Annotated in this window: 103 protein-coding genes and 1 riboswitch (2 of these 104 only partly in view); of the genes, 31 read left to right on the top strand and 72 right to left on the bottom strand. The window is 53.6% G+C overall.

Translation table 11 applies throughout. From position 1 onward, the window contains the following. From MKX63_RS11020 to nifB, 8 genes are all read right to left on the bottom strand, one after another. Nucleotides 1-525, bottom strand: the 5' portion of a protein-coding gene (locus MKX63_RS11020; protein WP_341017050.1) for a DUF269 domain-containing protein. The gene continues 42 nt to the left of window position 1, outside the view; only the first 525 of its 567 coding nucleotides appear in the window; its start codon is at nucleotides 523-525; the stop codon falls past the left edge of the window. After that, on the bottom strand, nucleotides 509-919 hold the full coding sequence (gene nifX / locus MKX63_RS11015; RefSeq protein WP_341017048.1) for a nitrogen fixation protein NifX: 411 nt from the start codon (nucleotides 917-919) through the stop codon (nucleotides 509-511). Before nifX ends, MKX63_RS11020 begins: the two co-directional genes overlap by 17 nt. Next, nucleotides 894-2,222, bottom strand: coding sequence for a nitrogenase iron-molybdenum cofactor biosynthesis protein NifN (gene nifN, locus MKX63_RS11010; RefSeq protein ID WP_341017046.1), 1,329 nt, complete (start codon nucleotides 2,220-2,222; stop codon nucleotides 894-896). Before nifN ends, nifX begins: the two co-directional genes overlap by 26 nt. Further along, nucleotides 2,212-3,576: a nitrogenase iron-molybdenum cofactor biosynthesis protein NifE gene (nifE, locus tag MKX63_RS11005; protein ID WP_341017045.1), complete on the bottom strand. Its 1,365-nt coding sequence runs from the start codon at nucleotides 3,574-3,576 to the stop codon at nucleotides 2,212-2,214. The genes nifN and nifE overlap by 11 nt, the downstream gene beginning before the upstream one ends. A 214-nt stretch (nucleotides 3,577-3,790) precedes the next feature. Then, nucleotides 3,791-5,350: a nitrogenase molybdenum-iron protein subunit beta gene (gene nifK / locus MKX63_RS11000; RefSeq protein ID WP_341017044.1), complete on the bottom strand. Its 1,560-nt coding sequence runs from the start codon at nucleotides 5,348-5,350 to the stop codon at nucleotides 3,791-3,793. Beyond that, nucleotides 5,347-6,804, bottom strand: a complete 1,458-nt coding sequence (nifD, locus tag MKX63_RS10995; protein ID WP_341017042.1) for a nitrogenase molybdenum-iron protein alpha chain — start codon at nucleotides 6,802-6,804, stop codon at nucleotides 5,347-5,349. The genes nifK and nifD overlap by 4 nt, the downstream gene beginning before the upstream one ends. 33 nt (nucleotides 6,805-6,837) lie before the next feature. Further along, nucleotides 6,838-7,704, bottom strand: a complete 867-nt coding sequence (gene nifH / locus MKX63_RS10990) for a nitrogenase iron protein (protein WP_036695744.1) — start codon at nucleotides 7,702-7,704, stop codon at nucleotides 6,838-6,840. Nucleotides 7,705-7,710: 6 nt separating this feature from the next. Beyond that, the gene (gene nifB / locus MKX63_RS10985) at nucleotides 7,711-9,078 is read right to left on the bottom strand and encodes a nitrogenase cofactor biosynthesis protein NifB (RefSeq protein ID WP_341017041.1); all 1,368 of its coding nucleotides are present in this window, start codon (nucleotides 9,076-9,078) and stop codon (nucleotides 7,711-7,713) included. A 688-nt stretch (nucleotides 9,079-9,766) separates the two neighbouring features. On the opposite strand from nifB, the gene MKX63_RS10980 reads away from it, so the two are divergent. Further along, nucleotides 9,767-10,594 (top strand): TerC family protein, encoded by an 828-nt coding sequence (locus MKX63_RS10980; protein ID WP_341017040.1) that lies wholly within the window; start codon nucleotides 9,767-9,769, stop codon nucleotides 10,592-10,594. Nucleotides 10,595-10,736: 142 nt separating this feature from the next. Here MKX63_RS10980 and MKX63_RS10975 read toward each other — a convergent pair whose 3' ends face one another. The 3 genes from MKX63_RS10975 to MKX63_RS10965 are packed head-to-tail and all read right to left on the bottom strand — an operon-like array spanning nucleotide 10,737 to nucleotide 13,217. Then, nucleotides 10,737-11,489, bottom strand: coding sequence for an ABC transporter permease (locus MKX63_RS10975; protein WP_341017039.1), 753 nt, complete (start codon nucleotides 11,487-11,489; stop codon nucleotides 10,737-10,739). Beyond that, complete coding sequence (locus MKX63_RS10970; protein ID WP_341017038.1) at nucleotides 11,483-12,265, bottom strand: ABC transporter ATP-binding protein; 783 nt, start codon at nucleotides 12,263-12,265, stop codon at nucleotides 11,483-11,485. Before MKX63_RS10970 ends, MKX63_RS10975 begins: the two co-directional genes overlap by 7 nt. Next, complete coding sequence (locus MKX63_RS10965; RefSeq protein WP_341017036.1) at nucleotides 12,246-13,217, bottom strand: ABC transporter substrate-binding protein; 972 nt, start codon at nucleotides 13,215-13,217, stop codon at nucleotides 12,246-12,248. The genes MKX63_RS10970 and MKX63_RS10965 overlap by 20 nt, the downstream gene beginning before the upstream one ends. Before the next feature lie 280 nt (nucleotides 13,218-13,497). Here MKX63_RS10965 and MKX63_RS10960 point away from each other — a divergent pair, with 280 nt between their 5' ends. Both MKX63_RS10960 and MKX63_RS10955 read left to right on the top strand, forming a co-directional pair. Continuing rightward, entirely contained in the window at nucleotides 13,498-14,085 is a 588-nt protein-coding gene (locus MKX63_RS10960) for a hypothetical protein (RefSeq protein ID WP_341017035.1), read from the top strand. Nucleotides 14,086-14,337: 252 nt separating this feature from the next. After that, nucleotides 14,338-14,523, top strand: coding sequence for a hypothetical protein (locus MKX63_RS10955; protein ID WP_036695723.1), 186 nt, complete (start codon nucleotides 14,338-14,340; stop codon nucleotides 14,521-14,523). A 108-nt stretch (nucleotides 14,524-14,631) separates the two neighbouring features. Here the strand turns inward: MKX63_RS10955 and MKX63_RS10950 are convergent, their stop codons facing one another. From MKX63_RS10950 to MKX63_RS10940, 3 genes are read right to left on the bottom strand one after another with little or no spacing between them, the layout of a single operon-like run. Then, nucleotides 14,632-15,468, bottom strand: coding sequence for an alpha/beta hydrolase (locus MKX63_RS10950; RefSeq protein ID WP_341017033.1), 837 nt, complete (start codon nucleotides 15,466-15,468; stop codon nucleotides 14,632-14,634). A 51-nt stretch (nucleotides 15,469-15,519) separates the two neighbouring features. After that, nucleotides 15,520-15,942, bottom strand: a complete 423-nt coding sequence (locus MKX63_RS10945; RefSeq protein ID WP_341017032.1) for a MarR family winged helix-turn-helix transcriptional regulator — start codon at nucleotides 15,940-15,942, stop codon at nucleotides 15,520-15,522. A 58-nt stretch (nucleotides 15,943-16,000) separates the two neighbouring features. Further along, nucleotides 16,001-16,357 (bottom strand): winged helix-turn-helix transcriptional regulator, encoded by a 357-nt coding sequence (locus MKX63_RS10940; RefSeq protein WP_209993498.1) that lies wholly within the window; start codon nucleotides 16,355-16,357, stop codon nucleotides 16,001-16,003. Between the two features lie 194 nt (nucleotides 16,358-16,551). Between MKX63_RS10940 and MKX63_RS10935 the strand changes: the two genes are divergently transcribed. Continuing rightward, nucleotides 16,552-17,082 carry an NAD(P)H-dependent oxidoreductase gene (locus MKX63_RS10935; protein ID WP_341017030.1) on the top strand — a complete coding sequence of 177 codons (531 nt, stop codon included), beginning with the start codon at nucleotides 16,552-16,554 and terminating at the stop codon, nucleotides 17,080-17,082. A 7-nt stretch (nucleotides 17,083-17,089) separates the two neighbouring features. On the opposite strand, the gene MKX63_RS10930 is transcribed toward MKX63_RS10935, so the two are convergent. The 3 genes from MKX63_RS10930 to MKX63_RS10920 form a co-directional block, all read right to left on the bottom strand. Then, on the bottom strand, nucleotides 17,090-17,851 hold the full coding sequence (locus MKX63_RS10930; protein ID WP_341017029.1) for a SagB/ThcOx family dehydrogenase: 762 nt from the start codon (nucleotides 17,849-17,851) through the stop codon (nucleotides 17,090-17,092). Nucleotides 17,852-18,218: 367 nt separating this feature from the next. Continuing rightward, complete coding sequence (locus MKX63_RS10925) at nucleotides 18,219-18,467, bottom strand: hypothetical protein (RefSeq protein WP_341017028.1); 249 nt, start codon at nucleotides 18,465-18,467, stop codon at nucleotides 18,219-18,221. Nucleotides 18,468-18,628: 161 nt separating this feature from the next. Beyond that, complete coding sequence (locus MKX63_RS10920) at nucleotides 18,629-18,853, bottom strand: helix-turn-helix domain-containing protein (RefSeq protein ID WP_019908812.1); 225 nt, start codon at nucleotides 18,851-18,853, stop codon at nucleotides 18,629-18,631. 424 nt (nucleotides 18,854-19,277) lie between these two features. On the opposite strand from MKX63_RS10920, the gene MKX63_RS10915 reads away from it, so the two are divergent. From MKX63_RS10915 to nagA, 7 genes are all read left to right on the top strand, one after another. Beyond that, nucleotides 19,278-20,255, top strand: coding sequence for a LacI family DNA-binding transcriptional regulator (locus MKX63_RS10915; protein WP_341017027.1), 978 nt, complete (start codon nucleotides 19,278-19,280; stop codon nucleotides 20,253-20,255). A gap of 199 nt (nucleotides 20,256-20,454) precedes the next feature. Further along, a complete protein-coding gene (efeO, locus tag MKX63_RS10910) occupies nucleotides 20,455-21,360 on the top strand; it encodes an iron uptake system protein EfeO (protein ID WP_341017026.1) in 906 nt (301 codons plus the stop codon). A 5-nt stretch (nucleotides 21,361-21,365) separates the two neighbouring features. Beyond that, nucleotides 21,366-22,715, top strand: coding sequence for an iron uptake transporter deferrochelatase/peroxidase subunit (gene efeB, locus MKX63_RS10905; protein ID WP_341017025.1), 1,350 nt, complete (start codon nucleotides 21,366-21,368; stop codon nucleotides 22,713-22,715). Between the two features lie 357 nt (nucleotides 22,716-23,072). After that, a complete protein-coding gene (locus tag MKX63_RS10900; protein WP_341017024.1) occupies nucleotides 23,073-24,890 on the top strand; it encodes an FTR1 family iron permease in 1,818 nt (605 codons plus the stop codon). A gap of 632 nt (nucleotides 24,891-25,522) precedes the next feature. Then, entirely contained in the window at nucleotides 25,523-26,401 is an 879-nt protein-coding gene (locus MKX63_RS10895; protein WP_341017023.1) for a MurR/RpiR family transcriptional regulator, read from the top strand. Then, nucleotides 26,401-27,129 carry a glucosamine-6-phosphate deaminase gene (gene nagB, locus MKX63_RS10890; protein WP_340751955.1) on the top strand — a complete coding sequence of 243 codons (729 nt, stop codon included), beginning with the start codon at nucleotides 26,401-26,403 and terminating at the stop codon, nucleotides 27,127-27,129. The genes MKX63_RS10895 and nagB overlap by 1 nt, the downstream gene beginning before the upstream one ends. Further along, entirely contained in the window at nucleotides 27,117-28,310 is a 1,194-nt protein-coding gene (gene nagA / locus MKX63_RS10885) for an N-acetylglucosamine-6-phosphate deacetylase (protein WP_341017021.1), read from the top strand. Before nagB ends, nagA begins: the two co-directional genes overlap by 13 nt. A gap of 198 nt (nucleotides 28,311-28,508) precedes the next feature. On the opposite strand, the gene MKX63_RS10880 is transcribed toward nagA, so the two are convergent. Continuing rightward, on the bottom strand, nucleotides 28,509-29,252 hold the full coding sequence (locus MKX63_RS10880) for a YhcN/YlaJ family sporulation lipoprotein (protein ID WP_341017019.1): 744 nt from the start codon (nucleotides 29,250-29,252) through the stop codon (nucleotides 28,509-28,511). A 191-nt stretch (nucleotides 29,253-29,443) separates the two neighbouring features. On the opposite strand from MKX63_RS10880, the gene MKX63_RS10875 reads away from it, so the two are divergent. After that, nucleotides 29,444-30,514 (top strand): glycosyltransferase family 4 protein, encoded by a 1,071-nt coding sequence (locus tag MKX63_RS10875; RefSeq protein WP_341017017.1) that lies wholly within the window; start codon nucleotides 29,444-29,446, stop codon nucleotides 30,512-30,514. A 142-nt stretch (nucleotides 30,515-30,656) separates the two neighbouring features. On the opposite strand, the gene MKX63_RS10870 is transcribed toward MKX63_RS10875, so the two are convergent. From MKX63_RS10870 to MKX63_RS10820, 11 genes are all read right to left on the bottom strand, one after another. Continuing rightward, nucleotides 30,657-31,700, bottom strand: coding sequence for a glycosyltransferase family 4 protein (locus MKX63_RS10870; RefSeq protein WP_341017016.1), 1,044 nt, complete (start codon nucleotides 31,698-31,700; stop codon nucleotides 30,657-30,659). Then, a complete protein-coding gene (locus MKX63_RS10865) occupies nucleotides 31,697-32,419 on the bottom strand; it encodes a glycosyltransferase family 2 protein (RefSeq protein WP_341017014.1) in 723 nt (240 codons plus the stop codon). Before MKX63_RS10865 ends, MKX63_RS10870 begins: the two co-directional genes overlap by 4 nt. Nucleotides 32,420-32,443: 24 nt before the next feature. Next, nucleotides 32,444-33,019, bottom strand: coding sequence for a class I SAM-dependent methyltransferase (locus MKX63_RS10860; protein WP_341017012.1), 576 nt, complete (start codon nucleotides 33,017-33,019; stop codon nucleotides 32,444-32,446). A gap of 72 nt (nucleotides 33,020-33,091) precedes the next feature. Further along, nucleotides 33,092-33,808, bottom strand: coding sequence for a glycosyltransferase (locus MKX63_RS10855; protein WP_341017011.1), 717 nt, complete (start codon nucleotides 33,806-33,808; stop codon nucleotides 33,092-33,094). Then, complete coding sequence (locus tag MKX63_RS10850; RefSeq protein ID WP_341017010.1) at nucleotides 33,805-34,803, bottom strand: NAD-dependent epimerase/dehydratase family protein; 999 nt, start codon at nucleotides 34,801-34,803, stop codon at nucleotides 33,805-33,807. Before MKX63_RS10850 ends, MKX63_RS10855 begins: the two co-directional genes overlap by 4 nt. After that, on the bottom strand, nucleotides 34,800-35,639 hold the full coding sequence (locus MKX63_RS10845) for a dTDP-4-dehydrorhamnose reductase family protein (protein WP_341017009.1): 840 nt from the start codon (nucleotides 35,637-35,639) through the stop codon (nucleotides 34,800-34,802). Before MKX63_RS10845 ends, MKX63_RS10850 begins: the two co-directional genes overlap by 4 nt. After that, nucleotides 35,636-36,622 (bottom strand): polysaccharide biosynthesis protein, encoded by a 987-nt coding sequence (locus tag MKX63_RS10840; protein WP_340938402.1) that lies wholly within the window; start codon nucleotides 36,620-36,622, stop codon nucleotides 35,636-35,638. The genes MKX63_RS10845 and MKX63_RS10840 overlap by 4 nt, the downstream gene beginning before the upstream one ends. Next, on the bottom strand, nucleotides 36,612-37,706 hold the full coding sequence (gene wecB, locus MKX63_RS10835; protein WP_341017008.1) for a non-hydrolyzing UDP-N-acetylglucosamine 2-epimerase: 1,095 nt from the start codon (nucleotides 37,704-37,706) through the stop codon (nucleotides 36,612-36,614). Before wecB ends, MKX63_RS10840 begins: the two co-directional genes overlap by 11 nt. A 51-nt stretch (nucleotides 37,707-37,757) precedes the next feature. Beyond that, entirely contained in the window at nucleotides 37,758-39,296 is a 1,539-nt protein-coding gene (locus MKX63_RS10830; protein ID WP_341017007.1) for a glycosyltransferase family 4 protein, read from the bottom strand. A 198-nt stretch (nucleotides 39,297-39,494) separates the two neighbouring features. Further along, complete coding sequence (locus tag MKX63_RS10825) at nucleotides 39,495-40,628, bottom strand: CgeB family protein (protein WP_341017005.1); 1,134 nt, start codon at nucleotides 40,626-40,628, stop codon at nucleotides 39,495-39,497. Nucleotides 40,629-40,660: 32 nt separating this feature from the next. Continuing rightward, nucleotides 40,661-41,758: a CgeB family protein gene (locus tag MKX63_RS10820; RefSeq protein WP_445323497.1), complete on the bottom strand. Its 1,098-nt coding sequence runs from the start codon at nucleotides 41,756-41,758 to the stop codon at nucleotides 40,661-40,663. A gap of 255 nt (nucleotides 41,759-42,013) precedes the next feature. Between MKX63_RS10820 and MKX63_RS10815 the strand changes: the two genes are divergently transcribed. Continuing rightward, nucleotides 42,014-42,778, top strand: coding sequence for an AAA family ATPase (locus MKX63_RS10815; RefSeq protein ID WP_341017002.1), 765 nt, complete (start codon nucleotides 42,014-42,016; stop codon nucleotides 42,776-42,778). Between the two features lie 85 nt (nucleotides 42,779-42,863). Here MKX63_RS10815 and MKX63_RS10810 read toward each other — a convergent pair whose 3' ends face one another. The 9 genes from MKX63_RS10810 to MKX63_RS10770 form a co-directional block, all read right to left on the bottom strand. Then, nucleotides 42,864-43,037, bottom strand: coding sequence for an aspartyl-phosphate phosphatase Spo0E family protein (locus MKX63_RS10810; protein WP_341017000.1), 174 nt, complete (start codon nucleotides 43,035-43,037; stop codon nucleotides 42,864-42,866). Between the two features lie 116 nt (nucleotides 43,038-43,153). Next, the gene (gene wsfD / locus MKX63_RS10805; RefSeq protein WP_341016999.1) at nucleotides 43,154-44,566 is read right to left on the bottom strand and encodes a glycan biosynthesis hexose transferase WsfD; all 1,413 of its coding nucleotides are present in this window, start codon (nucleotides 44,564-44,566) and stop codon (nucleotides 43,154-43,156) included. A gap of 9 nt (nucleotides 44,567-44,575) precedes the next feature. After that, on the bottom strand, nucleotides 44,576-46,474 hold the full coding sequence (locus MKX63_RS10800) for an LTA synthase family protein (RefSeq protein ID WP_341016997.1): 1,899 nt from the start codon (nucleotides 46,472-46,474) through the stop codon (nucleotides 44,576-44,578). A 243-nt stretch (nucleotides 46,475-46,717) separates the two neighbouring features. Continuing rightward, the gene (locus MKX63_RS10795; RefSeq protein WP_341016995.1) at nucleotides 46,718-48,055 is read right to left on the bottom strand and encodes a 5'-deoxyadenosine deaminase; all 1,338 of its coding nucleotides are present in this window, start codon (nucleotides 48,053-48,055) and stop codon (nucleotides 46,718-46,720) included. 62 nt (nucleotides 48,056-48,117) lie between these two features. After that, nucleotides 48,118-48,216, bottom strand: a riboswitch (purine riboswitch). Nucleotides 48,217-48,372: 156 nt separating this feature from the next. Further along, on the bottom strand, nucleotides 48,373-48,897 hold the full coding sequence (locus tag MKX63_RS10790; protein WP_341016993.1) for a GNAT family N-acetyltransferase: 525 nt from the start codon (nucleotides 48,895-48,897) through the stop codon (nucleotides 48,373-48,375). 194 nt (nucleotides 48,898-49,091) lie between these two features. Continuing rightward, nucleotides 49,092-49,493 (bottom strand): hypothetical protein, encoded by a 402-nt coding sequence (locus MKX63_RS10785; RefSeq protein WP_341016992.1) that lies wholly within the window; start codon nucleotides 49,491-49,493, stop codon nucleotides 49,092-49,094. Between the two features lie 19 nt (nucleotides 49,494-49,512). Next, on the bottom strand, nucleotides 49,513-49,800 hold the full coding sequence (locus MKX63_RS10780; RefSeq protein WP_341016990.1) for a hypothetical protein: 288 nt from the start codon (nucleotides 49,798-49,800) through the stop codon (nucleotides 49,513-49,515). Then, on the bottom strand, nucleotides 49,797-50,132 hold the full coding sequence (locus tag MKX63_RS10775; RefSeq protein ID WP_036727122.1) for a hypothetical protein: 336 nt from the start codon (nucleotides 50,130-50,132) through the stop codon (nucleotides 49,797-49,799). Before MKX63_RS10775 ends, MKX63_RS10780 begins: the two co-directional genes overlap by 4 nt. Nucleotides 50,133-50,165: 33 nt before the next feature. Next, nucleotides 50,166-50,459 (bottom strand): nucleoside-diphosphate sugar epimerase, encoded by a 294-nt coding sequence (locus MKX63_RS10770; RefSeq protein ID WP_081751236.1) that lies wholly within the window; start codon nucleotides 50,457-50,459, stop codon nucleotides 50,166-50,168. A gap of 261 nt (nucleotides 50,460-50,720) precedes the next feature. On the opposite strand from MKX63_RS10770, the gene MKX63_RS10765 reads away from it, so the two are divergent. Beyond that, nucleotides 50,721-51,245: a GNAT family N-acetyltransferase gene (locus MKX63_RS10765; RefSeq protein WP_341016987.1), complete on the top strand. Its 525-nt coding sequence runs from the start codon at nucleotides 50,721-50,723 to the stop codon at nucleotides 51,243-51,245. Nucleotides 51,246-52,299: 1,054 nt separating this feature from the next. Here the strand turns inward: MKX63_RS10765 and MKX63_RS10760 are convergent. From MKX63_RS10760 to MKX63_RS10740, 5 genes are all read right to left on the bottom strand, one after another. Further along, nucleotides 52,300-53,031, bottom strand: coding sequence for a sugar phosphate nucleotidyltransferase (locus MKX63_RS10760; RefSeq protein ID WP_339220012.1), 732 nt, complete (start codon nucleotides 53,029-53,031; stop codon nucleotides 52,300-52,302). Nucleotides 53,032-53,078: 47 nt separating this feature from the next. Beyond that, on the bottom strand, nucleotides 53,079-53,816 hold the full coding sequence (locus MKX63_RS10755) for a glycosyltransferase family 2 protein (protein ID WP_341016986.1): 738 nt from the start codon (nucleotides 53,814-53,816) through the stop codon (nucleotides 53,079-53,081). Then, entirely contained in the window at nucleotides 53,813-54,805 is a 993-nt protein-coding gene (locus MKX63_RS10750) for a glycosyltransferase family 2 protein (protein ID WP_341016984.1), read from the bottom strand. Before MKX63_RS10750 ends, MKX63_RS10755 begins: the two co-directional genes overlap by 4 nt. Further along, a complete protein-coding gene (locus MKX63_RS10745; RefSeq protein WP_341016983.1) occupies nucleotides 54,802-55,647 on the bottom strand; it encodes a glycosyltransferase family 2 protein in 846 nt (281 codons plus the stop codon). Before MKX63_RS10745 ends, MKX63_RS10750 begins: the two co-directional genes overlap by 4 nt. Before the next feature lie 329 nt (nucleotides 55,648-55,976). Further along, nucleotides 55,977-60,431 carry a WIAG-tail domain gene (locus MKX63_RS10740; protein WP_341016982.1) on the bottom strand — a complete coding sequence of 1,485 codons (4,455 nt, stop codon included), beginning with the start codon at nucleotides 60,429-60,431 and terminating at the stop codon, nucleotides 55,977-55,979. Between the two features lie 219 nt (nucleotides 60,432-60,650). Between MKX63_RS10740 and MKX63_RS10735 the strand changes: the two genes are divergently transcribed. Together MKX63_RS10735 and asd are read left to right on the top strand one after the other, a co-directional pair. Next, nucleotides 60,651-61,748 (top strand): YheC/YheD family endospore coat-associated protein, encoded by a 1,098-nt coding sequence (locus MKX63_RS10735; RefSeq protein WP_341016981.1) that lies wholly within the window; start codon nucleotides 60,651-60,653, stop codon nucleotides 61,746-61,748. A gap of 91 nt (nucleotides 61,749-61,839) precedes the next feature. Beyond that, a complete protein-coding gene (gene asd / locus MKX63_RS10730; RefSeq protein ID WP_341016979.1) occupies nucleotides 61,840-62,631 on the top strand; it encodes an archaetidylserine decarboxylase in 792 nt (263 codons plus the stop codon). Between the two features lie 144 nt (nucleotides 62,632-62,775). Here the strand turns inward: asd and MKX63_RS10725 are convergent, their stop codons facing one another. From MKX63_RS10725 to MKX63_RS10700, 6 genes are all read right to left on the bottom strand, one after another. Next, nucleotides 62,776-63,282 carry a DUF2569 domain-containing protein gene (locus MKX63_RS10725; RefSeq protein WP_341016978.1) on the bottom strand — a complete coding sequence of 169 codons (507 nt, stop codon included), beginning with the start codon at nucleotides 63,280-63,282 and terminating at the stop codon, nucleotides 62,776-62,778. 2 nt (nucleotides 63,283-63,284) lie between these two features. Beyond that, on the bottom strand, nucleotides 63,285-64,046 hold the full coding sequence (locus MKX63_RS10720; RefSeq protein ID WP_341016976.1) for a DsbA family protein: 762 nt from the start codon (nucleotides 64,044-64,046) through the stop codon (nucleotides 63,285-63,287). A gap of 58 nt (nucleotides 64,047-64,104) precedes the next feature. Continuing rightward, the gene (locus MKX63_RS10715) at nucleotides 64,105-68,361 is read right to left on the bottom strand and encodes an RCC1 domain-containing protein (protein WP_341016974.1); all 4,257 of its coding nucleotides are present in this window, start codon (nucleotides 68,359-68,361) and stop codon (nucleotides 64,105-64,107) included. After that, entirely contained in the window at nucleotides 68,315-69,163 is an 849-nt protein-coding gene (locus MKX63_RS10710) for an imm11 family protein (protein WP_341016972.1), read from the bottom strand. The genes MKX63_RS10715 and MKX63_RS10710 overlap by 47 nt, the downstream gene beginning before the upstream one ends. A 9-nt stretch (nucleotides 69,164-69,172) precedes the next feature. Further along, nucleotides 69,173-74,761: a S8 family serine peptidase gene (locus MKX63_RS10705; RefSeq protein WP_341016970.1), complete on the bottom strand. Its 5,589-nt coding sequence runs from the start codon at nucleotides 74,759-74,761 to the stop codon at nucleotides 69,173-69,175. 299 nt (nucleotides 74,762-75,060) lie between these two features. Further along, the gene (locus MKX63_RS10700; protein ID WP_341016968.1) at nucleotides 75,061-75,414 is read right to left on the bottom strand and encodes a 2,3-bisphosphoglycerate-dependent phosphoglycerate mutase; all 354 of its coding nucleotides are present in this window, start codon (nucleotides 75,412-75,414) and stop codon (nucleotides 75,061-75,063) included. Between the two features lie 502 nt (nucleotides 75,415-75,916). On the opposite strand from MKX63_RS10700, the gene MKX63_RS10695 reads away from it, so the two are divergent. From MKX63_RS10695 to MKX63_RS10685, 3 genes are read left to right on the top strand one after another with little or no spacing between them, the layout of a single operon-like run. Continuing rightward, complete coding sequence (locus tag MKX63_RS10695) at nucleotides 75,917-76,219, top strand: ArsR/SmtB family transcription factor (protein WP_341016967.1); 303 nt, start codon at nucleotides 75,917-75,919, stop codon at nucleotides 76,217-76,219. 27 nt (nucleotides 76,220-76,246) lie between these two features. Next, complete coding sequence (locus tag MKX63_RS10690) at nucleotides 76,247-77,638, top strand: aldehyde dehydrogenase (RefSeq protein ID WP_341016964.1); 1,392 nt, start codon at nucleotides 76,247-76,249, stop codon at nucleotides 77,636-77,638. Nucleotides 77,639-77,671: 33 nt separating this feature from the next. Continuing rightward, nucleotides 77,672-78,118 (top strand): DUF1569 domain-containing protein, encoded by a 447-nt coding sequence (locus MKX63_RS10685; RefSeq protein WP_341016962.1) that lies wholly within the window; start codon nucleotides 77,672-77,674, stop codon nucleotides 78,116-78,118. Nucleotides 78,119-78,125: 7 nt separating this feature from the next. Here MKX63_RS10685 and gpmA read toward each other — a convergent pair whose 3' ends face one another. Next, nucleotides 78,126-78,875, bottom strand: a complete 750-nt coding sequence (gene gpmA, locus MKX63_RS10680; RefSeq protein ID WP_341016961.1) for a 2,3-diphosphoglycerate-dependent phosphoglycerate mutase — start codon at nucleotides 78,873-78,875, stop codon at nucleotides 78,126-78,128. Between the two features lie 224 nt (nucleotides 78,876-79,099). Further along, on the bottom strand, nucleotides 79,100-79,885 hold the full coding sequence (locus tag MKX63_RS10675; protein WP_341016960.1) for an AraC family transcriptional regulator: 786 nt from the start codon (nucleotides 79,883-79,885) through the stop codon (nucleotides 79,100-79,102). A gap of 223 nt (nucleotides 79,886-80,108) precedes the next feature. Between MKX63_RS10675 and MKX63_RS10670 the strand changes: the two genes are divergently transcribed. After that, on the top strand, nucleotides 80,109-81,410 hold the full coding sequence (locus tag MKX63_RS10670) for an aminotransferase class I/II-fold pyridoxal phosphate-dependent enzyme (RefSeq protein ID WP_341016959.1): 1,302 nt from the start codon (nucleotides 80,109-80,111) through the stop codon (nucleotides 81,408-81,410). Between the two features lie 153 nt (nucleotides 81,411-81,563). Continuing rightward, nucleotides 81,564-81,677: a YjcZ family sporulation protein gene (locus MKX63_RS10665; RefSeq protein ID WP_209875980.1), complete on the top strand. Its 114-nt coding sequence runs from the start codon at nucleotides 81,564-81,566 to the stop codon at nucleotides 81,675-81,677. 186 nt (nucleotides 81,678-81,863) lie between these two features. On the opposite strand, the gene MKX63_RS10660 is transcribed toward MKX63_RS10665, so the two are convergent. From MKX63_RS10660 to MKX63_RS10640, 5 genes are all read right to left on the bottom strand, one after another. Continuing rightward, complete coding sequence (locus MKX63_RS10660) at nucleotides 81,864-83,084, bottom strand: ABC transporter permease (RefSeq protein WP_341016958.1); 1,221 nt, start codon at nucleotides 83,082-83,084, stop codon at nucleotides 81,864-81,866. A gap of 1 nt (nucleotide 83,085) precedes the next feature. Beyond that, nucleotides 83,086-83,832: an ABC transporter ATP-binding protein gene (locus tag MKX63_RS10655; RefSeq protein ID WP_341016956.1), complete on the bottom strand. Its 747-nt coding sequence runs from the start codon at nucleotides 83,830-83,832 to the stop codon at nucleotides 83,086-83,088. Continuing rightward, nucleotides 83,829-85,319 (bottom strand): DEAD/DEAH box helicase, encoded by a 1,491-nt coding sequence (locus tag MKX63_RS10650; protein ID WP_341016954.1) that lies wholly within the window; start codon nucleotides 85,317-85,319, stop codon nucleotides 83,829-83,831. The genes MKX63_RS10655 and MKX63_RS10650 overlap by 4 nt, the downstream gene beginning before the upstream one ends. Nucleotides 85,320-85,492: 173 nt before the next feature. Further along, nucleotides 85,493-86,269, bottom strand: coding sequence for an SDR family NAD(P)-dependent oxidoreductase (locus tag MKX63_RS10645; RefSeq protein ID WP_341016953.1), 777 nt, complete (start codon nucleotides 86,267-86,269; stop codon nucleotides 85,493-85,495). A 28-nt stretch (nucleotides 86,270-86,297) separates the two neighbouring features. Beyond that, entirely contained in the window at nucleotides 86,298-86,753 is a 456-nt protein-coding gene (locus MKX63_RS10640) for a chemotaxis protein CheX (protein ID WP_341016951.1), read from the bottom strand. 387 nt (nucleotides 86,754-87,140) lie between these two features. Between MKX63_RS10640 and MKX63_RS10635 the strand changes: the two genes are divergently transcribed. Together MKX63_RS10635 and MKX63_RS10630 are read left to right on the top strand one after the other, a co-directional pair. Then, a complete protein-coding gene (locus tag MKX63_RS10635; RefSeq protein WP_036701586.1) occupies nucleotides 87,141-88,043 on the top strand; it encodes a LysR family transcriptional regulator in 903 nt (300 codons plus the stop codon). Nucleotides 88,044-88,087: 44 nt separating this feature from the next. Next, entirely contained in the window at nucleotides 88,088-88,897 is an 810-nt protein-coding gene (locus tag MKX63_RS10630; protein ID WP_341016950.1) for a histidinol-phosphatase, read from the top strand. 224 nt (nucleotides 88,898-89,121) lie between these two features. On the opposite strand, the gene MKX63_RS10625 is transcribed toward MKX63_RS10630, so the two are convergent. From MKX63_RS10625 to MKX63_RS10595, 7 genes are all read right to left on the bottom strand, one after another. After that, entirely contained in the window at nucleotides 89,122-89,862 is a 741-nt protein-coding gene (locus MKX63_RS10625; protein ID WP_341018602.1) for an NADPH-dependent oxidoreductase, read from the bottom strand. A 688-nt stretch (nucleotides 89,863-90,550) separates the two neighbouring features. Beyond that, nucleotides 90,551-91,093 (bottom strand): GNAT family N-acetyltransferase, encoded by a 543-nt coding sequence (locus MKX63_RS10620; protein ID WP_341016949.1) that lies wholly within the window; start codon nucleotides 91,091-91,093, stop codon nucleotides 90,551-90,553. Between the two features lie 52 nt (nucleotides 91,094-91,145). Then, on the bottom strand, nucleotides 91,146-92,081 hold the full coding sequence (locus MKX63_RS10615; protein ID WP_341016948.1) for a metallophosphoesterase: 936 nt from the start codon (nucleotides 92,079-92,081) through the stop codon (nucleotides 91,146-91,148). 66 nt (nucleotides 92,082-92,147) lie between these two features. Beyond that, nucleotides 92,148-92,981, bottom strand: coding sequence for a DUF3891 family protein (locus tag MKX63_RS10610; protein ID WP_341016947.1), 834 nt, complete (start codon nucleotides 92,979-92,981; stop codon nucleotides 92,148-92,150). Between the two features lie 376 nt (nucleotides 92,982-93,357). Further along, on the bottom strand, nucleotides 93,358-94,122 hold the full coding sequence (sdhB, locus tag MKX63_RS10605; RefSeq protein ID WP_340751908.1) for a succinate dehydrogenase iron-sulfur subunit: 765 nt from the start codon (nucleotides 94,120-94,122) through the stop codon (nucleotides 93,358-93,360). A gap of 38 nt (nucleotides 94,123-94,160) precedes the next feature. Beyond that, on the bottom strand, nucleotides 94,161-95,903 hold the full coding sequence (gene sdhA, locus MKX63_RS10600) for a succinate dehydrogenase flavoprotein subunit (RefSeq protein ID WP_341016946.1): 1,743 nt from the start codon (nucleotides 95,901-95,903) through the stop codon (nucleotides 94,161-94,163). A 207-nt stretch (nucleotides 95,904-96,110) separates the two neighbouring features. Beyond that, nucleotides 96,111-96,776: a succinate dehydrogenase cytochrome b558 subunit gene (locus MKX63_RS10595; protein WP_341016945.1), complete on the bottom strand. Its 666-nt coding sequence runs from the start codon at nucleotides 96,774-96,776 to the stop codon at nucleotides 96,111-96,113. A 414-nt stretch (nucleotides 96,777-97,190) separates the two neighbouring features. On the opposite strand from MKX63_RS10595, the gene MKX63_RS10590 reads away from it, so the two are divergent. Continuing rightward, complete coding sequence (locus tag MKX63_RS10590; RefSeq protein WP_341016943.1) at nucleotides 97,191-98,090, top strand: LysR family transcriptional regulator; 900 nt, start codon at nucleotides 97,191-97,193, stop codon at nucleotides 98,088-98,090. A 114-nt stretch (nucleotides 98,091-98,204) separates the two neighbouring features. Here MKX63_RS10590 and MKX63_RS10585 read toward each other — a convergent pair whose 3' ends face one another. From MKX63_RS10585 to MKX63_RS10575, 3 genes are all read right to left on the bottom strand, one after another. Then, complete coding sequence (locus MKX63_RS10585) at nucleotides 98,205-99,854, bottom strand: ABC transporter substrate-binding protein (protein ID WP_341016942.1); 1,650 nt, start codon at nucleotides 99,852-99,854, stop codon at nucleotides 98,205-98,207. A gap of 65 nt (nucleotides 99,855-99,919) precedes the next feature. Next, nucleotides 99,920-100,819, bottom strand: a complete 900-nt coding sequence (locus MKX63_RS10580; protein ID WP_341016941.1) for a carbohydrate ABC transporter permease — start codon at nucleotides 100,817-100,819, stop codon at nucleotides 99,920-99,922. Nucleotides 100,820-100,833: 14 nt separating this feature from the next. Beyond that, nucleotides 100,834-101,793: an ABC transporter permease gene (locus tag MKX63_RS10575; RefSeq protein ID WP_341016939.1), complete on the bottom strand. Its 960-nt coding sequence runs from the start codon at nucleotides 101,791-101,793 to the stop codon at nucleotides 100,834-100,836. A 763-nt stretch (nucleotides 101,794-102,556) separates the two neighbouring features. Between MKX63_RS10575 and MKX63_RS10570 the strand changes: the two genes are divergently transcribed. Both MKX63_RS10570 and MKX63_RS10565 read left to right on the top strand, forming a co-directional pair. Further along, nucleotides 102,557-102,853 carry a transposase gene (locus tag MKX63_RS10570; RefSeq protein ID WP_341016938.1) on the top strand — a complete coding sequence of 99 codons (297 nt, stop codon included), beginning with the start codon at nucleotides 102,557-102,559 and terminating at the stop codon, nucleotides 102,851-102,853. Next, nucleotides 102,739-103,722 (top strand): IS3 family transposase, encoded by a 984-nt coding sequence (locus tag MKX63_RS10565; protein WP_341018601.1) that lies wholly within the window; start codon nucleotides 102,739-102,741, stop codon nucleotides 103,720-103,722. The genes MKX63_RS10570 and MKX63_RS10565 overlap by 115 nt, the downstream gene beginning before the upstream one ends. A gap of 351 nt (nucleotides 103,723-104,073) precedes the next feature. Here MKX63_RS10565 and MKX63_RS10560 read toward each other — a convergent pair whose 3' ends face one another. From MKX63_RS10560 to MKX63_RS10550, 3 genes are all read right to left on the bottom strand, one after another. Continuing rightward, nucleotides 104,074-106,341, bottom strand: a complete 2,268-nt coding sequence (locus MKX63_RS10560) for an AraC family transcriptional regulator (protein WP_341016936.1) — start codon at nucleotides 106,339-106,341, stop codon at nucleotides 104,074-104,076. 245 nt (nucleotides 106,342-106,586) lie between these two features. Further along, complete coding sequence (locus MKX63_RS10555; RefSeq protein ID WP_341016935.1) at nucleotides 106,587-107,255, bottom strand: potassium channel family protein; 669 nt, start codon at nucleotides 107,253-107,255, stop codon at nucleotides 106,587-106,589. Nucleotides 107,256-107,267: 12 nt separating this feature from the next. Beyond that, nucleotides 107,268-108,638, bottom strand: a complete 1,371-nt coding sequence (locus MKX63_RS10550) for a TrkH family potassium uptake protein (RefSeq protein ID WP_341016934.1) — start codon at nucleotides 108,636-108,638, stop codon at nucleotides 107,268-107,270. A 255-nt stretch (nucleotides 108,639-108,893) separates the two neighbouring features. On the opposite strand from MKX63_RS10550, the gene MKX63_RS10545 reads away from it, so the two are divergent. The 4 genes from MKX63_RS10545 to MKX63_RS10530 all read left to right on the top strand — a co-directional run bounded on the left by MKX63_RS10545 (nucleotide 108,894) and on the right by MKX63_RS10530 (nucleotide 113,355). Further along, nucleotides 108,894-109,274, top strand: coding sequence for a GntR family transcriptional regulator (locus tag MKX63_RS10545; RefSeq protein ID WP_341016933.1), 381 nt, complete (start codon nucleotides 108,894-108,896; stop codon nucleotides 109,272-109,274). Nucleotides 109,275-109,278: 4 nt separating this feature from the next. Beyond that, nucleotides 109,279-110,010, top strand: coding sequence for an ABC transporter ATP-binding protein (locus tag MKX63_RS10540; RefSeq protein WP_341016932.1), 732 nt, complete (start codon nucleotides 109,279-109,281; stop codon nucleotides 110,008-110,010). After that, the gene (locus tag MKX63_RS10535; protein WP_341016931.1) at nucleotides 110,007-111,575 is read left to right on the top strand and encodes a hypothetical protein; all 1,569 of its coding nucleotides are present in this window, start codon (nucleotides 110,007-110,009) and stop codon (nucleotides 111,573-111,575) included. The genes MKX63_RS10540 and MKX63_RS10535 overlap by 4 nt, the downstream gene beginning before the upstream one ends. A gap of 76 nt (nucleotides 111,576-111,651) precedes the next feature. After that, complete coding sequence (locus MKX63_RS10530; protein WP_341016930.1) at nucleotides 111,652-113,355, top strand: CPBP family intramembrane glutamic endopeptidase; 1,704 nt, start codon at nucleotides 111,652-111,654, stop codon at nucleotides 113,353-113,355. 58 nt (nucleotides 113,356-113,413) lie between these two features. Here the strand turns inward: MKX63_RS10530 and MKX63_RS10525 are convergent, their stop codons facing one another. Then, entirely contained in the window at nucleotides 113,414-113,899 is a 486-nt protein-coding gene (locus tag MKX63_RS10525) for a sensor histidine kinase (RefSeq protein ID WP_341018600.1), read from the bottom strand. Nucleotides 113,900-113,901: 2 nt separating this feature from the next. Next, nucleotides 113,902-114,279: a hypothetical protein gene (locus MKX63_RS10520; RefSeq protein ID WP_341016929.1), complete on the bottom strand. Its 378-nt coding sequence runs from the start codon at nucleotides 114,277-114,279 to the stop codon at nucleotides 113,902-113,904. A gap of 63 nt (nucleotides 114,280-114,342) precedes the next feature. On the opposite strand from MKX63_RS10520, the gene MKX63_RS10515 reads away from it, so the two are divergent. Then, nucleotides 114,343-114,489: a hypothetical protein gene (locus tag MKX63_RS10515; protein WP_341016928.1), complete on the top strand. Its 147-nt coding sequence runs from the start codon at nucleotides 114,343-114,345 to the stop codon at nucleotides 114,487-114,489. A 56-nt stretch (nucleotides 114,490-114,545) separates the two neighbouring features. Here MKX63_RS10515 and MKX63_RS10510 read toward each other — a convergent pair whose 3' ends face one another. Next, nucleotides 114,546-115,343 carry the final stretch of a galactose-binding domain-containing protein gene (locus tag MKX63_RS10510; protein WP_341016927.1) on the bottom strand. Its footprint extends 3,777 nt past the window's final position, so the window shows 798 of its 4,575 coding nt (coding positions 3,778-4,575); the start codon falls outside the window, past its right edge; its stop codon occupies nucleotides 114,546-114,548.

Here is a 115,343-nt window from a genome sequence, read left to right as displayed (position 1 = left end):
CTTATATTTCTCCAGAAAAGCCATTCCTTCTTCAATGCACTCCACCCCGTACGAAATCGTCTTCTCTGCCGAAGTGAACGGGAAGGGGAAGCCGGCCCTCAGGCTCTTAAGCACCAGAATGACTCTGCCGCTATAGAGTAGCCCCCGTCCGAAGCCCTCGCCGTTAATCTCCGCTGTACTCTGAATCATAAGGGCGCTTCTCTCCTCCATAACGCCTGCCATGGCCTGGAACAGCAGCGGCACCTGCTGGCGGACCTTGGGCGACACCGCGCAATTAAATTCCGATTGATCCTTATCCCCGGCCGACGCCAGGAACAGCTTCGCTATCTTCTCCAGCGGTGGGAGGCTGCTGTTGCGTCCGAAGAAGTCTCCGGCATCCAGCAGATGACACAGACGCCGGATCAGGGCATCTGCGGTCTCCGGATTCGGCTCCTTGCGCGCTCTGGGACTGCGCTGCCTCACCGCCGCATTCCCAGGATTCACCGTACCCTGCAGCGCCGCACTCTCATTAGCCATGGGTTCCATCCGCTTCTCCTCCTTCATTCTCTTCCGCTTCCTCTGCCCGCAGCACCTTGGCCAGCCACATCGGCGGCTTGCCCTGAAGCATCTCAACCAGCCGCTTCAGCTGCTCCTCGATAGGGCTGCCCAGCGGAACCTTCACCGGCATAATCTTCCGGCGTGTTACCCGCGCAGCGGCCGATGCGCCGATCTGCATGATGAAGATCAGAGTACAGTCGCCTACGGAATCCAGGCGGCTTTCGATTTTGCCCGCTTCATCCTGGTGCGGTACGGCAGACAGTCTGCGCAGCTCCACCAGCTCGGCCCCGGCTTTCGTTACATTATATACAGCGAACATCGGACTCTGTCCGAAATGCGCATTCACACGGCTTCCATCATCTGTGGCGAACGCTACTTTCACGGCTGCCTGCCTCCCTTTGCATTAACAGATTCCCTGCTTTATTACTCCATTCCATGGCTCCCCGGTACCCGGCCGAGACGGACATGTACGCGCCTAGCTCATTCCAGACCGGGAACCCGGCTGGCATGAACGCAGCCCCCGTCCGCTTCGCCCCGGCGATCCCGTGGGAATTGCTGATCCAGAGATCCGCCCCCTTGCCCAGCACCTCGGCATCATCCAGGTCGCCTACCCACACCTCGCGCTCCATTCCGGCAATGAGCGGAGTCTCGAACGAAGTGATCAGCGCCTTCTGCTCGACGCCCAGCTCCTCCAGCCATCCCGAGACCGAATGCAGATGATCCGGTTCCAGTGCGGCAACAACCGACATTCCGGCAAATTGAAAATGAGCGTCCAGCATGCTGTCGAGCAGATTCTCCCGCTGCCAGCAATACCGCAGCGGTACCGGCTCCCCGCTGATCTGATGCAGGAAATGCAGCAGTTCATCGGTTGCTTTAAGCCCCATCGCTCCCTCGAATACCTTATACGGGGTACCTATGGCATTATGCAGCCGTCTGGCCGGTCGCTCCATGCTGCCGCCCACCGCAATTGTCAGCCCGGACTGCAGGCTCTGGAGCATAGAGTCCAGCGGAACCCCGCCGCGCGTCAGCGGCGAGAAGCCGGTAAGCAGATGGCCGGACAAGGAGGTCGAGATATCCGGCAGCGCAATCACCTCGAAGCCGAAGGAGGAGATGATCTCCTTCAGCTCCATCACATCGGCCGGAGTTAAGAACGAGCCCGGCAGCAGGGTAATCTGCCGGGTATTCACGCTTCTTTGCCCCCGGTGTCCTACCTGCTGGATCATCTCGTCAATCATAGACTCCACCGTAGAGCTGAAGCCCGATTCCAGCGATCCGCGAAAATCAGGCAGCACCACGGAGAAGGCGAGACCTCCGCGCATATTCCGCTCTCTTTTATACGTCTTAAGCATGTTCTGATAATCCACTCCGGCTACATCCGTCAATTCCGTTCCAATGATGCCGATAATATCCGGGCGGTGCTTGCTCAGCACCAGATTCAGCGCCTCCTCCAGATTGCGGTTGGCATCGAAGATGACATCCATCTCCTGCAGCGCCGAGGTCTGCACAGCAATCGGTTCCCGGAAATGACGGGTCAGAAGCGCCTTCGGAAAAGCAGAGCAGCCCTGGGAGCCGTGAATCAGCGGCATGGCCCGGTAGCAGCCCTGCAAGGCCAGCACGGCACCCAGCGACTGCCCGATCTTCATCGGGTTGACCGATGCGGGCTTTTTTCTCCGGTTAACGGTCATAGGGCGGCGCCTCCTTATCCCAGGGAGCAGGGCTTGCCGCCAGCTTCCAGATCGGGTTCGCAAGTGAATAGGTCAGCTCTTTGGCCAGCCGCAGCAGCCCTTCATATCCGGCATACGCCTTGTGGCGCTCCTGATTAATATCAATGAAGGGGATCTGCTCTTTCATCGCCACATACATATTGCGGCCCCCGGCAATCATAATATCCGCCTTGCGCTCTCTTACCGTCTTGATAATCCGGCTGGCCCCTCCCTCGGGAATGTATTCCGTATCATCGCCCACACGGTCAGCAATCCGCCGCACATCATCCTCCGTGCTTTTGTTCGTGCCTACCCCGACGACCTGAACGCCCAGCTCCTTCAGCGCCGAGATGACGGACCAGCTTTTGACCCCGCCCGTATAAAGTACGGCCCGCTTCCCCCTCAGCAGCTTGCGGTAAGGCCGCAGCTCCTGGCTTAACCTGGCTTCCTCCCGCTCGGTGAGCCGGTCCACACGCCGCTCCATCTCCCGGTCATTCATCAGATAGGCCATCTGGCGCAGCGAGTAGGTCGTCTCCTTCGCACCATAGAACGAGCCTTCGAAATACGGGATGCCGTATCTCGACTCCATCTCCCTGGCAAGGCCGAGCAGCGCCCGGCTGCAGACCACCATATTCACTCTCGCCCGGTGCGCCCACGTAATCTCCTTGTAGCGGGCATCCCCCGTAATCCGTGAGGTTACGGCGATCCCGGCGCTGTTCATCAGCTTCTCAATATCCCACATCTCACCGGCGATATTGTACTCCCCGATCAGATTCACCCCGAGATCCGTCTCCGGCTCCGGCTCTCCCGTCCCGATGACATACTGCAGCAGCGCATCCCCCGCCAGCCGGTTCCCGAGATTCTTGCTCCCGACGAAGCCCGGGCTGTTCACCGGGATCACAGGAATCCCGATCCGGTCCGCCGCCTCCTTGCAGACCGCATCCATATCTTCGCCGATCAGCGCGGTCACGCAGGTTGAATATACAAATATTGCCGGAGGCGCAAAGCGCCCGGCAATATAATCAATGCTGTCCTTCAATTTCTTCTCGCCGCCAAAAATAATATCAGAATCCGTAAGATCCGTAGCGAAGCCGTATTGGGACAGGGAGGGGCCGCTGGATAACGTGCCTCTGCTCTCCCAGCTGTTTCCGGCGCAGGCAATCGGTCCATGAACCAGATGTGCAGCATCCATAATCGGCAGCAGCGTGATCTGGGCTCCGTCGAAGGAGCAGCCTCCAGCAGCTTCACCCGGCTTAGGCCTTGGACAGGGCTTCGCCTTAGGCGCCATGCTCCCGCAAGCCTGGGAATCAAATTCATCTTGCCGTAAAGGGTCCATTGGCTCTTCATCTCCTTCGCTTAAGAGGCTTGTGTTCCACACGAATCTTGCGCACTCCCTGATGAGGCAGGTGCCCATGATGGCAAGAATCCCGGCCCTTCGCCGCCCCTTCCGGATGAACTGCAGCCGCAACAACCGCTGCTGCATATTCCGGGGGGAGGAGAAGGCCAGGTTAGCAATCCCATCCTCATATAATGGCTAAAGACAAACAGCCCTAGCGCACCAGCTCAAAATTAAAGCCGGAGTTATGATCATCAAGCTGCTGCAGAATCGTGTTCACGATCAGGCTGAGCAGATTGAGTGTTCCCTGATACCCTATAATCGGATAACGGTGCATGTGATGGCGGTCGAAGATCGGGAAGCCGACCCGCACCAGCGGCACCTCCGCATCCTTGGCGGCAAATTTCAGATGGGAGCTGCCAATCGCCAGATCCACCTTGTCATTCAGCAGCAGCGAGCGCATATGCCACAGGTCTTTGCCGACATGCACAGTAGCTTCGGTGCCATACGGACTTGCTGCCAGCAACGCTTCGGCCTCGTCCTTGAACTTCACTTCATTGAAGTCCACATCACCATTCGAGCAGATAATATGCACCGGCTCCATCCCGGTCTCCAGGCAGAACCCGATCAGACCAATAAGCAGATCCGGGTCGCCTACCAGCGCTACCCGCTTGCCATGCAGGTAAGGATGACTGTCCATCAGCGCATCCACGACACGGCCGCGTTCTTCCGTAAGCGTTGCTGGAACCGGCAGGCCGGTCAGCTCACTGATCGTAGCCAGCAGAGTATCTGTGCCCTTAATGCCCAGCGGTGTGGATAATGCGGCCAGCTGCTGGTTCCAGGTACCGCTGATATATTCCTGGGTCTTCTTCAGCGTATACTTTTGCAGGGACAGGGTTGCAAGCGCATTGGCTGCCTGCGGAACATCCGCCAGCTTCGTGCCGCCGTAGTAGTATTCATACTCTCCGGTTGCCGGTGAATCGTAGTTCCCGCTGTGGTCTCCAAGTATGGTGTACTTGGTATCGAAGGCTCCCAGAATCTTGCGCAGCTCTGCAAAGTTGCCGGTGTACGGCTCAAAGCCCAGCATCACATTCAGCTTCTCTCCGCTCTCCTCGCCGCTTCCCGGCTTGCTCTCTATACCCGAACGGGTGTAGAGGTAGCTCAGGATACCCTTGATCATGGCATCGTAGCCAGTGATATGTGAGCCGACGAAGCTCGGCGTGTTGCAGTAGGCAACCGGATATTCCTCACTGATCACCCCTTTAATGCGGGCATTGCCGATAAAAGAGTTCAGGTCATCCCCGATGACCTCAGCCATACAGGTGGTACAGATCGCAACCATCTCCGGTTTGTACAAGGCGACACTGTTCTCCAGACCGTCAATCAGGTTGTTCATCCCGCCGAATACGGCTGCATCCTCTGTCATGGACGTGGACACGGACGGCGTAGGCTCCTTGAAGTGGCGGCTGAGATGGCTGCGGAAGTAGGCGTTGCAGCCCTGCGATCCGTGTACGAACGGCAGCGTCTTCTCGAATCCGAGTGCGGCCATCACCGAACCCAGCGGCTGGCACGCTTTATGGGGATTGATCACCACATTCTGGCGGCTGAAATTCTTCTCCATATATTCGGCAGACTTGGAGTACGCGAGTGCTTCGGCGGTCTCCTGCTCGCTGCAGGGCGCTTCGAACTGCTTCTTGTTCTCCCGCTGCTGCACATAACGCTCTTCTTTGAACAAGCTGGTATTATCTTTAATGTTCAGTTCATCCCTGCTCATACGCCCGCCTCCTTCGGCTCCATTGTTCCTTTTCTGCTCACCAGATCCCATACCGGGCTGTTCACAGTCATATCCATATCCTTCGCAAACACCTTAAAGCCGTCGAAGCCGTGATACGGGCCGCTATAATCCCAGGAATGCATCTGACGGAACGGCACACCCATCTTGTGATAGACATATTTCTCCTTCACGCCTGAGCCTACCAGATCAATGTTCATCTTCTTCGTAATTTCTTCCAGCTCGTAAGCTGTGGGATCATCCATGACAATGGTTCCCTCGGCAAGCATCGGGAGCATCTTCTCATAGTCATCCTTGTGGGCGAATTCATAACCGGAGGCTACGATATCCATCCCCAGATCTTCATAAGCTCCGATGGTATGGCGGGAACGCAGGCCCCCGATCATCAGCATGACGGTTTTATTTTCCAGGCGCGGTCTGTATTTGCGGATTACTGCATCCATAACCGGCTTGTATCTGGCGATCATCTGCTCGCAGTTCTCCTGAATCGTAGCATCGAAAAGCGCTGCAATCGCCCGCAGGCTCTCATACGTCTTCGTAGGCCCGAAGAAATTGTATTCCAGCCAGGGGATGCCGTAGGCCTTCTCCATATGGTCCACCATATAGTTCATGGAGCGGTGGCAGTGGATCAGGTTCAGCTTCGCCTTGTGGGCTACCTCCAGCTCGTTCAGAGAGCCGTCACCGGACCACTGGGCAATAACGCGCAGGCCCATCTCCTCCAGCAGGATACGGGAGGCCCAGGCGTCGCCGCCAATGTTATAGTCGCCGATGATATTCACATCGTAGGGACCGGTCTCCGCCAGCTCGGCACGGCCCATCACGAAGTCACGGATCGCATCGTTCGCAATATGATGGCCCAGCGACTGGCTGACCCCGCGGAAGCCTTCGCAGCGTACCGGAACAATCGGCATTTCCAGTTCCTTGGACATCTTCTTCGACACCGCTTCGATATCATCGCCGATCAGACCGACCGGACATTCCGACTGGACAGAGATCCCCTTAGCCAGCGGGAACATCTCGGTAATCTCACGCATAATGACAGCCAGCTTCTTATCCCCGCCGAACACGATATCCGTCTCCTGAAAATCACTGGTAATCTGCATCGCTGTAAAGTTATCGATGCCAAGCGTCCCGTTCGCAAAGTTACGGCGTGAGCCCCAGCTATACTGTCCGCAGCCCACCGGCCCGTGACTGATATGGACCATATCCTTGATCGGACCCCAGACCACCCCTTTGGAGCCGGCATAGGCGCAGCCGCGCGGGGTCATCACACCCGGACGGGATTTGATATTGGACTTCACCGCACAGGTGCTGCAATCAATGGCCTTTTCATCCGCCACCTGAAAATGCTTCTCGCGGTCCTTCCGCGCCTTTTTGGGATAGGCTTCCAGAATCTCCTCAACCAGCTTCTGATTCTCTTCAATATTCAGTCCCATGATTTGACCCTCCTTTTCTCTGCGCCTCAGAGCTTATTGCCCGGAAGCCTGCAGCTTCTTGATCGCAGCTTCTTCATCTTCAATGATGCCGAATTCCATCAGCAGCTCTTCCAGCTCTTCCATCGAGATCGGGGTAGGGATGGTCAGCATTTTGTTATTGAGGATTTTCTCGGCCAGGATTTCATATTCTTTCGCCTGCTGGTGCTCAGGATTATATTGGGCTACGGTCATTCTGCGCAGCTCGGCATGCTGAACGATGTTGTCGCGGGGAACAAAGTGAATCATTTGTGTGTTCAGGCGGCGGGCCAGCTCCATAATCAGCTCATCCTCACGGTCAGTATTCCGGCTGTTACAGATCAGGCCGCCGAGTCTTACACCGCCGCTGGTCGCATATTTCAGGATACCGCGGGCGATATTATTGGCTGCATACATCGCCATCATCTCCCCGGAGCAGACGATATAGATCTCCTGGGCCTTGCCCTCACGGATCGGCATGGCGAATCCGCCGCATACCACGTCACCCAGTACGTCATAGGAGACGAAATCCAGATCCTGATACGCCCCCTCCTGCTCCAGGAAGTTGATCGCAGTAATAATCCCGCGTCCTGCGCAGCCTACCCCCGGTTCCGGTCCGCCGCACTCTACGTTAATAATGTCGCCGAAGCCTGTCTGCAGTACATCCTCAAGCTCAAGGTCCTCTACGGAGCCAAGCTCAGCCGCCAGCTCCAGCACAGAGTTCTGGGCTTTGGTATTCAGGATCAGACGGGTGGAATCCGCCTTCGGGTCACAGCCTACGATCATGACTCTTTGTTCGAATTTGGTGGCCAGCTGAGCCAGGGTGTTTTGTGAAGTTGTCGATTTACCGATACCGCCTTTACCGTAGAACGCTATTTGTCTCATTGTTCATCATCCCTTCGAAATGTTTATATTTTCAAAATAAGAGCTGTACTTCACGCTTTCGAGAATGGCTTCCTGAATGCCGCCTTTGCGGACAAGAGGCAGGACACCGATTTTGTTCAGGCTGGCCCTTGGGGCCTCGCCGATGCCGGAGCAGAGAAGAATGCGACAGTCACTTAGAATCGATATAATTTCTTGCAGCGTAGCTGCTTTGTCACCGTTACAATCGGCCTTGCCATGGCAATAGGCTTGAATCTTGCGGACACCCAGGAGCTGTACATCCGTTCCGTCGGTGTCGTAGACCAGGAACTCGGTGGCATGACCGAAATGCTGATTCACCTTGTCGCCGCCTCTGGTGGCAACCGCAACCCGTGTCTTCGGCCCTCCGGCCTGAATGCGTCTGGCCTGTTTGGCTAAGACACGCTCGCGGATCTTGGTGTCCAGCTCACTCTGGAACATCGCCCGGGCTTCTTCATTAATGACCGGCTCGGCCTCCATCGCTTCCAGCGGGAAATCCTGATTGCGATCCTGGCCCAGCAGCCCGATCGCATCGGCCCGGCATTGCCGGCAGTGGCGCATAACCTTCATCCCGTCGCGGCCCAGCTGCTCCTGCAGGTTAAGCAGTTCCTTCGGACGGGGCGCCTTGCGGCCATCCGCTTCATACTGGCTGCCCGGTGCGATAATAAGAGGTGTTACATTGTGCAGTGTGGCCCCGAGCTCTTTTACCCGTGCTGACACTGCAGTCAGATGATGATCGTTAACTCCCGGAATCATAATGGAATTTACTTTGACCAGAATCCCCAGCTTCGCCAGCATTTCCAGTCCCAGTAATTGACGGCTGATCAGCAGCTCGGCTGCCTCTCTGCCTTCGTACCGGACCCCTTCGTCGAACACCCAGGGATAAATCGCCTGGCCGACATCAGGGTCGATGGCGTTGATGGTGATCGTGACATGGCGGATGCCCAGCTCCATAATCTCATCCACATACCGGTACAGCGTGAGTCCGTTAGTGCTGAGACAGAGGGAGACATCAGGCACATGCTTCCTGACCCGGGCGAAGGTATCGAAGGTCTGCTCCGGGTTCGCCAGCGGATCTCCGGGTCCGGCCACACCCACCACTGAGAGCTGCATCAATTGGGCGGCAACTCCCCGCACCTTGCGTTCCGCCTGCTCTGGAGTAAGCACCTCACTGACCACGCCCGGCCTGCTCTCATTCACACAGTCGAACTTGCGGTTACAGTAATTGCACTGGATGTTACAGGCGGGAGCAACCGGGATGTGCATCCTGGCATAAAACCGGTGAGCCTCCTCGCTGTAGCAAGGGTGGCGGCTAATCTCCTCCTCCGCTTCACTTGATAGACATGACGGCTGCATCATTTCCCACCTCCTAAAAGTTTTGTAAGCTAGGCTTCTCTGCGCATTCTACATACAAAACTCGCTTCGGAAGCATTAACTTAAGTTTTACGGAGCATTTGCTCCTTGAAACCACTTCGCAAATCTACTTTTTTCCTATACGACGGTTCAAACAGCCTTTGATTTGGTTAATGTTATTTTATCTAACACTTAACTTACTTGGCCGCTTTATTTAATCTCATCATATTTTCATTACAGGGGGTCGTCAATTACTCCAACGTTTATTTCGCCCTTCTTTTCCTTTTGTTTGCAGTTTCGCCATATGATATGTCAACTTATATGACTCAAACTTATCATGTTTCCGTTTTCAGGCCTGTCATTTTCTAATGATATTTGTTCTCAAAAGGCATTGACAACGCCTCTTAACTCGGATATGATACTTTTAGCCAGAAACGAAACACCTAAAATTTCATATAATCCCGTAAAGGGGAGTAGCTGTTAGATAAAATCGTCAATACGAGAATATGAGGATATTCTCCGGTTTTATCGGCAATAGATTATTGTTAGCGAGACCTTTACCAACCAGGTTACCTTTATTCCAAAGGCTAATCTGTTTGGTAAAGGTCTTTTTTATATATATTTTTGGTTAAACTAAGGGTATCACCGTTAGTTTAAGCACAAAGCAGCTAAACCACTTGAGGAGGAAACAGCAATGGATTGGGGACTACTATTAGAATACGGATGGGTATTGCTCGTTCTCGTAGCACTGGAAGGGCTGCTAGCCGCAGACAACGCACTTGTACTAGCGATTATGGTTAAACATCTTCCTGATGAGGAACGTAAAAAGGCATTGTTCTACGGATTGGCCGGAGCATTTGTGTTCCGGTTCGGATCACTGTTCGTCATCTCCTATCTGGTAGATATCTGGCAGGTACAAGCTATCGGTGCGCTATATCTGTTATTTATCGCGGGGAATCACATCTTCCGAAAAGTGTTATTCGCTAAGCCGGTCACGGAAGACGCCGCTGAAAGCGGAAGCCCTGAGGCTGTAAACAAAAAGAAAGCCAGCTTCTGGTTCACCGTACTTAAGGTCGAAGTAGCAGATATCGCCTTCGCCGTAGACTCCATCCTCGCAGCCGTAGCCCTGGCCGTTGCTCTTCCTGCCAGTGGCATCCGCAACATCGGCGGCCTCGACGGCGGACAGTTCCTTGTAATCTTCGCGGGCGGCTTCATTGGTCTCGTCATTATGCGGTTCGCTGCTTCCTTCTTCGTCAAGCTGCTTCACACCCGTCCGGGTCTCGAGGTTGCTGCCTTCTTCATCGTCGGCTGGGTTGGGGTTAAGCTCGCTGTCATCACGCTGGCCCACCCTGCTCTGGGTGTATTGTCCGAAGACTTCGCACACAGCACCTGGTGGAAACTGACCTTCTATGTAGTTCTGATCATCATTGCGGCTACAGGCTGGTTCATGAGCAGTGTCAAGACCGAAGAGAATGCCTCTGAGAATCCGGTCAAGGAAGTCGACAAGCAGCTCGGTAAATAATCTCTATTAGAAAGAAAAGCTGGTCCATAAAATAAAAAGAAATCGCCCCTTTGGGATGGACGGTAGATCTTCCATCTTACAAAAAGGGCGATTTCTTTTTTAAGTATGTGGAACTTAGGTGCATCGCAACCCGCTTAAACAGCTATCTCCGCCACTTCATGAATCGGTAATCCAGCACATCCACCAGCAGGAACAGCACGAACCCCACCAGACTGAACAGCATAATTCCGGCATACATCTCAGGGTAGTCCAGCCGCAGCCAGGCATCCATGATAAAGAAGCCCATGCCATGCTCCGTACCGTAGATTTCGGTGAAAAAGAGTACGGAAATCGCTGTACCCAGCGATATGCGAATGGTACTGAGGATCACAGACAAAGCGCCGGGAAGCGTCACATTCCAGAATTTCTGCATCGTGCTGGCACCAATACTCGTCAGAACATCATAAGTACTCTCGGGGATAGCCTTCACACCATCACGTACCGAGATAATGACCTGGAACAGCAGAATCAGCATAATCATCAGTACCTTGGAGGTTTCTCCGAGACCGAAGAAGAGCATGACCACGGGCAACAGCGCGATTTTGGGAATCGGATAGGTCAGATAGACGACCGGGTCCAGTATTCGGTTCCAGAAGGGGGAGCGGCCCATCAGCAGACCGGCCAGCAGACCGAGCAGCAGAGCCAGCAGCACACCTTCAGTGATCCGCATCAGACTGTATCCGACATTCAGCACCACATCATGGGCCCCCAGCTCAAACATCGCGTTATAGACCGCGCCCGGGCTGGGCAGAATTGCGTGATTCATGAGCAGATAAGCCACATACCAGACAACATTCATTCCGGCAAAAACGAGCAGCAGGCGCAGCAGGTGAATCAAATGCCGTCGTTTCACCATTTCTCCATCATTACCTTTCGGATTCTCTTGGACTGCATGAAGTATTCATCGCTCTCCCGCTTCTCGGCATGCTTCATGGCAAACACAGCGGCGTTATCAAGAATCTCCGGCGGCTCCTGCTGTCTGGGCAGCATGATGATAATCTTCTGTCCCAGGAGAATCGCCTCCTCCACATCGTGGGTGACGAACAGTGTGGTCGCCGGATGCGCCTGCCAGTTGTCGATAAAAATCTGCTGCAGCCCTTCCCGCGTAATGGCATCCAGCGCCGAGAACGGCTCATCCAGCAGCAGAAGGGTCGGCAGAATGGCGAAGGCGCGGGCAATGGCTACCCGCTGCTGCTGACCGCCGCTCAGCGAGAGCGGAAACCGGCCGGCGAGCTGGGCAATCCCCATGGCTTCAAGCCATTGCATAATTTGCCGGTCCTGCTCCCGCCTGCCCCGCCCTGCTCCGTCCGGACGGGCGATACGCATCGCAATCCGGATGTTGTCCCGGACCGTCTTCCAGGGCAGCAGGCCATAATTCTGCGGCACGAGCCCGATCAGCGTCTCCTTATCATGAACAGATCTGCCATTGAACAGCAGCTCCCCCTCATAACCGGGCAGCAGGCCGGCAATCGCCCGCAGCAGCGTAGATTTGCCGCTGCCCGAGGGGCCGATCACCGTATAAATCCCGTGCTCCGGCAGGGTCAGGCTCATCTCACCCAGAGCCAGCTGCCCGTTCTGATAAGCTACATGCAGCTGATGAATGCGGAGACCGCTATTTTTTAAACTGGACATCGGAGATCACATCTTCAGCCGATAGCGTTTTGGTCAGCAGTCCTTTTTCACGGGCCCAGGCAAAAGCAGCCTCCACTTCCTTCACATCCACCTGGTTCGCAGGCAGATACTCCGGCACCTTAATTTCATTCTTCAGCGTTTCAGGATAGCCTACTTCCTTAATAATCAGGTCGATATATTCCGATTGGTCATGCGTCTTCATATAATCAACTGCCTCATCATAAGCGGCGTACATATCGCGGATTCCCTGCCCCTTGGCATCAATGGCACTCTGCGGAAAAGCCAGCACAAACGGATTGATCCCCGCACTATGGGTGGAACTGAGAACGCGCAGGCCGGCAGTACGGCCCATGGTTACAAAGGGCTCCGGCAAAACAGCCGCATCCGCCTTATTATTCTTAAGCAGCTCCAGACGCGTTGGAATCTGCGGCACTTCCGTTACGGTAATATCGGCTTCTGCCAGGCCTGCCTGCTTCAGCATCATGGCGACGGTATACTGGGTTGAAGTGTTTTTGGACAGGATGACGGTCTTCCCCTTCAGATCCTTTACCTCTTTCACTGCATCATTTCCGGTCAGCAGGTCGAATTCACCTGTGGTGGTGCTGGTGATTTTGACATCGAGTCCTGCTTCATTATAGATTGAGATCGCCACCAGATCCGCACTGAGGCCATCTACCTTACCCGCCTGAAAAGCCACATCACGATCCTTCGCGCTCTTGAAGGTCTGGATATCCAGGTTCACATGATGCTTCTGATCAAATCCCTGCTCATGGGCAATAATAAAAGGAATCGCATCGATGGATGGCAGCAGTCCCAGCGATATCGTAACAGCCTCAGCAGGTGCAGCTGCAGCAGCTCCTGTATTTGCATTCTTGGCATTTCCTGCCTGATTTGCGCTACCGCATCCGGCAGCTGTCACGCTGACAGCCGCAGTCAGTACGACTAGCTTCATAAGGTGTTTCCAGTTTCTTGTCTTCATGAATCTTAATTCCCCCATCTCTTATCGGTTACGCTTCATGCGAATTTATTCACATACATAGTACACCCATTGTCCTATTTTGTATATTTATAAATTTAAATATCAGTTCTCTAATGTCCAATAGCTTCATGGAATTCTTTTTACAGCAGCACCCAATAATGACGCAAATATGCTATAATGACCTGTACCTATTCCGCAGGTATCCCCCTTCAAGCAGCAGTCCTACTCCAACCTATCTAAGGAGCTGTGCCCTATGAGCGATGTAATTCTCCAGCAGATTCTTGCCGAGCTGCAAGGCGTAAAGTCAGAAATTACAGGAATGAAGTCTGAAATTTCAGGAATCAAATACGAACTTTCCGGATTGAAAGCCGATGTTCAAAATCTTCAGTCAGAATTCACTGCATTCAAGTCTGAAATTACTGCCGAGCTGGTGATCATCAAGGATGAAATCGAAAATATCAAAACCGACATCGTTACCATCAAGGATGATATTGTTACCGTCAAGGCTGACATTGTTACCGTCAAGGCTGACATCGTTACCGTCAAGGCTGACATCGTTACCGTCAAGGCTGACATCGTTACCGTCAAGGCTGATATCTTTACCGTCAAGGATGATATCTTTACCGTCAAGGCTGACATTGAAAGCATCAAGGAAGATACGAAGCTAATTCCGCTGATTCAACAAGCGGTGGCCGAAGTCAACACCGAAGTCGTTGCCGGCCGGGATTCTCTGGAGCGGATCGACCGGAGCCTGCGAGGACATGACGCAACGCTGGATATCCTGGCCCGGCGTTCTATAGATCAGGAAGCTGAATTGAAACGGTTAGCTGCATCTGCATAACATCCTGCCCCGAAGCGACCGCCATCCCGGCTGCCGCTTTTTTTGTTTCCCTCGGGTAGTCCATCCCACAAGGACATTGTTCTCTTAGATAAATACAAACCCAGTTATCACAACATTATTCCTTATTTATTTGTCTTTATCAGGCGGACATTTCATTGCTTTATGAATTATATATGTTATAATGAAAGCGTAACCAAAAGAGATGTCCCAGAGGTTCATTACCGTATTTCATCGCCAAGGAGGATGAATGCAATGCTGGCAGGAATTAAGGAACTGAAGAATTGGGTAACCGGGATGTGGCAGCCGGGGATGGCTTCCGGAGAAGAGGATTACCGGAAGATGGAATATAGCGCACATCGCCATCTGCACACACCACCAACCCCAAGTCCGCTTACTTACGAACAGGAATCACGCATCAAGACCGTCAAATTCCACTAATCTCTAGTTAGATGTATATATAGAACACCCTTCACCTATCAAATCAAGGCCGCTAAGGAACGGGAGCATCCCGGTTCAAGCGGCCTTTTATTTGTTGCACTAGATTCATTATCTCGCCAACCACCGCAGGATCGTCTGTGCCCCTTCCAGATAGCGCTGTCCTACGAGAAGTCCGGTATGGGTGGTGCCCCAAAGACCTGCGTAGGCTGCGCGGAAATACGCTGCATTGGCTCTGCCCCGGCGTTCATCCTCATCACTGTTAACCGCCTGAATCACCAGACAAGGGCAAGTAATGGACCTACTGTCTACGGATACCCCTGCTGCCCCGAAATGATAAGAAAAAGTTCGAAACGCCTTAGCCGACTCCATCGCCAGATATTTGCGCTGAAACGCTATGTCTTCAGCCGTCTCATCCAGGCTGGTCTCCTCTTCACGGACCGGAGCGGGCACTACGTTACCCGGTACTGTCTTGACGATATCCGTATAAGGCACCTTATCATGTACCTCTCTGCATAGACTTGAATCAATCAGCACAAGTCCGGCCAACCCGACTGACTCAGCCACTTTCTGGCTAAGAATCCCGCCCATGCTGAACCCGATCAGGACAGGAGTAACTCCGTATTCAGCCTGGATCACCTGCACTACTTCATGGATATCCTCCAAGTAATCTTCAAAGGTAATCTGCGTCATATCCAGCACCCGGCTCCGGTAATGACTTCTCAGATTCATCACATAACACGTCCAGCCCTCACGGATGAAATGGGGAATGTACTTGCTCCACATCCAGCTTCCTGTATACGCACCGTGCACAAACAGCAGAGGTACCTTTTTCTCCTGTTCCTGGCCTTCCCGCGCCTCCTCTCCTTTATAAACCTCCAGATAGAGATCATGCTCACCGACATATCTCTCTATATGCGGCGGTAACTCATCAGTGTAGTCTCTCATTGTAATGTCCTTTCCATAATTAGTTTGATATCAAACTATAATGCAAATTTTTTAGAAATTATGATTGATTTTCATTAAAATTGCCAGCAGAGTTATCTGCTCCTCTTCCGTAATATCGCGGTAGAACTGCTCCAGCATGGCAGAAGAGACCGATTCAAATACCGGCTCCAGCTCCTTCCCCTTCCTGGTTAGAGTAACATATACGTACCGGGTGTCCTCCTGATTCCTCTCCTTCATAACCAGTCCCAGCCGGACCAGCTTATCCACAAGTGCTGTAACTGTAGATTTGTCCTTATGAATATGTGCCGAGATCTCGGCCATGGTGAGTCTGTGCTTAGACAGCAGCGCATACAGAATATCCCCGTGCGAAGTGGCAATGCCGTCTACTCCCTGCTTCGCCATCTCTTGTAGGATGAACCTGTTAACCTTCTCGCGGATCTTGGATATAAGTGAAATAGCATCTCTGGTTTCCATAAAGGAATTATAGTTTGACATCAAACTATTGTCAATAGATCAGTATTTCCGCGTGCTCCTATTCGGGGTCCTTATCAAGCAGCATGACTTCCTCACCCCGCTGCTGCCGGATCGCAATATTGGTTCTGCCCCAGGAGCACATCAGGTCAATGATCTCATTGGCTGTGATCCCATACTCGGTGATGTAATATTCCACTTTGGGCGGCATTTGGCTATAAACCACTCTGCCGATGATCCCGTCCCGTTCCAGCTCGCGGAGCTGCTGAATCAGAACCTTTTGCGAGATACCCGGAATACTGCGCTGCAGTTCACTCGTCCTCTTGGTCCCCGACATCAGTATACATATGATCAGCGACTTCCACTTCCCGCCGATAATCTCAAGCGTCGCCTCAATCCCTAAATGATATTGCTTCATCCCCGGCACCTCCCCAGCAGTCATAACAATGCGCTGATCTAATGATTTCTATTCTGCCACAACCGGCACCCGATTCCAATGCATACCTGGAGGTAACTAGGTTACTTCATTGTGTGTATTTACATTTTCAGGAATTTACAAAATAATAGAAGCACCTGCACAACACAAACTATACACCAGAAAGGTGATCCCTAATGACAACCCTGGTAATCCTGGCGCACCCCGATATAGAGGCTTCAAGAGTGAACCGGAGATGGAGACAAGAGCTGCTGCTGCATCCGGAGGACGTTACGGTCCATGAGCTCTACAAGGAGTACCCGGACTGGAGCATCGATGTTCCGCAGGAGCAGCGTTTATTGGAGGCGCACGACCTGATTATTTTTCAATTCCCCTTATACTGGTACAGTTACCCCCCGCTGCTAAAAAAATGGCTGGACGATGTGTTCACTCACGGCTGGGCGTACGGCTCAAGCGGCAACAAGCTGAAGGATAAGAAGCTGGGCATAGCTATGACCATCGGCGATAAAAAAGAAAACTACCTGCCTGCCGGGTCCGTTTCTTTTACAGTAGAGGAGATCATCGCCCCGTTCCAGGCCAGTGCCATCCATGTCGGCGCAACCGCCCTGCCTTACTTCGCCGTGTTCGGCGCTTCCTTCCAGGCGAGTGACGATGATATTAATCAGAGTGCCGTGGATTATTGGGAGTATATCCTTCGGAACCGTTAATATTCCGTTATTCCCGCTTCTTCCCGACCGCGCCAAGATAGATCACAAATTCCTCTTCGCCATCCAGTTCGAGCACCTCATCAATCAGCTGTTGATCATAGATTCCGATGGCACAAGCCCCGGCACCGATGGATTCACTGGCCAGGTACAGATTCTGGCAGACATGCCCGGCATCGATGAGAATTTTTTTGTGCGCGGAGATATCATATTTCCATTCAGACCGGTAGGGTGTGGTGCTCCAGGCGAACAGAACCGCAGCTTTCTTGGCGAAGTTGGGGACAAAGGGCTGCTCCAGCGTAATCGCATCAATCTTCTGTTCCAGTTGGTCTAATTCAAACATAAATAACAGCTTGTGCTCTACAGGAAGGTACCGGTAGATGCCCTGTGGTATCCCTTCTACCCGCATAATCATCAGGTAAGTCTCAAACGTATGGGTCGCCCCGCTGCACGGTACCGTCCGCAGAGTCAGTCCGTTCTTGCTCATCCCCGTAATGCCCTGGGTGGCCCATAGTAAATAGGATAGCTCCTCCAGACTTAGCGTGTCGGCCGAATAGAATCTTGTACTCCTTCTTTGGCTGATGCAATCCATAATATTGTTCTGACTCACAACGTCCCGGCTGACCTCAGGCAGCTCAATGATCTGTGCCCCCTCATTATAGGGCTTCACAATCGGCGGCTGCGCCATGCCCTTAATCTTATCTGTTCGGATATGCTTGAATTCTTGAAAATTCGATTTCAGCAGTTGTCTCTGTTGCTCGTATCTTGTCATGTTGAATCCTCCCGGCGTCCCTTGATCCTATAAATTTATCATGTGTTTTGAATTAGTTTGTGATTATAATCACTATCTTTGCAAATACAAAGCTATTTTTGCAGCGATGACTGTCCAAATTGAAAAAAAGACCAAATGAGGCCCCCTTTGCCGGCGGCAATCACTTGGTCTATTCAATATTGAAGCATGGAAGCGATATCATTAATGCGAACGCAACTCCATCTTTTGCATATCTATGATAAAACCATGGGTCTGTAAGATATCCAATCCAAGCAATCCTTTGTGAGACTTCGGAAGTATTGCAGCGTTCTCCCTTGGTAGCATACGGAAATATCTATTGTCAGGAGTTGTCCATCATAAGCTATCTTCATGACCGCCGCCTCACTCTCATCACTGGGTCTCTGCGCAGATGAATAACGCACTCCTCATTGGCAGTGTGATAGACAAGATATCCTGGTTCAGCGCTGAAAAATTCCTGGTTGGCGTTCTTCTCAGATACTGCACGAACAGGAGCTACTTCCGTTATAACTTTCTTATCATCTTCCTCGCGATAGTCAAGAATGGAAAGCAAAACAAATTGGTCAAGAAACAATTCTCTTACTTGCTGCCATTTCATTCTTTCACACCTCCCGGGTAGCCATCGATAAAAAAGTGGTTCTAATGAATTCATTTATCATAATTTGAAATCGGATTGAGAGTTGGCAAACAACAAAAAACCTCCCCTCACCCCAAAAAGGTAAAGGAAGGCTTAAACGCATCACCTCTGAAGCAGGGCAGCTAGATTTTCAGCTCCCCAAGCTTGATCAGCTCGACAACCGCTTGCGAACGGCCTTTTACGTTTAATTTTTGCATTACGTTGGAAATGTGGTTGCGGACGGTCTTTTCGCTGATGAATAACAGTCCGGCAATATCCCGTGTAGTTTTGTCCTGCACAAGAAGCTCGAATACTTCGCGTTCACGATGCGTCAACAAAAATTTGCTATGATGTTCGTTGCCTTTCAATGGTGTCACCCCTCCTTGCCCTGGGTTTGTTTGGTATAACAAGGTAAAGGGATACAGTCAAACCATACTATGTGGGGGGGCAGTTAATGGTGCTGTCACAGCATTAAATTGGGCGGGGGCAGGCGCGGAGTCTGGACAATCCCGGCACATCACAGCCAGGACGCAGCAAAACCGGCCGCAGCACCTTACGCGTTAAGGGCGGCAGCCGGCGGGCAAATACTATAGAATTTGCGTCACAGCAGCAAGCTGTACCGGTCCGTCACGCCCTTGCGGTCACGCCGGTTTCTCCGGTAGAGCTGTTGTTGCACACCCAGTGTAATGTATGAAATGGATTCCATAGCAAGCTTTTTTATCGGCCGAAAAGCGGTTCATTTCTATGTTAGAATAAGGTCATACGAGTCTCACACAGGGGGCGTAGACGAACGTGGCTAATATTAAAGAAATCGCCCGGATGGCCGGAGTATCTGTAACGACCGTCTCACGGGTGCTGAATAATCATCCGTATGTCAGCAAGGACAAAAGAGCCGCTGTACTGCAAACGATTGAGCAGCTCGACTATACCCGCAATATGAACGCCGTTCATCTGATTACCGGACGTACCGGTGCGGTGGCGGTGATTCTGCCGTATATTCATGCTTTTTATTTCTCGATTATTATGAATGGCATTGCCCACGAGGCGCTGCTCTCGCAATACCGGCTGATTCTGTGCCAGAGCAATTATCTGGAGGAGGAAGAAATCAAAGTGCTGGAGATGCTGCGCCATAAAGAAATTGACGGTGTCGTAATTGTCTCTACTGCGCTGAAGCCGGACATCATTGAGGAGTATACGGCCTACGGTCCGGTTGTCACTTGCCAGGACAGCGGAGAGCGGCGCTATTCTTCAGTCTATATTGAGCATTATGCGGCTTTCAAGGAAGGGCTGGCGTACTTGACCGGCAAAGGTTACCGCTCCATCGGATATTGCGAAGGACGGAGTAATGGCAGCAGTGCCATGATCCGTCAGGCTGCTTACCGCGAATTCATTGCTGAGCATAAGCTGGCTTTTGAAGAGGAATGGATGATCTATGACTGTACAACGGAGGAAGACGGCGCTGCCGTTGCACAATCTCTGCTGATGATGCCGCAGCGGCCGGAAGCCATGATTATTACGGGAGACCATGTAGCTGCCGGGCTGATTATTGAAGCGCGCAGAGCCGGCCTTAGCATCCCTCATGACCTCGCAGTGATGGGCTTCGATAACCAGCCAATCGGACGTCTGCTTCAGATCACCACCATGGATAACCACCTGTATGAGATGGGGGCCGCCGCCTTCCGCATTATCCATGAGCAGATTCATTCGGAGCACCTGGGGCCGGTCTACCGCAAGCTGGACTACCGGATTATTGAGCGGTCCACGGTGTAATAACTGATCCGCCGGTTGAGCTATGATTTGTGCAGGATACAGATCTGCGTCTTCCGCCTGTCGGAAGGATTTTTTGTGCGCTTCTGGATGGATATGATAATTATCACATTTTTATTGACAGCTATTAGCTGTGGAATTATGATAAGTCCATAATTGATAACGATTATCATTTTCATAAATGAAAAGGGGTATCTACCGGATGAAAATAGGTTATGCCGTACCTGCGGGTCTGCTTGCAGCGTCCCTCCTGTTCGGCGGATGTGCGGGCAAGGACAACAGCAATAACAATGCTAATAACAGCAATAATTCGGAAAGTAATGCCGCAGCCCAGGCAGGTAGCGGGGCAGAAAGTGTAGCGAAGGCCGGAGGTGAGGCGAACGCAGATTTCACCACTGCCATCGACGAATACCGCAAATACGTCATTGAACAATGTGATGCGTTCGTCAAGCAGACCGAAGGCTTCACGGATGCCGTCAAGGCAGGCAAGCTGGAAGAGGCTAAGGCGCTGTATGCTCCGGCGCGTATGCATTATGAGCGGATCGAGCCGATTGCTGAAGCACTCGGAGATCTGGACCCGAATATTGATGCCCGCGAGAATGATGTGGATGCCGCGCAGTGGCGCGGTTTTCATAAGATTGAACAGGCCCTCTGGCAGAATCATACCACGGAGGGCATGACAGATGTCGCGGACCGCCTGCTGAAGGATGCGCAGCTGCTGCGCGCCAAGGTGGAGACGGCCGGGATTGATGCCAATCTGCTCGTTACCGGGGCGGTTGAGCTGCTGAATGAGGTCTCCTCCTCCAAAGTAACGGGGGAAGAGGAGCGTTATTCCCATACGGATTTGTATGATTTTGTGGCGAATGTGGAGGGGGCCCAGAAGATCTATGAGCTGCTGAAGCCGGAGCTGGCCAAAAAAGACCCGGCCCTTGAGCAAACTATCGGCGAGCGGTTCACCGCCTTGATGAATGAGCTGGCACCGTTCAAATCGGGGGAGGGCTACGTCTCTTACGAAACGCTCAAACCGGAGGAGATCCGTAAGCTAAGCCAGAATCTCGATGCCTTGGCCGAGCCGCTATCCAACATGGGAACGATTCTGGGAGTGTGACGAGTATGAACAAGAAAGATAAGAATTCCCGGAATAAGGCTGACGCGGATCATGGAATTCCTGCGCCGGAGACCCAGCTGTTCAATACCAAATTCAGCCGCCGCGATATGCTGCGGCTGACCGGTGCCTCAGGTCTCGGGCTGCTGCTGGGCGGAGGCGGTGCAGGCGGCTTTATGGCGGCACGCCAGGCAGCGGGACGGGCAGTCCCGGCCGCCGCAGCCTTCGGGCAGAATGAAGAACAGGCGGATACGATCCCCTTCTACGGCAAGCACCAGGCGGGGATTCTTACGCCTGCACAGAATTTTCTGTGCTTCGCTTCATTTGATCTGACGACGACCATGATCAGTGATCTGAAAAAACTGCTGGAGGACTGGACTGCCGCCGCCGCTGCCCTGACCTCGGGTACGATGATCGGCACGGCGAACGACAAGCCCAATCTCCCGCCTACCGACACCGGTGAGGCGGATGGCCTCACCCCCTCTAAGTGTACCCTTACCTTCGGAGCTGGTCCGGCCCTGTTCGACAGCCGCTTCGGGCTGGCCGGGAAGCGGCCCGCCTCCTTCACTGAGCTTCCGTCCTTCCCTGGAGACAGCCTGGAGCCGCAGTGGTGCGGCGGTGATCTCTGTGTTCAGGCCTGTGCGGACGATATGCAGGTGGCGTTCCATGCCATCCGCAATCTGGCCCGCATCGCCCGGGGCACAGCGGTGCTGCGCTGGACGCAGGAAGGCTTCCAGCGCAGCGCCAGCGCCGATCTGTCAGGCGGCACCCCGCGTAATCTGCTTGGCTTCAAGGACGGTACGGGGAATCCGGACGTCACCGATGACACGCAGATGCGAAATATTGTCTGGAGCGGCAGCGCCGATGGCCCGGCCTGGATGAACGGGGGCACGTATCTTGCGGTGCGGCGCGTACGGTTCCGTATTGAGGTCTGGGACCGCTCCCCGCTGAGCGATCAGGAAGCCACCTTCGGGCGGCACCGGCAGAGCGGCGCACCAATTGGAGCCCGGGATGAATTCGCTGAGCTAAATCTGGCAGCAGCCGATGCTGCCGGCAAGCCGCTCATCCCGCCGGACTCCCATTCCGCTCTCGCCCACGGAGACGGCTCGGTCAAAATGCTGCGCCGCTCCTACTCCTATTCCAGCGGCATGGATCTCAAAACCGGCCAGCTTGATGCCGGTCTGGTGTTCATCAGCTTTCAAAAGGATCTGATGAAGCAGTTCGTCAGCATCCAGCAGCGCCTCTCCAAAAATGACCGGCTGAATGAGTATATGGTTCATACCGGCAGTGCTGTCTTCGCCTGCTTCCCCGGTGTCCGGGAAGGCGGTTATATCGGGGAATTACTGCTCGAGGGTTGAAATACCTAGGCTGTGACGGGTGATGCTGAGGAGGCTGGGGCCCAGGGATTCTGAGGCTGGAAGTGCAACCGCGATTCGGACACCGGTGCTGCGGCGATTCGGGCACCGGAGAGGACGGACAGGTGGCTGATCGCTGCGGACTGAGAGGCCTTTATTTTCTCTTTCGAGCATATTCAGCTACTCGAACGGACTACACGGCGCTTATTTCCGCTACAGCGGGCGTTTTCCTCCCAATTATTTGTACATAAGCTCCACTGAGTCCGTTCAACTTGCAGAAACGTTAATAGTGCTAAAATAAGCGCAGCTGAGTCCGTTGCAAGTGACCCCTACTCGCTAAACTTGAAGGGAATGATCCCGATGAAGATCACAGTTACACATGGTTCCTGGCGGCAGATCAGGGCAGCGCTGCTGCTCCTCTGCCTGCTTGTGCTGCTCCCCGGCGCGCCGGCTTCTGCGTCAGGCGCGCCGCTGGATGAGCTGCTGCCGCCCGTAGGCAGCGCGCTGGTCGAGGCCGGCCAGAGCCGCTGGGAGGCGGCGGCGGCCGATGTCGAATCGTTCGCGGCGCTGTGGCGCAGCGCGAACAAGAGCAAGCCGGACCCGGCACTCGCCGGTCCGGCTGCTGAGGTGGACGCCGCGCTGGACGCTGCGGCGGAAGCCTTGGCGGGCGGCGGCGGAGCGCCCGCCAAGGCGGCCCTGTCCACGCTCGCCCGCAGCGTGGACGCTTATGTTACCGCCGCCGCAGGCGAAGGCGGCGGTGACTCGGGCGCCGCCGGACGCGCAGCGGCGGCGAAGCTGCTGCCCGCGGCGGAGCGCACGCGGGATGCGGCGCGCAGCGCCGACTGGGCCGCGGCGGCGGAAGCCTACCGCGCCGTGGTGAACGGCTGGACGCCGGCGGAACGCGGCATCCGGGCGGACAATCCCGCCGTCTACGGCTTGCTGGAGACGAAGATGAGCCTGCTGCGCATTGCGCTGCAGGCAGAGCCGGTCCGCGGAGAGGCCGCGCAGGCGGAAGCGGAAGCGCTGGTGACGCTGCTGTCCGGCTACAGCGAAGGCAAAGCCGTCGATACCGGTGGTGCGCCGGCGGAGCCAGCTTCCATCGAGGGGCTGATCAGCTATCTGAAGCAAGCTTCCGCAGCCGCCCAGGCCGGCGACAGCGCAGCCGCCGCTGATATCATGGAGCAGTTCATCACTGCCTGGCCTTCGGCCGAAGGCCAGGTCCAGCTGGCTTCACCCAAGGTCTATGCCAGCATCGAGAACGAGAGCACCGCCGTCACCGGTTATCTGCTCTCCAGCCCTCCGAAGCTGGACCAAGCACTATCACTTATGGATACGATGCTCTCTGAGCTGACGCCGCTGGCCGGGGAACAGACATATACCGCATGGGATGCGGCACTCATTCTGCTGCGGGAGGGGCTGGAGGCGATTCTTGTACTCGCCGCCCTGCTTGCCTATCTGCGCCGCGAAGCAGTACCGGCGGCCAGCCGCTGGGTATGGTCCGGCGCGGCGGCAGGTCTGGCCGCAAGCATCGGCCTCGCCGTGTTGCTGACCTATTCCCTCTCCCAAGCCGCCTCCGGCGGCGCACGCGAGCTGATCGAAGGCATCACCGGTCTCGTCGCCGTGGTCATGATGCTCACCGTCGGCCGCTGGCTGCATGGCAAATCCAGCACAGCAGCCTGGAATAAATATGTAGACCGCCAGATGCAAGGCGCCCTCGCCAAAGGCAATCTGTGGTACCTGTTCTTCATCGCTGCGCTGGCCATTTTGCGCGAAGGGGCGGAGACTACGATTTTCTACGCAGGGATGGCACCGGCCATTGACACCTCTCAGCTGCTGCTCGGGATTGGCAGTGCCTTGGTGATCCTGATCATCCTCGGCTATGCCATGATTGCACTGAGTGCCAAATTGCCGCTTGCTGCCTTCTTCCGTGCTGCTACAGTGCTGATCTACTATCTGGTGTTCCGCTTCCTCGGTGAGAGTCTTCACGCCTTGCAGATCGCCGGCAAGCTGCCAGCCCATAACGGGCACAGCCTGCCCTCCATCGGCTGGCTTGGCATGTATCCGACCTGGGAGACCACCATCCCGCAGCTGCTGATGCTCGTCTTCATCTTATGGGAGCTGCTGCGCGGCAGACGGGCTGCCAACAGAACGAAGGCCGCAAACGGGATCACTAAGTAAACATACTAATTATGTAAAAACTGCAATCTGTGCGTGTGCCTTCAAACGCGCAGATTGCAGCCTTTTGTATTTCCTGCCATATGGGTTAGCCGCATTCCTCTTGCCGATGCCTTAAGCAGAAATGAATAGGTGGAAAAACGTCAATTACTAAAAGAATATAATCCTTTTTATGGATGATAGATGGAAAAACAGCATTTATTTATTACCGCAATCAGCTTAAAAAGGAATTTGAGCAAAATTAAACAGCAAAAATCCAATTATTTTCCACAACAAACTGAATTATGAGTTAACAAGTAACAAAAATCCAACTGTTTCCTCTTATCAATACTCCTTCCTTCCTCCTCCTTCCACCCTCCCTCCACTCCCCTATCACAAATCCACACCTCCCTCTCCTTAATCCAGCCCAAGAGCAGCCTTAAGCCAAACTGCCTATTGCAACCTTCCGCAATTTGTTTTATTCTGATTATGAAAATAATTTTCTTAATTATTGTGTTTATTATGTAAAACAATTTCAGGAGTAAGCTTTAGGCCAAAACTTAACCTGTCCCTTTCCACATGTCCATTTCTACATTTTCATTTGATAAGTAGAGAAAGCTACATGAATCTGAATCTATAGTAAAGAAGGTGAGTGCTTGTCTCCCATTCTGCATGCTCTGGAGCATGACAAGCCCAAGCTGTCGCAAATGGAACGCAAGCTGGCTGAGCGCATTCTGGCCTCGCCCGGGGAAATTGTCCATATGGGCATCACGGAGCTGGCGGAGGAATGCGGCATCAGCACGGCGACGATTACGCGGTTCTGCAAAGCGCTGCATTTCAAGGGTTATCCCGATTTCAAGCTCAAGCTGGCGGCTGAGCTGGCGCATAGCGACGGCTCGCCGGAGACCGGCAGCTCCTCTTATCAGGACATCGTGGCCGGCAATCCGCTGCAATTCATTGTAGAGGCCATGCAGGCCAACCACCTGGCCTCGATCCGGGACACCACCTCGCTACTGGATCTGGGCCGGCTGCAGCAGGTCATTGATCTGCTGTGCAGAGCCCGGCGGGTCGATCTGTACGGGATGGCGACCTCGTCCATCGTCGCCCAGGATTTCTATCAGAAGCTGATCCGCATTGGCGTGAACTGCACCGCTTTTGCCGATTCCCATATGCAGATTACTTCCGCTTCCTCACTCTCTTCCGGCGATGTGGCCTTCGCAGTCTCTTATTCGGGGGAGACCCCGGAGACAGTGGATGCCTTAACCTGTGCAGCCGCGAGCGGCGCAGCCACGGTATCGTTAACCTCCTATGGAAGCAGTACTCTGGCTACACTCGCTGATATTCCCCTGTTCTCCTCGTCTCTAGAGCAGGGCATGCGGCGCGGTGATATGGCGTCACGGATCGCACAGCTGCATATTATCGATATTCTGTTCACCGGCATGGTCAGTGCCCGGTTCGGGGATTTCATCCCCAGGCTTGAGCAATCTTACCGGAACGTCCAACATTACCGTCATAAACGGGGAGGTCAAATCTAATGAATATTTTGAAATTTCAGCATGAAGAAGATTTCGCAGCCACAGGAGCTAACCTGATCGCCAGTCTGCTGCAGAGCAATCCCAGAGCTGTTCTCGGGCTGGCTACCGGAAGCTCCCCTGTCGGGGTGTACGAGAAGCTGGTGGAGATGCACCGCAAGGGCAATGTCAGCTTCGCCAAAGCCTCATCCTACAACCTGGACGAATATGTCGGACTGCCTGTGGATCATCCGCAGAGCTACCGGAGCTTCATGAATGAGCATCTGTTCAATCATATCGATATCGACCTGGCCCGCACCCATGTGCCTAACGGAAATGCTCCCGATCTTGCGGCCGAATGCCGTGCGTATGACAAGCTGCTGGAGGATAACGGTCCGGTGGATCTGCAGATCCTCGGCATCGGCAGCAACGGTCATATCGGCTTCAACGAGCCGGATGCCAGCCTGAGCAGCGGAACGCATGTCGTCGATCTGCTGGAAGAGACCCTGGAAGCCAATGCCCGGTTCTTCGACCGTGTAGAGGATGTGCCGCGTCAGGCGGTAACGATGGGCATCGGCGGCATTCTCAAAGCGAAGCAGATTGTACTGCTTGTCCGCGGTGAAGAGAAGGCGGAAGCGGTTAAAAATGCGCTGGAGGGCCCGATCACCACCCAATGCCCCGCTTCGCTGCTTCAGAGCCATCCGAATGTGGTCGTCCTGCTGGATGAAGGAGCCGCCAAATGGCTGAAATAAACGGTATGAACGGAGAACTTTTGTACGGCAAGGTGTTGACTCCTGACGGAATCATAGAACAGGGTGTAATTGCCGTAGCAGATGGCTTGATTCAATATGCCGGAGAAGCTTCCTGGCTGCCCGCAGCTTATGAGAGCTGGCAGACAGTCACCTGGGAGCCGCAAGGTCTGCTGATCCCCGGATTCGTTGATGTACATGTGCACGGCGGAGCCGGACATGACTTCATGTACAGCGATGCAGATGCTCTCGACACCATCACACGGTTCCATGCCTCACACGGGACGACCTCTATGCTTGCTACAACCATGACGGCTTCCAAGGCAGACATCGATCAGGTGCTGGCCGAGGTGGATGCTTATCGTTCCCGTGAAGGCGGCATGCCTTATGCAAGGCTGGCAGGTGTCCATCTGGAGGGACCGTTCATCAGCGTAAGATGGCCTGGAGCGCAGAATCCTGAGCATATCGTTCCGGCTAATATAGAATGGCTGGAGGAATGGGAGCACAAGTATCCGGGAATGATCCGTCAGGTCACCCTGGCTCCTGAGCGTGAAGCTGCCCTGGAAGCGATCCAGTGGCTGCGCAAGCATGGCATTACGGCTGCGCTTGGCCACACAGATGCCACATTCGAGCAGGTAATTACCGCTGCCGATGCCGGACTGAACCAGGCGGTGCACATGTTCAATGCCATGACGCCGCTGCATCACCGCAAGCCGGGAACGGCCGGTGCCGTACTGTTCGATCCCCGGATCAGAGCCGAGGTCATTGCCGACGGTATCCATGTTCATCCGGCAGCCATCAGCCTCATTACCCGTCTCAAAAACAATCATAACCTGCTGCTGATCACAGATGCCATGTCAGCAACCGGACTCAGCGACGGAGAATTTGCGATCGGTGACCTGCCTGTGATCGTTAAGGACGGCATAGCCACGCTGAAGGAGCATCCTGAAGCACTGGCCGGAAGCACACTGACGATGATTAGCGGGTTCCGTTATCTGGTTCAGGAGGTCGGTCTAAGCCTGCTGGAGGCCTCACAGGCTGCCAGCCTTAACCCGGCGCTCTCGCTCGGCATGCAGCGGTCTATCGGAACGCTGGAAGCAGGGAAGCGCGGCGATATCCTGCAGCTGGATCAGGACCTGAATCTGCGCGGCGTCTGGATTTGCGGACGCAAGCTGGAGGCCTAAGTCCAGGGCAGCAAGATACTACTTCATGTCCATATAAACACAGACAATGCAGCCCTCTCACCCGGCTTTCCGGGTACGGTGGCTGCATTGTTTGCGTCCATCTTCTTTTACCGTTTGCCTGCCCTGTGCCCGTCCTTTGAATAAGCCTCATATCCCTCTGGAATACTATCTTCATTCAAGGCATGTGCAGTAATCTGCTTACTGTCCGCTGCGTGCAGGGAAAATCCGTTCCGCCATGATGCGGAATTCATTCGCGAAGCCTCTGAGCGGATGTCCTGCACGGAATTCCCGGGCATAATAATCAGCCCGATCCACGAAATCCGGGTTCGCCGAGACGTACACATTGCCGACGTATGTGTTACCTTTTTTAACCTCTGCGGCGATTTTATTCTTAATCTCCCCGGGAATCAAGTCTGTATCATCCCCCATATTGCTTCTGGACATAATCCCGTTATTGCCGTTCCCCGGATAATCCTCGGGAGCCGCCATGCCTGTACCGCCAACAGTGCCGGTGCCTGTCAGACTCCCTGGAATGCCGGCCATAGAGCCGCCTGTTCCCGTCATTCCGGGAACACCGGCAGCAGTTCCTCTTCCGGTAGCTTTCTCGCGGGTGGTACTACGGGTGTGTACTCCGCCTGAAGCATGCTCCAGCATTACAGCGACATAAGCGCTTCGGCCAACCATAATAACGTTAGCGGAACGGACTTCCGGCATAGCCGCTACACGGTCAGCCAATTCCTTGCTCATCTCCATGCTGCCGAAGTCATCATCACGCTTCATGTCCCGTGTGGAGTTCACGTAGATTCGCCCGTCTGTCCCCCGTACACTTTTCGTCTGCATATTGCCATTATCTGCCGAATGGCCGGCACTGCAGCCGGTCATACTTAAGGCGCCGACCAGCAAGGCAGCAGACACGGACAAGCCGAATTTCGAGCGCAACATTCCTTCATCTCCCTTAACAGAATAATGTAGTGCAGCGTAACAAGCCTTAGCATGGCTCCTCCACTGCCGGGCTATCCAGAAAGGATTTGGCAATGCCGCCCCCCACAGTCACATGCAAGAGAAATCAGGCGTATCTTATATAACAGCAGACTGTGTTTCTCCGCAGGCAGTCCAGATCAGGAGGGGTAAGCTTGAAAATCCTATTTACGTTTTATGTACCGAGCGGCGGGGTGGAGACCCTGAACAGGCTGCGGTGTGAGAGTCTTCAAAAGAACGGCATCGAATGCCATGTACTCTATCTCATGCCGGGGTCCGGCACTCACAATAGTGTAAGCTTCCCGGTATTCATCACTCCTCAGGATGAAGATATCAGGGCCGTACTGAATGCCCATCATTATGACGCCATCATCGTAACCTCAGATTATCTGCTGCTGGAGCGCTTGCGCCGGCTGGGGTATGGAGGCATCCTGATCTACGAGTCCCAGGGTCTGGGAACACGAAGCGAAGCCCGTAATGTGATTATAGATTCTGTGCCTTATCTGCAATCCTTCTGCAATGCTGTGCTGATTCCCCCCACCGATCATTTACTGGAGCTGTTTATCGAGATCTGCCCCTGGCTCCAACGCTATGTTATTCCGAACCTTGTGGATGTACAAGGATTTCGCTATATCCCCGCCGAGGCGCCGGTTGATCCTGTCATCGCCTGGGTAGGGCGGCTGGAACCCAACAAGAACTGGAGCGAGTACCTGAAGATTGCCCACCATATCCGCAAAGCAAAGCCCAACCTGCATCTCTGGATGTTCCATGATCCAGGCTTGGCCTCCGATGAACAGAAGGCGGCATTCAATGAAGAGCTGCATGCTCTTGGCCTGAATGACCGGCTGAATGTGTTCACGAATATGCCTAACCAGATGATGCCTGTCTACTATTCATCGATTGCCGCTTCAGGAGGCTTCCTGCTGTCCAGCTCGGTCACAGAAGGCTTCGGATATGCGGTAGCTGAAGCTGTCTGCTGCTCCTGTCCTGTACTCAGCACGGATTCCGACGGGGTCAGATCCTTCATCACTCATAATATTACGGGCAAGTTCTACCCCATTGGCAATATAGAGGCTGCCGTTAACGAAGGATTAGAGCTGATGAATAATATCCCGCTGCGTGAAGCCATCTGCTATCAGGGCCGTCAGCATATGGTTACGCATTTCGGATTCGATCAGTATGCACATTCCTTCCGCGAGATGATGAATTCCTTCTCTATCTTTTAGCCATTACAAGCTTCATATCTCCCCAGTCTTCCGGCAAGCGGAAACGGCTTTGCCGTCCTTTTATTCAAAAAAACCTTCAATTCCAGACGTTAGCCTGGGTTGAAGGTTTCTGTGTGTTGTATTGGCATTCTGCCCGGAGGCATCATATCCCCTGTCTGGATACCATCTCAAACAGCTCAGCCTGGAAGACCTGCACACTTCTCTCCCAGGTGAAATTCAAGGAATCCTGCTCTCCCCTGGCGGCCAGACGCCGGCGAAGCTCCCCGTCGTTAATGAGCGTCACAATATCCGCAGCAAGACGGTTCTCATGACGATACGACATCAGGCAGTTTTGCCCGTGTGCACAGTATTCGAGATTTCCTCCTGAATATACAGTAACCAGTGCAGCACCGCAGCGCATCGCTTCCAGTCCCGGCAGTGAACCGGCATCATTGGTACTTGCGCTGACAAAAATATCTGCCTCATTGTAATGATAAGCCAGTTCATCATCATTCCCGGGTGTCCGCAGCTGATAGCTCCCGGTGTTAAGCAAGGCCTGCAGACTCCTTGAAGCGGCATATTCAGCTGGGGGAGTTATAATATAGAGCTCCACCTCAGGATGAAGCCGCTTGACCATATCAAGCTGCTGAATCAGGTATTCCTGTTCCCGGTGGCCGGAGAATCCGCCTTCTGGACGCCGCATAATAGCCGAGACGATCAGCGGCTTGCCCGGGTTGTCTCGGAAATGCATATTATGGAAATCCGGGTCAACACCGACCGGAACAATTCTCCCTTTAATGCCGTGATTGATCCGTATGACCTCCTGCTGCCAGCGGGACAATACAAGCAGGTTGCGGGTAATGCCGTAGGAGGCGAACGACTGATTATTATCCGGCAGGAAATTCGGCTCATAGCATAAGGCCAGCCGGATATGCAGTCCTTTGCCCTGACGGCTGGCCCGCTCAGCAACCGGCACGGTTGTATAATAATTAGAGATAATGACATCCCCGTATGGGAAATGATCTTCTGTAAGGACCGGGGCGGGCACAGGGATAATCGGACAGTTCATCTCATATTCCACAACACCTAAGCTGGGCATCAGAACAACAACTTCATGGCCTATTAATGTCAGGGCGTTCGCCAGCTCCGCTATCATCCGCTGCGCACCGCCTCTGGATAAGGTCAGAACCGGAAAGGTCAGTCTCAATTCCTTCTCTCCTTTCTCAGCAGCTCCGTCAATTTCCCTCTGTGCATGAACTGCACCTTGGCAATTTCCCGGTTCTGCGCTTCGCTGTGCAGAACCGAGCCCATTTCATTATGAACGCGGTAATTCAGCAGCGGCTCTTCTATATAAGACCACTCATAATGAGGCAGAATCCGCAGCCACATATCATAATCCTGTGTATACAGGAGGCTCTCATTAAACCTGCCCACCCCGGAGAGGATCTCCATATCGAGCAGCACCGTGCTGCCGTTCACCGGACAGCCGGACATCATGGTCTGTATGAGGGCCGGTCTGCTCAAGGCCGGCATTCGGACTATATCGGAGAACCGCTGCCCATTCTCATTAATATAGTAGTAAGCCGTATGGTTGAAGGAGGTACCCGAGCTGCGGATGGCTTCTATCTGCCGTCTGATTTTATCGGGATGAAACAGATCGTCCGCGCTTAACCAGGCAAAATAAGCTCCGCTTGCCGCCTCAATTCCCTTATTGAGGGCCGAGCCGGTCCCTCCGTTGGTCTTGCGGATATATACAATCCGGCTTCTATAGGCGTCAAGCTTCTCCGTATGGAGCGTTGAACCGTCATCCACCACGATCAGCTCAATATCCGTGTAGCTCTGGGCCAGCACGCTTTCGACCGCCAGATGTACGTAAGGACAATTGTAGAACGGAATCACCACCGAGACCTTGGTCTTCTGATTCATGCCCCGGCCTCCTCCCTGAGTCATTTATACGGTCTTGCAGGCGAGCAGGGCGTCCAGCGGCGCGTGATTCTCACCGAAGGCTTCCCGGAATGAAGGATTCTCCGCATGGTGGAAGCCCTTCAGTACAGTTACAGCGTAGCCCAGCTTCAGAAAGTCGTCAGGCTCCCAGCCGCTCCAGTGTTTCTGGTAATACTCTCCATGCAGGTTGAAATGGTCCTTTCCCTCCTGCGGGAAGAAGCCCCGCGGTGTAAATACGACGACACGGTTCGCAGCGATGAGCTCTGCCTTACGCAGCAGCTCCATGCCTTCACTCATCGAGAAATGCTCCAGCGAATCGATCAGAGTGACCGCAGAGAAGGTTCCCGGCAGAAACAGTTTATCGATATGACCGGCATCGGCATGAACCGGAATGATATGGGGAGCCTTGTATTTGCGGTGCAGCAGATAAGGTCTGTGGATATCCAGTCCCAGCACCACAGCGGCTTCATACCGCTCCAGAAGCGTACCGGTACCGCTGCCGATATCCAGTATACTCTCGGAGAATTTCAGCTGCTCCAGCAGGACCGGCAGGAAGTCTTTCACTTCGATTTCCCGGTACATATGCTCTCCCTCCTAAGCGTGAATTGCCTGACCCTGGGCTGTGCTGCAGTGCCGGCTGTGCGCTCCGGCGAGCTAGCCGCCCATGGAAGCAATCAGGGCACTTAACGGAGCGTGATAACGGGCACTGGTTGCTGCAGCTTCAGCCATAATGACATCGTAGTGTCTAAGCGTGCCCATTCCCTCATGCCGGCGGTAAGCCGTCAAGGACTGGTTCAGCATCACCGGTGCATAACCGTTCAGAATCGCCCGGTACCACAGATCATAATCATGGGTATACGGCAGTGCTTCATCGAACATTCCGATGGCTCCGAAGATCTCCCGCTTGAACATTACCGTACAGCCGTTGATGGGATTGCCGTACAGGAAGCAGCGCAGATATTCAAGCTGGTTCGGGAATACGGCCGCAGCATTCAGCTCCGTCGCCTGCGAGTTTTCGTTAATGTAGTTGAAGTTGGTATACGAGATCAGCAAACGGTTCTGTTCCATGAACAGAACCTGATTATTGATCTTGTCACGATAGAACATATCATCCGAGCTAAGCCAGACTACATAATCTCCCGTGGCATGGGCAATGCCGTGGTTAAGAGCCGAAGCAGTACCTCCGTTGGCCTTGCCCAGATAGTGAATGTGGGGTAGATAGGGAGTAATCCGCTCTGCATGCATAGTTGAACCGTCATCCACTACAATAATTTCGTAAGGCTGCCAGGATTGGCTCATGGCGCTCTGGAGCGCTTGCTCAATATAAGGACAATTGTAAAAAGGAATCACTATGGATACTCTGGGCTTCATAACAACCTTCCTTCCTTACCGGCCCTTGTATAGCCGATAATATCCGCCAGTGAACGGTCCAGTGCAATCTCCGGCTTCCAGCCGGAAATAACAGCATAGTTTCCCGATTCTTCAGGCGTTTCTTTAGTATCAGCAGATTCAAATGGAGGCTTCGCCGGAACGGCAGATGACAGGGAAGGATTGCCCCGGCTGTGCTCCTCCTGCGGGCCCCAGTCCACCCTTACCGGAGCCGCAGCATGAGCCAGCAGCTTTGCTGTAACCTCTCCCAGTTCACGCTCTGTCCCCGAATCGATGCGGTAGATCCTGCCGGTCTCGCCCGAATCCAGAATGAAACCATACGCCCTGACCGCATCACGTACATCCAGAAAATCACGCAGCGCATGGCGCGAGGAGAGCCGGAAGGCAGCTGGAGCAGCCGATCCGGCTGCAGCGGCTGCTTCACTGCGCACAATATGCTGCGCCAGCAGGGAACAGAAGCCGGTGGACGGACCAGGGCCAATCAGATTCGAGGGCTCCGCCATCAGCACAGGCTGTGCAAACAGCGTTCCCCAGGCCAGCGATACCAGCTCTTCCAGCGTCTTACTGAGGCTGTAAGGATGAGGCGGGTCTGCCGCACCCGGTCTGTACTTAAGCCGGGAGCCGGCCACCAGAATACGGCTGGCCGGCTGGACACGCAGCGCCTCAAGCAAATATAGAGTAGCCATTACATTGGTTTCCATATAGAGCAGCGGGTCCCGCCAGGACTCCGGGACCGAGTTCCTGCCTGCCAGGTGCAGCACCTGATCCGGCTTCACCGCTCCAATCATTGCCGCCACAGCCCTGCGGTCCCCCAGGTCACAGACAACCTGCTGAACACCCTCCGGGAACAGCTCCGTTTCTGGCTTGCGGCGGACTACAGCAGTAACCTCCGCTCCTCCGGCAGCGAAGTAGGCTACGGCATGCCTGCCGGTAAAGCCGGAAGCTCCGGTAATAAGGAGACGCCGCCGTCCGCTCATGTCGGCAGCTCTGAGCTGCGCATAAAGCCCTCAAGCTCGCTAAGCATACGGGGATAGGACGGCAGCTCAATCGTAACATCGCTTCTCGTGCTGATCAGCGTCCGGTCCTGGACCGGCGTCGGCTGCGGGATGATCTCAACATCCTCTTTATGAAATGCTGCCTGCATCATCTGCAGCAGCTGATATTTGCTTACAGGCTGCGGGTGGGCCAGATGAATCAGCCCGGAGAGATCCGAGTCCAGCAAGGAGTCAATGGCCTTGGCCAGCTCCAGGGTAGTGACTCCATTCCACATCACGCATTCATATCCCGTTACCCGGCCCTTCTGGGCCAGGAACCATTCCATGAGGCCGATTCCGCCGGAGCGGATCTCAGGCCCGATAATGGAGGTGCGGATCGTAAGATGTCCGGGATCACGCACTTCTCCAAGACTCTTGGTAAGGGCGTAGACCGAGGTTCCATCCGCGGCATCCTCCTCTGTGTATCCGCCGCGTGTTCCTTCGAACACGCAGTCGGAGCTGATGTGGATGAGCCGGGCATGAATCTGGTCCGCTGCCCGCCGCAAGCGGTGGGGCAGGAATCCGTTGACATGGTACGCGCCGATCCGGTCCCGTTCGGCGAATTGATTGAGTACCCCCATCGCATTAATAATGCAATGGGGGGAGACGATTTCAACCAGCTTTTCTACACCGGCGATGTCGTCGGCGTCTACATACAACCCTCCAAGATCCTTCTTATCCCGGGTTGTATGGAAGATGTGGTGCTTGCCCTGGCGGCGGAAATACTCCGCCAGCATATGACCTGCCATACCATTTCCGCCGAGAATAAGGAGCTTCACTGGAGGAACCCTCCCCGGATCAGAATGTCCTTGATTTCAGCCTGCTCCATCAGATGATTCTCCGAGCTGAAGCTGCTGAAGGACACATGGGGGTAATGACGGTAATGCTCCTTCAGCTCCGGCATATCAAGCGTAGGCAGAATAACGAGGTACTGCTCGTCGTAGACCACCGTAGTCAGGCTCTCGAAATCGCTCATCAGGATCTCATGGATTTTCTCACCCGGGCGGATGCCGGTCTCAATCATACTGACATCCGTCCGCCCGGAAGCTTCGATCAGTACATCGGCCAAATCCACGATCCGGCAGGTCGGCATGGTCATGACGAAGATCTCGCCGCCGATACTGACATCGGATGCCTTGAACAACAGGGTAATGGCATCGCGCAGGGTGAAAAAGAACCGGGTCATGTTCATATCCGTAATTCTTACCTGTCCCTTGTCCTTGATCTGCTTCATGAACAGATGGACCACGCTGCCGTTCGTTCCCAGCACATTGCCTCCGCGCACGGTAACAAACTTGGTGCCTGAGCCGATCAGATTGGCATAGACGAACAGCTTCTCACCGATAGCCTTGGTCATGCCGTAGAAGTTCGACGGATTAGCTGCCTTGTCGGTAGAGATGTAGATCGCCTTCTCCACATTGTTGGCAATCGCCGCTTCAATGACATTTTGTGTGCCGACCACATTCGTCTTAAGTGCCTCGTATGGCTGGTCTTCGCAGACAGGCACGTGCTTGAGTGCAGCCAGATGAAAGACATAATCCACACCGCGGCAGGCAGCCACCAGCGCATCCTTGTCACGGATATCGCCGATGATGAAGCTGAGATGCTTATCTTCAAATTCACGGCTCATGGCTACCTGTGCAGACTCACTGCGGGAGAATACGATGATTTCTTTGGGATGCTGCGGCAGCAGCTGCCGGATCAGCTCATGCCCCCAGGAACCGGTACCGCCTGTAACCAGAATCCGTTTATTATTGAACATGCAGGTTCCCTCCAAGCAGAAATTTAACTACCTTTACCGAGACACCTTGGGCAAGGTACCCTTCCGGCGCCTCCCAATCGGGCTTAAGCGACGTCATCAGCACGGTGCAGCGCAGAATGCTGTTCTGTTCTACCCCGGACACTACATTACTTCCGCAATCGACGGTCTCCGGGCGTTCTGTCGTCCGGCGTATGGTCACCGTAGGTACTCCCATCAGGCAACATTCCTCTTGAACGGTGCCGCTGTCGGTAATGGCGCACAGGGCATAACGTTCCAGATGAACAAAGTCAAAAAATCCGAAGGGTTCGTGAAACTCCACCAGCGGGTTCATAGTCAGCGGGAACTGCTCCGTAAGCTTGGAGCGTGTACGGGGATGGATGCTGCAGATCAGGCGGAGCCCCAAATGCTCAGCCACCAGGTTCAGGCCGGACATAATCTGGTGCAGCGACTCCGGATCATCGACATTCTCGGCCCGGTGGGCGGTCACCAGCAGATACCGGCCGGCTTCAAGCTTCAGCCGGGACAGGATGCCGCTGGCTGCGATTCGCTCTTCGTAATGCGTAATCACCTCATGGATGGGATTCCCGGTTAACACGATACGCTGGCTGGGGAACCCTTCGCTGAGCAGATGTCTTTTACTCTGCTGGGTATACGGCATATTTATGGTAGAGACGGCATCTATGACACGGCGGTTTTTCTCCTCCGGCACTTTCAGATCGTAACAGCGGTTGCCTGCTTCCATATGCACCACAGGGATGCCCATCCGCTCGGCCAGAACGGCACACAGCGCACTGTTGGTGTCACCCAGCAGCAGCACCCGGTCCGGCTGCTCCTGGAGCAGAATGCTCTCCAGGCTGCCGAACATGGCGGCCAGCTGGCCCCCGAGTCCGGCCTGCTTATCCTGCAGCACGTAGTCCGGTGCGCGCAGTCCCAGCTCGGCGAAGAATACCCCGCTCAGGCTGGCCGTGAAATTCTGTCCCGTATGCACCAGCACATGCCGATCCGCATACCGGTCCAGCAGCGGGATGATGACACTTAGGCGGATGATCTCGGGCCGTGTGCCCAAAATCGTCATGATCTTCATGGGTTCACTCCCCTTTGATTATGGCCTGCCCTCAGGAACCGGGCAGGCTGCTCAGGATGCCTTGCGCCGCCGCTTGCTCCGGCGGCTTCCGGCATGGCCCGCGCGGCGCTTCTTGCCGCCGCCGCTGGCCCGCCCGCGCGCGGAGCCTGCCGCGCGCTTCTTGCGGCGCGGGCTCTTTCCCGCCGCGCCGCTCCGGGACTTGGCGCGGCGCAGCCTGCCGCGCCGCAGCTTCGCGGCCCGCAGCCGTGCGGCGCGGCGCCCGGACTTGCCCCGCGGCGGCTCGGCCGCGGGGGCGCTCTTCCCGTCCGCCGGCGCAGCTGCGGGCGGAGCTTCGGGGCCGCCGCTGAGCTGCGGCGGCTGGAGGCAGTAGCGGAGATGCCATCTCTCCGCTAAGCCTTGCAGCCGGGCGCGGTAAGCCGCCGGGCCGTAGACGGCCTCGATGTGCTCCCGCGCCTGCCGGCCAATGCTTGCCGCCATCGTCTGATCGGCCAGCAGCGCGTTCACCCGCGCAGCCAGCGCATCGATGTCTCCCGCCGGCACAAGCAGCTCGCCACAGCCTGCGGCGTTCAGGATCTCCCGCAGGCCGCCGGAATCATAAGCGACGACCGGCTTGCTGAAGGCATAGCCCTCCAGGGCCGTCATACCGAAGCCTTCCCGGATCAGGCTGGGGACAACGAGCAGATCCATCGCGCAGTAAGCGGCCGGCAGACATTCTTCGTATCCGACAAACCGGAAGCGCGAGGTCAGTCCCTCCAGCTTCACCTTGCGGACACAGCGCTCATAGTAGCTTTTATCCCCGGGAGTCCCCACTACGAGGTAGCGGGCAGCCGGATGCTGCTCATGCACCAGAACCGCCATCTTGACGAAATGCTCCAGCCCCTTCTCCTTATTAATGAAGGAAGAGACATAGCCGATCAGCGGGTCCCCCGGGGCAATCTTCAGCTCACTCCGCCGTTCTCCGCGCAGCTTGCTCCAGGCCTCGAACATCAAATCCGCGTCACTCCATGACGGAGGCAGCTGGGTCACCTTGCTATCGCGGATCTCCTCGGGGAAGCACGCTGCCGCTGTCTGTGAAATCGCCAGAATCTCATCGCTGTGTTTGTGGATCAGCTCTACGCTGACCGGGGTGAACTCGTTGTCTGTAATGGTCTCTGAGATCTTCCAGATCACCGGTATGCCCAGTGACTTCGCCGCGATTGGCGGCAGGGCATGCACACAGGTGCTGGTAATCACGAAGGACGGGCGGAGCTCCGCAAGCCAGTGCGTAAGCTCATGATATTCCCGGCCCTCCTGCAGCTTGCGGATGTCTGCCGGCAGACCGGCATAAGGGGTGTACACTCCATAGACCAGCGGAATAGACATCAGCCGGACCTGAAGGCCGTAGCTCCGGGCCAGCTGTGTCAGCTTCCCGTCCTGCGGAGCTACGAGGATACAATTGAAGTAAGGAGACAGCTCCCGGCTGAAGAATAACAGCAGCTTCTCCGCACCCGTAATACTGCGTGTGTTGGAGACATGGGAAAAGAGGACGATCGTCGCTTTGTCGGCCATGGTGTCTCGGCGCTCCCCTGCGAAGGGCTGTGGAGCAGCCATTCACCTCCTAATTTTGAATGCACACAATCAACTATCACTCAGCAGTGCTCCTGCTTGGGACGGGTATATTAGCTGACAGGCTAACATCTCTCTGCCCGGTACTCCAGTATATTGAGGGGGCACAGATGCCGGCACGACACCTGTCCCCTGTGATACGCACATTTTGCTGACAGCCTGTTCTACGATTGCCCTGCTGGCTTAACCGTAAATAATAGTGAGCAGCTGACTTAGACGTCTGGTATACGTGTGATCCCTCAGCGTCCGTTCGAAGGCGCGGAGGGACATCTCCCGGCGCTCTTCCTCGTGCGTCAGATAGTACTGGATTTTGTCCAACAGCTCGCGGGGGCTGGAGTAGGTGTCGATCTCTTCGCCCACCTTGTAGAAGGAGCCGAGATCGTCACGGGCATCGCAGAGCTGCAGCGTGCCGCTGGCAGCAATCTCGAACGTACGCGGATTCGGCGATACGGCCGGAATATACAGCGTGTTATTGTTGACGGCATCGTCGATATGCGAGCGGTGAAGGTTGATCACAATCTTCGAGCCGCTGTAAGTTACAGCCGTCTCCTGAGGGGACATCCACTTGCCGATCTCAATCCGGTCGCCATAGAGCGGCGCTTCAGGCAACCGGTCCCACCAGATTCCGTTAATGACCGTGTTGTAGCTCATCAGCTCCGGCATAATATCGCGGAAGAAATTAATCCGGTTCCAGTACGCGGACCCGATGAAGCTGACATCCCGGCTGACCGGCGACCGGCCGGTAGTCGGACGGTAATGCTCACGGTGCGCGGCAAAAGGCAGATAGTGGACCTCCGTGCAGCCAAGGCCGCGGTAGATCTCTACGCAATTACGCTCCAGAGTGAATACATAATCATAATGGGCCACAATCTTCATGGTGAAATCCGTGTAATACGGATCATCGGTCAGCCAGATTGCGGTCTTGATGCCCTGGCCGCGCAGAATAGCCACCTGCTCCAGCGGCAAATCCAGACCATCCAGCACCAGCACGAGATCAGGACGCTGGGCGGCTGCCAGCTCCACCAGATTCTGGCGCACATCGGTAATCGTGACCTGGACCGTCTGCCGCTGCAGAGCGAAGAGCACTGCATCATCCAGCGGTGAATACGGGTATCCCTTGCCTGAAGCCACGTACATCACATGGATATTCCTTACCGGCTGCGGCTCCTCCGGGCGTCCGTCCAGCACAGCCAGCCGGCCCCGCAGATAACCTTCGTCATAACCGCCTTTGAAGCCGGTCAGGCGGCCCCGCAGCTTCTCTTCCTCCGCAGGGGTTCTCGGCAATGGCGGGGCAGGCATAATAAATTCATTGTTCATGAGTATTCGCTCCTTTTGATCCATAATGAAATTCACCCTCTTGAAGTAAGAACACCCAGTAAATGAGGCAAACGTGAAGCAAAGGTATGCCGGCGCAGCGTGGTCTGCAGTGCCCGCAGCGCATACCCGCGGCGCTCCTTCTCGTGCTTCAGGTAGTAATCAATTTTGCGCTTCAGCTCATCGGCAGAAGCGAAGGTCTCCAGATCCCTGCCCGGCTTGTAGTGGATATCCAGATCCTGCCGGATATCGGTCAGCTGCATCGTCCCGCAGGCGCTGATCTCATAGGTCCGGGGATTAATGGAGAGGGACGGAAGCTGGAACGTATTCCGGTTATCCATCCCTCCTTCCCAGGGCCGGTGGATATTGATGACCAGCTTGGCGCCGCTGTAATAATTGGCGGTCTCCTCCGGCGGGATGAAGCCCTCTCTGATGTACGGAGACAGCTCCTGGAAGTGGGCCAGCCGCTCCCAAAATCCGCCGGCGATCAGCACCTTCTTCCCCCGCAGAAAGGGGACCAGTTCATCGAACAGCTCCGTACGGTTGCGGAAGGCATTGCCGATGAACACGACATCATAGTGATATTGCGGTCCGGTGTGGCGCGGATAGAACATCTGGGGGTTGACGCACAGCGGAAGGTAGTGCACAGATGCTGTCCCCAGCGAACGGTAGAATTCCACACAGCCCAGCTCATGCGTGAATACATAATCGTAATGCCGGCAGATGACGGATGTGTCCTCGGTGAAATAAGGATCATCCACAAACCAGATCGCCGCCGGAATACCCAGCTGCCGTATTGCCGTAATTTGTTCCAGATGATTCTCCGGAAATACATGCAGACCGTTCATCACCAGCACCGCCTCCGGCATTTCGCGCGCTGCCACCTCCAGCATAGTTTCCGGAGAACAGATGATCAGCTCGCTTACCAGCAGCCGCAGCGCTTCTGCGACTCCCGTATCGATAGCCTGAAACCCCTGGGGAACATACATCAGTTTTAACGGCTGGCGTTCCCCCGCTTCAGGGGTATTCAGGCGCTTCACGGCTTCGCACAGGCCGAGATGGTACCCTTGCAGATAACCATCCCGGTAATCCCGTGGAAGCCCGCCTCTCTTTTTTGTTTTCACGGCCTTCACCCTGCCCCGTTAGATTCTCAAGACAGTAGTACTATATGCGGAGTCAGCATCCGCCTCATGGACATCTGTCTGTGTCGCGGTGAAATTGGCTGATGCCCCCCGTCATTCGCCCGCTTGGCCCGAACCTCTGCAGAATTCATCCACTCTTGTCCAGCGAGTGAAGAGCCTGCACTCTGAAGCCTATTCAAGTCCTTTGCGGGTACAGCGGAAATCATCTACAATTAAAGGCATCACCTTTCGAGGAGGCACTAAGATATGAGTTCAATCTATGGCCCTATGCTGTATCTCCGCCATGTCGAGCTGCTGCGCGATGCGGTCCCATCCTTCGGAAGCTATCCGTTTAATCTGCCGGTGGTACGTACCTTGGAACGGCTTGCTTTTCAGAAGCAGGTTACTTTTCTTGTAGGGGAGAACGGCAGCGGAAAGTCTACCTTGCTGGAGGGCATTGCTGCTGCCTGGGGGTTCAATCCGGAAGGCGGGACGCTGAATTTCTCGTTTAATACCCGTGCCTCGCATTCCAGTCTCTATGAATATTTGCGGATTGCCAAAGGGGTGAAGCGGCCGAAGGACGGCTTTTTCCTGCGTGCGGAGAGCTACTACAATGTAGCTTCTTATATCGATGAGCTGGATGAGGAGCCGGGCATGGGGAACCGGATTAAAGATTCCTATGGAGGGAGCTCGCTGCATGAGCAGTCGCATGGAGAATCCTTCTTCTCCACGTTCGTTCACCGCTTTGGCGGACAGGGCATCTATATTCTGGACGAGCCCGAGGCTGCATTGTCTCCCCTGCGGCAAATGTCACTGCTGGCGCGGATGCATGAGCTGGCGAAGCAGAATTCCCAGTTCATCATCGCCACCCACTCCCCAATCCTGATGTCCTATCCAGGTGCGGATATTCTTCAGCTGGAGGGGGAGAGTATTACGCCTGTTGCACTGGAAGATACGGCTCATTACACGGTCACCCGCGCCTTCATGATGAGCCGGGAGAAGATGCTCCGCGAGTTGCTGGACGACCGTTAAAATAACCCAAAAACTTAAAAAAGACACCTCAAGGCGTTGAACGCCCGAGATGTCTTTTGAATTGGCATAGCTGCTCTGTATTTCTCTAATAAAGCTGATCATCCTTCTCTGTATTACAATCACTGTATTCATTCAGGAGCGCATCCAGCTTCACCGATTGGCGGAGAACCCGGACATCCTGCATCCCGTACTCCAAGGCCAGTTTGTTCAGTTCCTGTCTTGCCTGTTCGATCTTATCCTTGTATTCTTCATTCCCCATAGCGGCCCCCTTGTAGGATGAGGCTGTATCAAGCCATTTCCACTCTTTTACTAAAGTTCCAAACACATTGTATTCTATAATCCGCTAGGGGTCAATTAAGGGTTTGACATGACAGGTTATTTCAGCAGCCTCGTCAGCTTATGCAGCGTCCAGCCCAGCATCGCTACCGCCATCATATCGAAGCAGACATTGAACAGGAACAGATGCTTGCCGATATCCGCACGGCCGTCACCGAGGATCGGAACCAGGAACGAGAACAGCCCGATCAGTCCCAGCAGCATCATCAATTCTCCGGCGATCCGCCCCGCTGCCTCCTTCGTACGGAAGTATTGATAGAGCACTCCGGCGTAATACACTAGATAGAAAATTGCCAGGAATCCGAGGGAATGCGGCAGATGCTTGTTCTTAAGCTCGCTCCACCCGCTGTACATTCCTGCTACCGCGCCCGCAGGCTTGCCCTCGCTTTTCTCATAGCTTCCGAGATAGTAGGGACGGATCGACATGCTGTTAGCAGCCGCATACTTCATATTCTCTATTAACCGGCCGGGATGCTTCATATAAAAGAAAAGCACATCCTTATGTGATACACGGTCATAGAAATCCGGACCCAGCGATGGATCATCCTGCTTGATCGCCGTATCCCCCTGGAAATAATTCGTCCCCGCCAGTACTTCCAGGTGCTCCGGCAGCCCCAGGTCGCGCAGATCCCCGCGCACATCCGGTGACTCATTCAGAATGCCGAAGAACACCGTCTGATACAGGTTGATATGCTTAAGCTCCTTCGGCGCTGTCACGTACATAATCACTGATACCAGTGCTGTAGCCACCCCGAGCCCAAGTGCCAGCTTACGCCAGCTGCCTGTTCCATGCAGCGTCCGCAGGCGCAGGAAGATCAGCGCGAAGGCGAGTCCGACCGGTGCATTCTGGATTTTGGAGCAGATCAGGAACAGCACGGCCACGAAGAACAGCGTAATGCCTTTGGAGGACGGCTGCTCCTGCCCGGTAAGCCTCAGACCGAGCGCGAACGTAAGCAGCATGAAGACCATCGACACGGGTTCGCCGAACAGAGAGTTGAAATAAGCCAGATAGCCGATATCGTAGAACACAAACAGCATTCCCGCACCCAGCAGCAGTCCCGTGGCATAGGAGCTTTTCGCGCCCAGTTTGACGATCATCCACGTGGCAGCCAGCAGCAGCACTGCATATACAACTGCCAGAAGACGGATATCGAAGTAACTGCCGTGAAATACCCCCGCAAGCAGCCTTGGCACCAGCACCAGCAGAATTTGCGAGGACGGGTAGAAGCCCTTGAACAGATCATCATAGGCAAATTTAGAATGACTGTAGCTGAAGAAGCGGTCCGCATAATCCTCCCCGGCATCAAAATAATTCAGTCCCACTGTATTCATCATCCGCAGAAAATCGCCGTTATCGGCAACGCCTATGAAGGGCCGCACGAACAGCAAATATAGGATCAGCACAGCACCGGCCAGCGAGATGAGAACCTCGGGTTTCCATAATCTTTTCATAACATCCTCCTAACGCTGCGGAAGCAGCTTCGCATATTCATCAGATAAGCCCATCAGCTTCAGGATGTAGTCGTAATCGCTCTGATAGGCACTGAAATCTTTAACGGGCTCATGCGTATCCAGCGAGACTGCCACACCGTCCGCGAAGCTTTTACCGGGCACGAACAATACTTCATCATTGAAAAAAGAGCCTGTCGGCAAATAATAGCGCATGCCCACCACGTTGCGGTCCACATTCAGCAGATCATGCCCGAACGCTGTGAACCCTTCGTCCTTCAGCGATACCCCGAGCAGATTGGCTACCGTCGGCAGCACATCCAGCTGTCCGCCGGTCCGCTCCACAACCTGTCCCTGCTTCATGCCGGGCACATGGATCACGAGCGGAATGTTGAACCGGCTGATCCGGTCGTCATACTTGATGCCCAGCGCGTCCTCTACCTGCTCCGCCGGGACATCCTTCGGCTGGAGGCCGAAATGGTCTCCGTACAACACCAGCACGGTATCATCCCACATCCCCTGCTGCTTCAATTCGTCAATCAGCGTGCCTATCGCATAATCCGTATAGTTCACTGCGGTCAGATAATCGCCCAGCATCGTGCCCTGGAGCTTGTCCGGCACCTGAATGCGGCGGAAGCTGTCCGGCACCTTGAACGGATGATGGCTGGAGGCCGTCACCAGTTGGGCATAGAAAGGCGTGCCCTTCTGATGCAGCACCGCCAGCTTCTCCACGGCAGTAGCATAGAGCTGCTCATCGGAAGCCCCGAACGAATTGAAATGGTCATTTTTGAAGGAGCCCTTGTCATAGTATCCATTGAAGCCAAGCGCCGGATAGAGCTCATTCCGGTTCCAGAAGCCCACCTTGTTCACATGGAACGTATACGCCTCATACCCCTTATCCCGTAAAAGCCGCGGCAGTCCCGGCAGCTCCCGGTCCCCGAAGCCTGTGGACATGGCCAGCGAAGCGATCGGATAGATTGAGGTGTTGCTCATGAATTCCGCATCCGAGGTATTGCCCGGACCTACCTGCTGATACACATGCGGGAAATAAAAGCCCTCTGCGGCCAGGCCATTCAGCACCGGCGTCAGCTCCTGACCCTCCAGTGACTGATGCAGCGGGAAATTCTGAAACGCCTCCATCTGGATGATGATGACGTTTTTCCCTTTTTGCGATCCGAAATGCTCCGGCAGTCCGCCTGTCGCAGCCTTGTATGGATAGGTAGCCTCCAGCGTTTGCACCTTAGCTATCGTCTCCTGAATATCACCGGTCCCGATGAGGCCGTTATCCTCCCGGGCCTTGATCGCCGCCACCACCTCATAATTCAGGAATCCGGCCGTCTCCGCCTGAACCAGCTCATTGGTAATTCCCCGGGCCGAATGAATCGAATACGCTGACAGCGAGCCGCCTCCAAGGATTGCCACCAGCAGCACCACCAGATATACGCTTCGTGGTCTGCGAGCAAGCTGACTATCCCTCTGCCACTGCGCAGAGCCCTTCTTCCATCTGCGGAATAGCGAATAGATCATCACTATCAGCAGATCGGCAAAAAACAGATAGTCGATCCACTCAATCGTAGATTCCACACTCTCTTTTACCTGAAAGACCTGGTTCAGCTCATAGAGCGCCAGATAGGTAGGTACCGAGCCGAAATGATTGAAGTACACACTGGCCGCGAAGAACAGCAGCGACAATAGGCCATTTAAACTCCAGAAGACCCCTTTTCGCATCCGCCGGGGTGTGATTACAGCCAGTACACCCAGCAGCAGGAGTACCGGCGCCAGATCCGCAGCGATCCACTCCCAGGCAATCCGGTCGAAGAACAGCCCTCTCAGCAGCATCAGCTTCAGCCACAGCAGTCCCGCCACGATATAGAAATGAGCCTGCGCAGACGCAGGTTTGCCCTCTCTCATTGCAATCCCCTCTTACTCTCTTCATTAATAGTGGTGTAAAATTAATTCCTTGTTTCTGTAAAAAGCTCACGTTGCTCTAGTATAGCAATACTTGTAAAGGGAATCAAAAGAGGGCCACCCTATTAAACAACCGAGCGGGAGAAAAGGTTCATTATTCTTTTCTGGTCAAAAAAAAGCAGAGGCACGAAGTCCCCTGCTAGGCTACGGTTTGAATCTAAGAGCTGGCGGTGAAGCCCCTTCCGTTCAGGATAGCCGCGCGCTGCCCAGCAATCTTTTGATGGAACGGTTTGCTTCATGAAGTACGACTTCCTTATCGATGGTCTTCAGCCGTCCTGTGTGCATGAGAATCTCACCGTCAACCATCGTCGTCTCCACATCAGCACGGGTGGCGGAGTATACGATCCGCGAGATCGGGTCCACATCATAGGAGGGGAAGGTATGGAAATTATAGAGGTTAAGGATAGCCAGATCCGCTTTCTTGCCGACCTCGATGCTGCCGATCTGATCCTCCATCCCCACCGCCTTCGCGCCTCCGATGGTCGCCATCCGAAAGACGCTCCGGGCATCCATCGTAGTCGGGCCATGCCCAGGCTTCTGGATGACTGCCGCCAGACGCATCTCGTTGAACATATCCAGGTTATTGTTGCAGGGCGCGCCGTCTGCACCCAGGCTGAGGTGAATATGGTCATGAAGCATGCCCGGCGTGTCAGCAATGCCAGAGGCCAGCTTGAGATTTGAGCCCGGGCAGTGGCTGACATGAACCCCGCGGTCCCGCAGAATCCGCTTCTCCTGCTCATCCAGCCAGACACAGTGCGCGAGAATCAGACGTTCGTTAGCCAGCCCCAGGTGATCCAGATAGACGACATTGCGCATACCGGTCATCGCCTGCACAAGCTCGATCTCACCCAGGTTCTCGGAAGCATGGGTATGCACCTTCACCCCGTAACGGGCCGAGAGGCTCTGCACCTCCCGCAGCAGCGGCTCCGTACAAGAAATAACAAAACGAGGGGAAAAAGCATACTGAATCCGGCCGTTCGCATATCCGTTCCATTTCTCCAGCAGATCCACACTCTCCTGCAGCGAAGCTGCCGTCTCCTCCTGCAGGGCCGCCGGTGCATCGGGGTTCTTCCGGTCCATCATGACCTTCCCTGACAGGGCGCGGATACCGCTCTTCGCAATCGCCTGGAAGGCATAATCCGTATGATGTACCGTCTCCATATCCACGATGGTCGTTGTGCCGCTGGTGATTAATTCCCCAATACCAAGCATGGCCGAATAGTACAGCGACTCCTCATCATGCGCCGCCTCCAGCGGCCAGATCCGCTTGCGCAGCCAGTCCATCAGCTCCAGATCATCTCCTTTGCCGCGGAACAGCGTCTGGCAGAGATGAATATGCGTCTGGATGAAGCCGGGGATAACCGTCCGGTTCCTGGCGTCGATGACAAGCTCATCCCCCTTCACTTCAAGGCCGGTGCCAATCTCCACAATCAGATCACCTTCGATGCGGATATCGCCGTATATAATGTCTTCCTGCTTGTTCATCGTAATAATCTCCGCATGCTTGATCAGGATATTCGCCATTGTCTTCTCCCCCTAGTCTTGTTGATGTCCGGCTGATCACTAACACAAAAAGGCCACAAAAATATGCCTCAGCATATTTTCGTAGCCAGAAATTTACGGTTCCCGGTAGAGACCCTTAAACCAATTATTAAGGATATACGAAAAGGACTATTCCATTGCTTATGAATAATCCCATCATAATCGAAAGACAACTTTCCTGTCAACAAAAGTTATGAAAGTTAACTCTAATCTTCGTTAAAGTAAGTTCAGAGCATGAATTAACATTTTAATACTAGAAAATCAGGTTTAAATGTAATTTAACCTCACACAATTGAAAATTAGTTCTTCATATTCTCTGTCAGCACCTTCTCAAACACCGGAAAAGCTGCGGTACGGCCGGGAAAGCGAATCTCGCCTCTCTGCCAATACCCAAGTGAAGGATACAGCTTAAGCGCCCTGTCATTCTTCGCATATGTATCGAGCCGGATGCTTCTGTACCCGCTGCTGCGGGCGAAATCCTCGGCAAAGGCGATCAGCCGCCGGGCAATCCCTCTCCCCTGAATCTCGGGATGTACCGCAAGCCGGTGCATGATCAGATGCGGCCCCTGCTGCTGTTCCCATTCGATGTCTGCATATTGCTCCGCCTGGTTCTCATCCAGCACAAGAATACCGGCGATCGCCTCATGCTCCAGGCATATAAATAAGGTTCCCTTAGCGATATCCTCACTAATAATTTCCCGGTTAGGGTACCCTTCATCCCATTGATCGCTTCCGCCTGCCTGCATAACTTGTACACATTTGGCAATCAGATTCATGATCTCCTGGATCTCCTCACTCCGTGCTCTTCGTATCTCATTCCCCATCCTGTACGTTCCCCGCTTTCCTGCCCGAATAGTGAACCCGGTAAAGATTCTGTTAAGAAGTCTACCATATCCGGCCGGAAATTCCGATAGCCCGCCTTATCCCAAAGTTCCCCATGTGCTATAGGGGCGGCGCAATATGCGCCAGCCCCTGTAGCCGCTGTATTGGCCTGCATGCTGCTGTGCCTGCGGCTCTGTCAGCCAAGCTCCAGCTTATGCCCGTCCTCGAAGCCCTTGGCGAAACCTGCGTCGAACCCCACGTTGTATGCTTCGGTGTAGCCCTGCTGATAGGCGTCTCCCGGCGGCAGTTCCGGCGGGACGCCCAGATCCGGGGGGAGCGGAATCACCTGAGGCTCTAAAGGGGGCTCGATAGCCGGGATGACCTGTACCGGCTTAACCACTCGGGATTTGCGAAGCAGCCGTCTGCGTAGTCTTCTTTTTCTGCGCAGCTGCAGGGATTTCTTCCCCGGCTTGCCGAGCAGACCCTTGCGCGATTTGCGTCCGGGACCTTTGCGTATCCGTGTCTTCCGCGACAGCAGCGGTCTGCGTCTGCGCCCCTTGCCCGTGGAACCAAGCTTGCCCTGTCTCTTTCTCTTCATCTTCTACGCCTCCTGTACTTCATCTACTCCTGGCGTTCCCCTCTGAGCAGACCTTGCTCAGCCAGGGGGCTGCAGGCACTCCTTCTTTGGGCTCATGCAATGAAATACCGGATATCATCCGGCACATTGAACTCTGGTACCCGCTAAGAATCCTGATATTGTCGCTCAGCTTGCGGGCTGTCAGCTCCGATTGCCCCGTCACTTCAGCAATACTCTCGAGGATGGCTGCGAGCGCTGCCTGGCTGCGGGCGATCGAGCGGATCATCTCCAGCTTGACGGCATGTTCGGAGAGCAGCCCGCCGCTCATTTGCTGTCGTCCCCGAAGCTGAAGCCCTCGCCATCCCCGCCGAAATCGCCGCCCTCGTCTTCCCCGCTGCCCAGCACCGCCTTCAGGTTGCTGTACAGCCCGTTCTCCAGCTTCGTCAGCCCCTCTACCATTTCCACGATCACCTCGTGAATAGAGATGGATTCCTTCAGCTGGTCTTCGTGGGAGTCGAATGCTCTAGCGTGGATGTGATGATGGGTCCACTGCTTCACTTTTTCCGCTTCCACCGCTTTGGCCTCGAGAATCATCGCGATGTTCCACTGGATGGCAGCGGTTGACTCCAGCATTTGCAGATATGCCTTTTCTCTGCTCATCCTCCGCCTCCTTGCTCAGGTTACACGTTACCCTTACTCTTCTTCCTGACCGTTTAATTCCTTGATGACCCTGCCCACTCCCTCTGCCATCGCCTCTTCGAGATCGGCAAGTGCATTGAGGTAAGCAATGATGTTTTTGTTGACTTGGCCTGAGCTTTCCACCAGCCCACTGAATCCGCCGAAATCAGGGTCCGCATCCGGCAGATCGTGAACTATTTGCGACATACGGACGGCTACATGGCGTTCGGCGTCGAGAATCCGTGCCATTTGTTCGTGCGTATGGGCCATGTGCTGCAGGACTTTTGTAATTTTACTCTGCACCTTCATGTCTCCTTTGCTCAAACGCCCTGCTACAGCATATGCGGCATCCGCCTTGGCGGTGCCGGAGAAGCGCCGCAAGTTGGGCTGGAACATATCGCAAGATGATCATTAATTTAGACGTCAAATCCCCGTGTCCGCTTCAAGGTATGGGGAAGGCTGTAGGCTGGAGTATATTGACAAGGAACGGGACGGCAGACTATGCTTGGCTGAAAATACATCCAAATGATGTATGTCCGCGTATGTACCGATTAGAACTGGAGGTAATCTATGAAACTAACAGGCGAACACCTGGACCTATCCCCCTTGGGCGCTTCAGAGCTGGCGTTAGCCTTACAGGATTACGCCGGGCTGGAGCAGAGGCTGGACCTGAACGTGACGGGCACCGCCACCCTGCTGGATGATGAAGAGATGCGCTATGCGATGCGGGTCAGGCATGCCAAGGTGCTGCAGGATGAAGATAACTACCGCTGGCTGACCATGTGGGCCATCATCCACCGGGAGCAGAAGCAGCTCATTGGCTTCCTGATCCTCAAGGGCCGCCCGAACGAACAAGGGGAAGTCATCGTCGGTTACGTCCTGGACGAGAGATACCGGGGCCAAGGCTATGCCACAGAAGCGCTGCGGCAGATCACCGCCTGGATCTTCAGCCATCCCGGTGCACGCTGGGTCATTGCAGATACAGAGAAGGATAACTTCGCCTCCCACCGCGTCCTGCAACATTTGGGTGCGGAGCTATACCGCGAGACCGAGGATTTGTTCTGGTGGAGAATCGCCCGGCCAGCCAATAGCTGATGGTGATATACTGAAGGCGGTATGCTGAGGGCTGCAAGCTGGGGCGATATGTGCGGACGATATGCTGAAGGCGGTATGCTAACGGCGGTATGCTGGCGGCGATATGCTGACGGCGGTATACTGGCGGCGATTTGCTGACGGCGGTATGCTGACGGCGGTATGCTGGTGGTGGTGATAGTGACCGCTGTGGCAGTTCGGCCGCCTTTCGCCCCCTGCGCCCGCTTGCGGCGGGATTCAGGGGCATTTGTGCCCCTCATTTCAGCCTCCAGCCCACTTTCGGCGAATTCTAAGGGATTTATCCCTCTCATTTCAGCCTCCAGCCCACTTCCGGCGAATTCAGAGGGATTTATCCCTCTCATTTCAGCCTCCAGCCCACTTTCGTCGCATTCAGAGGGATTTATCCCTCTCATTTCAGCCTCCAACCCACTTTCGGCGAATTCAGAGGGATTTATCCCTCTCATTTCAGCCTCCAACCCACTTCCGGCGAATTCTAAGGGATTTATCCCTCTCTTTTCAGCCTCCAGCCCACTTCCGGCGAATTCAGAGGGATTTATCCCTCTCATTTCAGCCTCCAGCCCACTTCCGGCGAATTCAGAGGGATTTATCCCTCTCATTTCAGCCTCCAGCCCACTTCCGGCGAATTCAGAGGGATTTATCCCTCTCATTCCAGCCTCCAGCCCACTTTCGGCGAATTCTAAGGGATTTATCCCTCTCATTTCAGCCTCCAACCCACTTTCGGCGAATTCAGAGGGATTTATCCCTCTCATTCCAGCCTCCAGCCCACTTCCGGCAAATTCAGAGGGGTTTATCCCTTTAGTTACCTTTGACCACTCAAGTTTACTTTAATCCCCATCCTCTTCCTATGTAGCCAACTAATTGCTCTTGCCTTTCCCGCTCTCCCCTCCCTTTCCCCGTCCTCCATAATCACCCTAACCTACAGATTGGAGACGGCTTTGCCGTCCTTTTAAAGGACGGTACCTTTTCGGCGAGAAATAGAAATATAGTGTATAGCGTGAAACATATAAATTCTTCTATTTCAAAAAAACGCCGCCCCTCAGGGCAGCGTATCTCTCAGCTTATCTCCGGCTTCGCGCAGAGACTGGAAGGTTCCCGCGTCGCTCCACCAGCCTTGCAGCACATCATAGCTCAGCTTGCGTTCTACGGCATACAGGTTGTTCACATCGGTAATCTCCAGCTCGCCCCTCCTGGAAGGCGAGATCCGGCGGATGATATCGAAGACTGCTTCATCGTACATATATATGCCTGTAACACAGAATTTCGTCTTCGGCTGCTCCGGCTTCTCTTCAATGTATGCAATCAGGGAGGCATCGGCGCTGTCAAACACCGGAACCCCGTATCTGCGCGCATCCTCGACAGGCTTCAGGAGCACCTTCGCGGTCCCCGCCGGCTGCTGCAGATAACTTTTCACGTAAGGCTCCAGACTATCCATGAACAAATTATCCCCCAGCAGCACGACAAACCGTTCTCCCGGCAGGATGAATCCTTCCGCCAGCTCCAGCGCTTCTGCGATGCCGCCTGCCGCCTCCTGGATTTTGTAAGTCAGAGAGACGCCGAATTCCGCGCCGCTGCCCAAAAAGTCAGTGTACTGTCCTGCGGACTGTTTGCTGATAACCAGGAGAATATCGGTGATCCCCCCCTGGCGCAGCCGCTCAATCCCGTAGCACACCATAGGGTATTTGCCGACCGGAAGCAAATGTTTATTCATCAGCCGGGTGAGCGGGTATAGCCTTGTTCCTGTTCCGCCTGCCAGTATGACTCCTTTCACTTACGTTCCTCCTCTTTCTCTACGTCTTTTGCCTTCGGCCAGCGGCCTCAGATGAACTGCGACGGGTCCACATGCCATTTCTCCATAAAAATCCTGCGGTTGCGCTCCACCAGCTCCTGCAATGAGGCGGAATAGACCTCCTTGAAGCTGGCGCTGCCTTCATGATGAACCAGGCAATCTCCGGCAATCAGCAGCCGGTACCCCTGCAGCCGGGCGCGGTAGCAGTAATCGTCATCCTCATAATGGCCCGGCGAGAACCGTTCATCGAGCAGGCCGATTGTGTCCATAAGCTGTCTTTTGAATAAAAAGCACAGACCTACAAGCCTGCGGGTCTCCTGCCACTTCGCTGCATCAGGAATATTAGTCCGGAGCGCCTCAGCATGGAAGCCTGCAATATCGGTATAGCCAGTCTGTACCTGCTGCCGTCCGCTGGCATAATTCGTCACCGGTCCGACAATTCCTATATCAGGGGCACTGTACAAAGCGCTCTTCAGATTATCCAGCCAGCCTTGCGACACAATAACGTCATTGTTCAGCAGCAGCAGCTCCTCCCCCGCAGCCAGCTGCAGCCCGATATTGCAGGCCAGCGGAAAACCGCGATTCTCCGGGAGGGAGATGAACTTCAGCTTGCTGGCGCGGCAGTAGGCTTCGGTACCATCATCCGAGGCATTGTCCACTACAATAATCTCAAAGGCAGACCGGGTATGCACTCTGATCGATTCGACGCAGGAGCGCAGCAGCCCGAGCCTGTTATACGTAGGAATAATAATGCTCGTCATTGTCATAGCGCATTCCTCCAGGCGGCAATCTGCCTGCGGTGCTCCAGCAGGTTCCCGGCCGGCAGCTGTCCGCTGCTCTGCTGGTGGGCAATCACGCACACCAGCGCTTCCGCGTGATCACCGGCAATCAGCTGCTCCATGGCATTGCCGGCTCCCGTGTTGCCCTGACGCAGCCGGTTCTGCTTAATCACATTCACCCCTCCGGCCTTTTCCACCCGCAGACGGCCCAGAATAGAGAGCGCCAGCGCCCGAGGCGGCACCATCAGCTCGCGGTAGCCGATTCTCTCCAGTGCCCGGCGGGATAAGGCATGCGGAACGGCTGTCATGGAGCTTGCTCCGAGATCCGGGCGGCCCAGCACCTGATTCAGGTAGAGCTTGCAACGGGTAACCGCATCACTTAGCCCGAAGGGCGGCAGAAGCGGATCAAGATCGTTGAGCGCCACATCCACCCCCCGGTCCACCGCAGCCACAAAGGAAGACAGCTGCCCGGCAGAGATCACCATATCGCCATCCAGAAACAACAGGATGTCCCCCCGGCTGAGCTTGGCGCCCAGCGAACGCCCCACATCATGTCCGGCAGATTCCGGAATGTACACTATGCTCGCCTGAGTGCATAACCGGGTCCGCTGAAAGCTGCGGTCACTGCAGCCGTTCAGCACTACAATAATCTCCTGCGGCTTCAGGCGTTCCACCTGCTCCAGCAGCTTCGGCAAAGTCTGCTCCTCATTCCGGGCCGAGATAATGACCGACAGCGAGCCTTGCGATGCCGGCAGCGGCAGGACCCGCCGCCTGGAAGCGGGCTTCCGCTTGGAGCGGGAAAGGCCCGGCCCGTTCCCCGCTGGCTTGCTGCGGCGCTGCGAAGGCTGCTGCTTGGCCGCGCTTCTGCGCACTGCGGCGCCGCGTCCGGCGGTGCGGCCTTTAGAGCCGCTGCTTCCGGGGGTTGTATGTCCCGCTGAAGACCGGCCGCTGACGGATACTTGCCGCTCTTCCATCATCTCACCATCTCCCTTCGCCGGGTGCCGTCCCCGAAGCCTGCCCGGCCGCCCTTGCGCTCCAGCACCAGGGCAACGGCATCCAGGTGGTCTCTGAGGATAGCCTCCTGCAAAGGATCGCTGCCGCTGTGCTTCCTGCGGACCGCGTTCATCCTGCCTACAGGCACGTTATGCACCGCTGTCACAACCAGGCCCTCCAACACCGCCTGCGCATGGGCGAGCGGCGGTCTCGACAGCAGGCCGCTGCCCAGCACCTCCAGCGCCCTGCGGCTAATCGCATGTGGAACGGCAGTCAAGGAGCAGCCCTTCAGTTCAGACCTTCCGAGCAGAAGATTCAGCGCATGCTTGGATAACACCACCGGATGCGGAACTCTGCTTCGGACCGGGCCGGAATAATCATTCAGTGCCAGATCCGCTCCGCCGCTGACCGCGGTCACGAAGGGACGCAGCTGCGAGGCGGAGATGACCAGATCCCCATCCGTGAACAGCAGAACCGTTCCCTTGGCCGCCGCAGCGCCTACGCTTCGCCCGACATCATGCCCGAGCGGCTGTTCATAGACCATTACGTTCGCTCCGCAGGAGCGCGCAATCTCTGCGGTCTGATCCGCAGAACCGTTAACAATCACAATAACCTCACAGCGGGGATGAACGCCTCTGGCTCCGGCGATTACCGCGGCAATCGTCGCCGCCTCATTCATGGCCGGAATAATAACCGACACCTCAGGCTGCGGATGATTCACCGCAGGCGGCGGTATAACAGGCCGTACCGGCCGTGCCACCGGCCGCCGTGCTGTCCGGGTTGCCCGCCGCCCCGTGCGGCGGGCAGATGTTCCTTTTCTTTTCATGCTCATCCACCTTCCTTCACAGGGCTGCTCCCGGGCTGAGGGTTACACCATAGTCTATGTATCCCGCCACCCCCGGTAACGGCAAGTGTCTCCCCGAGCGCAGATAATTGGACAAATGCCGCTATATGCCTCCACCCGGCAATAAGCCGGAAAGGGATCGCTTACAGGAGGAAAACTTCCGATCATAGCCCCTACAACATTTCTCCCGGCCTCCCTGCTTCTACAATTAGCAGAATTGTATAGCGTGAAGCCTATATATGCTGGCGTAACCATGCACAAAAGGCGCAGCCCGCGGCTGCGCCTCATGTACAATATTATCCTGCCCTGAATCAGTCAAAAGCGCGATGCTCCACAGCAGGTTTGACCAGCGGAGTGCCTAGCGCAATCCATGACAGTACGCCATAGAAATGCTGGGTCTCACGCAGCCGCACTACCTCAATCGTTGCTTCACCGCCCGTTCTGTTCTTCAGCGACGCGTGGAAGTACGGCTGGTTAGCCATGGCCACCAGCACATAGCCGGTATGGCCGAAGCTCTCGTCAAAAGAAACCGTCACCTCCACACTCTCCGCCTCACCATTGAACATAAACGCCGTCATCCCGAACTGCTGCAAAACATCGCGGTTCCCGACACTCTGCACCGGATGGAAGGACAGATGCTCCGCATTGACTGATCCCGGAGACAGATGATCTCCGTTCACTGCACCCTGAGCAATATGATGGCTCTGGATGCTGCCTTCTTCCAAATGCCGGGACTGGACGGCAAAGGGAGCGATTTTGGAAGCCTTAACCGCCTCATCCTGCAGTTCAGAGCTGCCTACCGCACCTTCGGCCAGATGTCCGGTGCCGACGCTGTGAATCGCAAGCTTCGCTCCGTTCACACTATGGTCCGGGAGCAGCTCCGGGGTCAGCGCATCTCCGGCCAGATGCTCCAGGCCGATGCTGCCGGGACGGATATGGCGCCCGTCAACAATTCCGGGAGACAGATGGCCTCCGTAGATGCTGCCCGGAGCCAGATGATTAGGCCCCACCGCTCCTGGCGCCAGCTTGCTGCCGTCTATGCTGCCTTCTCCAAGCAGCTCAGAGGTTAGTGTGCCCTCTGCCAGATGCTCACGCTGGATGCTGCCCGCGCGGAGATGGCTGCTATCCACTGAATCAGGCGCCAGATGATCCCCGCTCACCGCATTTTGAACAATGTGGTAGCTCTGCACGCTGTCTTCTTCCAGATGCCGGGACTGGATGGCAAAGGAAGAGATTTTGGACCCATCCACTGCCTCATCCTGCAGCTCTGAGCTTCCCACTGCGCCTTCCGCCAGATGCCTGGTTCCAATGCTGTGAGGTGCAATCTTCCCCCCTGTAATACTGCTGTCCTGGAAAAGCTCGGAGGTCCGGGCATCCTGAGCCAGATGCTCCAGGCTGATGCTGCCGGGCCGGATATGACAGCTGTCCACAGCTTCTGGCGCCAGGTGACCGCCATAGATACTGCCGGAAGCCAGATGGATAGAGCCCACAGAACCCGCAGCCAGCTTGCTTCCTCTAATACTGCCATCCGGCAGCAGTTCCGCACTTCTCGTTTCTTCCGCCAGATGCGCCAGCCGGATAATCCCAGGCCCCAAATGACGCTCCTGAATGACTCCGCCTGCCAGATGCTCTCCGTCCACGCTCTGCGGCTGGAGATGCTGTGAACCCACTGCGCCTTCGGCCAGTTTGCGTCCGCCTATGCTGCCATCCGGCAGCAGCTCTGCACTTTTCGTCTCCTCGGCCAGATGCGCAAGCCGGATAATCCCTGAACCCACATGACGCTCCTGAATCACTCCGCCTGCCAGATGCTCTCCAGACACACTCTGCGGCTGGAGATGCTGCGATCCCACTGCGCCTTCGGCCAGCTTGCTTCCACCTATGCTGCCGTCCGGCAACAGCTCCGCACTTCTCGTTTCCTCCGCCAGATGCGTAAGCCGGATAATTCCTGAGCCCAAATGACGCTCCTGAATGATTTCGCCTGCAAGATGCTCTGCGTCCACGCTCTGCGGCTGGAGATGCTGCGGTCCCACTGCACCTTCAGCCAGCTTACTTGCGTCGATGCTTCCATCCGGCAGCAGGTCCGCTCCCCGCGTATCCGCAGCCAGATGACTGAGCTGAATGCTGCCGGCGCGGATATGCCGGCTGCTTACCGCATCCGCAGCCAGATGACCGCTATACACACTTCCCGCAGCCAAATGGAAGGCACCTACTGCCCCTGCTCCCAGCTTGCTGCCTGCGATGCTGCCATCCGGGAGAAGATCCGCGCTGCGCGCCTCCTTGGCCAGATGCGCCAGCGTAATCTCTCCGGCACCGATATGCCGGGCTTCCACCGCTGCCTGCGCCAAATGAACAGCCTGCACACTCGCTTCAGCTAAATGAACTGATTCTACAGCACCCGCTGCCAGCTTCTCTGCGCCAATGCTGCCGTTAGGCAGTAGCTCCGCACTGCGGACCTCCTCCGCCAGATGCGCCAGACTAACACTGCCATCCGCGAGATGCCGCCCTTCTACTGAGGCCTCAGCCAGCTGGCTTCCGCCAACACTGCCGGGAGTGAGATGGCGGGAAGCCACCGCTCCCTCGGCCAGCTTCGTGCCGCTGATGCTGCCATCCTGAATCTGGATGGAGGAGACAGAGCTTGGAATAAGATGCCCGTTGCCAACCGACATCGGCCGGATATGTGCACCACCCACGCTGCCCGCTGCCAGATGTCTGCCTTGCACAGAGGTATCCTTCAGCGAATCCGGGCCGACTGCGCCTTCCGACAGATGCTCGCTCTGCACTGCTGAGGCTGCCAGCTTCTCTGCACTCACACTGCCGTCCGCCAGTTTAATGGAAGTGACGGCCAGATCACCGAGCTTATCCGTTGAGACACTCTCCGGCGATAGCTTCAGGGAAGTGACGGCATAGTCAGCCAAATGATGCGGCTGCACAATCGCCGCAGCAAGATGGGCCTCCTTGACGGCACCGGAGGACAGCTTATCTGCCGTTACTGAACCGGATTGCAGCGCGGATGAAGTCACACTGCTGTCTGCCAGATGCCGGCGTTCTATAGCACCGGATGCCAGATGACCGGCATCTACTGCCTCCTCCTGCAGCGCACGCCCACTGATGCTGCCGTCCGCCAAATGCTTCTCCTCCACGGCGCAGACCGCAATATGCTCTCCGCTGACCGCTTCTTTGGCAAGAATCGTACCTCCGACCGCGCCCATGGCCAGCTTGGCGGTAATGATGCTGCCGTCCGCCAGCTTGGCTGCGGTAATACTCTGGGGGCTAATATGTTCTCCTGTAACAGATTCATACCCCAGTTGTTCTTCTGTAACTGCCCCTTTGGCCAGATGGCCGGTCAGGACGGAATGCTCCTGCAGCTGGTCTGAGCCTACAGATTCTGCAGCCAGATGAGAATTATCCACGGCCTCGCGCTGCAAATGCGCCGAAGTGACAGCCTGTGCGGCAATCTGCGCACTGCGCACTGCAGATTTCGCAATATGGCGCGTCATCACGGCTTCGTCAGCCAGCTTATGGGCGAGAATGCTCTGATCTGCGATTTTGGAAGAGGTAACCGCCTGCTCAATCAGCTGTGTAGTTCCTACCGCACCGTCCGCCAGCTTCACAAAAGAAATGCTGCGGTCTGCCAGATGACGGCTGCCAACCTCACCTTCGGCGATATGGTCCGCATGGATGCTCTCCGGGTTAATGTGCTGGCTGCGGACAGCCTTCGCCGCGATCTGCCGGGACCCGGCAGCCCCATCTGCAAGATGCCCGCTCTCAATAATACCGGGCTGAAGCTGCTCCTTGCCGATCAGGCGTGCCGCCAGCTGTTCCCGTCCAATAGCCCCCGGTGCCAGATGCCTCGCGGTAATAACGCCTTCCCCTACATGCCGGCTCTCGATCACCGCATCACCCAGCTTGACACCGCTGATCTCGCCATCGGCGATTTTGTCGGCGGACACCGCTTCGTCAGCCAGCTTAGAGCGGTCAATACTGCCGTTGCTGAGATGGCGGCTGTCAATGCTGCTGCTGAGAATCTTCTCACCGGTCACCGCCCCGTCATCCAGCAGCTCCGCTGTGATAATGAACTCACTAAGATGCCTGCTGCTGATTGCTCCATCGGCAATATGTTCTCCGCTGATCATTCGGTCTGCCAGCTTCTCGGGACCAACGCTGCCATCCTTCAGCTTCTCGCCGCCAATGGAGTGATCCAGCAGCTTGCCCCCGCTGACACTGCTCTCCGCCAGATGCTCACCGGTAACGGACTCGGGCGCTATCTTCGAGGAGGTAACCGCCCGGTCCGCAAGGTTGATGCTCTGCACCGCATAATCCTGCAGCCAGGGTGTGCCGATAATGCCATGCTTCAGTCTGGACCCGTCAATGGTCCGTGGAGCAATCTTGGCACCGGTGACGGAGCCATCAGACAGATCATCGGTGTATACGGGCTGCAGGCGTTCTTTTTCCAGAGGAGCCGTTACCTCAGCTTCAAGCAGGGCAGCACGGTCCTCCTGCACGCGTAACTCTTCCGTCACCGTTCCCTGTTTCCCCTCCAGTGCAGGTACAGTCTGCCGGAGCGGCGTGGTCAATTCCAGCATCTCCACCCCGCTCACCTGCAGGGTAAAATCTTCTGCCTCTGCCGATTCCACCGCTTCCGATTGTTGGGGTTTCTGTGTTTTGGGACTGCTGTCTATCATGCTAAGTTCAGTCGTATCGGGATTATCCACGTAATAGAGCGGTCTTTTGGCACTGCGCTGCTGTTTTCGTTTGGGACCCTTCACAAGCAGTCTCCTCCTTCCATCTAATGTATCTTCTAGGCATCATATGCAGCAGCATAGGCGGATGACACCCTTCTCCTTACCGTCATCCAATCTTCTCCTTCCAAAAAAGGGCATCTGCCGCCGCGCATCCGTCCAACCCTTACGGGCACGTACATACATACAATGACAGGAGACATAAAAACAGCCGGGAAGTACTTCAAGATAACAGGAGGAACGAACATGGGGCAAAAGCTCGTTGGGATACTGCTAAATGCCGCTATGCACGGGGGCGTTCCCCGGTTAAAAACCGGACAGGAATCTCTGGCCAACTACGAAGAGGCCGCCGCCGCATACGGATTAACCCCTTGCTTTGTGAAGCTGTCCGACATCGACGTGGCGTCCGGCTTCAGCAGTGTCTATATGAAGAAAGGTCCGCAAGGCTACCGCAGACAGACCGTCCCTACGCCGGAGGTTATCCACAACCGGGCAATCTATGCTCCCGGCAGCACCGGTGTTGAGCGCCTGCTGCGGCAAGGGATTCAGGTCTACAACAGCTGCAACCGCTACGGCAAGGATCAGATTCACGGCCTGCTGGAGCGCAGCTCCGAACTGCAAGCTTATCTGCCGGTCACTGCAAGCGGACTCTCCGGCCTGAGGGAGATGATGAGCCGCTACCCGGATCTGATCCTCAAGCCTTGCCGGGGCAGCGTAGGTAACGGCGTGATGCGGCTCACCCGCAGCGGCGAAGGCCGCTGGCTCTGGAGCTACTCTCTCTCAGGCTCAAGACGCAAGATTAGCAGAGCCGTTAACCCGGACGCCCTTCCCCGGGTCCTCCGCGCCCGGCTCTCTTCTGTGCCTTATCTGGTCCAGGAACGGATTCCGCTGGCCGAGATGAACGGACGCCCCTTCGACCTGCGTGTCACGGTACAGCGGGGCTGGGGCGGAGCGTGGCAGGTCACCGGCCTGTTCGCCAAGCTGGCTGCGCCCGGCGGCTTTGTATCGAACATTGCCAGAGGGGGCGAAGCCCTGAAGTCCTCTTTTGCCCTGGAGCAGGCATTCCCCGGAGAAGAGGCAGCCAGAATCCGTATGTCCGTCCTCTCCCTCAGTCTCGCCATCGCCCGTGAGCTGGAGAAGAGTCTGCCGGGGCTGGCCGATATCGGTCTGGACATCGGTGTCACGAAGCACGGACATCTGTATTTCATTGAATGCAACGGGCGCGACCAGCGTTACGGCTTCCAGAAGGCCGGACTGCGCGGGGTATGGAAAGACAGCTACCGCCAGCCTATGGGCTATGCCAGATATCTGTACGAAGAAGCATTAAGAATGAACTCTTATTGATTTGTCTCCTATTCTATGTCAATATAATGCAGAGCGGGTGGAGTCCCTTGGCACGGGATTTGTACTGCTGCATGATGGAAGGGAGATGGGCATGGTTAAACAATTGCTGCGGCTGATGACCGAGCTATCCTCGCACAGATGGCTTTCCAGGTTGATGGGGGCTTTATCCCACAGCAGACTCAGCCGCCTTATGATTCCGGTATTTATTCGTTCCTATCAGATTCCTGCCGCCGAGGCGGAGAAGGCTGCCGGAGAATACCGTACACTGAATGAATTCTTCAGCCGCCGCCTGAAGCCGGGAATGCGCCCGGTGGCCAGCGGTGAGCATGCCGTAGCCAGTCCTGTAGACGCTATGATTACGGCAATGGGCGAAATCAACTGCGGCACGATAATGAATGTGAAGGGGCAGGATTATACACTGGAGGATTTGCTTAATCACTCGCCACACCTCGAACTGTACAAGAAAGGCTATTATTTTGTCCTCTACTTAAGCCCTACCGATTATCACCGGATTCACTCCCCGTTAACCGGACAGCTGAGGGAGAGCGATTATATCCGCGGACGGGCTTACCCCGTGAATGATTTCGGCATGCGCCATATGAAGAGTGTCCTGAGCCGTAACGAACGGCTGATTACTTATATAGCCGGCAGCTATGGCGAGACCGCCGTGGTCAAGGTAGGCGCAATGAATGTGAGCAGTATCCGCTACACCGATGAGGCGGCCAAAGAATGGCAGCGCGGTGACGACCTGGCTTATTTCGAATTCGGTTCCACGGTTGTTCTGTTGATGGAGAGCGGCACCTTCACCCCGCGCCCGGGGCTTACCCCGGACACGAAGGTGAAGATGGGCGAGCTGCTGGGAGAGATGCGGCGGCCGGTGTAACACCAGGTGCTCCCAGCCTGCGTAACGATGTAATCTACAGAATAACCCCCGCCCAAGGACACGAAACCGTGGCCTTGAGCGGGGGTTATTTGCACTGTAATGAGGCTGCAGGGCGGGCGCGGATCCTGCGTTCGCTGGAGCTTTTTAACGGATAAAGGTGTATCTTACGCGCTCCGATTTCCGGAAGTAGGCTGTCCATATCGCACAGGTGAATAACGCTCTAATCAGATCACGCATGCTGCTTCCATCCTCCAGCTCACTGGCAACAGGAATATTCATCACGAGCACATAATCAATGATCCCGATCAGCAGGTTGACGGAATAGAGGATAATCATCATGCGCGGCAGAAGCGCCTTTTTTTGATAGAATAGAACCAAAGTAAAAATAGTAAGCAATAGCAGCACTCCGTTCGCAGCGGCTTCAAATATAATTGTCGGCGCCCAGAGCGGATGGTACATTTCCCCTTGCGGAGATGCCAGAAGTCCCCAATACTCCCTGCTGAAGCTTGGAATATTGTAGTTCACCAGCTGATACGATACTTGAATGAATGTTGCGATTAATCCAATCTGCACCAGCACCAGCCAGCCTCCGAGACCTGACGGGCGTAGCGGTGGATATACATACGGTTCTTTTTCAACCTCTGATTCCAACTTTATTCCCCCTTTAATTGCGGTGAAGACGATATGGCTTTCAATTGTTTATTAATGGCATTAGCCAAACCTTCATAAGATGAATCAGGCAATAATTCTCCGTTTACCATGAATTGCGGTGTACCATTAACTCCATAGTGACCTGCAGTTTTGTAGTCCTCCTTTACATCAAGCATATAGGTATGGCTCCTTAAGTCTTTTTCAAACAAATCATAATCAATATCCTTTATATTTTCCTTCACTAAATCAAGCAAAAAAGATTCTGTAGCCCATATCTTGCTTTCATCCCCTTGGTGTTTGTACAGAATGTCATAAAACTCCCAGAACTTATTGTTATCCTGCTTAGCAATAGCTTCGCCCGCACTCGCGGCAAGAATAGAGTCACGATCTATAAAGGCGTAGTTGATAAAGAACAGTTCAGCCTTTCCAGTATCTATGAACTCATTTAAAAATCGTTGCATGTTCATTTCTTTCCATTTTTTACAGGCCGGACATTTAAAATCAGCAAATTCAACAACCTTTACTTTTGCCTTGGAGTCACCGAGATGAGGTTGTTTGTCATACTTCAGCCCTTCCGTCTGATATTCACCTTTAATTTGAGTATAATTAGGCATTTCTTCCACTGAATAGGATTGGCCTGATGTATGATCTATGGCTACAATCGATATTAATCCAATCAAAATGAGTGCAAAAATAGAAGAAGCCATGAATATTGATCTGTTTATCTTAGAACCTTTTTTTCGTTTTCTCACATTATTTGACAAACTGATTCTGCTCCTTTTGAAGGACCTTCATAATCTGAAGGTCCTTTTCATGTAGTAGTTAAGGAGATACAGGCATACTGGGCTTCGAGACATTTCCCGCCTCATCTACAGCAATAACCGTAATTGAGATAACTTCATTTTCAGGAAGCTGTAGTTCAATTCCTTCATGTGCAGTAGTTTTTAGCACAAGTTTTTCGTTAATGAATACCCAGTATTCTTTGATACCCCTGTTATCTTTCGATTCTTCCCATTGCATAACAATTGCACCGGTATTCTTAGTCATTTTCACATAGGCAGGAGCAGTAGGTGCAATGAGGTCTGGCATCACAAACCCTTCAGGGAATTTTATGTTCTTATAAAGACTCTGTCCGGCCTCTCCGCTTACAATTAAATCTTTTGTCAGAAGCGTACTGCTGGTTATAGTCTTGAGAGAAGTAGTTTGACTTGGTGTTAACCCCAAAACAGTTACTGGAACTCTGGAATCATAAGAACTTCCATTACCTAATTCTCCGCTACTGTTACCTCCCCAAGTCTTCACTATGTTTCCGTCAATCGCTGCATTATGACTTACACCCGCATCTATGTCTTTAATATTTGTTAGAGCTGAAACAGTAACAGGAGAAGATGAAGGACTAGTGCTATTATTACCTAATTGTCCAGAGGCATTATAACCCCAGCTGTAGAGAGCCGAATCCTTCTTTGCAATGCTATGGTACATACCCGCTGAAATTTGCGTAATTCCGCTAATAGAAGTTACATTTACAGGGTTGGAACGGTCCGTATAAGTCCTATCCCCAAGTTGCCCATACGAATTGCTGCCCCAGGCCCAGACGGTTCCATCTGTCTTTAGGGCAAGTGCATGGTAGAACCCTGCTGAAAGACTGCTCACATTGACCAATGAGTTAACTTTTACCGGAATCATTGAATCTGTTGTAGAACCGTTTCCCAATTGTCCGTTCATATTCATTCCCCATGCCCAGACACTGCCGTCATTCTTAAGAGCCAAACTGTAGAACATACCTGCACTTATAGCTTTCACTCCGCTTAGTGAAGGGATCTTTGTAGGAGCATATTTATTCCCTGTAGTTCCAAGCCCTAATTCACCATAATAATTCGATCCCCATGCCCACACCGTTCCGTCGCTCTTGAGCGCCAGAGAGTGTGTTTGACCTGCCGAAATGGCGGTTACAGATTGGAAATTCTCAATCCTAGTCGGCAGGTACTGCTGGTAAGGAATTGGCTGATATCCCAGCTGCCCCAGGGAATTATCTCCCCAGCCCCATACAGAGCCATCGCTTTTAAGAGCTAACCCGTAAGACCCGCCTGCCGAGATCGCAGCTATTGAAGAAAGGTTCACAGTTTGGGTCGCCTTATTAGAACTAGTTGCCTTCCCATTCCCTAATTGCCCTTGGTAGTTATTCCCCCAGGCCCAAACAGAGCCATCACTCTTCAAGGCATAAGTTTGATCAGAACCTGCGGAGACAGCCATTGGAGCCGAAGCCTCCATCGTTACCGACACCACATTACTAGAGGCAGAAACATTATTAGCATAATCCCTCGCCTTAACCGAGAAGGTATATGTGGTTCCAGGCGCAAGACCTGTAGCAGTGTACCCTGTCACTGACTCGATGGAGTTACCGTCTACAGGAAGTGCCTGAATCAGATTTGACCCTCGGTAAACCAGATAATCCTTGATACCGTGATTATCGGAAGCCTCGTTCCAAGAAAGTACAGCTGTAGTTGCTGTTTTTCCTGTACTCGTCAAATTAGGGGTAACTGGAACTTGAGTATCAACTGGATAATCTATTCCAGTTACTATAGTACGGGTACGCTGCAGAGTCAGATTGCCTGTCCCCAGTTGAGCATCACTATTAACTCCCCAGGCCCACAAGGAGCCATCCAGTTTGACAGCAAAGCTGTAAAACTCAGCAGCCTCAATATCAGCAATTCCATCCAAATGTGCAGTTCGAACAGGAAGCAGTCTGTTCTGAACAAGAGTGCCGTCTCCCAATTCACCTTGGGCATTGTCACCCCAGCTCCAGACCTTACCTTCACCAGTTAATGCTAAATTATGAGCATAAGAGGAAGATATCTTGATAATATTACTCAAATTCTGAACCTTTGACGGACCGGCGGCATCATAAGTGGACCCATTTCCAAGCTGACCGTATGCGTTAAAGCCCCAGGTCCACACAGTTCCATCCTTCTTAAGTGCCGCTCCGTGCATATAGGAGAAATCAATTTGAATAATATGATCTAGCCCTTGAACCTGCAAAGGGATAAGTTGTTTATATTCAGCAGTTGGATTATATCCAAGAATTCCTCTGGAGCCATCCCCCCAAATCCAAACGGTGCCATCCTCTTTCAGTGCCATAGTGTTGTAATATCCGCCAGCAACCGAGACAACCGAGTTCAATCCGCTGACTTGCACAGGAACAGCAGAACTATTAATTGTTCCCGTACCCAGTTGTCCAAAACCATTATTCCCCCAGGTCCAGACCGTTCCATCCTCTTTCAGGGCCACGAAGTGTCCGAGGCCAGAGGAGATAGATACGATATGATCAAGTCCGGCTACTGACTGCAAGGATACATTGCTACCGGCACTACTTTGTCCCCAGGTCCACACGGTTCCATCAGCACGCAGCCCGATATTCTGGGTCAATCCAGATGAGATCATAGCGAATCCGTCGAGTGCTGAGATTCGTGTTGCAATATTTCGGGTTACGAGAGTACCGTCTCCCAATTGACCTTTATTATTAAGTCCCCAGCCCCACACCTGTCCCTGATTATTCAGAGCAAAGTTGTGATCACGATATCCAGATACCGCAATGTTACTGGTAAAGAAAACTACTGGAATCGTTTCTTCAGAAACATTACCAGCATTATCTATGGTTACTACAGTAATTGAATACTTCTCATTCGGACGAAGATTTTCCAGCTTAATCTGCTGATTCTTGGTGATTCCAAGCAATTCTTCTCCATTCAAAATTTCATATTCGTTCACTCCTGATAGGCTATCCGAACCTGCTGACCAGCGAATCAGGGCTGAAGTACCAAACTGATTAATTTTAAAAATATTCGCAGGTGCGACCGGCGGAGTTAAATCGATCTTAACAGTGCCTTCTGCAGTTGCACTTAGATTTCCCGCCATATCAATCGTCCGGGCATACACCTTGGTAAGTCCTTCGCTGCGGACAGGAAATGAATTAACATATTCACTCCACTCTGCAGCCGTACCTACCTTATAATTGTAGCCTCGAACTTGACTCTCAGCATCTGTACCACCATCCAGATTGATATAGACTGGTTCATTAGTCCAATCGGAAGTACTAAGACCAATTAATGGCACAGTAGGAGATGTTTTATCAAACTGCAATGTATGTTCGGCTATCACACTGCTGTTTCCGGCATAGTCCAGAGTCCGGGCATATATATTCATCAGTCCATTCCCGTTTACCACTACAGGAAGGGTATAATCAAGCCACTCGCCAGAGCTTCCTACACGATACTGTGATTTTAAAGTACCGCTCTGACTGTCAACACCATCCGTTATAGTAACGGTGAACGAAGAGTTACTCCACACATCCGGACTAATATCGAAATCAGGAGAAGACGGTGGCTCCTTATCCACACTGATCTTCGTTTTTTTTGCTTTTTCCACGTTCCCGTCAACATCCGTTGAACGGTAGTAGATGATTGTACTAGGCCCTTCTACAGAAAAAGGAGTGGTGTACTTATTCCATGTCTGTCCCGCATTGAAACTATACTCAGAATATTGTATTCCTGAATGCGCATCGGTTGCATTAAGAGAAACCGTAACATTACTGTTGTAATAAGAATTTTGTCCTAACGTTCCATTCACTGAAACAGATGTCTCTGGAGGGAAATTATCTTTTTTTATGGTGAAGGAAACTTCTTTAGGTACTTCATTATTGTTATTTAGTCCAATGGACTGATAAAGAATATGGTATACCTTTTTATCTGAGAAAGAGATCGGTTGACTGTAGGTTAGCCAAGATCCTCCATCGTCCAAGCTATAGCGGGTTGAAGAAACGCCAGAGCCCGGATTCTGAATGGTGAGCCCAAGTTCTACTGTCCCGTAATAAATACCGTTAACATTTAGATTTCCATTGATTTGATGTACGGTTACCGGAGCACCCTCAGCGGCTGCCGCCGAAGGTGTTCCAGTTCCAATACCGGGGATAAGAAGCGTAAAAACAAGCATTAAACTTATGATAAATGTAAAGGGCCGCTTTAATGAGTACATTTCATTCCTCCGAATGCTTCGATTTAATTTGAGTGTAGTCAACTTCATGCCATAGGTATCCAAGGAGGATTGGTGGAATATATACAGGTCTACCCCATTCGTATTTCAAATCCAGCATAAGTTCTCCCAGCCATAATTCTCCCTTTTCATCATATTGCATTTTCCATTTACCACTTTCAACAGCTTTCCCTTGATTCAATCTTTGCTCAGCTTCAGCATAAGAAAACTCTGTTCCCTTGTTATTCTCAATGGCTTGTAGTGCTGCTTCATATTCACGTTGTTGTAGTTGCTCCACTTCTTCTGTGAACTCTGAATCATATACAACTGAGAAGTCCAAACCTGGCAATTGATATTCTTCAATAAGTTCTTTAAATAATTCAGTTACATATACTTTAGCCGCTGCCTTCTCTTTAATTTTAAATATAAAGGTTTTTTCAGGAACTTTAGCAAAATCAAACACTAGTTTATCAAAACCTAAAAAGTACTTCTCTTTAAACCATTTAACCTTTGACTTTTGCCAATCTACACAATCTAAAACATTGATTACATTAATCATAAAGATATTAAGCTCATCATGAAGGAGAGGAAGAAACTCAACTTCATGTGCTATAAATGGCTTAAGTATCTGCATAACCCTTACTGATATTATAGGTTTTCCATTTATAAAATGAGGGAAATCATTAAACAACTTTTCTTTATGTGTAATCAATTCAATCGGCTGCCAAGAATAAGCTAACTTTTGCCCCTCAAAATCATTATTAATAGAATGAGAAGCTTGTTTTTCATCCTCATCATTCATAATCAAAGTAGTGGTTATGGAGTAATCAACTTTAAACTCGTAAATTTTCATATAATCACCTTATCTTTCTATTTCCTTAAATAATTTTAATTGCCCGGTTAGCATTGATTCTCTAAGACTATTTAGTATTTCAATTGCCATCAATTGCGCCTCTTTAGAATCTTTAATTTTCTTGACAGGCAATAATGCGTCTCTTACGGTCTCGAAGTAATCCTCAGCATGATCTGTATTATGAGTAGAGACTAAGTACTTTCCATCATCTAGTGATAGAGTAGACGGGGATGACTTTAACTTTGCAGGAGGCAAATAGACTCCATTCGCGGAAGAATTAATATCAATATTAACACTTGCCAGAATATCTCTTGCCTCTTTTGCTGCTTTTGACGGTTCTTTTGCTGGAACTATATGATGTGCTTCCCAATAAAGCTCTTTTATTATTTTAGTAGCAGCCTTTAATTCTGCATTTAGAATTGTTGAGTTACCTCCAGTAGTGCGTTTAGATAATCTATTAGGTACTACATTAGCATAATTAGATAATTCACAAGCGGCTATTGTATTATGCGTTAAAAGACCTAGTTCTGAAACATAATAAGTGTGATAACCCTCAACTTCAAAATTGAAAACTCTAGATTCTTTATCGCTTAATGCAACAGACTCCAAAACAACTGTATCGCCTGTTTGCGTCTCTAATAAATCCCCTGAAGCTAACTCATCAGCGGTTACCCAGCCTTTTCCTATCACCCAGAATGGATGGTTACCTGTGCTTTGAACTGTTTTACCTTGAACTCCAAGATTATAAATCTCAGCATTTTCTCTGCTAAATAAATTGACAACAGGTTTATATGCTTGCTTGCCGGTATCTGTATCCTTCGCTAAAACAAGATCGCCAATTTGAACCTTTTCTATCGGCTTAGGCCCATCTTTTGTAATGATCTCAGTTCCTTCAGGAACGCACCCGCAAGGGTTCATTTTAAAGACAAGTTCAACACGTTTAGTCGCGGTATATGATATTTTCTTTCCTGCTGTTACAAAATTCCCTATGAACGGAACGACCGCTCCGGCCGACAATAAAGCATCAAGATAATCGCCATTGACAAAGTAAATCACGCCATTAATGGCATCAGCACCTTCACCCAATATCGGTATCATCCCGATATTATTTAAGGTACATTGTAATCGCTCTTTTGCATTACCTTCACTACAAGTAACTAAAGCTAATGCGCCAGCAGAGAATTGCTGAATACCTGTCATCCCGTAAACTTCAGCAAACCATGTTCCATACGTCAATTCATAACCATGATCATTGGGATGCAAAATATAACGCTCAAAATAGTTTTTACATGCCTTACAAGTATTCGTTTTTGAAGTGATCTTTTTCCCCTTTTCAATAGTTGGGGGCAGGGGAATAATATTTAATCCGTTTAAGGGATCGTTAATTACCTGTACTAAGAATTCCTGGGTTTGTTTCTTCTTACTTCCTTCCAAGCGTGATACAAAAATCTTATACAAACCATCCTTCGCCCAGTATTGAGGCGTTCCAGAGATCGACTCTGCATAATTTGCATACCAATATTTATTAGGTAAATTGGGATCAACTGATCCATTCCAGGTAATATCGGTTAGTGTATCCTTGTTGAAACTTCCTCCCGTGGTATATTCATAAACACTTAACCCATTTGCCAGATTGGCTGTTCTAATCTCTACTTTAAGGTTAGTATTATTCACCTTATTTTTATACTGGACTTTAACAGAACCTTTACTGCCAGGCGTAGCATCGAAGCTTTTCACTGCGCTTGCTTTCAGCGCACGTAAGGTAGACAAGAACTCACTTTCGCCCTTAGTGTACTCAATAACATTAATATCCGCTGATAGCTCATACTCAAATTTGGAGAAACCCCAAGCCGGGCCTTCCCAACCACTCTGAACCTTCAGATAATATGTTCCTGCAGCCAGGTCAAATGACATCTGCCCATCGGCACTGAAGTATCCCCTGATATTCCCGTAGGCATCCTCAATGGTGCCATCACCCTGAGATAGATACAAGCTGACCTGATCTGGGGCAGTCAAATCTATTTTGTAGTAATCCGTATCGTATAAAGACGAAATTGCGAGCGGAGCACCGTGTGAATCTGTAGTTACCATCTCCCCAAATGGAAGACTTGCTGCAGTACCCGGACTGCTATGTTCCATATTCTCGACTGTAAACCTTGTCTGTAATCCATTTACCGAACCAAAGCTGCTTACAGCAACGTAGTAGGTGACGCCGGCAGTTAGAGTCATTTCTAGCTTAGAGAAATGCTCTCCGTAGGGCCTGTAATCTGTAGCATCATCATTCGCATTCAGCAATGTTGTTAAGTCAGAATCAGAATACAAGGCTATTTCAGTATCATTTAACTGCGAAGTCGCCTGATAATTGGAAGTAAAGAAACGATATTTGCCTGTTGATGCAGGTGTAAACTGCAGATAGGCTTCCTCTCCACTTGCCTTGGATAAATCAATGGATGTCCCGCTTTTCAGTACGGTAAAGGCAGTTTGTCCAGCTGAAGTCACCAGCAGCCGTGCATAAGTTTTACCGCCATTTGCTTCATTTACACGAATATAGTATGGAACACCAGCGCTAAGATTAACAGTCACCTCCGAGAACACGGAGTCTGATTTATCATCGTTATGACCACCGGTAATAGGTTCTTCCATCTCTACACTCGCATATACAGATAGATTCGTATCGTTAGCCTTTGAACTAGCACTTCCTCCGTAACGGTTAGTGTTTATTCGGAATCTACCAGTATTTCCTGGAACGAAGACATATACATTACTGCTCCCGGCCTGTTCATTAATATCTACCGGATGATCCTGCTGAATGTAAGGAATGCTTGAGCTGATGACATCTGCAGTAACTCTAGTACGCAAAGCAGTTGTATCAAAACCATTTACTTTGACATAGTACGTCTGTCCGCCAATTAGGCTGATTCGGATCTCTGAGAAGACCGTATCATTCGTATCATCATTCACTGCAAGCTGCTTACCCAGCTGTAAATTGTTATATATAGAGAGTTCGGTATCCACTACAGAACCGTTACCTTGATACGGACTAGTGAAAATCCGGTACACTCCGGTGGTAGCCGGTTTGAAGCTGAACAGCTGTGTGCTGAGAGAGGCCTGGTTTACATCCTGCGGCTGATACACAATTAGTTCTGGCAAGGTAGTTGAAGCCTGAACTGAAGCATAGGCGCTGCTGCCTTTAGGATAAACTGCGGCTACTTCTAGGAGATATCCTTGTGAAGACACCAAGTTTAAAAATGTATATGAATTGACGTTAGAGGTACTCTTCTCCACCCCGTTAATCCGGAGTTTATAGAGCGTTGCCTCAGGCATCGCATCCCAGGAAAGCTTTATGCTATTAGCATAGGCTACCGTTTTCAGACCAGTAGGGACTGCAAACGGTTGAGCCTCAATAGATCCCAAAGTCAACGTATACGGTGAGTTGCTAAATTGGCCGCTGAAGCCAGTAATCTTAAGGTAATACACTTCATTTTTGGTAATTTGTAAATCTACATGCTCTGCCACACCAGTGCCATTGGAGGAGCTCCATACGGGAAGTCCGGAAGCAGTATATATATCAAGTTCATAGTCAACTGTAGATGGAATGGTCAATCCGATAGGGATTTGTCCTGTCTCTTCAGCTGTCAGTTTGTAATAATCCACATCACTGGCAGAAGAAATGTAAGAAACATAACTATTTTTAGGAAATACATTTTTTGCAGTTATAAAGGTATCATTAGGTTCAAAAGTATCTTGCCCTATGCCTGCTTCAGTCACATAAATTGTAAATTGATAATCATATAACCCTGAGGGTACAGCAGGAAATTTGTATTTGATTTTATACGTACCGGTAGGTGTGGATGAAGAAGTCTGCCAAGTGTAGGGAATATCCTTATCCAGTGCCACTCCAGTTATCGTTTTACTTGCAATGACCTGAAGCGGATTGGAGGCAGAAGTAACTTCCACCTCAACCTTTTGATGCGGGTTCTCCCCATGCTCATCTCCTTCCAGCTTTAGGGAGACTGTAACCGAATCCCCAGGATGGATAGAGGCACCGTCATTCTTAGGGTCGTAAGAGGCTATTCCTATTTCACTATCTGGAATAGAAGGCATGATCGTATTAAGTCCTGATAGATTTTCTTCAGATAATGGAGCAATCGATCCTTTAATAATTCCTTCTGCCTTTGCAATATTTATAATTCCATGACCAGCTTCATGTGATGTTTCGAGCGGGGTTGCCGCTTCGTATAACTTATCAATAACTTCCTGCCCGTTCAGCGATGGATGGTGAGACCACAATAATGCAACAGCACCCGTGACATGCGCTGCGGCGTTGGATGTTCCCGAGGAAACACCATACTCTCCATTCATTGTTGTACTCATTACTCCAAAACCCGGTGCTAAAATATCCAGTTCATCGCCTGTAGCTGAGAAGTCCGTACGATGGTGTGATGATTCTATCGCACCGACAGCAATAACTTCAGGATATCTAGCGGGATATTGCACGGTGTCTTCCCCGGAACCGTTATTTCCTGCTGCAGCAACAATAATAATACCAGCGGATGTCGCCTTTTGAATGGCTTTGTGCAGCATTTCACTATACTGCGCAGATACAAAACTCATATTAATGATATTGATCTTATGATCAATAGCCCATTCAATACCCTGAATAACCGAGCTAGTATATCCGTCGCCAGAAGAGTCGGCTACCTTTACTGCATATAGCTCAGCATTCGGTGCTGTACCTACTACTCCAAAGGAATTATCCAATGCGGCAATAGTACCTGCGATATGTGTTCCATGCCCCTTATCATCCTCATAACTATCCGCAGATTCTACATAACTAATCCCACCAGCAAGATTCAGATCCGGATGGCTAGATATCCCCGTATCAAAGACTGCCACTTTGATCTGTCCATCACCTGCACCCACTGCTTCTCTGGTTATATATGAACCTGTCGAATGAATTCCCCAAGGAATGGTTTGCGAAGATTCCTTAATTGGCTGCTCTTCTACCTTGGTAAGTGTTCTCTGCTCTGCAATTTGTATTGGTTTATCTTCTTCTACTGAAGCAACCATTGGATTTGCAAGCAACTGATTGACTTCCTCGGGATGCAACTCCATATACAGAGCATTAGCACTTTCCAGATCCTTCACATGATATAAATTAACTTTTTGCGCAAGATCTTGATCGTATTGCTGTTTTCTCATCTCTGCTAAGGGACTCAGGTCTAGTGCACTATTCTTGAGACCTAACTCGTATTTCTCTCCATATACACTGTAAACTACACTAGATACATTTACCTGGTAATTCTCCTTCAAGCTGACTATGTATTTCCCTCTCATATTTTTACTGTAAGTATCCTGTGTTACTGTCATCGACGATAATATTTCACTCACTGCGTCCTTAGTTTCCTTCGATACCGAAGAAATCAAATCACCAGTTTCGAGCGTTGGCTTATTCTCTGTGAGTTTGTCACCTTTAGTAGCCCCGCTAGCAGTGGCATAGCCTGACATCTGGATCACATTACCAAACAAGATAGATAAAACTAAAAATATTTTGGCTATCCTCTTCAAAAAATTTCCTCCTATTAAATAAATTTCCACCTAAATTCCACGCTTAAATAGCGTATTCTTTTACTAAAGTTTCAACAATAATTATTTTTGTTCTTTTTTGTATATTGATGTCGAATAATGCAATAAGATAAAAGATAATACTTTAGACACGTGTCATTAGCTGCTGGCTATTGTAATTTATTAGCCCCTTAACCCTATTTATTAACAAACGCAAGTCACACAAATGTCAAAAAAGGGAGTACCCCAACCCCATATACTGGCTGGAATACTCCCTTAATTATTTTCACATTCAAATTTTTTTTACCCCGAGCTGGGCTTATTGCCTACGGTTACTCCGTAACCTTGCTCTGATTCGCCACCTCGCGGGCTTTCTGCTGTACCGTTTCACGTTTGCTGAGACCCTGTAGTGCACCATAATGACGCTCATTCAGCTTCCACGATTTCTGCACCGGAATCCACAGCAGGTCCATCTCATCCAGCACATAGTTCAGCGTCTTGATCGAAGGCTTCAGCACCGAGGCAAACGCCAGGTCAAACGTATAACCGGCATCCTTCAGCAGCTTGCCCGCCTTCTTCGCCTCTTCAACGCCCTTCCCCGTCAGATCGGGATCACTCCAGCCCGTAAACAGATTCTGCCGGTAATATTCACTCTCTCCATGTCGTATCAGGACTATTTCGTACATAAGTATGCTCCTTCTCCCGTGTCCCGTGTATATTTTGCTGTGCTTTTCTTTAACTTGTCACAGAGCAGTGTACACTTCAACTTCAGGTCTGTCTTGCGGACTAGGAAGCCGCTATTTCAGCTATTCTGTCAGATCACGCAGGGTAAGCGGACTCAGATGCTCTTAAGTTTGCCTATACTACTCTATTTCAGTTCCAATCAGCCAGATAACGGCCCCTGAGTCCGCAGCGGGGGGAATAAGTGCCTTTTTCGCTAAATAGGCTCCTCACGGTCCGCATAGCACATATGGTGCATATGGTGCACCTGGCACACACTGTACATCTAACACATTTAACACATTTAACACATCTAATAATGCATAACGCCAGATACTCATGGCAAAGCTGGTGAACTGTAGGATTGAATCCACTACTTGATTATGAGAAAAAAAAGGAGTATCCTAAGAATCATCAAATGGTCCAAATGTTTAAACATTTAATCATAAAGCAAAGGAGATGACCACATTGAGCAAACAGGCAATTGCGATTTTCCGGGAAAGCCTGCCGATTCTTCAAGTCCTAAGCGACCCGCACCGGCAGGATATTCTGCTCTATCTCTCCGAGAGTGGCCGGAGGACAGTTAATGAAATTACAGAGCAGCTGACCCTATCGCGTCCGGCGGTCTCCCATCATCTCAAGCTGCTGAAAACTGCAGGGGTTGTCACGGTCGAGCAAGCAGGCACTCAACGCTATTATGAGCTATCCATGCAGGAGTCGGTGGATCTGTTAAGAAGATTATTAACCGCCCTGGAGCAGGATTGTCTCTAAACCATTATCCAATATAAGGAGGAGCATATGAAACAGTGGAAGCAAGAGCAGGTCGCAGATCTTTTGCAGGAGCATCGCAAGAAATTCCGCAGCGGCTACACTCTTAGCGCGAAATTTCGTCAGGAACAGCTTCAGAATTTGTCGGACGCGATCCGGCGGTACGAGCCGGATCTGTTATCGGCTCTCTATCAGGATCTCCACAAAAGCGAATTTGAGGCCTACTCGACAGAGATTGGCTTCACGCTGGACAGCATTCGAAACACAAAAAAACAGCTTAAGCGGTGGATGACGCCGAAGAAGGTCAAGACGCCTTACTTTCACGGCCTGTCCAAGAGCCACATACACAAGGAGCCTTATGGTACCGTTCTGATCGTCGGGCCGTTCAACTACCCGTTCCAGCTGTTAATTGAACCGCTAATTGGAGCGATCGCGGCCGGCAACACAGCCGTTCTGAAGCCTTCGGAGAATACCCCGGCCGTTGCAGCAGTAATCAAGAAGCTGATCGAGGAAACCTTCGACAAGGACTATATTAGTGTAGTCGAGGGCGAGAAGGAAACCACCTCATTGTTAATTCACGCTCCCTTCGACTACATCTTCTTCACCGGGAGCGTGCCGGTGGGCAAGATCGTCATGGAGGCGGCCGCCCGCAACCTGGTTCCCTTGACCTTAGAATTAGGCGGCAAGAGTCCGGCTATTGTGGACCGGACGGCCAATCTGGAGGTTGCCGCCAAGCGGATTCTCTGGGGGAAGATGATGAATGCTGGACAGACCTGTATCGCCCCTGACTATGTTCTGGCTCATGAAGAGATTAGGGAACCGCTTCTTGATAAGATGAAGACCGTCCTGACCGACTTCTTCGGAGCAGATCCCCGGCTGAGCCCAGACTATGGCCGGATCGTGAACGAGCGCCAATTCGAGCGGCTGGCTGGCATTCTCGAAGCGGACCGGGCAAAGGTATACGCCGGCGGCCACACCGTCAAGGAGGAGCTCTATATCGAGCCTACGCTGCTGGATCAAGCCTCCTGGTCTGACGCTGCCATGCAGGATGAGCTCTTTGGCCCGATTCTGCCCGTTATCGGTTATACGCAATTGGATGAGGCCATTAAACAGGTGAATGACCGGGCCAAGCCGCTCGCGCTATATCTATTCACCGAAGACTCCCATGTACGGCAGGAAGTGCTCAGCCGCGTATCCTTTGGCGGAGGTTGTGTCAATGACACTATCAGCCATGTGGCCAATCCACATCTGCCCTTCGGTGGAGTGGGCCATGCCGGAATCGGCGCCTATCACGGGAAATACAGCTTCGACCTGTTCTCCCACACGAAGAGCGTGCTCAGCAAGAGCACGAAAATAGACATTTCATTCTTGTTCCCGCCTTATGGCGACAGGGTGAAGTGGGTTCGAAAGATCTTGAGATGATGCCAGAGAATCGGCAAGAAGGAGGAAAATAGGATGAGTACCTTACAATTAGCATCACTGGATGAGGTGAAGAAAGAGCTGCTACAGCTGGAGGGTAATGAGGATATTCCGACCAGCCAGTGGCCTCTCTACGAGATTCTGGCGCACTGCGCCCAGACTATTGAGTATTCTATGACGGGCTATCCTCAACTGAAGCCCAAGCTGGTGAGAAACACGATCGGGCGGGTAGTTATCCGAAAATTTCTGAAGCAGGGCTTCATGAAGCACAACCTGACTGCCCATGTGCCGGGTGGGGCAAAGCTCAAGACTTCAGGAACGGCCAAGGAAGGAATGGAGCTGCTGCGGCAGGCCATTGACACCTTCCAGGCTTACCAGGGTCCGCTCGCCCCCCATCTGATCTTCGGTGAGCTGAGCAAGGATGAATATGACCGGTATTTCGCCATGCACATTGCCGATCATTTCTCGGAAGTTCAGCATTAAAGCCGCCTTACTCCGTAACCTTACTCTGGTTCGCAACGTCGCGGGCTTTCTGCTGCACCTCTTCCGGTTCGCCGAGGTAGAAGCGGCTGATCGGCTTCACATCGTCGTCGAGCTTGTAGACCAGCGGAACGCCGGTCGGGATATTTAGATCCAGCAGTGCGGTCTCGTCGATATCCTCCATATACTTGATCAGGGCCCGCAGCGTGTTGCCGTGCGCCGAGATCAGGACCCGCTCCTTCTTGCGGATGAGCGGCACAATCCGGTTGGTCCAAAAATCTCCAACCCGGTGCACGGTATCCTCCAGACTCTCGCCGTGCGGAATGTCGCCTGGCCGCACTTCCTTATAACGGACATCATGTCTGGCATAACGCGGATCATCCGACTCCAGCTGCGGAGGCCGGACCGAGAGGCTGCGCCGCCAGATGTGGAGCTGCTCCTCGCCGTATTTCAGCGCGGTCTCGCTCTTGCTGAGGCCCTGCAGCGCACCGTAATGGCGCTCATTCAGCTTCCACGACTTCTGCACCGGAATCCACAGCAGGTCCATCTCATCCAGCACATAGTTCAGCGTCTTGATCGAACGCTTCAGCACCGAAGCGAATGCAAGATCGAAGGTGTATCCGTTCTCCTTCAGCAGCTGGCCCGCTTTCTTGGCCTCCTCCACGCCCTTCTCCGTCAGATCGGGATCACTCCAGCCCGTAAACAGATTCTGCCGGTTGTATTCACTCTCACCATGCCGTATCAGAACGATTTCGTACATAAGTATGCTCCTTCTCCCGTGTATATATTTTGCTGTGCTTTCCTTTATTGTGTCACAGTGCAGTGTGCGCTTCAACTTCAGGCCTGACTCGCGGACTGGGAAGCCGCTATTTCAGCTATTCTGCCAGATCACGCAGGGCAAACGGACTCAGCATACACAGCACACACAGCACATCTAACACCCGAAGTACCTATACCACACTCAGCACGATACTCCCCGCCGCTTCAGCGGATCTCCGAAGGACTTTTCCCGGTGTGCTGCTTGAATTGGCGGCTGAAAAAGAAGATGTCCCGGTAGCCGAGCGCATCCGCCACCTCCGTGACGTTCATGCCCGCATACAGCAGCAGATGCTGCGCCCGTTCGATCCGTGCACGGATCACATAGGACTGGACCGAGGAGCCGGTGATCTCCTTGAACTTGATTGAGAAGTAACGCGGGGACAACCCCGCCCGGGCGGCCAGATCCTCTACCCGGTGCGCCGCCCCGGGATGCTGGCTGACATAGTTGGCGACCTCGTGGATCACCTCCGCCAGCTGGTTGCTGACATGGCGCTCGACCGGCCTTGCCTGATCCTGGCGCAGCAGATGAATCATGAGCTGCTTCAGAATCAGACGCCCCTCCTCCTCCGCCGCATAAGTCTGCACCAGGAACAGCCGGACATAACGGGCCAGCAGATGCTCGAACTCCACCGTCTCCGTCAGCTCATGGTAAGGGGCCGGCAGCTCTGTGACCTCCTCCGTCACATCGAAGTGAATATATGTAATGACAAGCGGTTTCTGCGGATTATGTGTGGCACTGGTATAATCCCCCGGCCGGAACAGGAAGCAGCTTCCCTTCCCTACCTGATAGGGCACGCCGCTACGCACAACCGTACCCTCTCCACTCCAGACATAGAACAAGTCATAGTTTTGCAGCGGCTTCTCTCTTTTTTGCCATTTCCAGCCCGGTTCACAGACAATCTTCGCCAGAGCCGGGAGGATGACAAAAGAGGATGGCGATGCATGAAGCATATCGTTCCCTCCTATAAATGTAGCGTAAGCTTACTTTTCATAATACCTTGTCCGGTTCCTGTTTGTACATCTTCCGCATGCCGCAATGGAGCAGACCGCCGCCGGATTCCAAAACTATTTATCAAATCACCGCATTACTCAGTGACGGCGGCAATCCACGGTGTTATAATGTTAGGCAATGTTAACGTATATATCCCAGAAGAATACCGGAAGGATGAAACTGATGAATCCACTGGCTGGACAATTGAATGACAGCATCAAGGCAGGCAATGAACATGTATACGATATGCTCTCGAGTCTCGGTAAAGCAATCTATTTCCCCAAAGAGGGGATTCTGAGCCAATCCGCAGAGGCAACGGCTCATGCTAAAAAGTATAACGCCACCATCGGGATTGCTACCGAGAACGGGTTGCCGATGCACCTTGGCGTAATCCAGGATAAGCTCTCCGCCTACAGTCCCAAAGACCTGTACGGTTATGCGCCTCCAGCAGGCAAGCCGGAGCTCCGCTCCGTCTGGCGGGAGAAGATGCTGCGTGAGAATCCGTCGCTTGAAGGCAAGTCTTTCAGTAATCCAATCGTCACGAATGCGCTGACCCACGGGCTTAGCATCGTTGCCGATCTGTTCGCAGAGCAAGGAGATGCCGTCATTTATCCGGACAAAAACTGGGAGAACTACGAGCTGACCTTCGGCATCCGCCGGCTGACCGAAACCGTGAATTACCCGCTCTTCACGGAGGACATGAGCTTCAACAGCGAAGGCCTGCTGGATGCCCTGCTGGCCCAGAAGGACCGCGGCAAAGCCATCGTCCTGCTTAACTTCCCGAATAATCCAACCGGATATACGCCAGGCCTTGCAGAAGGCGAGGCCATTGTTGCCGCTATCCTGCGTGCTGCCGAAGAAGGCATTAATGTGGTAGTGGTGAGCGACGACGCTTATTTCGGACTCTTTTTCGAGGATTCACTCAAGGAATCCCTGTTCGGCAAGCTGGCGAATCTGCATCCGCGCGTGCTGGCGGTCAAGATTGACGGAGCCACCAAGGAAGAATTCGTCTGGGGCTTCCGCGTCGGCTTCATCACCTACGCTTCGGAGAACAAGGAGCTGCTGGCTGCGCTGGAACAAAAAACGCTCGGCATTATCCGGGCTACCATCTCCAGCGGCGCGCATCCGTCGCAGACCTTCGTACTCGACGCACTCAAGGCACCGGAATTCTCAGCCCAAAAGGAAGAGAAATTCCTGATCATGAAAGGCCGGGCCAACAAAGTGAAGTCGCTGCTGGACAGCGGCAAATACGGTAATGATGTGTGGACCTATTATCCGTTCAACTCCGGGTACTTCATGTGCCTGAAGCTCTTTACCGTCTCAGCGGAAGATCTGCGGCTCCACCTGATCCACACCTACGGCCTGGGCACCATCGCCCTTGGCGAGAGTGACCTGCGTATTGCTTTCTCCTGTATCGAGGAGGATCAGCTGGAGGATCTGTTCGATCTGGTCTATGCGGGCGTCCGTGATTTGGAGAAGGCCTGAGCATCCCTTTGCATACCTGCGTCAGCCCCGGAAGGCCGGGGCTGATTTTTTTTGCCCGTGGCTACGGCATTGGCCTATACACGTTCTTCCCTCCGCACATACAATACGATGTACTCAAGTACAACACACTCACACGCGAAAGGGGAATGAACAATGAGCGAAGAAGTTAGAGGCGGATACGGATACGGCGGCGGGTTCACAAGCACTGGAGCGATTCTGGTTCTCTTTATCCTGCTGGTTATCATCAGCCGTTCACTCTTTGTCTAACAGGGAGTGAGTCCCCTGGAGGGAGCTGCGCGCTCTCTCCGATCCACGTGTTATAGCATTCCCTGCTCCAGCTGATATGAAGAGGGAATTCCCTTGCATACATTCTTTGCTTCTGAAAATGGCCTCAGACTCCGCATCCGCGAGAGCCTGAGGCCATTTGTGATAAGCACACCCGCTTGCGGGTGTCTACAGGTCGTCTTCATCCATACGCGCTTCCTTGCGGGTGGAGTTGACCTTGAACAGATACGCCAGCAGGAATCCGCAGGCGAAGGTAGCCAGCACTTCCAACGGCCGCTGCCCGGCCTGAAGCAGGAGCGGCAATCCGGTCAGCAGCGCCAGGACCAGATGGGCCCGGAATACAAACTGGATCGTTCCCTTGCCCTTGCTGCCCTCCGGCAGCGGGTAGACGGTCAGCCAGAACGATTCGCTGTGCAGCTTGCGCAGTGCCGTCAGCTGAATGCCCATCAGGAAGAGGAAGAATACATAGATGCCGCTGCCGAGGTAGCTGTCCTTCATCATCCAGACCAGGAACAGATCCAGCACAGCCATCCGCAGGACGATGCCGAAGACATCCCCCCGGGCGAAGCTTTTGGTCAAGAGGAACCGGTAGGCGGAATCCCGCTGCCAGCTCAGCCCGCTGCCCCAACGCGACAGATAACGGCGGGCATAGACCCGCTGCTCGCGTCCCGGAACATCGACGAACCAGCCAAGGACCATCAGCGCCCGGGTCCCCTGATTCTTTTCCATAGTGATTAGGCGTTCCCACGGAACAGCATGCCGTCCTGGAACAGCCAGTGCGGCCACATAGGCTGCGGCCAGAATCAGGATGAAGATCAGGGCGCGCATGGACGGCTGCCATAACCATGCGGCAACCATTAGACCACCTACTGCCCAACGCAACAAGTTATAACCTGCCGCAGCGGGGCGGGAGAGCATCGCCGTCTCCCGCCATAACCCGTAGCTGGATAACAGCTTGACCAGAATCAGCACCAGCAGGGTAGCCAGCAGTCCCCGGGGTGACTCCTCGGTGCGTATGTACAGCGGCCATAATGTAATGAGGATGAAGGCCATGCGCAGAATCTTCCACACATTGCCGCTGACCCAGGACGGGGCGAAATACTCTCTCATCCGGTGGCCCTGCGGCAGCAGGAAGATCGTATCCGGGGTCTGCAGATACGTCCGGAAGCTGCTGTGCACCGCCGCAGGCACCAGCAGGACGAACATAATCCAGCGGATCGGTATGCCAGAGGGAATATCGCGCAGCAGCGCTGTATACCAGGCGGAGAACATAATCAACACCAGCAGGAACACCATGGCTACCCCGCTCTGAATGATATATCCGGCATAAGGGATCAGGCTGCCTGTGAACCGGCTGCGCCGCTGCTGGCGCAGCTCCTTCAAATCCATATCATTTCCCTCCCTGAACCAGCTCGTAGAACAGCTGCTCCAAATTCAAGCCCTGCCGCCCGGCCTTCGCGGTCATCTCGGCCAGCGTTCCCTCCGCAATCACTTTGCCGCCATGCAGCACAATGAACCGGTCACAATAGTTCTCAATCGTGGAGAGAATATGCGAGCTGAGCAGAATTGAAGCTCCGGACTTCTTCAGGTCCAGCATGAAATCCAGCAGAGAGCGGATACCCAGCGGGTCAAGGCCGAGGAACGGCTCGTCGATCACATACAGGGCCGGGCGCGCTACGAACGCGCACATGATCATCACCTTCTGCTTCATTCCCTTAGACAGATGAGAGGACAAGGTATCCATCTTGTCCTCCATATTGAAGAGTGCAGCCAGCTGGCTGGTGCGTGATTCATAATCACTGTGCTCCACGCCATATGCTCTGGCCGTGAATTCCACATGCTCACGAACCGTCATTTCCTCATAGAGCAGAGGGGATTCCGGCACGAAGGACAGCGCACTGTGGTAGCTCCCGGGATCGCTGCTGCGCGTCTTCCCCTGTACCGTAATCTCACCCTTATGCGGGGACATCAGCCCCAGGATATGCTTCATTGTAGTGCTCTTGCCCGCACCGTTCAGTCCGATTAACCCAACCATCTCACCGGGCTGCACCTGCAGGCCGATGTCATGCAGCACCGGCTTGTTCAGGCTGTAGCCTCCGCTGAGGCCCGTAATTTCCAATACGGGAGCTGTATTCATTGACCGTCACCTCTCGGGGTTTTGTTCTTGAGCCATTTCGGGGCTCCCTTATTCTTGCGGTTCTGCTCCCGCTCCGCCTGGCTGCGGGCCTTGCCCCCCGGCCCCGCCGCGCTGCGCGTGCCGGCGCTCACTCCCGGTCGGTGCTGCTCGCGCCGCACCGTAACGCCACTGCCGCCGGTAGCTAGCCCCGGCTGGCCTGCCGGAGCGTCGCCGCCCGTCCCTCCGGCTGCTGTTCCAGCCGCCTCGCTGCGCACCTGCGGCTTGCCGGTGCGCGGCGCTGCAATGCCGCCGCGTGGTTCAGCCCCTTCGCGGCGCTCCTTCACGCCGCCGCTGCGCAGCTCGGCGCGTTCGCCTTCCGCCAGCGCCTTGCCGAAGGCCATCTCCCGCTCGTCCAGCTGGATATCCAGCTCGCGGGCGAATTTGCGCATGATGAACGTCTGCTGCTCCGTAACGATCGTTACGGATAAGCCGCGTTTGCCCATGCGCCCGGTCCGTCCGGCACGGTGGACATAGTGCTCGGAGTCAAAGGCCGGATCGAAGCTGACGACAAGCGTCAGATTCTCAATGTCCAGGCCCCGCGCCGCTACATCACTGGCGACCAGAACCTTAAGCTTGCCGTCCCGGAAGCGGGTCAGCACGTTTGCGCGCGTCACCTTGTCGGCATCGCCGTACAGCGCTGCGGCCGGAAGGCCCAGGTGGTTCAGCTTCGCCGTTACTTCAGCGATGTCGTCGGTCGCATTCACGAAGACAATGGCCCGGTCCGGCTTATAGTGGCGGATCACCCGGCGCAGCATATCGATCTTGTTCCGCTCCTCGCACACCACATAGTGGTGCTCCAGGCTCTGGGCAGTCATCATGCCGGGATCGATGCCGACCTCCGCCGGATTCTTCATCTCCCGGTTCGCCAGCAGACGGGTCTCCGGTCCAATCGTAGCCGACAGCATAACCAGCTGCCGCGTACGCAGCGCGCTGCTGACGATCTTCGTCACTTCGCCCGCGCCGCTAAGCTGGAACATCTGATCCGCCTCATCGAGAATAATCGTGCTCACCTCATGCATCTTGAGCTTGCGCAGCCCGATCAGCTCACGGATGCGTCCCGGGGTGCCTACCACCAGATGCGGATGCTCCCGCAGCTTGTCAATCTGGCGCTTAATCGCCGCCCCGCCGATCAGCCCTATGGCCCGGATGCCCCGGTGTGCCCCGTAGCGCTCTGCTTCACGGAGAATCTGCATCGCCAGTTCCTGGGTTGGGGCCAGCACCAGCTTTTGCACCGCTTTCGAATCCGGGTTAATCCCTTGCAGCAGCGGCAGCAGATAAGCCAGTGTCTTGCCTGTTCCTGTCTGGGATGCGGCCAGAACATCTCTTCCTTCCAGCAGAAGCGGAATCGTCTGCTCCTGTACAGGGGATGGTTCGGTGATGCCGAATTCAGACAACCGGGCAGCAAGGTCTTCCTGGATGCCGATAGCCGCAAAAGAAGCTTTATTCATAATAGGGTTTCATCCTTTTCACTTAAGATAATATGTTCATTATATGCCAAAAAGGCCTCTCCACCAAATGGAAGGCCATAAAATCTAAGCTGGGGCCGTATTTAAACGGTCTTACCATCCTGTATACCAAAGGGGGACAAGCCTTCACGCCATACATCGAAGCTACAATTTATTCATTTTCTGTTCATCAGGTTATAGGTCAGCTTGTCTGCCAGCCGCGGGAACAGGCCATAGAGCCGGATGCCGAAGCCTGCCAGAGCGGGCAGGTCCACTTCCTCTTTACCCTTATCCATCAGCTTGACGATCTTCGCGGACACATGCTGCGGCGTCATCATGATCCGGCTTACGCTTCGTTCATAATTACCGGAAGGGTCGGCGGTCTTGAAGAATTCGGTCGCGATGGGGCCGGGGTTCACAGCCGAGACAATAATCCCGCTCCTCCGCAGCTCCTGCCGGAGCGCATTGGTGAAGCCGAGAACGGCATGCTTGGTGGCCGTGTAGGACACTGAGCGTGCGGTTCCGATTTTGCCGGCCATGGAGGCCACATTCACGATCTGACCGCTGCCGCGCGTAAGCATATGAGGAACGACAGCCTTGGTACAGCGCACAATTCCCATATAGTTAACATCCATCATATCAGCGAACTCTTCAGACTCCATCTCTGTAAAAGCCGCAAACCTGCCGTAACCGGCATTATTGAGCAGAATATCAATTCTGCCGTATTGCTCCAGGATCTCCGTAAAGGTACGCTTCACCGCCGCCTCATCGGTCACATCACAGACGAACAGCCCATGCTCCCCCTGGATGCCCGCCGCAACCGCCTGCAGCTTGTCCCTGGACCGGGCCAGAAGAACGGGAATCGCCCCTTGCCCGCTGAGCATCTGCGCCGTAAGCGCGCCAATCCCGCTCGAAGCTCCTGTAATTACCACAATCTTGCCTTGTAATGCCATGGAATAGATTCAACTCCCGATTATCCGCCTAAGAGATCATTACCTGAATATCAAGCTCCCCAATGCCTTCCATCACAAGCGGAATACTCAGCGCTTTGCGCGGCAGAACAGTCATGCTCTCGGACTTCATCAGCTTCGGCGGGGTAATGTCTACCGACACCCCCTGATTGGAGAGAATAGTACTGGCATTGCCGCTGATCATATTGCCCAGCTCGGAAATGGCGCTCTGGCCCATCTCATCCATTTCTGTTATCACATAGCCGCCCATCATGGCAGACACGATCTTCAGCGCTACCTGCTCGGCAATCCCGAAGATAATATCCCCGCTGAGCTGACCTGTCATTCCCACTTGAATCCATATATGATCATCGATCAGTTCAATATCCTTGATCCCAAGCATACCGGTGGATGGCGAGACTTGGATCACCTGTTCAATAACAATGCGCGCAGACTCTAAAAACGGATTGATTACTTCTGCTTTCATGAAAGTGCTGTCCCCCTCGACCAGTCTTTAGTCATATACCAAAAGTCCTAAGCAATAATGATTTATTATACTTCATATATCGGCATTATTCACCAAAAATTAATGGTCTGCTCGAATGATTTATGAAGATAGTTTGGACCGCAACATTGCCCTCCCGGGAGGAATCTCCTATAATTTAATCAATAAACGTAAGATCTGCGGCGTCACACCCTCCGAGTGCAGCACTCACAGCGACCCTTGTACCTGTCTACTTTGTCAGAATCCGCGGCTTGCAGACTCTAATTCTGGAAGCTTGCATGTGCACATATGCCCTCCGGAAAGCTGCGGCTTTCCCTGTTTGTACAAATATACGGCGGCACCATCCGGTAGCCATAAGGGGGACAGTCCATGAATATCAGCCAGCTCGAAACACTGATCACCATCTCCAAAACCATGAGCTTCCGCAAGGCGGGCGAGCTGCTCAACCTGACGCAGCCGGCAGTCTCGGCCCAGATCAAAAGCCTGGAGGAAGAGTTCAAAACCCAGCTTGTTGACCGGAATCAGCCGGTGACGCTGACGGACAGGGGCAAGGTCTTCCTCGCCCACGCGGAACAGATTGTTGGAATCGTAGATGAGCTTAAGCAGCGCCTTGCCGATCTCGAAGAGAATCCCCAAGGGCATATTATTCTCGGTACGACCACCTCCATCGCCATCCAGATTCTCCCCCGGGTGCTCTCCTATTTCCAGGATCAGTTCCCTCATATCAAAACCTCGATCTCATCCATGTCCTCCTCCCAGATCTACCAGCAAGTCGAGAACGGGATTGTGGATGTCGGCATCGGCTATCTGATCGGCCGCAATCCGGGAATGACGACCTCGGTCCTGTATTATGATACTTTCGAACTGGTTGTTTCGCCCCGCCATCCGCTGGCCCAGGTCAAAACAGCCGGGATCGAGGCACTGGGCACCATCCCGCTCATCCTGCTCTCACCGGATACCGTCGGCCGGAAATTTGTCGACGAGGTGCTGGCAAGGCACGGTATTCAGCCGCTGGTGATTATGGAGCTGACCAGCAGCGAGGAAGTGAAGCGGATGGTCGAGCTTGATCTGGGAGCGGCGGTCATCTCCAAGCAATCGGTCACTGCCGAGGTCAGGAGCGGAACCCTGCGCATCGTCCCGATCATTGAGCTTGAGGTTACCCATCCTGTAGGTGTCATCACCAAGTCCGGCAAGTATGTCAACTCTGCGATGAGACAGTTCCTGAGCGACCTTAAGGGAATGCCCGAGACCCAGTTCATCGGCTCAGAGTAACCTGCACCCTATTTTGCCATATTAGCCTAAGGAGATGTTCCATTATGAAGTTCGACCTGCATACCCATCATTTCCGCTGCGGCCATGCTGACGGCACGATCCGGGATTATATTGAAGCCGGAATAGCGGCGGGGCTGGATGTCATCGGTATTTCCGATCATTCGCCTTACTTCGGAAGCCCGTCCGAGCAGGCTTTTCCGCGCATTGCCATGGCCAAGTCCGAGCTGGTCCACTATGTGGAGGAAGTGTTATCGCTGCAAAAAGAATACGAAGGCCGCATCGATGTCCTGCTCGGCATGGAATCCGACTTCTTCCCGGAGCATGCGGAGCTGTACCGCAAGACCTACGCCGCATACCCGTTCGATTATGTAATCGGCTCCGTACATCATGTTGAAGAGGTCAGTATCTTCAACCAGGGCCGCTGGAAGGGACTGGACCCCGGGCAGATGCTTGCCTCCAAGGCCGAGTACTACCGGCTGATTGCCGAATCCGCACGCAGCGGCATCTTCCAGATTCTCGGCCATATCGATGCCATGAAAGGCAATTATCCGCCCTTCTCCGGGATCGCTGCTCCCAAGGAGATTGACGAAGCCTTGCGCGTGATCGGCGAATGCGGCCCGGCCATCGAGATCAACACCTCCGGCGGCACCAAGCTGTGCGGCGGCTGGTACCCTTCCGATGAGATTCTGGAGCGGGCCCTGCACTTCGGCGTGGAGGTCAGCTTCGGCTCCGATGCCCATCTTCCTGCCCGCGTGGCCGACCAGCGCAATCAGGTAGCTGCACGGCTGAAGGAGATTGGCTTCGAGTACTGGGTCTATTACAAGCGGCGCGAGAAGGTTAAGGTCGCACTGTAGGGAACCGCATACTTCATTTCAAAAACCCCGCCTTGCCAAAGTCTGCATCAGACTTGCAAAGCGGGGTTTCTATTAGGCTAAGGCGATACTATTAGAGCATCGGACAGACTACAAACTATTAGCTGCTACCTTCCAACTCTTCACTCCTAGCATCTAACAGCCACCTGCTCACGAACCGAGTCGCAGGTCCCGGTTGAATCTGCAATCCTCCGGCCCTTAACTAGTTACTCCTTATTTAGATTCTCACAGGTGAAGCCCTGCTGCTTCAGCGTACGCTGCGAGTCCCCATACTGCGGATTCAGCGCGTAGAAGCGGGCAATTATGCTGGTCCAGCTCCGCTCCGTCATTCCTTGGGACTTGAGCAGCTCCCGGTGGGTCTCATTGTATTCTTCGATCAGGTGTTGCTGATCCGGGTTATAGACTTCTTCATGATATACCGCCGCTATAGGCAGGCGTGAACTCTTCGGCTGTTCTCCCGCCGGATAGCCGATGCAGAGTCCGACCACCGGGAATACATACTCTGGCAGCTGCAAAAGTTCGATCACCCCAGCCGTATTGCGGCGCACGCCCCCAATCGGGATAATGCCCAGTCCCAGTGACTCGGCGGCAGCCACTGTGTTCGCTAACGCAATGCCGACATCCGTAGCCCCAACGAGCAACGCGTCTACATCCGCAGCCGTTTCGAACGGCTGGCCTTCCAGCTCCGCTGCAAGCTTCGCCCGGTAAAAGTCCATGCAGAACACCAGAAATACCGGCGCTTCCGCCACATGCTTCTGGTTGCCGCTCAGCGCCGACAGCTGCTGCCTGCGTTCCTCGCTGCGTACCGCAATCATCGATACCTGTTGGCCGTTCACCCAAGAGGGTGCCGCCTGGGCTGCCTCAATAATCGTCTTCAGCTTCCAAGGCTCCACCTCCTGCCCGCTGTAGTTCCGGAACGAACGGTGGTTCATAAGTAATCTAATCACATCATTCAAAGGTTCATTTCCTCCCCCATCTATACTTGTCATATCCACTGTATCATGTACACTATCATAGCCCAATCCCCTTGGAGACTGCCAGCCCACAATGTTTGCTACCGCACTAATGCTCCTCAATTGGCTATTTAGCCGACTATCTACGAATTCAGGGGCACTAATGCTCCTCATTCGCTCGCCCAGCCGACTTCCGGGCCAATTCAAAGGGATTTATCCCTCTCATTTCCCCGTCCAGCCCACTTCCGGCCAATCCAAAGGGATATATCCCTCTCATTCCCTCGTCCAGCCCACTTTCGGGCCAATTCAAAGGGATTTATCCCTCTCATTTCCCCGTCCAGCCCACTTCCGGGCCGATTCAAAGGGATTTATCCCTCTCATTTCCCCATCCGGCCCACTTTCGGGCCAATTCAAAGGGATTTATCCCTCTCATTTCCCCGTCCAGCCCACTTCCGGGCCGATTCAAAGGGATTTATCCCTCTCATTTCCCCATCCGGCCCACTTCCGGGCCAATTCAAAGGGATCTATCCCTCTCATTGGGAAGCCCATCAGGAGCCCATACCCACACAAGCCCAAAAAAAATGGACCCGAATCATCGGGTCCCAGCAGCAGTTATATTTTCAAAAGGGGGTCATGTACTTAGTTTAACCGCTGACTGTTAGAGTTTGATAACGGCATTATTTCATTTGTATGACAATGTGAAGACTTTCGTTACATCGCCCGAGCCGTCCGCCATCGGCAGGGTCCGCTCCAGCGTCAGGCCGTTCCTCAGCATGACCTGGGCGGACCGGTAATTGTCCCCCCGGCAGCGCCCCTCGACCCTCTTCAGTCCAAGTTCCCTGAAGCCGTAGGCCAGCAGCAATCCCAGTGCCTCAGTCGCATATCCGCGGCCCCACCATGACGGATTCAGCATATAGCCCAGCACGGCATGGCCTTCCTGCCGGTTCCAGTTCTGAAGGGAGACTGATCCGATCAGCTCCGGCTGTCCCAGGATATAGATACCTGCATGCAGTGAGCCGGGATCATAGCCATGCAGCATCCGGGTCACCAGCTTATCCAGCACGCCCTGCCGGGAAGTCGATGCATGACGCAGCTGAATATGCGGCTGTACCTCCGGGTGGGAGAGCAGCGACTTCAGCAGCGCTCCGTCGCCGGACGCCATATTCTTCAGTTCCACCCTGGACCCTTGCAGCGACATCCCCATGATCATCTCATAAGTGCTCATGAACTTCTCCCTCTTCTTCTCCCGCTTATGGCGCCCCTCTCTTGCAGTCCGGCTATCCCCGGCGCAGAGTCAGCACGGTAAGCTCCGGGCGGCATAAGAAGCGCAGCGGCATCATGGTCTCGCCGAAGCCCCTGTTCACATACACCGGCATCGCCTTATTCTCTGTATAATACAAGCCGTCTATGTATTTCTTAGATCCGTAAGGCGTGAACGGCGCTCCGACCAGCGGCAGACGAATCTGACCGCCATGACTGTGACCTGAGAGCTGAAGGTGAAAAGGATAGGCTTCCGCCACCTCGGCGTAATCCGGTTCATGCATCAGCAGCACCGTGAAGATGCCGTCTGGAATATCCCTGACAGCTGCCTCCGGGTCCGGCTTGCCGTGCAGCATATCGTCCAGTCCTGCTACAGCAATTGTTGCTCCGCCTTGCTTGATCAAATATGACTCGTTACGCAGGACGCGGAATCCGGCCTCCGTCAGCAGACGGGTCAGCAGCTCCGTATTCTTGTAATCATGATTCCCGAGGATGGCATACTTCCCAAGCGGAGCCTGCAGCTCTGCCAGCAGGGGGACCGAGTCGGTCAGATCTTCGGCATAGCTGTCTACGATATCCCCTGTGAAGCAGATCAGATCCGGCTGCTCTTCCTTGATGTGCTTTGTCAGCCGGGCCAGATCCTTCGCATCCTTGTTGAAGCCCAGATGCACATCGCTGAAATGGACCAGCCGGGTCCCGGCGAACGCGGACGGCAGCTCCGCAAGCGGCAGCTCCCGGCGGGTCACCTCTAACCAGTTCGGCTCTCCCTGCCAGGCATAGCCGCCGGCGAGGAGGCCTGCGCCGACTACCGCGCCTGCTCCCCGGGCCAGAAACTGGCGGCGGGTCATCTTACGGCTGCTCCGGCCTTCCGGCTTCGGGGGGCCTGTTCCCGCGCCATCCGCAGCCGCAGAAACTGTACGTTCGGGAGAGCCCCCGAACGGATTTTTGCTCATAGGGAGTATCTCCTTTCTGTACTCTAATCTATTCCGTAAATCCGCTGAGGATTGTATATCGTCCCGTTACCTGTCCGCACGCTGGCTGCTCCCTGACTTCACCGCTGTGTCTTCCTCCGGTCCGCTAACTACCTTGATCCGGCATTCTTCCTCAGGAGCTTCGCGATAGGCGCGGGCAATTCCCCTATCCATAATGTCTGCCCGGCTGACCCGCCTCTGCTTGAAGCTAACTTCAACATCCTGCGTGAACGGGAACGGAGTCAGAATCAGCGTAGAACTGTCCTGCCACTCCGCCTCAATGGCACGGCCAGAGGTGAAGCTGAACTCCTCACTGCCGGAGAAGCCGTCTACGAACCAGGGATGCTTCTCGGACTCGGCGCTGCCCGGCTTGCTCAGCGCCAGGAACAGCGACAGATCATCGCAGAATTGCAGCAGTCTGGCGTCATAATACAGCTCGCCTTCTTCAAGCGGCTGGCTCTGCTCCAGCGCCCGGTGGATACGGGCCCGGCGGTCCGCTTCACCCTCCAGATATTGTGTCAGCTCCGGGCATTCCTCCCCCGACACCTCAATCAACCGTTCAAAATGCGAGCTGCACAGCAGCGCCCCGTATGGCGTCTGCGCTTCAATCTCATCGATGCCCCGTCTATAAAAGGTCAGCTTCGGCACAACGGGGAAATCGAGGAAGCTGTACGGCTGCCCCTCCGCATCATTCCAGAACGGTGTCTCATCCAGATCAATCCAGCCCCGGTCATGGTTGCTTACTGCCCACAGTACCTCAGCCCGGCGGCCTTCCGCAGGCGTATGCTCTTCCTTGAACCACTTCGCAAATTCTCCGGCCAGCAGCCCGTGCTCATGCTGCTTCGTCATTACAAGCGTTCCATCCTGTTCACGGCAAATCACAGTCATTCCTCCCCGTTATCCGCTACCCTGGCGGTTATCTTCAAAATATAAGAATTTATAGGTTTTAGGCTATAAATTATCCTTCTATTTCTCGCTGAAACGATACCGTCCTTTAATAAGGACGGCAAAGCCGTTTCCACTTGGCTATGTAGATTATAACATATTGACCTATATTTATCGGAACCTGCAGACGTATGGCTATTCTATGCAGCTTCAGGCTCTTCATTACAGGCTGTCTATACATGTACCCTTTTTCCAGCCGGCCAGAAACATCCGTACCTGTCACTATGTCCGGTGCAGCCAAACAGGCCACCCAGGAATGACACCTGAATGGCCTGCTACGATTCTGCTTATAAACGAATGGTCTGAAAAAAGGTCAGACACCCAGCCAGCGCTTGAACATATGCTTCGTTGTCTGCTTGTTAATCTCGGCAATGGAGGTTGTGAGCGGAATGCCCTTCGGGCAGGCCCGCACACAGTTCTGCGAGTTGCCGCAGCCGTCGATGCCGCCGTCTCCCATGACCGCATCCAGGCGTTCTTCAGCGTTCATCTCACCTGTCGGGTGAGCGTTGAACAGGCGCACCTGCGAGATGGCTGCCGGCCCGATGAAGTTGGTCTTCTCGTTGACATTCGGGCAAGCCTCCAGGCAGACGCCGCAGGTCATGCATTTGGACAGTTCATAGGCCCACTGGCGCTTCTTCTCCGGCATACGCGGTCCCGGACCGAGATCATACGTGCCGTCAATCGGAATCCAGGCCTTCACACGCTTCAGGGCATTGAACATCCGGCTGCGGTCAATCACCAGGTCGCGCACGACCGGGAAGGTCTTCATCGGCTCAATGCGCACCGGCTGCTCCAGATTGTCAATCAGCGCTGCGCAGGCCTGACGGGGCTTGCCGTTGATGACCATGGAGCAGGCGCCGCAGACCTCTTCCAGACAGTTGGATTCCCAGCATACAGGAACCGTATTATCGCCTTTCGCATTCACCGGATTCCGCTGAATCTCCATCAGCGCACTGATTACGTTCATCCCCGGACGATAGGCAAGCTCGAACTCCTCCGTATAGGGGCTGGTCTCCGGTTCATCCTGGCGGGTAATAATAAATTTCACATTTTTGGGAGCTGCTGCTGTTTCCGCCATGTCAGTTACCTCCTAGAAAGTTTGGTTAGTCTAACCGGTCAGTCCTTCGAGTAATCCCGCACGCGCGGAGGAATCAGCGAGACATCGACTTCCTCGTATGAGATCTGCGGGCCGTCTGCTGTCCAGGCGGCTTTGGTGGTCTTGAGGAATTCCTCATCATTACGCGTAGGGAATTCCGGCTTATAGTGGGCGCCCCGGCTCTCATTGCGCAGCAGCGCTCCAAGCGTCATCGCCTCCGACAGCTCCAGCATGTTCCACAGCTGGCGGGTGAACGCTACCCCCTGGTTGCTCCAGCGCGAGGTGTCGCTCATGCTGATGTTCTTGTAGCGCTCCTTCAGCTCTTTGATTTTGCCGATGGTGGCTTCCAGCTTCTTATTCTCACGCACCACGGTCATGTTCGCCGTCATCCACTCGCCAAGCTCCTTATGGATCACGTAAGCATTCTCTGTGCCAGTCATCCCGAGCAGCGACTCATATTTATCTTCTTGCGTCTTGTGGAAGCTGTCGAACACCGTGGAGGAGATATCCTGCACTGATTTCTTAAGGCCCTTGATGTATTCCACAGCCTTCGGACCGGAGACCATCCCGCCATAAATGGCAGAGACCAGGGAATTCGCACCCAGACGGTTGGCCCCGTGGTATTGATATTCACATTCCCCTGCCGCGAACAAGCCGGGAATATTCGTCATTTGATTATAGTCGACCCACATGCCGCCCATTGAATAATGCACAGCCGGGAAGATTTTCATCGGAATTTTGCGGGGATCATCTCCCATGAACTTCTCGTAAATCTCGATAATCCCGCCCAGCTTGACGTCAAGCTCCTTCGGGTCCTTATGCGACAGATCCAGGTAGACCATGTTCTCGCCGTTAATACCCAGGCCCTGATCCACACACACATTAAAAATCTCACGGGTGGCAATATCGCGCGGCACCAGGTTGCCGTAAGAAGGATATTTCTCTTCGAGGAAGTACCAAGGCTTACCGTCCTTATAGGTCCAGATCCGTCCGCCTTCACCGCGTGCCGATTCCGACATCAGCCGCAGCTTGTCATCGCCGGGAATCGCCGTCGGGTGAATCTGAATGAATTCCCCGTTCGCATAATGCACACCCTGTTGATACACGGCGCTTGCGGCGGTTCCTGTGTTGATGACCGAATTCGTCGTTTTGCCGAAAATAATCCCCGGACCGCCGCTGGCCAGAATGACCGCGTCCGCCGGGAAGGTCTGAATCTCCATCGTCTTGAGATTCTGGGCGCTGATGCCGCGGCAGACCCGTTCGTCATCCAGAATCACCGAGAGGAATTCCCAGTTCTCGCTCTTGGTAACCAGGCCTTCCGCTTCCCAGCGGCGCACCTGCTCATCCAGCGCATAGAGCAGCTGCTGGCCGGTAGTCGCACCTGCGAAGGCTGTGCGGTGGCGTTTCGTTCCGCCGAACCGGCGAAAGTCGAGCAGCCCCTCAGGGGTACGGTTGAACATTACGCCCATCCGGTCCATCAGGTGAATAATGCCCGGTGCCGCTTCGCACATGGCTTTCACCGGAGGCTGGTTGGCCAGGAAGTCGCCGCCATAGACAGTATCATCGAAATGCTCCCAAGGCGAGTCGCCCTCGCCCTTGGTATTGACGGCGCCGTTGATGCCGCCCTGCGCGCAGACGGAATGTGATCTTTTGACAGGGACCAGTGAGAATAGATGTACATGCGCGCCGGATTCAGCGGCCTTAATGGTAGCCATCAGGCCGGCCAGACCGCCGCCCACGATGATGATATCGGCTGATGCCATGATTGTTCCCCTCCTAAAAGTTTTGTGAGCGTTTGCTTCCTGACTCCTCATCGTACAAAACTCGCTTCGGAAGCATACGCTTTAGTTTTGCGGAAGATCCGCTTCTTCGAGATAGCTGTGCAGCAAAACTTGCCTCGGAAGCATAGGCTTAAGTTTTGTGAGCGTGTCCGCAGCATAAGTTAACCGCTTCCACTCACCTTTATATCCTTAAATGAAACTGCGCACTGACTGCATCGCCGTAGCGGCAGTTTGGAATTCATCGTTACGGAAGGTAACCAGCGACAGGACGAACATGAAGGTAACGATAACAAAAATACCGAGGCAAAGTACGGACGATACTCTCTGCGAACGCGGACCCACCGTGATTCCCCAGCTGATCAGGAACGACCATAGACCGTTGGAGAAATGGAAGCAGGCAGCCACGATTCCGACAATATAGAGAGTCATCAGCAGCGGCTGGGTCACAATGTTATGCATCACTCCGCCAAGCTGATCATGCTCCACCTTGCCGAGCGCAACCTGGACGCGGGTGTCCCACAGATGCCAGACAATGAAGATGAAGGTGACGACTCCGCTGATCCGCTGCAGCGTATAACGCCAGTTGCGCTCAAGATTGTAGCGGTTCAGGTTCGGCTTCGACTGGTACGCGATGTACAGGCCGTATACTCCGTGGTACAGCAGCGGCAGCCAGATGCCGAACAATTCCAGGAAGAAGACCAGCGGCAGGCTGTTCAGCCACAGCACACTGTCTGTGAAACCAGCAGCGCCACCCTCTACTGCTGCGAAGTTCGTCAGCATGTGCTCAAGGAAGAATGCCCCGAGCGGGATAACGCCGAGCAAGGAATGAATCTTTCTGGAATAAAATCCTCTCATGCAAAGTGTCCCCTTTCCATATAAAACAGCGTTTTCACAAGTCTTTTTAAAGAGCATACACCGCCGGGAGTACAGTTGAAACAGGGCAGCGGCAGGCTTGATTTAGCGGCTAACAGTCTGTTTGCACCACTATCCATTGTTTTCCCGGACTTTGCTGAATAATTCACAATATGTGAATATCCTGTGTCACTTTTCATGTTACTCTTTTTTTGCTTATAAGGGAATTGCAATCTAATTATTAATCGTTATACAATAATTGCATAAGAATATTTTTAATATGATAATAATTCTCATTTAGCTTCATTAATACCTTACAATTTAGGGTTGTCTTCCTGCACATCAGGAGAACCTTTGCTCATCGGCTATGCCTTTTATCACAATTGTATTGGATTTGGAAGAGAGGAGCACTATGAAATGTATGATGATTTAGATGCTTTTGCTGCGGTGGTGGAGCACTCTAGCCTGAATCGGGCCTCGCGCCAGCTCAACCTGTCCCAGCCGGCCCTCTCCCGCAAAATCTCCAAGCTGGAGGAGCGGCTCGGCGTCGCCCTGTTCAACCGCTTCGGCAAGCGCCTGGAGCTTACAGAGGTCGGCCGCCTTACCTACACCTATGCGCTGGAGCAGCGTCAGCAGCGTTCCAGGTTCCTGGAAGCGTTATCGAAGTTCAAGGAGGGCGAGCCGCAGCTCGTAACCTTGGGCGCCAGCCTGACCACGCTGCAGACAACCCTGCCTCCTCTGGTAAAAGCGTACACCGAGAAGTATCCGGCAGCCGAGCTGAAGCTCATCACCGGGAAGACCCATGAGATGGTCACCGCCGTCAGCGAAGGCAAATGCGATGTCGCCATCATCGCCTCCCAGGTTCAGGAGCCGGGGCTGCGCTGCATCCCGCTGTTCGAGGACCAGCTCCGGCTGGTCGTCTCCGAGCAGCATCCGCTGACCCTGACGCCACGGCTCACCATGGAGCATCTGTCCCGGCTGCCGATGATTCTTTTCTCCAAGGGAACCTGGTACCGCCGGACGACAGATGATCTGTTCCAGCGCTGCGGGGTTGATCCCGATGTACGGATGGAGATCGACTCCTTCGAGGCCATCGTCCGCCTGCTGCCGACGATCAAAGCTGCGGCCCTGCTGCCGAACTCTTACTTGCGTCCGGAGCTGCTGAACGGCGGGGGACTGGTCTCCCTGCACATCAAAGAGCTGGAGCAGACCCAGCGGACCACTTGCCTCATCTACCAGAGCAGCGGCGGACTCAGCACGGCAGCGCGCTGTCTGGTGCAGGTGACGGAGGATGTCTTCCTGAACAGCCGCGAGTAGCGGCGGGGAACACAGCAATCACCCGGCAAGCCTCCGTAATACTACGGATCGGCCTGCCGGGTGAGGATACTGCCAGGTACTTCTTTTGCTAAACTAAGCCAGACTTACACTGCATTAACGGAATTTGCCTGCATCAATTGCTGCCTGCTTCTCATCGAGAATCTCCTGGTAGCCTGCCTCCAGATACGTCTTCTTGGCGGCTTCATACGTAGCAGCGAATTCAGCCTCCGGAGCAAGCACCACCTTCACGTACAACTCCTGGAACAGCGTGTTCAGATCGGCCTTGTATTCGTTCACCTTCTCCAGCACCACATTGAACAGCGCATCCGGTGTACGGAATTCGGCAACCTCGTCATAATACTTCACCAGATCATCCGCCAGCGGCTCATAACCGGACGGTGCCCAGTTACGCAGGTTGGCCTTGCGGGTCTTGGCTTCATCCGGGTACTGGGCGATTTCCGTCACCAGGCCCCAGTAGTCCTTGTTATTGTTCTGTGCCAGCACCGCTTCTCCCTTATAATCCGGGTTCTTCAGGGCAATGCCGTCTGCGTCAAGCGTATAATTCTCCCCTTCGAGCCCGTTCTGGAACTTGAACAGGTTCTCCGGCTGGCTGAGCCATTCCAGATACATCCACACGGCTGCACGTTCTTCCGGCGTGGATTCATAGTTAATGCCCATAATGAAGCCGAACGGCCAGTAAGCGCGTCCCTGAGGCTTATTGCCTTCCGGAACTCCCGCATACGGAGGCACTACCGCAAATTTGGCATCCGGGTTATTCTGCAGCGTAGCCGCAAAGACATCGGTGTTGTTCGCCAGATAGAAGCCGAAGTTGCCGGTTTTGCCTGCCACGAATTCAGCCTTAATCTTAGGTTCATCGTTGCGCAGATAGAATTCCTTATCAATCAGGCCATTGTTATACTGATAATTGAGGTTACGCAGGTAAGCCTCAGTCTCCTTCGTAGTCAGATCAGCTACGCTGAGATCGGAATACAGCGCCCGATATTTCGCATCCACCGGCCATTCACGGAACGGATAGTTGAAGTTGAAGAAGTTCTGCTGCAGATTGCCGCCGCTTACGCCGAGTCCGGCTTCCTTCCACTTGGCCAGCATCTCGTTATACTTTTCCAGTGAGGTCAGATCCTCAACCTTCATGCCTACCTTTTCCACCCAGTCCTTGCGGATAATATTGACGAAGTTGTCAGCTTCAGGGCGTGCAGCGAAGAAGAAGGTCTTCTGATCATCCACGGTACCATACTGTTCAATCGTATTACCCATGTTCTTCCAATAGGTCGGCGCATAATTTTGGATCTCTGCATAGTCGAGCGGCTGCATCACATCCTCGCCATAATAAGTAAGCGCTTGCGGCATATCATAGTGGAAAATAATATCCGGAGCCTTGTGCGAAGCCAGCAGCTGCTCGAAATCCGTTACTTCCTTGGAGCGGGTAATCGGCACATAGTTAACCTCTATATTATATTTGTCGCCGAACTCCGCCTGCACCCAGCGGGTATAGTAGTTATCGGACACGTTCCAGCCTTCATAGGCACGCTCATAGACCGGAATATCGAGCGAGACTTTTTTCTCGAAGCCCTTGGAATAATCAGGATAGGCTCCTTCGGCCTGGTTCGTAGCCGCGGCGGTCTCGGCCGGCTTATTGCTGGATTCGGCTGTATTCTTGGTGTTATTTCCCCCAGAGCACCCGGCCAGCAGGCCTGCCGTCATGACGGATGCCATCATTAACGAATACACGCTTCTTTTACTCATCGCAATTCCCCCATTTTTTGAATTTTCGTAATTCCAAAGAATGACTATATACCAGGGACGCAGGATTACTCCTTAACGGCTCCGAGCATAACACCTTGAACAAAGTACTTTTGGACAAATGGATACACACAGAGTATTGGCAAGGTAGCGAATACAACAACTGACGCCTTCAGGACTTCGGGATTGCTGAGCTGTACCTGACTGGCCTCCAGCTGGAAGCTTTCACTGGCCTGAATGACCAGATAATACAGCTTGAGCTGAAGCGGCCGGAGGGAGGTCTCATGCTTGATATAGAACAATGCGTCCTGATAAGCATTCCAGCGGCCTACCGCATAAAAAAGGGCAAGTGTCGCCATAATCGGCTTGGATAAAGGCAGCACAATGCTGAACAGAATCCGGAAATGCCCCGCACCGTCGATCCGCGCTGACTCTTCCAGACTTACGGGAATCCCGTGCGTTAGAGAAGTCTTCATAATTAACAGATTGAAGGCGCTGAAGGAGAGCGGCAGCACCAGTGACCAGATGGTATCCATCAGCCCCAGATTGTTGATGTTCATATAGTCGGGGATAATGCCTCCGCTGAAGTACATGGTGAACAGGAAGATGAAGGTGATCACCCTGCGGCCCTTGAACTGGGTTCGGGACAGCGGATAGGCAGCGCAGATGGTCAGGATCATGCCCAGAATGGTGAACAGCACCGTCACGATGACCGAGATGTACAGGGAACGGAGGATGCTGGCATCCGCGAAGATTTTTTTATACGCTTCAATGGTGAAGCCCTGCGGCCACAGAAAAACCTTATTGGCAATGACGAAGGAGTCAGAGCTCAGCGATTTCGATACGACATGAATGAACGGCAGCAGGCAGAATAGCGACACAACAATAATGACGAGACGGATCAGCGTTTCCCAAATATCTATACTTGCTTTATGGGGTGCGGCAGGGCCTCCGGCTATGGCTTTCATGTTTCCTCTCCTTTCTACAAAATCCCATCCTCGCCAAGCTTCTTGGCTACGCGGTCCGCGGAAATAACCAGAATAATTCCGATGACTGACTGGAATAATCCGATGGCGGTTGCCCGGCTGAAATTGCCGCTCTCAATCCCCCAGCGATATACGAGGACCGGTATGGTGGTAGTGAACTCCGTGGTCGCTTTATTTTGCAGCGCATAGATCCGCTCGAAGGAGCCGTCCATTACTTTGCCCAGCGCCATAATCAAGAGCGTCACAATCGTTGCCCGGATCGAGGGAAGGGTGATATTCCAGACCTTTCTCCAGCGGCCCGCCCCGTCTACCGTAGCCGCTTCGTACATCTCGGGGTTGATCCCGCTCATCGCCGCCAGGTAGATAATCGTGCCCCAGCCCATGCTCTGCCAGACCCCGATCACGAGATAGCTGATCAGCCAATTCGTATCCTGCTGCAGGAATGGAATCCGGGTGCCTCCCATCAGTTCTATGAGGTTATTGACAACACCGCCCCCCTCACTGAGCAGCTGATAGGCGATGGCTCCGATAATGACCCAGGACAGGAAGTGGGGCAAATAGAGCACCGTCTGATTGATTCTTTTGAACCGTACGCTCTTGATCTCGTTCAGCAGCAGAGCCAGCACAATCGGCATCGTGAAGCTGAAGATCAGGTCAAGCACGTTCAGCAGCAGGGTGTTGCGGACGGCCCGGATGAAATCAGGCTTGGCGAACAGATCCTGGAAGACCTGTAGTCCCGCCCATTCACTGCCCCAGAAGCCTCTGGCAATCTTATAGTCTTTGAAGGCGATTACAAGTCCGGTCATCGGCAAATATTTGAATACGATGACAAAGGCCAGCGGAAGCATCACCAGCAGATAGAGCTGCCAATCCCGCTGTAAATAATAGCTGAACCCCTGTTTTCTTCTTAATAAAGGACTGTGATTCGTTTGTGAAGCGCTTGCAGCTTTCAACATCTTCACCTCCTGCCTTGAATTCTTCTTGCCGGCTCAGGTTCTCCGGCCTGACTCCTATGCTACCGCCTTTGCCGGGGCTTGAATATCATGAGTATTGATGATCACCTATCACAATTGATTCACAAATGATTGTTGCCCGGCGCACCAAGCTTCAGGCGAAGGTGAATAATCAAAACTGATAGGCATTCCCAAAATTAATAAAGCGCTTACAATTAGAGAGTCAGGTCTGATTAGGATAAAATTGGATGGTGAGGGAGGGGACCAGGGGGGATTAGCGGGGGATTACTCCTCATTTACTCGTTTTAGCCAACTTTCCTGGAATTCAGGTGCACTAGTGCTCTTCATTTCCGATCAATGCCCACTTTCGGCTCCATCAGAGGGATTTATCCCTCTCATTTCCGCATCCAGCCCACTTTCCAGCTCCATCAGAGGGATTTATCCCTCTCATTTCCCCATCCAGCCCACTTTCAGCTCCATCAGAGGGATTTATCCCTTTCATTTCCGCATCCAGCCCACTTTCCAGCTCCATCAGAGGGATTTATCCCTCTCATTTCCCCATCCAGCCCACTTTCGGCTCCATCAGAGGGATTTATCCCTCTCATTTCCGCATCCAGCCCTCTTTCAGCTCCATCAGAGGGATTTATCCCTCTCATTTCCCCATCCAGCCCACTTTCGGCTCCATCAGAGGGATTTTGCTGTTAGTGTTAACCGTGGACACCCGTTAAGAGAATAGAGATAATGAGTTTAACGAGGAGGTGTCCGCATGAGTGGAACACGGAGAAGCTACAATGAAGAATACAAAAGACAGGCCGTAAAGTACATCCAGGAGCAGACGAAAACGGTGGCGGAATTGGCCCTGGAGCTGGATGTCCCCGCCAAAACGTTGCATAAATGGCTAGGTCAGTACCGGCAGTTTGAGAATGAGCCCATCATTACTCCAGACAAATACAGAGAGCTGGAACGTCAACTGAAGGAGCGGGAGCAAGAACTCGCAGACCTGACAGAGGAGATGGCCATCCTAAAAAAAGCCGTGCACATCTTCAGCAATCCAAAGAACTGAGATTTCGGTTTATTGAAGATCATCGCTCCGAGTTCCGCGTGGAGAAGATGTGCAGTGTCTTTCAGGTGTCCCGGAGCGGGTATTACAAATGGAGAACAGCGAAGCCCAGCCCTCAAGCCACTCGTAAAGCCTTGTTGCTAAAGCGGATTGCCTATCATTTTCACGACTCTAAGGGTCGCTATGGCAGCCCCAAAATCAAGGTTCTCCTAGTGCGTGAAGGGCACCAGGTCAGTGAACGCACGGTAGGCAAGTACATGAAAGAACTGGGGCTGCGCTCTTGTGTCGCAAAGAGATTTCGCGTATGCACCACCGACTCCAACCATCCGCTACCCATTGCCCCCAACTTGTTAAACCAGCAATTTCACACGGAAAAGCCGAACCAGACGTGGGTAGCGGATATCACCTACATTCCCTGCCGGGAAGGACGAATGTACTTGGCGAGCGTGCTGGACCTGTGTACCCGGGAGATTGTCGGCTGGCGGCTTAGCGACCGGATGACCACTGACCTCGTACAGGGCGCTCTGGACGCTGCCTACCAGGCCAAACGCCCCGGAAAGGGCTTGATTCACCATTCGGATCGAGGCTCCCAGTACGCCTCTGCAGACTACCGGGAACGCCTAAAGACGTACCAGATGACCGCAAGCATGAGCCGCAAAGGAAACTGTTATGATAACGCCTGTATCGAATCTTTTCACAGCCTCTTAAAAAAAGAGTTGGTGTACTGGAATCGATTTAAAACGAAGCAACAGGCGTATGATGCCATTTTCCAGTACATTGAATTTTTCTACAACCGTAAACGAATCCATGGGGCACTGGGGTACGTTTCTCCGGTTCAGTTTGCAGCCACATTTAAGCGAAAAACGTTGTAGGTTTTGTCTACTTTCTTGACAGGAGTCCATTAATCCCTCTCATTTCCCCATCCAGCCCACTTTCCAGCTCCATCAGAGGGATTTATCCCTCTCATTCCCGCCGCCTGAGCTGCCTGCCCACTTCCCAGCTCTATCAGAGGGATTTATCCCTCTCATTTCCCCATCCAGCCCACTTTCCAGCTCCATCAGAGGGATTTATCCCTCTCATTCCCGCCGGCTGCCCACTTTCCACCGACAAGCCGAAACAACACGGTGCTTGAAAGGAGTTACCATCCGCCAGGGATAATGTTTTTATCGGATTTTATAGGTTTCTATGGGCTTTTTTGGGCTTTCAAGGCCATCAATGAGCTCCTAAGAACTCTTGCTCTTCGCTGACTTGTAGCCGCTTGGCGGCATGCCTTCATATTTGCGGAAAAAGCGGTTGAAGCTCTGCACATTGGCGTAACCCACCTCAGCGGCAATCTGCTTGATGCTCAGCCCCGAATCCAGCAACAGCTCCTTGGCCTGCTCGATCCTTAACTGATTGACGAAGTCAATCATGCTGCTGCCGGTCTGCTCATATACAAGCTTGCGCATATAGGAGTAGCTGATGCCTATCTGCTTGGCCATATCCTCGAAGACGATCTCTTCCCGGTAGTGCTGCTTCAGGTACTCCATGATCCGCTGCGCATAATTGGTCTCATGGGCACTGCGGTCCAGGCTCTGTACAATCTCACAGTAGAAATCATACAGGTACTCCTCCAGCTCATCCAGCGTATCCATGGCGGCGAGAATCGAATACACGTTGCCCCGGCCCACAATCATCCGTCCGGTCCCGAGGTGATTCTCGCGCAGATGCTTGATCGTCGCGCCCATCAGCTGATGATAGATGAACATAATATTATCGTAGGAGATATTGTCCTCTGCGGAGATCTGGCTGCGGATGCTCTGCAGCTCCTTGAAGATTCCCGCCAGGTCGCCGGCATCCAGGAAATTCAGAATTCGCCGCTCGCTGCTCTCAGAGTCGACGTACTTGCGGCTGTTATCTTCCTCGTCATGCCAGTACATGATGCTTCCAGCCCCTTTGATCATCCGGCGCTTGATCACCTCCATCGCTTCGAACAGCCGCAGCGCCACCCTCTCCGGAGCATCAGTCCGCTCACTTACCCCAATCGTGACCGAATGCTCCAGCAGCTCAAGGGACAGGTCGCGGATCTCCTCCAGCGCCTGATGAATCAGAGTGCTGTGCGCCTCTCCCTCCTCCGGCGTATAGTTCAGAACAATCACCGTACAGCCCTCATTATGATAGACACAGCGGGCCACCAGCCCCTCAGGGAAAACACTCTCATACTTGGCACTCAGCAAATACCGGTGATAGCTGCGTGTCTCTACATTGGTATGTCCCACGTATCTTCTGTATTGGTCGATGGAGACCACCACCACTCTGTAACAGGCATGCGGAAAAACCTCCGTGATCCGCGGCGGAATCTCACCGCGCAGCAGACGGTGTACGGCCAGACTGCGGGTATCCTGCTCACGCTCCTGCAGCAGCTGGAACAGGCTCTCTTCCTCCTCCTGCATCCGTTTGAAGGCCAGATCCAGGAAGGCCAGCTCATTCCTGTTCACTACGCCCACATCAATCTTCGTGCGTATCGTCTGCACCAGCTGCCTCAGGGGCCTGGACAGCCAGGTGGCAAGGAAGATGGCCAGCAGTGTCCCCAGTACAATGATTGCCCCCGTCAGCAGAATAATATTCCCCTGCATCTCTCTGGATTTGGTCATCAGCTCATCCATGGAGCTCCAGCTTACATTCCACCACCCGGACAAGGAGGAACGGCTCCAGGCATACACCATCCGTTTGCCCTCCAGCTTGCGGAAGGTGTAGCCTTCACTGGCTTCCTGATTCAGAATCTCCTGTAAGAACGGCAGCTTACGGCTGTCAGAGAGCAGCATGGACCGGTCATTGAAGGAGATTACCGTACCCGCAGCGTCCAGCAGCAGGTAGTTACTGTCACCCACCTCGGTAGCATGCAGATATTTGCCGATCTGGCTCTCCTTCATGTTGACGACGATTACTCCCCGGGTGGTGGTGGACAAGCGGTTGAGCGGGTACACATAAGACACCACATTCTCGCCCGACGCAAGCTTACGGGGCACCCATACCCCGCTGATCCCCCTGCGCCCCTTAAGCGCTTCAGTAATCCATCCGATAGGCTCATAGCGGGCAAGCGTCGTAATGCTGCTATCGGTAGAGAAGACATAATCCGAATCCTCCAGAACAAAGAATGAAGAATACACACCATCCACCCGGCGGTTCAGGTTCAGCAGCTCCTTAGTCACGGACAGCGCCAGACTTACATTGTTATAGTTGGCGTTAATCTCATCGTAGGTCTCGAAGCTGCGGATGCGGTCAAAAATATTTGTCGCCGCCAGACGCGACGTATCCTGGGCCAGATTGGCCAGCGCGTTCTCATTCAGCCTGCGGTTGGCATTAAGCCCGGCCAGCGTGGATTCCCCGATAGCGGCTTCAGAATTCTGTATAATCTGTGACCCGCTGTACCAGGTCAGGACTGCTGTAGGAATAGCCATAATGCAGAATAGAATCAACGCCAGCTGCAGGATCATCGGTGCTTTTTTCATCACATATCCCCCTAAGGATTTCAATGTTACCGCTTTCAATATTTTTATTTTATCATTTTAGGATACATTTTACATATGTGTATAGGAAAATTTTTCAGTCTCCGCGACGCATGCCACGGGCTGGTGTACAGCGTTCTAATGTGCGGCTGCAAACTTACGCAGAAACAGCAAAAACGCCAGGAGGTATGGCTATCCGGGCGTTTATAGCTTTCTTTTATCGGGATAGGCTGGCTGACAGGAACTGTTTACTCCACATTCACCGCTTCATCCTCGAACTCCTCGATGCTGTCGTTGGAGCCGATCACCACCATGATATCCCCCTGATGCACATAATCATGCGCGGTCGGGGCTACGATGATGCCATCCTCGCGGTTCAGGGCAATGATGCTGCAGCCGTATTTGGCGCGGGTGTTCAGCTCGGAGAGACTTTTGCCGTTCATGCAGGCAGGCACCGTCAACTCAACGACCTTGTAATCCTTGGAGATCTCAATATAATCAAGCAGATTCGGCGTCACCAGCTGGTGTGCCACGCGGATACCCATATCCCGCTCCGGGAAAATCACCCGGTCCACCCCCAGCTTCGACAGCGCGCGGCCGTGCAGAATGGAGATGGCTTTGCCGACCACCTGCTTGACACCCAGCTCCTTCAGCAGAATCGCGGCCAGAATACTCCGCTCCATATTATCGCCGATCGCCACAATGCCGCAGTCAAAATTACGCACTCCGAGCGAGCGCATAATCCCTTCATCCGTAGCATCCGCCATGACTGCATGCGTTAGCCGTCCGGTCATCTCCTCCACCCGCTCCTCCTGGTGGTCAATGCCGAGCACCTCGTAGCCCATGGACATCAGCTCCAGCGCCAGACTTGAGCCGAAGCGGCCCAGGCCGATTACAACAAACTGCTGTGGTTTCATGACTTGATTCCCCTATCCAATTATCATTTTGCCTTCCGGATATTTATATAATGGTTTACCCTGTCTCGGACCGAGCGCATACGCCAGCGTCAGCAGTCCCAGCCGTCCGGCGAACATGGTCAGGCAGATCAGAACCTTGCCGACCTGCGTCAGCTCCGGGGTCAGTCCCAGACTCAGTCCAACATTGGCAAAAGCCGAGATCGTCTCGAACAGAATCATCAGATACGGCAGCCCCTCTGTAGTCGAGAGCATCATCGAGACCGTAACGATCAGCAGCAGCGCCAGCAGCGTGATGGTCAGTGCCTTGAACACGCGCTCCTGAGCCAGCCGGTAACGGAACAGCACGATGTCTTCGCGGCCGCGCAGCATGGAGATTACAGCTCCGATCATCAGCGTGAAGGTCGTGGTTTTGATGCCGCCGCCGGTAGAGCCAGGGGATGCCCCGATGAACATCAGGATCACGATGAAGAACTGCGTGGCCTGACGCAGGCCCGTGATATCCAGTGTGTTGGCTCCTGCCGTACGCGGTGCTACCGATTGGAACAGGGACGCCCATAGCTTGCTTCCGAGATTCAGCGGTCCCAGGGTCCGCGAATTGGTGAACTCAAAAATGAAGATGACCACCATTCCGGTCACAATCAGTCCGGCCGTCATCGACAGTACCACCTTGCTGTGCAGCGACAGCCGCCGGGTACGGCGGAAGTCGGCCAGGTCAGAGATGACGATGAAGCCGATCCCCCCGGAGATGATCAGGGACATCACCACCAGGTTAATGACCGGGTCGCCGACATAGCTGATTAAGCTGTGATCATGCCCGCCGAACAGATCAAATCCGGCGTTATTGAACATTGATACCGCATGGAACACCCCGTAATAGACCGCGCGGCCAAATGGCATATCCACCGCCCAGCGGATAGACAGGAGAAGTGCTCCCGCTGCTTCAATGACCAGGGAATAGAGCAGCACCTTGCGGATCAGCCGCACAATCCCTTCCATCGAGCTCTGATTCATCGCTTCCTGAAGAATCAGCCGGTCACGCAGTGAGATTCTGCGTCTGAACACCAGCGCAAACAGCGTGGCCATCGTCATGAATCCGAGCCCGCCGATCTGGATTAGCACCAGTATGACCGCTTGTCCGAAGCCGGTAAGATGGGTCCCGGTATCCACCACTGCGAGCCCGGTCACACAGGCGGCGGAGGTGGCCGTGAACAGCGCGTCCATGAAGCGGAGCGGCTGACCGGGCACGCTGGATACCGGAAGCATAAGCAGCAGTGTGCCGATGAGGATGACCGCAGCGAAGCTAAGCACCAGAATTTGCGGAGGAGCCAGCTTCAGGAATCGGAGGCCGGTGATCTTGGAAGACGGTGACGCCAAACTTCTCATCCTTTCAGGGTTTCTTATTTAGAAGTTACGAATCGGTCAGTATCAGATAAGCATACAAAATTATATACGTTATTGCCTAACTTCACAAAGACTCATTTTTATAACCAAGCAAACACAGCTTGAGAAGCACATGAAGTCCTGCTTTTCAAAAATATGGCTTGAAATTGTATGGTGACTGGTGGTACACTTGGTCCATAAAGTGTATGGCGAGTATCCACACACACCATAAAGAGAGTTATAGAAGGGAGGACACAGGTGGATTCTACCTTTGAGCTATTACCGGAGCACTTCCTGATTAACCCGTCACTTCCGATCTATGAACAGTTTGTTGGCGCTATCCGGGAACGGATTGTTAGCGGCATCATTCCACCGGGAGCACGTTTACCCTCTGTCAGGGACCTGGCAGCCGGCAGAGGTGTCAATCCCACTACTGCCGCCCGGACGTACCAGGAGCTGGAGCGGATGGGGCTGATTGTGACCTACCGTGGTCAGGGAACCTTCGTCACCCGGGAGGAAAGTGTCATTAAGGATGCACGCAAGGCAATCATCCGACAGGCTGTACAGCAGTTCAAGGACACTGCCGCTGCGCTCGGGCTTACCGCCGGGCAAATGCTGCAATTCGATGAGGAGGATTGAAATAATGAATATGAATAGATCGGCACAAGAAGCGCCTGCCCTTCCCGCTGCGGTTGAGTGCAAGGATTTACGGTTCGAGATTAAAAGCCGGGTGATCCTGGACGGCATCAGCTTCCACATTCCCCAGGGCAGTATCACCGGCCTGCTTGGACCCAACGGTGCAGGCAAGTCCTCCCTGCTGCGGATTATATCCGGGCTGATCCCCGCAGGGTCCGGCACGGTCAGCATTAACGGGAGACCCGCTGGTGTTGAGCGGCTCGGAGAGCTCTCCATGCTTCCTGACCGCAGCAGTCTGCCCGGCTGGCTGACCGTACAGGAATGGCTGGGCTTCGCCGCGGGCATCTACCCGGACTGGGACAGCGGCAAGGCCGCAGAGCTGCTGCTCAGCCTATCCGTCACACCGGACTCGCTAATCTCCACCATGTCCCGCGGCGAGGAAGCCCGGCTGCAGCTCTTAACCTGCCTCTCGCGTCAGGCAGCGCTAATTATTCTGGATGAGCCGTTCACCGGTGTGGATCTGATCTCCAGAGAAGTGATTGCCTCTGCTGTGGTAGGAGAGATGGCAGGCGGCGGGCGGACCTTCCTGATTGCCACCCATGATATCCGGGAAATGGAGCTGCTCTTTGACCGGCTGATTCTGATCGGCGGCGGCCGGATTCAGGGAATTGATGATGTGGATCAGCTGCGGCACTCCGGCTATTCTGTGGAGTCACGCTACCGGGAAGTGTTCGCATGACGGCGCTTAAGACGCTTGTGAAGCTGGAATATAGCCGCTATCGTCTGAAGAAGGTACATGAGCTGCTGGCTTGCTTGGCACTCCTGGCTGTATTGCTGCCTGCCGGTCTGTTCTTCCCGTTCTCCGGCAGCGCAGCGCAGTCTCCGTTCCTTACGGCTGCGATGCTGCTGTGGATCATTGTGATGGGTGTATCCGCTTTACATATGCTGACCTTCTACGGGCAGCGGCACAAGGATTGGTTCCTTACTTTTCCGGCTCCGCGTCTTACTTTGCTGCAGGCCAAGGCGCTCAGCCTGCTGAAGCTCAGTCTGAGAATAGCCGTTCCCGTCTTCACTGCTGCCGCTGCGCTCTACGGACTCTCTGTTCTGTCCGGCCGGTATGAGCCGCTGTCCGCCTTCGGGTTCATCTATACATTGATAACTTACGGCTTGCTTATTCTCACCCTCTTGCCTCTGGCCATCATGAGCGGCCTGCTGATCTGTGTGCTGATGTCTATCCGCAGCCTGGTTCTGAATCTGCTGCTTGCCGTTCCTTATTCGCTGCTCTGGCTGGCACCTATAACCGCCGCCATCCTGCTGAATGATACCACTACAGCCGCTGCCTTCTACGGGTCTGAGTATGTATCGCTGCAATTTATGCTAATATATAGCGTGGCGTTGCTTGTTATCGACCTAATCGCTTGCTATCTCCTGTTGCCCGTAATTGCCGGCAAGGGATTCCGTTCGCTGCCGCAGCCGGAGAGCAGGCTATCTGGAGCCTCGCCCCTGCGTTCCGGCTCTACGCAGCCCCGGAGAATAGTCCGTTCTGCACGATCTACAACCAGCCCTTCTCCCTTGCTGAGCTTATACAGACTGGATGCCAGCCGGCTCCACTCCATGGAAAGGCACAGGAGTGTAGTGGTATTGAAGCTCGCTCTTCCGGTTCTTATGATGGTTGCCGCTTATTTCTTAACCAGCGACCTTGAGGCATTCCTGACATGTATCGGAATTCCCTTTACTCTTCCTGTGATGTTCGGGTTCTTGTGGATGCTTTCCCGGAGCAGCCTTGAACAGAAGCAGTTGTCCTGGTGGCTGCTCTTTCCCCAGAGCCGGCTGCGTCTGCTGCTCTCTGGAGTTGCCGCTGTATGGGTTACGGTCATGCGTATCCTTCTTGTGCTGGCCTGCTCCATGCTTGTCGGTATTTTGGCAAGAATGGTTATCGGGAGTCCCGCTCCATATCACATCAGCCTATATCTATCCTGGCTGTGGTATTCCCTTGTTGTCTACACACTGGCCTTGACACTGGGGCTGGGTGTGCTGCAAAGCATCTATTACCTGATGAAATCCAAGACACTGGCACCGTTGCTCTTTGTAGTGATAATGGCCGTCTTGCTCATCCTGCCCCAGATCAACAAATACCTGATCCCGGAGCAGTTCGCCAGCGCCCCTTATCCGTCCTGGACCATCCCCGGTCTCGCCGCCTTGATCGGTCTCCCGCTTGCCATGTGCTGCACCGCGGCTGGCGCCAAGTATTTTCACCTGGCACTGGGAACAAATAAAGAGCAGGCGGCCAAGAAACAGGCATAAGCCCGGCCATCTTCACGTAAGAGGATAGTACGGCTTTTCAAGAAAGCAAGATAAATTCAGACCAAGGAGGCGTTCCATGAATCCCGTCGGCCAGCCCCTGCACCAGCGGCCCCTTACTGCCAAGCTTATCCTTGCCGGAATTCTCGGACTCATTCTATTTGTCATGTTCCAGATCGCTCCCCAGCTCATCTCCAGTTCAGATGGGGATACAACTATTCTCAGCAAAAGTGAAATCCGGGAGAAAGCCGCCGCGTTTGCCGCCGGACAGCTCGGCTACGAAGCCGCAGCCGGAGATGAATGGGTGATCCTGTACAAGACCGACTCTTCCTTCTACGGCTATATGTCCCGCGAGAAGCTGCTCCCGGACTATTCCAAGAATAAGCTCGACCAGCGTTATCCATTCGATGTGTACCATGCGGTGCTCTATACGTCCGGAGAGGCGGCAGCCCGGCTGGCAGTCGACCTCAATATGTATAACGGCGAGCCCGTAGCCTTTGCCGTTGGTGCCGATGCCGATGCTGCGGCCGGGCTGAATTACGGGGAGCGGCCCACGGCTGCAACCAAACGTACCGGTACTGCCAATCCTGCAAGCAGCATACCGGATCTGAGCCTGGAGGCAAAAGAGAGGCTCGCCCTTCCCTGGCTGAAGCTCTGGGGGGCCAATCCCGCCAAGCTGAAGATTGAGGCTAACCTTGACGGCTACGGTCTTGTCTATTCCGACAGCTCCGTCACTATAGGTGAATTACCGCTTAGGTACCAATTCAATTATCTCAACGGTGAGGTCTCGTACTTCCGCGCCGGATTCTCGGCTCCTGCCTGGCATGACACTTATGTGGACGGACAGACCTCGCTGGCCAAGAAGCTGACCTTGTACGGCTATGGCTTGCCGACTCTGTTGCTGGGTCTCCTGGCACTGATCTACGGCATTCTGCGCAGGAAGCATACTTCCTGGAAGCGCGGAATATTCCTGAGCTCCGTTCATTTCCTGATCATGATGGTCAGCAGCTACAATGTAGTGTCTGAATCCGGCAGCGGCAGCGCTGAGGCAAGAGTTACAGCCGTAGTCATGTTCATCATCTATGTTCTGTACAGCCTGCTGATGTCGCTCCTGCTCTACTTCTCTCTGGTCGGAGGGGACGGCTTGTGGCGCTCCGAGGAGAAGCTGAATCCTTGGCCCCGGGCCTCCGAGCCCGGCTACGGCCGCTATGTACTGAAGAGTATCCAGGCAGGTTATATCTGGGCCTTCATTCTGCTTGGCGTGCAGACCGTCATGTTCATTATTCTGTCCTATACGCTGGATAACTGGTCCACCACAGACGCCAGCCAGTCGCCTTACAATATGAAATATGCCTGGCTGCTGCCGATTGTCGCCTGGCTGGCCGGCCTCTCGGAAGAGGCGGTCTACCGGCTGTTCGGGATTCAGATGCTGAAGAAGCTGGTCAAGAATACACTTATCGCTTCACTGATCACGACCCTGATCTGGGCGCTTGGACATACGCTCTATCCGATCTATCCGGTCATCTCCCGGCCGATTGAGTTGACGGTGATCGGTCTGCTGTTCAGCTATATTTTCATCCGGTACGGGTTCATCGCCGCGATGTTCAGCCATGTCGTATTCGACAGCATCCTGATGGGGGCAACGCTGATCTTCATGAAGGATACGGTGAATATCGGAGCCGGTATCGTCACGATCATCCTGCCGTTCATTGTCGGTTATCTGGTGTACCGCTTCAACCCTCCACGTAAGCCTGATCCGGCGGAGCCGGTCCATAGTCAATAAGCACATACAGCGGCTGCGCTTCCTCCTCCGGGATAGCGCAGCCGCTGCTGTTGTATAGCTATAGCTGTTGTGCCTCTTCCATCAGAGAACGATACGGACAGCAGGGAAAACGGAGCCGGATCAGCGTTCCTTCACCCAGCGAGCTATGAATAGCTACACCATACGGTCTGCCGTACTGCAGCTTGATCCGCTGGTCCACGTTGCGGATGCCGTAGCCGATGCCCTGGACCGCAGGCTCAAGGATCTGCCCGATCAGCTCCTCCTTCATTCCGAGCCCGTTGTCCCCCACCTCGAAGACCACATCCTTCTCTTCCCTATAAGCACGGATAATCAGTGAGATATCATCGTCATACCAGGCGTGCTCCAGCGCATTCTCTACAAACGGCTGCAGAATAAATTTCACGCCCTCGCTCTCCAGCACCTCCGGTGCAATCGCATAGGCGACATGAATCCGGTCCGCATTCTTGATCCGCTGAATATCGAGATACGACTTTGCAATCTGCAGCTCCTGTTCCACCGGAATAAGCATCTCTCCCCGGTGCAGCGTCAGCCGGTAGAACCGGGCCAGCGAGCGGATGACCTCATGCAGCTTATCAATCTCCCCAAGATCTGGTACAGCCTGCCGTCTTCACTGCGCAGCATGTTCAGCGTGTTCTCGCCGACCGTCTGGACGAATTCAGGATATTTCTCCAGATAAGGGTCCAGCGCCACCAGCTCGCCCGCCTTCTGCAGCCGTTCCACCTCCTTGCCGCGATCCATAACCAATACATCGGGAAGCTGATCCGAGACAATCATCGCGTTCAGCTTCTGGACGGCCGCCCCGCCTGAGGGGACCGGCAGAAGCGTAACCTTCAGATGATCGGTGATCCAGCAGCTATGTGGTCCGCTCTCCCAATCCGGCGCGGTATACCAGTCATAGTTCACAAAGACGGAGAACCGGACTGGCTTCACCTTGGCGGCCAGCTCTGAGAGGGGGGCGGCTGAAGGATGGCCCGCAGGCAGCGGATGCCGGAACTGCTGCTGTCTGCGGCATCCCTGCGGTTAGCGGTATCAGCATTGCCGGTGGTACTGGCTGGCGTTAGCGGTGCTGCTTGCCGTATGGAGAGCCCCCGGCTTCTCCGGGAGCCTGTCTGAGCAGGCACTAAGACTGCCCAGAACCAGCAAGAACAAGAGTGCCACAGACCTGTTCATTAATAGACTGACATTTCCCATAAAGAATAGCCGTATTGTGTGCCGCGCTCCGTCCCGTTCACCTTCACATACCGCGCGCTGACCGGGGTGAAGCTGATATCATCAATGTCCCCGTCCCCGGTTGTTGTGGAATAGGCTATTGTCCAGTTCGTACCCTCTTCCGACGTCTCAATCGTGTAGGCTTTGGCGTATGCTCCCTCCCAGTTCAGCAGCACACGGCTGATCGTCTGGGCAGAGCCTAGGTCAACCTGAATCCACTGCGGATCACTAAAGTCCGATTCCCAGCGGGTGCCCGCATTTCCGTCCACAGCTCCGGCAGCAGGCTGCTTCGGATTCTCCGCAGCAGTAACCGCTTTGTTCAGCGCAAGGTTCACGAGAGGCGGTGTTCCGCCAGTGATCACCTGCTGCACCGAAGTATCGGTATACCTGTCTGCTGTTACTGTAACTGTGTAGGTCTTCGCTGTGGGGAACAGCGCCGTGTTCAGTGTGATTTTACCGGCTGCCACGGTATAATTTGCCGCCGCTGCCGCCACTCCATCCACCCGCACCGCAGTGATTGCACTTCTCCAGGCCGCATTCTCCGTGAATGTCAGCTCAATCGGCTGGCCGGCTGCGTTCCCGGTGATATAGGCTGTCAAGACAGGCGGAGTAAGCGGTGTTACAGCGCTGCCGCTGCCGTACACCTCCAGCTCCCATAAGGAATACCCGTACGGCGTACCGCGCTCTGTGCCGTTCACCTTCACATACCGCGCGCTGACTGGAGTGAAGCTAATGTCATCGATATCCCCGTCTCCGGT

Source organism: Paenibacillus sp. FSL R7-0179 (genome assembly GCF_038002265.1).
Classification (GTDB): domain Bacteria; phylum Bacillota; class Bacilli; order Paenibacillales; family Paenibacillaceae; genus Paenibacillus_AQ.
Note: the sequence above shows the minus strand (reverse complement) of the source record. Positions and strands in the feature narration are given on the sequence as shown.

Excerpts from the sequence above, each read along its gene's own strand:
- MKX63_RS10700 (WP_341016968.1), bottom strand. The coding sequence starts at position 75,414 with ATGTACGAAATAGTCCTGATACGACATGGAGAGAGTGAATATTACCGG.
- MKX63_RS10670 (WP_341016959.1), top strand. The coding sequence starts at position 80,109 with ATGAATCCACTGGCTGGACAATTGAATGACAGCATCAAGGCAGGCAAT.
- MKX63_RS10765 (WP_341016987.1), top strand. The coding sequence starts at position 50,721 with ATGAAACTAACAGGCGAACACCTGGACCTATCCCCCTTGGGCGCTTCA.
- MKX63_RS10690 (WP_341016964.1), top strand. The coding sequence starts at position 76,247 with ATGAAACAGTGGAAGCAAGAGCAGGTCGCAGATCTTTTGCAGGAGCAT.
- MKX63_RS10940 (WP_209993498.1), bottom strand. The coding sequence starts at position 16,357 with ATGAAGCAATATCATTTAGGGATTGAGGCGACGCTTGAGATTATCGGC.
- MKX63_RS10620 (WP_341016949.1), bottom strand. The coding sequence starts at position 91,093 with ATGAGCACTTATGAGATGATCATGGGGATGTCGCTGCAAGGGTCCAGG.
- MKX63_RS10665 (WP_209875980.1), top strand. The coding sequence starts at position 81,564 with ATGAGCGAAGAAGTTAGAGGCGGATACGGATACGGCGGCGGGTTCACA.
- MKX63_RS10595 (WP_341016945.1), bottom strand. The coding sequence starts at position 96,776 with ATGAGAGGATTTTATTCCAGAAAGATTCATTCCTTGCTCGGCGTTATC.
- MKX63_RS10795 (WP_341016995.1), bottom strand. The coding sequence starts at position 48,055 with ATGGCGAATATCCTGATCAAGCATGCGGAGATTATTACGATGAACAAG.
- efeB (WP_341017025.1), top strand. The coding sequence starts at position 21,366 with ATGAACAAGAAAGATAAGAATTCCCGGAATAAGGCTGACGCGGATCAT.
- MKX63_RS10925 (WP_341017028.1), bottom strand. The coding sequence starts at position 18,467 with ATGAAATGGCAGCAAGTAAGAGAATTGTTTCTTGACCAATTTGTTTTG.
- MKX63_RS10935 (WP_341017030.1), top strand. The coding sequence starts at position 16,552 with ATGACAACCCTGGTAATCCTGGCGCACCCCGATATAGAGGCTTCAAGA.
- gpmA (WP_341016961.1), bottom strand. The coding sequence starts at position 78,875 with ATGTACGAAATCGTTCTGATACGGCATGGTGAGAGTGAATACAACCGG.
- MKX63_RS10570 (WP_341016938.1), top strand. The coding sequence starts at position 102,557 with ATGAGTGGAACACGGAGAAGCTACAATGAAGAATACAAAAGACAGGCC.
- MKX63_RS10950 (WP_341017033.1), bottom strand. The coding sequence starts at position 15,468 with ATGAGAGACTACACTGATGAGTTACCGCCGCATATAGAGAGATATGTC.
- MKX63_RS10560 (WP_341016936.1), bottom strand. The coding sequence starts at position 106,341 with ATGAAAAAAGCACCGATGATCCTGCAGCTGGCGTTGATTCTATTCTGC.
- MKX63_RS10785 (WP_341016992.1), bottom strand. The coding sequence starts at position 49,493 with ATGAAGAGAAAGAGACAGGGCAAGCTTGGTTCCACGGGCAAGGGGCGC.
- MKX63_RS10850 (WP_341017010.1), bottom strand. The coding sequence starts at position 34,803 with ATGAGCGGACGGCGGCGTCTCCTTATTACCGGAGCTTCCGGCTTTACC.
- MKX63_RS10530 (WP_341016930.1), top strand. The coding sequence starts at position 111,652 with ATGAATCCCGTCGGCCAGCCCCTGCACCAGCGGCCCCTTACTGCCAAG.
- MKX63_RS10860 (WP_341017012.1), bottom strand. The coding sequence starts at position 33,019 with ATGTACCGGGAAATCGAAGTGAAAGACTTCCTGCCGGTCCTGCTGGAG.
- nifB (WP_341017041.1), bottom strand. The coding sequence starts at position 9,078 with ATGATGCAGCCGTCATGTCTATCAAGTGAAGCGGAGGAGGAGATTAGC.
- sdhA (WP_341016946.1), bottom strand. The coding sequence starts at position 95,903 with ATGGCATCAGCCGATATCATCATCGTGGGCGGCGGTCTGGCCGGCCTG.
- MKX63_RS10685 (WP_341016962.1), top strand. The coding sequence starts at position 77,672 with ATGAGTACCTTACAATTAGCATCACTGGATGAGGTGAAGAAAGAGCTG.
- MKX63_RS10580 (WP_341016941.1), bottom strand. The coding sequence starts at position 100,819 with ATGAAAGCCATAGCCGGAGGCCCTGCCGCACCCCATAAAGCAAGTATA.
- nagA (WP_341017021.1), top strand. The coding sequence starts at position 27,117 with ATGGCTGAAATAAACGGTATGAACGGAGAACTTTTGTACGGCAAGGTG.
- MKX63_RS10880 (WP_341017019.1), bottom strand. The coding sequence starts at position 29,252 with ATGTTGCGCTCGAAATTCGGCTTGTCCGTGTCTGCTGCCTTGCTGGTC.
- nagB (WP_340751955.1), top strand. The coding sequence starts at position 26,401 with ATGAATATTTTGAAATTTCAGCATGAAGAAGATTTCGCAGCCACAGGA.
- nifH (WP_036695744.1), bottom strand. The coding sequence starts at position 7,704 with ATGAGACAAATAGCGTTCTACGGTAAAGGCGGTATCGGTAAATCGACA.
- MKX63_RS10655 (WP_341016956.1), bottom strand. The coding sequence starts at position 83,832 with ATGAATACAGCTCCCGTATTGGAAATTACGGGCCTCAGCGGAGGCTAC.
- MKX63_RS10855 (WP_341017011.1), bottom strand. The coding sequence starts at position 33,808 with ATGAAGCCCAGAGTATCCATAGTGATTCCTTTTTACAATTGTCCTTAT.
- MKX63_RS10780 (WP_341016990.1), bottom strand. The coding sequence starts at position 49,800 with ATGAGCGGCGGGCTGCTCTCCGAACATGCCGTCAAGCTGGAGATGATC.
- MKX63_RS10585 (WP_341016942.1), bottom strand. The coding sequence starts at position 99,854 with ATGAGTAAAAGAAGCGTGTATTCGTTAATGATGGCATCCGTCATGACG.
- MKX63_RS10810 (WP_341017000.1), bottom strand. The coding sequence starts at position 43,037 with ATGGGGAATGAAGAATACAAGGATAAGATCGAACAGGCAAGACAGGAA.
- MKX63_RS10800 (WP_341016997.1), bottom strand. The coding sequence starts at position 46,474 with ATGAGAGAGGGCAAACCTGCGTCTGCGCAGGCTCATTTCTATATCGTG.
- MKX63_RS10960 (WP_341017035.1), top strand. The coding sequence starts at position 13,498 with ATGAGCGATGTAATTCTCCAGCAGATTCTTGCCGAGCTGCAAGGCGTA.
- sdhB (WP_340751908.1), bottom strand. The coding sequence starts at position 94,122 with ATGGCGGAAACAGCAGCAGCTCCCAAAAATGTGAAATTTATTATTACC.
- MKX63_RS10590 (WP_341016943.1), top strand. The coding sequence starts at position 97,191 with ATGTATGATGATTTAGATGCTTTTGCTGCGGTGGTGGAGCACTCTAGC.
- MKX63_RS10660 (WP_341016958.1), bottom strand. The coding sequence starts at position 83,084 with ATGGATTTGAAGGAGCTGCGCCAGCAGCGGCGCAGCCGGTTCACAGGC.
- MKX63_RS10550 (WP_341016934.1), bottom strand. The coding sequence starts at position 108,638 with ATGAGAAGTTTGGCGTCACCGTCTTCCAAGATCACCGGCCTCCGATTC.
- MKX63_RS10735 (WP_341016981.1), top strand. The coding sequence starts at position 60,651 with ATGGGGCAAAAGCTCGTTGGGATACTGCTAAATGCCGCTATGCACGGG.
- MKX63_RS10775 (WP_036727122.1), bottom strand. The coding sequence starts at position 50,132 with ATGAGCAGAGAAAAGGCATATCTGCAAATGCTGGAGTCAACCGCTGCC.
- MKX63_RS10640 (WP_341016951.1), bottom strand. The coding sequence starts at position 86,753 with ATGAAAGCAGAAGTAATCAATCCGTTTTTAGAGTCTGCGCGCATTGTT.
- MKX63_RS10830 (WP_341017007.1), bottom strand. The coding sequence starts at position 39,296 with ATGGCTGCTCCACAGCCCTTCGCAGGGGAGCGCCGAGACACCATGGCC.
- MKX63_RS10615 (WP_341016948.1), bottom strand. The coding sequence starts at position 92,081 with ATGAGCAAAAATCCGTTCGGGGGCTCTCCCGAACGTACAGTTTCTGCG.
- MKX63_RS10965 (WP_341017036.1), bottom strand. The coding sequence starts at position 13,217 with ATGAAGCTAGTCGTACTGACTGCGGCTGTCAGCGTGACAGCTGCCGGA.
- MKX63_RS10745 (WP_341016983.1), bottom strand. The coding sequence starts at position 55,647 with ATGAAAAGAAAAGGAACATCTGCCCGCCGCACGGGGCGGCGGGCAACC.
- nifN (WP_341017046.1), bottom strand. The coding sequence starts at position 2,222 with ATGACCGTTAACCGGAGAAAAAAGCCCGCATCGGTCAACCCGATGAAG.
- MKX63_RS10575 (WP_341016939.1), bottom strand. The coding sequence starts at position 101,793 with ATGTTGAAAGCTGCAAGCGCTTCACAAACGAATCACAGTCCTTTATTA.
- nifK (WP_341017044.1), bottom strand. The coding sequence starts at position 5,350 with ATGAGCAGGGATGAACTGAACATTAAAGATAATACCAGCTTGTTCAAA.
- MKX63_RS10535 (WP_341016931.1), top strand. The coding sequence starts at position 110,007 with ATGACGGCGCTTAAGACGCTTGTGAAGCTGGAATATAGCCGCTATCGT.
- MKX63_RS10650 (WP_341016954.1), bottom strand. The coding sequence starts at position 85,319 with ATGAATAAAGCTTCTTTTGCGGCTATCGGCATCCAGGAAGACCTTGCT.
- MKX63_RS10555 (WP_341016935.1), bottom strand. The coding sequence starts at position 107,255 with ATGAAACCACAGCAGTTTGTTGTAATCGGCCTGGGCCGCTTCGGCTCA.
- MKX63_RS10790 (WP_341016993.1), bottom strand. The coding sequence starts at position 48,897 with ATGGGGAATGAGATACGAAGAGCACGGAGTGAGGAGATCCAGGAGATC.
- MKX63_RS10975 (WP_341017039.1), bottom strand. The coding sequence starts at position 11,489 with ATGGTGAAACGACGGCATTTGATTCACCTGCTGCGCCTGCTGCTCGTT.
- MKX63_RS10815 (WP_341017002.1), top strand. The coding sequence starts at position 42,014 with ATGAGTTCAATCTATGGCCCTATGCTGTATCTCCGCCATGTCGAGCTG.
- MKX63_RS10750 (WP_341016984.1), bottom strand. The coding sequence starts at position 54,805 with ATGATGGAAGAGCGGCAAGTATCCGTCAGCGGCCGGTCTTCAGCGGGA.
- MKX63_RS10970 (WP_341017038.1), bottom strand. The coding sequence starts at position 12,265 with ATGTCCAGTTTAAAAAATAGCGGTCTCCGCATTCATCAGCTGCATGTA.
- wsfD (WP_341016999.1), bottom strand. The coding sequence starts at position 44,566 with ATGAAAAGATTATGGAAACCCGAGGTTCTCATCTCGCTGGCCGGTGCT.
- MKX63_RS10675 (WP_341016960.1), bottom strand. The coding sequence starts at position 79,885 with ATGCTTCATGCATCGCCATCCTCTTTTGTCATCCTCCCGGCTCTGGCG.
- MKX63_RS10540 (WP_341016932.1), top strand. The coding sequence starts at position 109,279 with ATGAATATGAATAGATCGGCACAAGAAGCGCCTGCCCTTCCCGCTGCG.
- nifD (WP_341017042.1), bottom strand. The coding sequence starts at position 6,804 with ATGGGACTGAATATTGAAGAGAATCAGAAGCTGGTTGAGGAGATTCTG.
- MKX63_RS10955 (WP_036695723.1), top strand. The coding sequence starts at position 14,338 with ATGCTGGCAGGAATTAAGGAACTGAAGAATTGGGTAACCGGGATGTGG.
- MKX63_RS10715 (WP_341016974.1), bottom strand. The coding sequence starts at position 68,361 with ATGAAGTTGACTACACTCAAATTAAATCGAAGCATTCGGAGGAATGAA.
- MKX63_RS10635 (WP_036701586.1), top strand. The coding sequence starts at position 87,141 with ATGAATATCAGCCAGCTCGAAACACTGATCACCATCTCCAAAACCATG.
- MKX63_RS10710 (WP_341016972.1), bottom strand. The coding sequence starts at position 69,163 with ATGAAAATTTACGAGTTTAAAGTTGATTACTCCATAACCACTACTTTG.
- MKX63_RS10630 (WP_341016950.1), top strand. The coding sequence starts at position 88,088 with ATGAAGTTCGACCTGCATACCCATCATTTCCGCTGCGGCCATGCTGAC.
- MKX63_RS10645 (WP_341016953.1), bottom strand. The coding sequence starts at position 86,269 with ATGGCATTACAAGGCAAGATTGTGGTAATTACAGGAGCTTCGAGCGGG.
- wecB (WP_341017008.1), bottom strand. The coding sequence starts at position 37,706 with ATGAAGATCATGACGATTTTGGGCACACGGCCCGAGATCATCCGCCTA.
- MKX63_RS10980 (WP_341017040.1), top strand. The coding sequence starts at position 9,767 with ATGGATTGGGGACTACTATTAGAATACGGATGGGTATTGCTCGTTCTC.
- MKX63_RS10930 (WP_341017029.1), bottom strand. The coding sequence starts at position 17,851 with ATGACAAGATACGAGCAACAGAGACAACTGCTGAAATCGAATTTTCAA.
- MKX63_RS10865 (WP_341017014.1), bottom strand. The coding sequence starts at position 32,419 with ATGAATCAGAAGACCAAGGTCTCGGTGGTGATTCCGTTCTACAATTGT.
- MKX63_RS10755 (WP_341016986.1), bottom strand. The coding sequence starts at position 53,816 with ATGACAATGACGAGCATTATTATTCCTACGTATAACAGGCTCGGGCTG.
- MKX63_RS10840 (WP_340938402.1), bottom strand. The coding sequence starts at position 36,622 with ATGTTCAATAATAAACGGATTCTGGTTACAGGCGGTACCGGTTCCTGG.
- nifE (WP_341017045.1), bottom strand. The coding sequence starts at position 3,576 with ATGGACCCTTTACGGCAAGATGAATTTGATTCCCAGGCTTGCGGGAGC.
- MKX63_RS10825 (WP_341017005.1), bottom strand. The coding sequence starts at position 40,628 with ATGAACAATGAATTTATTATGCCTGCCCCGCCATTGCCGAGAACCCCT.
- MKX63_RS10900 (WP_341017024.1), top strand. The coding sequence starts at position 23,073 with ATGAAGATCACAGTTACACATGGTTCCTGGCGGCAGATCAGGGCAGCG.
- asd (WP_341016979.1), top strand. The coding sequence starts at position 61,840 with ATGGTTAAACAATTGCTGCGGCTGATGACCGAGCTATCCTCGCACAGA.
- MKX63_RS10515 (WP_341016928.1), top strand. The coding sequence starts at position 114,343 with ATGGCCCGCAGGCAGCGGATGCCGGAACTGCTGCTGTCTGCGGCATCC.
- MKX63_RS10770 (WP_081751236.1), bottom strand. The coding sequence starts at position 50,459 with ATGAAGGTGCAGAGTAAAATTACAAAAGTCCTGCAGCACATGGCCCAT.
- efeO (WP_341017026.1), top strand. The coding sequence starts at position 20,455 with ATGAAAATAGGTTATGCCGTACCTGCGGGTCTGCTTGCAGCGTCCCTC.
- MKX63_RS10945 (WP_341017032.1), bottom strand. The coding sequence starts at position 15,942 with ATGGAAACCAGAGATGCTATTTCACTTATATCCAAGATCCGCGAGAAG.